115 protein-coding genes, 2 tRNA genes and 1 pseudogene are annotated in these 108,420 nt (G+C 63.6%); 68 read left to right on the forward strand and 50 right to left on the reverse strand.

Going from position 1 to position 108,420, the window contains the following annotated elements:
• Positions 1–69: 69 nt before the first annotated feature.
• Entirely contained in the window at positions 70–1,305 is a 1,236-nt protein-coding gene (locus ACVIIW_RS26280) for an ABC transporter substrate-binding protein (RefSeq protein ID WP_456703396.1), read from the forward strand.
• 30 nt (positions 1,306–1,335) lie between these two features.
• On the opposite strand, the gene ACVIIW_RS26285 is transcribed toward ACVIIW_RS26280, so the two are convergent.
• Together ACVIIW_RS26285 and ACVIIW_RS26290 are read right to left on the reverse strand one after the other, a co-directional pair.
• Positions 1,336–2,697 carry a peptidoglycan DD-metalloendopeptidase family protein gene (locus tag ACVIIW_RS26285; RefSeq protein ID WP_456703397.1) on the reverse strand — a complete coding sequence of 454 codons (1,362 nt, stop codon included), beginning with the start codon at positions 2,695–2,697 and terminating at the stop codon, positions 1,336–1,338.
• 111 nt (positions 2,698–2,808) lie between these two features.
• The gene (locus tag ACVIIW_RS26290) at positions 2,809–3,513 is read right to left on the reverse strand and encodes a redoxin domain-containing protein (protein WP_456703398.1); all 705 of its coding nucleotides are present in this window, start codon (positions 3,511–3,513) and stop codon (positions 2,809–2,811) included.
• Between the two features lie 204 nt (positions 3,514–3,717).
• Between ACVIIW_RS26290 and ACVIIW_RS26295 the strand changes: the two genes are divergently transcribed.
• A complete protein-coding gene (locus ACVIIW_RS26295; protein ID WP_456705276.1) occupies positions 3,718–7,506 on the forward strand; it encodes a YhdP family protein in 3,789 nt (1,262 codons plus the stop codon).
• A gap of 221 nt (positions 7,507–7,727) precedes the next feature.
• Here ACVIIW_RS26295 and ACVIIW_RS26300 read toward each other — a convergent pair whose 3' ends face one another.
• The 3 genes from ACVIIW_RS26300 to tyrS all read right to left on the reverse strand — a co-directional run bounded on the left by ACVIIW_RS26300 (position 7,728) and on the right by tyrS (position 10,962).
• Positions 7,728–8,174 (reverse strand): DoxX family protein, encoded by a 447-nt coding sequence (locus ACVIIW_RS26300; RefSeq protein WP_456703399.1) that lies wholly within the window; start codon positions 8,172–8,174, stop codon positions 7,728–7,730.
• Between the two features lie 221 nt (positions 8,175–8,395).
• The gene (locus ACVIIW_RS26305; RefSeq protein ID WP_456703400.1) at positions 8,396–9,652 is read right to left on the reverse strand and encodes an MFS transporter; all 1,257 of its coding nucleotides are present in this window, start codon (positions 9,650–9,652) and stop codon (positions 8,396–8,398) included.
• A 56-nt stretch (positions 9,653–9,708) separates the two neighbouring features.
• Positions 9,709–10,962, reverse strand: coding sequence for a tyrosine--tRNA ligase (tyrS, locus tag ACVIIW_RS26310; RefSeq protein ID WP_456703401.1), 1,254 nt, complete (start codon positions 10,960–10,962; stop codon positions 9,709–9,711).
• A 164-nt stretch (positions 10,963–11,126) separates the two neighbouring features.
• On the opposite strand from tyrS, the gene ACVIIW_RS26315 reads away from it, so the two are divergent.
• The 3 genes and pseudogenes from ACVIIW_RS26315 to ACVIIW_RS26325 all read left to right on the forward strand — a co-directional run bounded on the left by ACVIIW_RS26315 (position 11,127) and on the right by ACVIIW_RS26325 (position 13,344).
• A complete protein-coding gene (locus tag ACVIIW_RS26315; protein ID WP_456703402.1) occupies positions 11,127–12,230 on the forward strand; it encodes an anhydro-N-acetylmuramic acid kinase in 1,104 nt (367 codons plus the stop codon).
• 96 nt (positions 12,231–12,326) lie between these two features.
• Positions 12,327–13,022, forward strand: coding sequence for a glutathione S-transferase family protein (locus tag ACVIIW_RS26320; RefSeq protein ID WP_456703403.1), 696 nt, complete (start codon positions 12,327–12,329; stop codon positions 13,020–13,022).
• Positions 13,023–13,025: 3 nt separating this feature from the next.
• Positions 13,026–13,344, forward strand: a pseudogene (locus ACVIIW_RS26325) (DMT family transporter).
• Here the strand turns inward: ACVIIW_RS26325 and ACVIIW_RS26330 are convergent.
• The 3 genes from ACVIIW_RS26330 to ACVIIW_RS26340 form a co-directional block, all read right to left on the reverse strand.
• Positions 13,341–13,853, reverse strand: coding sequence for a DUF1697 domain-containing protein (locus ACVIIW_RS26330; protein ID WP_456703404.1), 513 nt, complete (start codon positions 13,851–13,853; stop codon positions 13,341–13,343). The pseudogene ACVIIW_RS26325 and the gene ACVIIW_RS26330 sit on opposite strands and share 4 nt — an antisense overlap.
• Positions 13,854–13,915: 62 nt before the next feature.
• Positions 13,916–14,563, reverse strand: coding sequence for an alpha/beta hydrolase (locus ACVIIW_RS26335; RefSeq protein ID WP_014495555.1), 648 nt, complete (start codon positions 14,561–14,563; stop codon positions 13,916–13,918).
• Positions 14,564–14,915: 352 nt separating this feature from the next.
• Positions 14,916–15,785: a LytTR family DNA-binding domain-containing protein gene (locus ACVIIW_RS26340; RefSeq protein ID WP_456703405.1), complete on the reverse strand. Its 870-nt coding sequence runs from the start codon at positions 15,783–15,785 to the stop codon at positions 14,916–14,918.
• Positions 15,786–16,129: 344 nt separating this feature from the next.
• Here ACVIIW_RS26340 and ACVIIW_RS26345 point away from each other — a divergent pair, with 344 nt between their 5' ends.
• From ACVIIW_RS26345 to ACVIIW_RS26380, 8 genes are all read left to right on the forward strand, one after another.
• A complete protein-coding gene (locus ACVIIW_RS26345; RefSeq protein WP_456703406.1) occupies positions 16,130–17,269 on the forward strand; it encodes a cysteine desulfurase family protein in 1,140 nt (379 codons plus the stop codon).
• 113 nt (positions 17,270–17,382) lie between these two features.
• Positions 17,383–18,879, forward strand: coding sequence for a Fe-S cluster assembly protein SufB (sufB, locus tag ACVIIW_RS26350; RefSeq protein WP_456703407.1), 1,497 nt, complete (start codon positions 17,383–17,385; stop codon positions 18,877–18,879).
• Positions 18,880–18,940: 61 nt separating this feature from the next.
• The gene (sufC, locus tag ACVIIW_RS26355) at positions 18,941–19,693 is read left to right on the forward strand and encodes a Fe-S cluster assembly ATPase SufC (protein WP_456703408.1); all 753 of its coding nucleotides are present in this window, start codon (positions 18,941–18,943) and stop codon (positions 19,691–19,693) included.
• Positions 19,694–19,704: 11 nt separating this feature from the next.
• The gene (sufD, locus tag ACVIIW_RS26360) at positions 19,705–21,027 is read left to right on the forward strand and encodes a Fe-S cluster assembly protein SufD (RefSeq protein ID WP_456703409.1); all 1,323 of its coding nucleotides are present in this window, start codon (positions 19,705–19,707) and stop codon (positions 21,025–21,027) included.
• Entirely contained in the window at positions 21,024–22,271 is a 1,248-nt protein-coding gene (locus ACVIIW_RS26365; RefSeq protein WP_456703410.1) for a cysteine desulfurase, read from the forward strand. The genes sufD and ACVIIW_RS26365 overlap by 4 nt, the downstream gene beginning before the upstream one ends.
• Complete coding sequence (locus tag ACVIIW_RS26370) at positions 22,268–22,639, forward strand: SUF system Fe-S cluster assembly protein (protein ID WP_456703411.1); 372 nt, start codon at positions 22,268–22,270, stop codon at positions 22,637–22,639. The genes ACVIIW_RS26365 and ACVIIW_RS26370 overlap by 4 nt, the downstream gene beginning before the upstream one ends.
• 49 nt (positions 22,640–22,688) lie before the next feature.
• Complete coding sequence (locus ACVIIW_RS26375; protein WP_082822077.1) at positions 22,689–23,099, forward strand: HesB/IscA family protein; 411 nt, start codon at positions 22,689–22,691, stop codon at positions 23,097–23,099.
• Between the two features lie 166 nt (positions 23,100–23,265).
• Positions 23,266–23,721: a TfoX/Sxy family protein gene (locus ACVIIW_RS26380; RefSeq protein ID WP_456703412.1), complete on the forward strand. Its 456-nt coding sequence runs from the start codon at positions 23,266–23,268 to the stop codon at positions 23,719–23,721.
• A gap of 3 nt (positions 23,722–23,724) precedes the next feature.
• On the opposite strand, the gene fabA is transcribed toward ACVIIW_RS26380, so the two are convergent.
• The 4 genes from fabA to ACVIIW_RS26400 form a co-directional block, all read right to left on the reverse strand.
• A complete protein-coding gene (gene fabA, locus ACVIIW_RS26385; protein WP_456703413.1) occupies positions 23,725–24,255 on the reverse strand; it encodes a bifunctional 3-hydroxydecanoyl-ACP dehydratase/trans-2-decenoyl-ACP isomerase in 531 nt (176 codons plus the stop codon).
• An 85-nt stretch (positions 24,256–24,340) separates the two neighbouring features.
• Positions 24,341–25,408 (reverse strand): GGDEF domain-containing protein, encoded by a 1,068-nt coding sequence (locus ACVIIW_RS26390; RefSeq protein ID WP_456703414.1) that lies wholly within the window; start codon positions 25,406–25,408, stop codon positions 24,341–24,343.
• Between the two features lie 130 nt (positions 25,409–25,538).
• The gene (locus tag ACVIIW_RS26395; protein ID WP_456703415.1) at positions 25,539–27,059 is read right to left on the reverse strand and encodes a DEAD/DEAH box helicase; all 1,521 of its coding nucleotides are present in this window, start codon (positions 27,057–27,059) and stop codon (positions 25,539–25,541) included.
• Positions 27,060–27,339: 280 nt separating this feature from the next.
• Positions 27,340–28,302: a helix-turn-helix transcriptional regulator gene (locus tag ACVIIW_RS26400; RefSeq protein WP_456703416.1), complete on the reverse strand. Its 963-nt coding sequence runs from the start codon at positions 28,300–28,302 to the stop codon at positions 27,340–27,342.
• 193 nt (positions 28,303–28,495) lie between these two features.
• Here ACVIIW_RS26400 and ACVIIW_RS26405 point away from each other — a divergent pair, with 193 nt between their 5' ends.
• On the forward strand, positions 28,496–30,019 hold the full coding sequence (locus ACVIIW_RS26405; protein ID WP_456703417.1) for a caspase family protein: 1,524 nt from the start codon (positions 28,496–28,498) through the stop codon (positions 30,017–30,019).
• 236 nt (positions 30,020–30,255) lie between these two features.
• Here the strand turns inward: ACVIIW_RS26405 and ACVIIW_RS26410 are convergent, their stop codons facing one another.
• Together ACVIIW_RS26410 and ACVIIW_RS26415 are read right to left on the reverse strand one after the other, a co-directional pair.
• Positions 30,256–31,797, reverse strand: a complete 1,542-nt coding sequence (locus tag ACVIIW_RS26410; protein ID WP_456703418.1) for a M81 family metallopeptidase — start codon at positions 31,795–31,797, stop codon at positions 30,256–30,258.
• Between the two features lie 9 nt (positions 31,798–31,806).
• Positions 31,807–33,147, reverse strand: coding sequence for an MFS transporter (locus tag ACVIIW_RS26415; RefSeq protein ID WP_456703419.1), 1,341 nt, complete (start codon positions 33,145–33,147; stop codon positions 31,807–31,809).
• A gap of 98 nt (positions 33,148–33,245) precedes the next feature.
• Between ACVIIW_RS26415 and ACVIIW_RS26420 the strand changes: the two genes are divergently transcribed.
• From ACVIIW_RS26420 to ACVIIW_RS26430, 3 genes are all read left to right on the forward strand, one after another.
• Positions 33,246–34,157, forward strand: a complete 912-nt coding sequence (locus ACVIIW_RS26420) for a LysR family transcriptional regulator (RefSeq protein ID WP_456703420.1) — start codon at positions 33,246–33,248, stop codon at positions 34,155–34,157.
• A gap of 37 nt (positions 34,158–34,194) precedes the next feature.
• A complete protein-coding gene (locus tag ACVIIW_RS26425; RefSeq protein WP_456703421.1) occupies positions 34,195–35,454 on the forward strand; it encodes an FAD-dependent oxidoreductase in 1,260 nt (419 codons plus the stop codon).
• Positions 35,455–35,633: 179 nt separating this feature from the next.
• Positions 35,634–36,404 carry an outer membrane protein gene (locus ACVIIW_RS26430; protein WP_456703422.1) on the forward strand — a complete coding sequence of 257 codons (771 nt, stop codon included), beginning with the start codon at positions 35,634–35,636 and terminating at the stop codon, positions 36,402–36,404.
• Positions 36,405–36,492: 88 nt separating this feature from the next.
• On the opposite strand, the gene ACVIIW_RS26435 is transcribed toward ACVIIW_RS26430, so the two are convergent.
• The 4 genes from ACVIIW_RS26435 to parE form a co-directional block, all read right to left on the reverse strand.
• Positions 36,493–37,263 (reverse strand): SDR family NAD(P)-dependent oxidoreductase, encoded by a 771-nt coding sequence (locus tag ACVIIW_RS26435; protein WP_456703423.1) that lies wholly within the window; start codon positions 37,261–37,263, stop codon positions 36,493–36,495.
• A gap of 21 nt (positions 37,264–37,284) precedes the next feature.
• Positions 37,285–37,470, reverse strand: a complete 186-nt coding sequence (locus tag ACVIIW_RS26440) for a hypothetical protein (protein ID WP_456703424.1) — start codon at positions 37,468–37,470, stop codon at positions 37,285–37,287.
• Between the two features lie 220 nt (positions 37,471–37,690).
• The gene (locus ACVIIW_RS26445) at positions 37,691–38,476 is read right to left on the reverse strand and encodes an outer membrane protein (protein WP_456703425.1); all 786 of its coding nucleotides are present in this window, start codon (positions 38,474–38,476) and stop codon (positions 37,691–37,693) included.
• A 424-nt stretch (positions 38,477–38,900) separates the two neighbouring features.
• Complete coding sequence (gene parE, locus ACVIIW_RS26450) at positions 38,901–40,949, reverse strand: DNA topoisomerase IV subunit B (protein ID WP_456703426.1); 2,049 nt, start codon at positions 40,947–40,949, stop codon at positions 38,901–38,903.
• A 292-nt stretch (positions 40,950–41,241) separates the two neighbouring features.
• On the opposite strand from parE, the gene ACVIIW_RS26455 reads away from it, so the two are divergent.
• From ACVIIW_RS26455 to argC, 3 genes are all read left to right on the forward strand, one after another.
• A complete protein-coding gene (locus ACVIIW_RS26455; RefSeq protein ID WP_456703427.1) occupies positions 41,242–41,772 on the forward strand; it encodes a DedA family protein in 531 nt (176 codons plus the stop codon).
• A 225-nt stretch (positions 41,773–41,997) separates the two neighbouring features.
• On the forward strand, positions 41,998–42,666 hold the full coding sequence (locus ACVIIW_RS26460) for an FMN-binding negative transcriptional regulator (RefSeq protein WP_456703428.1): 669 nt from the start codon (positions 41,998–42,000) through the stop codon (positions 42,664–42,666).
• On the forward strand, positions 42,663–43,646 hold the full coding sequence (gene argC, locus ACVIIW_RS26465; RefSeq protein WP_456703429.1) for an N-acetyl-gamma-glutamyl-phosphate reductase: 984 nt from the start codon (positions 42,663–42,665) through the stop codon (positions 43,644–43,646). The genes ACVIIW_RS26460 and argC overlap by 4 nt, the downstream gene beginning before the upstream one ends.
• 110 nt (positions 43,647–43,756) lie before the next feature.
• Here argC and ACVIIW_RS26470 read toward each other — a convergent pair whose 3' ends face one another.
• From ACVIIW_RS26470 to ACVIIW_RS26480, 3 genes are all read right to left on the reverse strand, one after another.
• Positions 43,757–44,089, reverse strand: coding sequence for a hypothetical protein (locus ACVIIW_RS26470; protein ID WP_456703430.1), 333 nt, complete (start codon positions 44,087–44,089; stop codon positions 43,757–43,759).
• A 106-nt stretch (positions 44,090–44,195) separates the two neighbouring features.
• On the reverse strand, positions 44,196–44,594 hold the full coding sequence (locus ACVIIW_RS26475; protein ID WP_456703431.1) for an MAPEG family protein: 399 nt from the start codon (positions 44,592–44,594) through the stop codon (positions 44,196–44,198).
• 57 nt (positions 44,595–44,651) lie between these two features.
• Entirely contained in the window at positions 44,652–46,463 is a 1,812-nt protein-coding gene (locus ACVIIW_RS26480) for a PHA/PHB synthase family protein (protein ID WP_456703432.1), read from the reverse strand.
• Between the two features lie 253 nt (positions 46,464–46,716).
• Here ACVIIW_RS26480 and ACVIIW_RS26485 point away from each other — a divergent pair, with 253 nt between their 5' ends.
• The 5 genes from ACVIIW_RS26485 to ACVIIW_RS26505 all read left to right on the forward strand — a co-directional run bounded on the left by ACVIIW_RS26485 (position 46,717) and on the right by ACVIIW_RS26505 (position 51,802).
• Positions 46,717–46,992: a hypothetical protein gene (locus tag ACVIIW_RS26485; protein WP_456703433.1), complete on the forward strand. Its 276-nt coding sequence runs from the start codon at positions 46,717–46,719 to the stop codon at positions 46,990–46,992.
• Positions 46,993–47,237: 245 nt separating this feature from the next.
• The gene (locus ACVIIW_RS26490) at positions 47,238–48,458 is read left to right on the forward strand and encodes an LL-diaminopimelate aminotransferase (RefSeq protein ID WP_092229124.1); all 1,221 of its coding nucleotides are present in this window, start codon (positions 47,238–47,240) and stop codon (positions 48,456–48,458) included.
• A 28-nt stretch (positions 48,459–48,486) separates the two neighbouring features.
• Positions 48,487–49,803 (forward strand): homoserine dehydrogenase, encoded by a 1,317-nt coding sequence (locus ACVIIW_RS26495; protein WP_456703434.1) that lies wholly within the window; start codon positions 48,487–48,489, stop codon positions 49,801–49,803.
• A 139-nt stretch (positions 49,804–49,942) separates the two neighbouring features.
• Positions 49,943–50,944 carry a class II fructose-bisphosphatase gene (glpX, locus tag ACVIIW_RS26500; protein ID WP_456703435.1) on the forward strand — a complete coding sequence of 334 codons (1,002 nt, stop codon included), beginning with the start codon at positions 49,943–49,945 and terminating at the stop codon, positions 50,942–50,944.
• Between the two features lie 138 nt (positions 50,945–51,082).
• Positions 51,083–51,802, forward strand: coding sequence for a haloacid dehalogenase type II (locus tag ACVIIW_RS26505; protein WP_456703436.1), 720 nt, complete (start codon positions 51,083–51,085; stop codon positions 51,800–51,802).
• Positions 51,803–51,818: 16 nt separating this feature from the next.
• On the opposite strand, the gene ACVIIW_RS26510 is transcribed toward ACVIIW_RS26505, so the two are convergent.
• The gene (locus ACVIIW_RS26510) at positions 51,819–52,484 is read right to left on the reverse strand and encodes a GntR family transcriptional regulator (RefSeq protein WP_456703437.1); all 666 of its coding nucleotides are present in this window, start codon (positions 52,482–52,484) and stop codon (positions 51,819–51,821) included.
• Between the two features lie 115 nt (positions 52,485–52,599).
• Between ACVIIW_RS26510 and ACVIIW_RS26515 the strand changes: the two genes are divergently transcribed.
• The 10 genes from ACVIIW_RS26515 (at position 52,600) to ACVIIW_RS26560 (ending at position 62,650) form a co-directional block, all read left to right on the forward strand.
• The gene (locus tag ACVIIW_RS26515; RefSeq protein ID WP_456703438.1) at positions 52,600–53,394 is read left to right on the forward strand and encodes an enoyl-CoA hydratase/isomerase family protein; all 795 of its coding nucleotides are present in this window, start codon (positions 52,600–52,602) and stop codon (positions 53,392–53,394) included.
• A 12-nt stretch (positions 53,395–53,406) separates the two neighbouring features.
• A complete protein-coding gene (locus tag ACVIIW_RS26520; protein ID WP_456703439.1) occupies positions 53,407–54,666 on the forward strand; it encodes a CaiB/BaiF CoA transferase family protein in 1,260 nt (419 codons plus the stop codon).
• A 54-nt stretch (positions 54,667–54,720) separates the two neighbouring features.
• The gene (locus ACVIIW_RS26525; protein ID WP_456703440.1) at positions 54,721–55,713 is read left to right on the forward strand and encodes a Bug family tripartite tricarboxylate transporter substrate binding protein; all 993 of its coding nucleotides are present in this window, start codon (positions 54,721–54,723) and stop codon (positions 55,711–55,713) included.
• 16 nt (positions 55,714–55,729) lie between these two features.
• The gene (locus ACVIIW_RS26530; protein WP_456703441.1) at positions 55,730–56,212 is read left to right on the forward strand and encodes a tripartite tricarboxylate transporter TctB family protein; all 483 of its coding nucleotides are present in this window, start codon (positions 55,730–55,732) and stop codon (positions 56,210–56,212) included.
• A gap of 11 nt (positions 56,213–56,223) precedes the next feature.
• Positions 56,224–57,759 carry a tripartite tricarboxylate transporter permease gene (locus ACVIIW_RS26535; protein WP_456703442.1) on the forward strand — a complete coding sequence of 512 codons (1,536 nt, stop codon included), beginning with the start codon at positions 56,224–56,226 and terminating at the stop codon, positions 57,757–57,759.
• Complete coding sequence (locus ACVIIW_RS26540) at positions 57,756–58,760, forward strand: 4-hydroxythreonine-4-phosphate dehydrogenase PdxA (RefSeq protein WP_456703443.1); 1,005 nt, start codon at positions 57,756–57,758, stop codon at positions 58,758–58,760. Before ACVIIW_RS26535 ends, ACVIIW_RS26540 begins: the two co-directional genes overlap by 4 nt.
• Before the next feature lie 136 nt (positions 58,761–58,896).
• Complete coding sequence (locus ACVIIW_RS26545; RefSeq protein WP_456703444.1) at positions 58,897–59,112, forward strand: hypothetical protein; 216 nt, start codon at positions 58,897–58,899, stop codon at positions 59,110–59,112.
• 131 nt (positions 59,113–59,243) lie between these two features.
• Entirely contained in the window at positions 59,244–60,305 is a 1,062-nt protein-coding gene (locus tag ACVIIW_RS26550) for a glycosyltransferase family 4 protein (RefSeq protein WP_456703445.1), read from the forward strand.
• Positions 60,306–60,317: 12 nt separating this feature from the next.
• A complete protein-coding gene (locus ACVIIW_RS26555; RefSeq protein WP_456703446.1) occupies positions 60,318–61,316 on the forward strand; it encodes a L,D-transpeptidase family protein in 999 nt (332 codons plus the stop codon).
• 254 nt (positions 61,317–61,570) lie between these two features.
• Positions 61,571–62,650 carry an alpha/beta hydrolase family protein gene (locus tag ACVIIW_RS26560; RefSeq protein ID WP_456703447.1) on the forward strand — a complete coding sequence of 360 codons (1,080 nt, stop codon included), beginning with the start codon at positions 61,571–61,573 and terminating at the stop codon, positions 62,648–62,650.
• Between the two features lie 143 nt (positions 62,651–62,793).
• Here the strand turns inward: ACVIIW_RS26560 and ACVIIW_RS26565 are convergent, their stop codons facing one another.
• Positions 62,794–62,940 (reverse strand): hypothetical protein, encoded by a 147-nt coding sequence (locus ACVIIW_RS26565; protein WP_456703448.1) that lies wholly within the window; start codon positions 62,938–62,940, stop codon positions 62,794–62,796.
• Between the two features lie 230 nt (positions 62,941–63,170).
• On the opposite strand from ACVIIW_RS26565, the gene pqqA reads away from it, so the two are divergent.
• Positions 63,171–63,251 carry a pyrroloquinoline quinone precursor peptide PqqA gene (pqqA, locus tag ACVIIW_RS26570; RefSeq protein WP_012029362.1) on the forward strand — a complete coding sequence of 27 codons (81 nt, stop codon included), beginning with the start codon at positions 63,171–63,173 and terminating at the stop codon, positions 63,249–63,251.
• Between the two features lie 493 nt (positions 63,252–63,744).
• On the opposite strand, the gene ACVIIW_RS26575 is transcribed toward pqqA, so the two are convergent.
• Together ACVIIW_RS26575 and ACVIIW_RS26580 are read right to left on the reverse strand one after the other, a co-directional pair.
• Complete coding sequence (locus tag ACVIIW_RS26575) at positions 63,745–64,338, reverse strand: c-type cytochrome (protein WP_456703449.1); 594 nt, start codon at positions 64,336–64,338, stop codon at positions 63,745–63,747.
• Between the two features lie 188 nt (positions 64,339–64,526).
• A complete protein-coding gene (locus tag ACVIIW_RS26580; RefSeq protein WP_456703450.1) occupies positions 64,527–65,795 on the reverse strand; it encodes a PQQ-dependent sugar dehydrogenase in 1,269 nt (422 codons plus the stop codon).
• 1,084 nt (positions 65,796–66,879) lie between these two features.
• Between ACVIIW_RS26580 and ACVIIW_RS26585 the strand changes: the two genes are divergently transcribed.
• The 4 genes from ACVIIW_RS26585 to ACVIIW_RS26600 all read left to right on the forward strand — a co-directional run bounded on the left by ACVIIW_RS26585 (position 66,880) and on the right by ACVIIW_RS26600 (position 71,697).
• Entirely contained in the window at positions 66,880–67,866 is a 987-nt protein-coding gene (locus ACVIIW_RS26585; RefSeq protein WP_456705277.1) for a helix-turn-helix domain-containing protein, read from the forward strand.
• Between the two features lie 258 nt (positions 67,867–68,124).
• Positions 68,125–69,966: a single-stranded-DNA-specific exonuclease RecJ gene (gene recJ / locus ACVIIW_RS26590; protein WP_456703451.1), complete on the forward strand. Its 1,842-nt coding sequence runs from the start codon at positions 68,125–68,127 to the stop codon at positions 69,964–69,966.
• Between the two features lie 33 nt (positions 69,967–69,999).
• A complete protein-coding gene (locus tag ACVIIW_RS26595) occupies positions 70,000–70,809 on the forward strand; it encodes an SDR family NAD(P)-dependent oxidoreductase (protein WP_456703452.1) in 810 nt (269 codons plus the stop codon).
• Between the two features lie 96 nt (positions 70,810–70,905).
• Positions 70,906–71,697 carry an aldolase gene (locus ACVIIW_RS26600; protein ID WP_456703453.1) on the forward strand — a complete coding sequence of 264 codons (792 nt, stop codon included), beginning with the start codon at positions 70,906–70,908 and terminating at the stop codon, positions 71,695–71,697.
• Positions 71,698–71,703: 6 nt separating this feature from the next.
• Here the strand turns inward: ACVIIW_RS26600 and ACVIIW_RS26605 are convergent, their stop codons facing one another.
• Complete coding sequence (locus tag ACVIIW_RS26605; protein WP_456703454.1) at positions 71,704–72,936, reverse strand: lytic murein transglycosylase; 1,233 nt, start codon at positions 72,934–72,936, stop codon at positions 71,704–71,706.
• 125 nt (positions 72,937–73,061) lie between these two features.
• Here ACVIIW_RS26605 and ACVIIW_RS26610 point away from each other — a divergent pair, with 125 nt between their 5' ends.
• The 3 genes from ACVIIW_RS26610 (at position 73,062) to ACVIIW_RS26620 (ending at position 73,877) form a co-directional block, all read left to right on the forward strand.
• Positions 73,062–73,316 carry a hypothetical protein gene (locus ACVIIW_RS26610; RefSeq protein ID WP_456703455.1) on the forward strand — a complete coding sequence of 85 codons (255 nt, stop codon included), beginning with the start codon at positions 73,062–73,064 and terminating at the stop codon, positions 73,314–73,316.
• Between the two features lie 60 nt (positions 73,317–73,376).
• The gene (locus ACVIIW_RS26615; RefSeq protein ID WP_456703456.1) at positions 73,377–73,628 is read left to right on the forward strand and encodes a hypothetical protein; all 252 of its coding nucleotides are present in this window, start codon (positions 73,377–73,379) and stop codon (positions 73,626–73,628) included.
• A 75-nt stretch (positions 73,629–73,703) separates the two neighbouring features.
• Positions 73,704–73,877 (forward strand): hypothetical protein, encoded by a 174-nt coding sequence (locus ACVIIW_RS26620; RefSeq protein ID WP_456703457.1) that lies wholly within the window; start codon positions 73,704–73,706, stop codon positions 73,875–73,877.
• Here ACVIIW_RS26620 and ACVIIW_RS26625 read toward each other — a convergent pair.
• Positions 73,874–74,398 (reverse strand): MarR family winged helix-turn-helix transcriptional regulator, encoded by a 525-nt coding sequence (locus ACVIIW_RS26625; protein ID WP_456703458.1) that lies wholly within the window; start codon positions 74,396–74,398, stop codon positions 73,874–73,876. The genes ACVIIW_RS26620 and ACVIIW_RS26625 overlap by 4 nt on opposite strands.
• A 57-nt stretch (positions 74,399–74,455) precedes the next feature.
• Between ACVIIW_RS26625 and ACVIIW_RS26630 the strand changes: the two genes are divergently transcribed.
• Together ACVIIW_RS26630 and ACVIIW_RS26635 are read left to right on the forward strand one after the other, a co-directional pair.
• Complete coding sequence (locus ACVIIW_RS26630) at positions 74,456–74,932, forward strand: carboxymuconolactone decarboxylase family protein (protein WP_456703459.1); 477 nt, start codon at positions 74,456–74,458, stop codon at positions 74,930–74,932.
• Positions 74,933–74,953: 21 nt separating this feature from the next.
• Positions 74,954–75,457: a cupin domain-containing protein gene (locus ACVIIW_RS26635; RefSeq protein WP_456703460.1), complete on the forward strand. Its 504-nt coding sequence runs from the start codon at positions 74,954–74,956 to the stop codon at positions 75,455–75,457.
• A 63-nt stretch (positions 75,458–75,520) separates the two neighbouring features.
• Here ACVIIW_RS26635 and ACVIIW_RS26640 read toward each other — a convergent pair whose 3' ends face one another.
• A complete protein-coding gene (locus ACVIIW_RS26640; RefSeq protein WP_456703461.1) occupies positions 75,521–77,125 on the reverse strand; it encodes a M23 family peptidase in 1,605 nt (534 codons plus the stop codon).
• A 39-nt stretch (positions 77,126–77,164) separates the two neighbouring features.
• Complete coding sequence (gene efp, locus ACVIIW_RS26645; RefSeq protein WP_027557928.1) at positions 77,165–77,731, reverse strand: elongation factor P; 567 nt, start codon at positions 77,729–77,731, stop codon at positions 77,165–77,167.
• 162 nt (positions 77,732–77,893) lie between these two features.
• On the opposite strand from efp, the gene epmA reads away from it, so the two are divergent.
• The 3 genes from epmA to ACVIIW_RS26660 are packed head-to-tail and all read left to right on the forward strand — an operon-like array spanning position 77,894 to position 80,341.
• The gene (gene epmA / locus ACVIIW_RS26650) at positions 77,894–78,952 is read left to right on the forward strand and encodes an EF-P lysine aminoacylase EpmA (RefSeq protein ID WP_456703462.1); all 1,059 of its coding nucleotides are present in this window, start codon (positions 77,894–77,896) and stop codon (positions 78,950–78,952) included.
• Between the two features lie 2 nt (positions 78,953–78,954).
• A complete protein-coding gene (locus ACVIIW_RS26655; protein WP_456703463.1) occupies positions 78,955–80,049 on the forward strand; it encodes a lysine-2,3-aminomutase-like protein in 1,095 nt (364 codons plus the stop codon).
• A gap of 40 nt (positions 80,050–80,089) precedes the next feature.
• Positions 80,090–80,341: a hypothetical protein gene (locus tag ACVIIW_RS26660; RefSeq protein ID WP_456703464.1), complete on the forward strand. Its 252-nt coding sequence runs from the start codon at positions 80,090–80,092 to the stop codon at positions 80,339–80,341.
• 61 nt (positions 80,342–80,402) lie between these two features.
• Here the strand turns inward: ACVIIW_RS26660 and ACVIIW_RS26665 are convergent, their stop codons facing one another.
• The 7 genes from ACVIIW_RS26665 to ACVIIW_RS26695 form a co-directional block, all read right to left on the reverse strand.
• Positions 80,403–81,488, reverse strand: a complete 1,086-nt coding sequence (locus ACVIIW_RS26665) for a 3-deoxy-7-phosphoheptulonate synthase (protein WP_456703465.1) — start codon at positions 81,486–81,488, stop codon at positions 80,403–80,405.
• Positions 81,489–81,722: 234 nt separating this feature from the next.
• Positions 81,723–82,301: an HdeD family acid-resistance protein gene (locus tag ACVIIW_RS26670; RefSeq protein WP_456703466.1), complete on the reverse strand. Its 579-nt coding sequence runs from the start codon at positions 82,299–82,301 to the stop codon at positions 81,723–81,725.
• A gap of 69 nt (positions 82,302–82,370) precedes the next feature.
• Positions 82,371–83,411: a PrsW family glutamic-type intramembrane protease gene (locus ACVIIW_RS26675; RefSeq protein WP_456703467.1), complete on the reverse strand. Its 1,041-nt coding sequence runs from the start codon at positions 83,409–83,411 to the stop codon at positions 82,371–82,373.
• Positions 83,412–83,765: 354 nt separating this feature from the next.
• Entirely contained in the window at positions 83,766–84,038 is a 273-nt protein-coding gene (locus ACVIIW_RS26680; protein WP_456703468.1) for a hypothetical protein, read from the reverse strand.
• A gap of 138 nt (positions 84,039–84,176) precedes the next feature.
• Positions 84,177–85,184 carry an acyl-CoA desaturase gene (locus ACVIIW_RS26685; RefSeq protein WP_456703469.1) on the reverse strand — a complete coding sequence of 336 codons (1,008 nt, stop codon included), beginning with the start codon at positions 85,182–85,184 and terminating at the stop codon, positions 84,177–84,179.
• Positions 85,185–85,309: 125 nt separating this feature from the next.
• On the reverse strand, positions 85,310–85,936 hold the full coding sequence (locus ACVIIW_RS26690; RefSeq protein ID WP_456705278.1) for a PilZ domain-containing protein: 627 nt from the start codon (positions 85,934–85,936) through the stop codon (positions 85,310–85,312).
• A gap of 249 nt (positions 85,937–86,185) precedes the next feature.
• Positions 86,186–86,260 (reverse strand) — tRNA-Glu (locus ACVIIW_RS26695).
• A 227-nt stretch (positions 86,261–86,487) separates the two neighbouring features.
• Here ACVIIW_RS26695 and ACVIIW_RS26700 point away from each other — a divergent pair.
• Genes ACVIIW_RS26700 through ACVIIW_RS26710 form a run of 3 tightly spaced genes read left to right on the forward strand, consistent with a single transcriptional unit; the run spans position 86,488 to position 87,202 of the window.
• On the forward strand, positions 86,488–86,742 hold the full coding sequence (locus ACVIIW_RS26700; RefSeq protein WP_456703470.1) for a PilZ domain-containing protein: 255 nt from the start codon (positions 86,488–86,490) through the stop codon (positions 86,740–86,742).
• On the forward strand, positions 86,711–87,025 hold the full coding sequence (locus tag ACVIIW_RS26705) for a hypothetical protein (RefSeq protein WP_456703471.1): 315 nt from the start codon (positions 86,711–86,713) through the stop codon (positions 87,023–87,025). The genes ACVIIW_RS26700 and ACVIIW_RS26705 overlap by 32 nt, the downstream gene beginning before the upstream one ends.
• Before the next feature lie 9 nt (positions 87,026–87,034).
• Complete coding sequence (locus tag ACVIIW_RS26710) at positions 87,035–87,202, forward strand: hypothetical protein (RefSeq protein ID WP_456703472.1); 168 nt, start codon at positions 87,035–87,037, stop codon at positions 87,200–87,202.
• A gap of 118 nt (positions 87,203–87,320) precedes the next feature.
• Here ACVIIW_RS26710 and ACVIIW_RS26715 read toward each other — a convergent pair whose 3' ends face one another.
• The gene (locus tag ACVIIW_RS26715) at positions 87,321–87,959 is read right to left on the reverse strand and encodes a glutathione S-transferase family protein (RefSeq protein WP_456703473.1); all 639 of its coding nucleotides are present in this window, start codon (positions 87,957–87,959) and stop codon (positions 87,321–87,323) included.
• A gap of 351 nt (positions 87,960–88,310) precedes the next feature.
• Complete coding sequence (locus ACVIIW_RS26720; RefSeq protein WP_456703474.1) at positions 88,311–88,763, reverse strand: VOC family protein; 453 nt, start codon at positions 88,761–88,763, stop codon at positions 88,311–88,313.
• Between the two features lie 559 nt (positions 88,764–89,322).
• Between ACVIIW_RS26720 and ACVIIW_RS26725 the strand changes: the two genes are divergently transcribed.
• Both ACVIIW_RS26725 and ACVIIW_RS26730 read left to right on the forward strand, forming a co-directional pair.
• The gene (locus ACVIIW_RS26725; protein WP_456703475.1) at positions 89,323–89,481 is read left to right on the forward strand and encodes a hypothetical protein; all 159 of its coding nucleotides are present in this window, start codon (positions 89,323–89,325) and stop codon (positions 89,479–89,481) included.
• Positions 89,482–89,638: 157 nt separating this feature from the next.
• Positions 89,639–90,130 carry a hydrogenase gene (locus ACVIIW_RS26730; protein WP_456703476.1) on the forward strand — a complete coding sequence of 164 codons (492 nt, stop codon included), beginning with the start codon at positions 89,639–89,641 and terminating at the stop codon, positions 90,128–90,130.
• Positions 90,131–90,261: 131 nt separating this feature from the next.
• On the opposite strand, the gene ACVIIW_RS26735 is transcribed toward ACVIIW_RS26730, so the two are convergent.
• The 4 genes from ACVIIW_RS26735 to ACVIIW_RS26750 all read right to left on the reverse strand — a co-directional run bounded on the left by ACVIIW_RS26735 (position 90,262) and on the right by ACVIIW_RS26750 (position 92,905).
• Positions 90,262–90,426 (reverse strand): hypothetical protein, encoded by a 165-nt coding sequence (locus ACVIIW_RS26735; RefSeq protein ID WP_177243657.1) that lies wholly within the window; start codon positions 90,424–90,426, stop codon positions 90,262–90,264.
• Positions 90,427–90,564: 138 nt separating this feature from the next.
• Positions 90,565–91,104, reverse strand: coding sequence for a tannase/feruloyl esterase family alpha/beta hydrolase (locus ACVIIW_RS26740; protein ID WP_456703477.1), 540 nt, complete (start codon positions 91,102–91,104; stop codon positions 90,565–90,567).
• Positions 91,068–92,192 carry a tannase/feruloyl esterase family alpha/beta hydrolase gene (locus ACVIIW_RS26745; RefSeq protein ID WP_456703478.1) on the reverse strand — a complete coding sequence of 375 codons (1,125 nt, stop codon included), beginning with the start codon at positions 92,190–92,192 and terminating at the stop codon, positions 91,068–91,070. The genes ACVIIW_RS26740 and ACVIIW_RS26745 overlap by 37 nt, the downstream gene beginning before the upstream one ends.
• Before the next feature lie 485 nt (positions 92,193–92,677).
• The gene (locus tag ACVIIW_RS26750) at positions 92,678–92,905 is read right to left on the reverse strand and encodes a hypothetical protein (RefSeq protein ID WP_456703479.1); all 228 of its coding nucleotides are present in this window, start codon (positions 92,903–92,905) and stop codon (positions 92,678–92,680) included.
• A gap of 391 nt (positions 92,906–93,296) precedes the next feature.
• Here ACVIIW_RS26750 and ACVIIW_RS26755 point away from each other — a divergent pair, with 391 nt between their 5' ends.
• The 5 genes from ACVIIW_RS26755 (at position 93,297) to ACVIIW_RS26775 (ending at position 95,233) form a co-directional block, all read left to right on the forward strand.
• Complete coding sequence (locus tag ACVIIW_RS26755; protein WP_456703480.1) at positions 93,297–93,512, forward strand: hypothetical protein; 216 nt, start codon at positions 93,297–93,299, stop codon at positions 93,510–93,512.
• Between the two features lie 141 nt (positions 93,513–93,653).
• The gene (locus ACVIIW_RS26760; protein ID WP_456703481.1) at positions 93,654–93,854 is read left to right on the forward strand and encodes a hypothetical protein; all 201 of its coding nucleotides are present in this window, start codon (positions 93,654–93,656) and stop codon (positions 93,852–93,854) included.
• A 49-nt stretch (positions 93,855–93,903) separates the two neighbouring features.
• Positions 93,904–94,560, forward strand: a complete 657-nt coding sequence (locus ACVIIW_RS26765) for a glutathione S-transferase family protein (RefSeq protein WP_456703482.1) — start codon at positions 93,904–93,906, stop codon at positions 94,558–94,560.
• An 89-nt stretch (positions 94,561–94,649) separates the two neighbouring features.
• On the forward strand, positions 94,650–94,937 hold the full coding sequence (locus ACVIIW_RS26770) for a hypothetical protein (RefSeq protein ID WP_456703483.1): 288 nt from the start codon (positions 94,650–94,652) through the stop codon (positions 94,935–94,937).
• A 98-nt stretch (positions 94,938–95,035) separates the two neighbouring features.
• Entirely contained in the window at positions 95,036–95,233 is a 198-nt protein-coding gene (locus ACVIIW_RS26775) for a hypothetical protein (protein WP_456703484.1), read from the forward strand.
• 161 nt (positions 95,234–95,394) lie between these two features.
• Here ACVIIW_RS26775 and ACVIIW_RS26780 read toward each other — a convergent pair whose 3' ends face one another.
• From ACVIIW_RS26780 to ACVIIW_RS26795, 4 genes are all read right to left on the reverse strand, one after another.
• Positions 95,395–95,571 (reverse strand): hypothetical protein, encoded by a 177-nt coding sequence (locus ACVIIW_RS26780; protein ID WP_456703485.1) that lies wholly within the window; start codon positions 95,569–95,571, stop codon positions 95,395–95,397.
• Between the two features lie 131 nt (positions 95,572–95,702).
• Positions 95,703–95,879, reverse strand: a complete 177-nt coding sequence (locus ACVIIW_RS26785; RefSeq protein ID WP_456703486.1) for a hypothetical protein — start codon at positions 95,877–95,879, stop codon at positions 95,703–95,705.
• Positions 95,880–96,196: 317 nt separating this feature from the next.
• Positions 96,197–96,499 (reverse strand): hypothetical protein, encoded by a 303-nt coding sequence (locus ACVIIW_RS26790; RefSeq protein WP_456703487.1) that lies wholly within the window; start codon positions 96,497–96,499, stop codon positions 96,197–96,199.
• A gap of 154 nt (positions 96,500–96,653) precedes the next feature.
• Positions 96,654–98,186: a carboxylesterase/lipase family protein gene (locus ACVIIW_RS26795; protein ID WP_456703488.1), complete on the reverse strand. Its 1,533-nt coding sequence runs from the start codon at positions 98,184–98,186 to the stop codon at positions 96,654–96,656.
• A 107-nt stretch (positions 98,187–98,293) separates the two neighbouring features.
• Between ACVIIW_RS26795 and ACVIIW_RS26800 the strand changes: the two genes are divergently transcribed.
• The 3 genes from ACVIIW_RS26800 to ACVIIW_RS26810 all read left to right on the forward strand — a co-directional run bounded on the left by ACVIIW_RS26800 (position 98,294) and on the right by ACVIIW_RS26810 (position 100,311).
• On the forward strand, positions 98,294–99,112 hold the full coding sequence (locus ACVIIW_RS26800) for an AraC family transcriptional regulator (RefSeq protein WP_456703489.1): 819 nt from the start codon (positions 98,294–98,296) through the stop codon (positions 99,110–99,112).
• A 282-nt stretch (positions 99,113–99,394) separates the two neighbouring features.
• Positions 99,395–99,691 carry an HU family DNA-binding protein gene (locus ACVIIW_RS26805; RefSeq protein WP_027542683.1) on the forward strand — a complete coding sequence of 99 codons (297 nt, stop codon included), beginning with the start codon at positions 99,395–99,397 and terminating at the stop codon, positions 99,689–99,691.
• Positions 99,692–100,173: 482 nt separating this feature from the next.
• Positions 100,174–100,311: a hypothetical protein gene (locus ACVIIW_RS26810; protein ID WP_456703490.1), complete on the forward strand. Its 138-nt coding sequence runs from the start codon at positions 100,174–100,176 to the stop codon at positions 100,309–100,311.
• A gap of 153 nt (positions 100,312–100,464) precedes the next feature.
• Here the strand turns inward: ACVIIW_RS26810 and ACVIIW_RS26815 are convergent, their stop codons facing one another.
• A complete protein-coding gene (locus ACVIIW_RS26815) occupies positions 100,465–100,590 on the reverse strand; it encodes a hypothetical protein (RefSeq protein ID WP_456703491.1) in 126 nt (41 codons plus the stop codon).
• A gap of 76 nt (positions 100,591–100,666) precedes the next feature.
• Entirely contained in the window at positions 100,667–100,897 is a 231-nt protein-coding gene (locus ACVIIW_RS26820; protein WP_456703492.1) for a hypothetical protein, read from the reverse strand.
• Positions 100,898–101,178: 281 nt separating this feature from the next.
• Here ACVIIW_RS26820 and ACVIIW_RS26825 point away from each other — a divergent pair, with 281 nt between their 5' ends.
• Entirely contained in the window at positions 101,179–101,466 is a 288-nt protein-coding gene (locus ACVIIW_RS26825) for a hypothetical protein (protein WP_456703493.1), read from the forward strand.
• Positions 101,467–101,539: 73 nt separating this feature from the next.
• On the opposite strand, the gene ACVIIW_RS26830 is transcribed toward ACVIIW_RS26825, so the two are convergent.
• Positions 101,540–101,704: a hypothetical protein gene (locus tag ACVIIW_RS26830; RefSeq protein WP_456703494.1), complete on the reverse strand. Its 165-nt coding sequence runs from the start codon at positions 101,702–101,704 to the stop codon at positions 101,540–101,542.
• Positions 101,705–101,972: 268 nt separating this feature from the next.
• On the opposite strand from ACVIIW_RS26830, the gene ACVIIW_RS26835 reads away from it, so the two are divergent.
• From ACVIIW_RS26835 to ACVIIW_RS26850, 4 genes are all read left to right on the forward strand, one after another.
• Positions 101,973–102,734, forward strand: coding sequence for a Sir2 family NAD-dependent protein deacetylase (locus ACVIIW_RS26835; RefSeq protein WP_456703495.1), 762 nt, complete (start codon positions 101,973–101,975; stop codon positions 102,732–102,734).
• Between the two features lie 198 nt (positions 102,735–102,932).
• Positions 102,933–103,565: a cold-shock protein gene (locus ACVIIW_RS26840; protein WP_177243663.1), complete on the forward strand. Its 633-nt coding sequence runs from the start codon at positions 102,933–102,935 to the stop codon at positions 103,563–103,565.
• 138 nt (positions 103,566–103,703) lie between these two features.
• Positions 103,704–104,189 (forward strand): DUF192 domain-containing protein, encoded by a 486-nt coding sequence (locus ACVIIW_RS26845; RefSeq protein ID WP_456703496.1) that lies wholly within the window; start codon positions 103,704–103,706, stop codon positions 104,187–104,189.
• Positions 104,190–104,297: 108 nt separating this feature from the next.
• A tRNA-Pro gene (locus tag ACVIIW_RS26850) sits at positions 104,298–104,374 on the forward strand.
• Between the two features lie 183 nt (positions 104,375–104,557).
• On the opposite strand, the gene ACVIIW_RS26855 is transcribed toward ACVIIW_RS26850, so the two are convergent.
• Complete coding sequence (locus ACVIIW_RS26855; RefSeq protein ID WP_456703497.1) at positions 104,558–104,971, reverse strand: hypothetical protein; 414 nt, start codon at positions 104,969–104,971, stop codon at positions 104,558–104,560.
• 181 nt (positions 104,972–105,152) lie between these two features.
• On the opposite strand from ACVIIW_RS26855, the gene ACVIIW_RS26860 reads away from it, so the two are divergent.
• Positions 105,153–107,153 (forward strand): hypothetical protein, encoded by a 2,001-nt coding sequence (locus tag ACVIIW_RS26860; protein WP_456703498.1) that lies wholly within the window; start codon positions 105,153–105,155, stop codon positions 107,151–107,153.
• A gap of 735 nt (positions 107,154–107,888) precedes the next feature.
• A complete protein-coding gene (locus ACVIIW_RS26865) occupies positions 107,889–108,263 on the forward strand; it encodes a hypothetical protein (protein ID WP_456703499.1) in 375 nt (124 codons plus the stop codon).
• Positions 108,264–108,420 lie beyond the last annotated feature (157 nt).

The following is a 108,420-nucleotide window of genomic DNA, read 5'->3' on the forward strand; positions in this document are numbered from 1 at the left end:
CCGCTTGCCAGTCGCCGATCGCCTTGCGACACTCTCCCAAAACAACGATAGAAAATTGGGGAGAGACCAATGCCGGGTCGTCGCAAAAGCCTCGCTGCCCTCGCCATGCTTGCTGCCGGAGCGCTGGTCACGGTACCGGCCCTGGCGCAGAAAAAATACGATCCCGGCGCCAGCGACAGCGAAATCAAGATCGGCAACATCATGCCCTATAGCGGGCCGGCGTCGTCCTATGGCGTGATCGGCAAGACCGAGGCGGCGTTCTTCAAGATGATCAACGATCAGGGCGGCATCAACGGCCGCAAGATCAACTTCATCAGCTATGACGACGCCTATTCACCGCCGAAGGCGATCGAGCAGGCGCGCAAGCTGGTCGAGAGCGACGAGGTGCTGCTGATCTTTCAGGCGCTCGGCACGCCCTCGAATTCCGCGATCATGAAATACATGAACGCCAAGAAGGTGCCGCAGCTGTTCGTCGCCTCGGGCGGCACCAAGTTCGGCGACCCCAAGAATTTTCCGTGGACCATGGGCTTCCAGCCCAACTACCAGAGCGAGGGGCGAATCTACGCCAAATACATCAGGGACAATTTCCCTGACAGCAAGATCGCAGTGTTCTGGCAGAACGACGATGCCGGCAAGGACCAGTTCAAAGGCCTGAAGGACGGCCTCGGCGACAAGGCCAATATGATCATCGCGGACAAATCCTATGAGGTCGCCGATCCCTCGATCGACTCGCAGATCGTGGCCCTGCACGATTCCGGCGCCGACATCTTCTTCTCGTGGGCCGCGCCGAAGGGGTCGGCACAGGCGATCCGTAAAGTCGGCGAGCTCGGCTGGAAACCGAAGTTCTTTTTGGCCAACACCGCCACGTCGATCGCCTCGGTGCTCAAGCCAGCCGGGCTGGACTATTCCAAAGGCATCATCTCGACCGCGTACCTGAAGGACCCGACCGATCCGACCTGGGACAAGGATCCGGCGGTGATCGCGTGGCGCGCCTTCATGGACAAGTATTACCCTGAGGGCGACAAGGCCAACGCCAACAATCTCTATGGCTACGTCGAGGCTGAGGCGATGGCGCAGGTCCTGAAGCAGTGCGGCGACAATCTCACGCGCGACAACGTGATGAAGCAGGCCGCGAACCTGAAGGATTTCCACACCGATCTGATGTTGCCCGGCATCAGCGTCAATACTTCGCCGGACGATTATTTCCCGATCGAGCAGATGCAGCTGATGCGCTTCAACGGGCAGGCCTGGGAGCTGTTCGGCGACGTCATCACCGGCGAGGTCGGCCACGAGCGCGGCCAGTAATCAGAGCTGTAGGCGTCTTCTGTTGCGGACTTAGCCTGCGCTGAGTCGCACGCCGGCGCGCAAGAATTTCTGCGGGTCGACGGCTTCGCCGTCGATGCGGGTCTCATAGTGCAGATGCGGGCCGGTCGAGCGGCCGGTCGAGCCGACGAGGCCGATGACCTGGCCGATCTTCACGATTTCGCCGACCTTGACGTTGATCTCGGAGAGATGGCCGTAGCGGGTCGACAATCCATTGCCGTGATCGACCTCGACCATGCGGCCATAACCGCCGGACCAGCCGGCCGAGACCACCTTGCCGTTGGCCGTCACGCGTGCGGGATCGCCGGTCGCGGCGCGGAAGTCGAGACCGGTATGCATCGCAGGGCGGCCGAGGAAGGGATCGCTGCGCACGCCGAAGCCGGAGGTGAATTCGACCTCACCGACGACGGGCTTGCGATAGGGCACCTGCGCCAGCGTGCGGTTGAGCCGGTCCATTTCGGCGCGGGTGACGTTGATGCGATAGAGCTGCTTCTCGAAAGGGCCGCCATTCGCGGTAAGCTTCACCGGCACGAACGGACCGCCCATCGGGGCGCGCGGCACGGCGGCTTCGAGACTGGCGAGGTTCAAACCGAGATCGCTGACGACGCCGCGCATCCGGCGCATCCGTGAATCCATGCCTTCCTCAACCGCGTTGAGCGCGGCGACCTGACGGCGCTCGACCTGATCGAGCGAGTTGGTGAGCCGGACCAGGACGTTGTCAAAACTCTGGTTCTTGGCGAATTGATTGACGGGCGGGGCCATCGCGCTCGGCGCCCGCGATTCGAGCCGCGCTTCGCGGTCGGGCGGCGCCACGAAGATGACGGTATCGCTGATCGGCGAGGGTTTTGGCGTGCCTTGCGTCGCCTGGTTCGCCTCGCCGCGCTGCGGCGCCGCGCGGGGAATCGATCCGGTCACGTCGGGCATGGCGCCCAGCGCCGTGGCCCGGGACTCCAGCGCCGCCTGGCGCTTCATGATCTGGTCGAGCTTCTGGTCGAACTGTTCCTGGTCGAGCAGCTGGCGGCTGGTGGTGCGGTCGACCTTGGCGCGCAACTCGGCGATGCGATCCTCATAGGCATATTGCATCTCGGCCTGGCGGGCGATCAGCCGGGTGAGGACATCGTCGCGGAAGGCGAAATAGGTGGCGGTCGCCGCCGACCACAGGCCGAGCAGAACGACGGTGCCGACCACGATCCAGAACACCACCGGCCCGAGCCGGACCTGCTTGCCGTGATGCACGATGGTGTAGGCGTCGTCGGCTGCGGGCAGGGGAATGGCAGGAGCTGCCGCAGGCGCGGAGCGGCGCGGAAACGGCCGTCCGTGGTCGTGCGGGTGATGCTGGGGGTACTGCGAATATTGGGCAGAACTTTTCGACATCGGCACTCCCGCGCCGGTCGGAACGGTTCCTTGCGGCCAAATTGCCGCAGCAATCTGGGCTGGTCATGGTTAATTTTCCGGAAACGGGAGCGCTCGATTTTAACGGGCTGGTTAAAGACTTCTTGCCGCTTCCAGCACCTCGTCAGCATGGCCGTCGACCCGGACGTTGCGCCAGACCTTGGCGATCTTGCCGTCGGCCCCGATCAGGACCGTGGTGCGAAGAATCCCGAGGAAGGTCTTGCCATACATCGATTTTTCGCCCCAGGCACCGTACGCCTCCAGCATCTCGTGCCGCTCGTCCGAGATCAGGGGGACTCCAAGGCCGTGCTTGTCGCGGAACTTCTCCTGGGCCTTCAACGGATCGGCCGAAATACCCAGTATGGCGGTGCCGGCAGACGTGAAGTCGCTCTTGAGCCGGGTGAAGTCGATGGCCTCGCGGGTGCAGCCGGGGGTGTCGGCGCGGGGGTAGAAGAACAGGACGAGCTTCTGGCCCGAGAAGTCCGCCGAGGTGACGACATCGCCGCCGTCACGAGGCAGGCGGAAGGCCGGCGCCTTCATGCCCGCGACGATCGGCTTTGCTGAACCGGACGAGACCGGGGCGGCTGGGTTGGAGGCCTTTTCAGAAGATTTTAACGATTTCGATGCGGCCTTATGTGATGTTGCCTTTGCGCCTGGCTTGTTTGATTTGCTGGCGGATGCCGCCTGTGTTTTCGCGCTGCGTGTTCGAGTCGATGCCCGTGTTTTCGGGGGCTTCTTTTTAGCGGTCGGACTGCCGGAGGGCGTTTTGGACGATTTCTTTCGGGATTTCTTGGACATACGCCTTCCTTTCGTCGCTTTCGGCGGGTCAACCAAAGCGGAATTGCAGCTCTCGTCCGGTGTGCCGGATTCGCGCCCTCGGCTGGGCAATTTTGGCGGCGACGGAGTATGGTTACAAGGAAATCCACGCACCACCCCACTGCTCGTTGAACGCGCTCCCGGGGCGAAATGACGAACAGCAGGAACATCGGAAGTATGGCGGCAATGCCGGGGCGGGGAGCTTCAATTCCCGTCGACGGCTGCGGTCCCGGCGGCGCTCAGTCCCATGACGGACGCCTGTATCGAGAGGCAATGGCAAGGAATACGTCGCCCCAGGATCACAATCGGGACTCGAATCGGCACGGTGGCAATCACGAGCAGCCGGAATGGGACGAGGCCGACTGGGATCAAGAGCAGGAAGAGGAGGCGGGGCATCGTGCACGCCGCCTGCTCTCGCGTTCCAGTTCGCGCTTCCGCCTCGGTGAGGGCTTCTCGGCGTTTCGGCGGGTCCTGCCGAGCGGACGCTGGGTTCGTAGGATCGGCGTTGTCGTCGGCGCCCTGATCGTCATCTTCGTCGGCTGTTTTGGCGCGCTGTGGTGGCGGCTCGGTGCCGGCCCAATCAATCTCGACATGGCGACGCCCTGGCTCGCCGCCGCCATCGAGGACAATATCGGTCACGGCAACACCGTGGAGGTCGGCGGCACCCAGATCGAGCGGGCAGGGCGGATCAGGGTCGCCGTGCGCATCCGCGACATCATCGTTCGCGATCATGATCATGCCATCGTCGCCAGCGCGCCGAAGGCCGAGGTGAGGCTGTCCGGTGTCGGGCTTCTCACCGGTCATCTGCGCGCCGAAAGCCTCAACCTCGTCGACGCCGAACTCGCGATCCGGATCGCACCCGACGGGACCGTCACCGTGTCCGCCGGCGATACGGCCAAACCGCTCGCAACCGGCGTTGCATCCAAGAAGGAAGCGGGCCTGCCGCCGACATTCCCGCGCAACGGCGTCCCGCCGCCGCCATTCGGGATGGCGCCCGCAACTCCGGACGCGCCTCAACCCGCCGCGCAGAGCGGTATCCTTCAGGGCCTCGACTGGCTCGACAGCCTGAGCATGACGGGCCTCGACGGCCAGAACCTCAACGAGATCGGCCTCAAGAACGGCAACCTGATCGTCGACGACCAGCAGCGCGGCAGCAAATGGACGTTTGAGAACATCACGCTCAGCCTGCGCCGGCCGAGCCATGGCGGCGTCACGCTCAGCCTCGGGGAAGAGGGGGCGAAGCCTTGGTCGTTACGCGCGACGATCGGACCGGCCGAGAATGGCGTGCGCTCGATCGATATCCGCGCCGACAAGCTCTCGACCTCCAACATCCTGCTCGCCCTGCGGGTGAAGGACCTGACCTATACGGCCGACCTGCCCCTGACCGGTGAGATGAAGGGCGAGCTCGGCCGCGACGGCGTCCCGACGTTCTTCCGCGGCAAGGTCATGATCGGCGCGGGCAACATCATCGACACCGATACGCCCGACTACCCGATGGCGATCGACTCCGCCGAGATCAACGTCGAGTGGGATGCAGCACGGCGGGTGCTGGTGGCACCGTTCAAGATCCTCTCGGGCGCCAATCGCCTGACGCTGCTGGCGCATCTGGAGCCGCCGAACGGCACCACCAATGATTGGCAACTCGGCTTCAGCGGCGGCTCGATCCTGCTCGGCGGCATCGACAACGAACCGCCGCTCGTCTTCAACCGCATCGCGATCGGCTTCCGCTTCGATACCGATCACAAGCGCCTGCTGCTGACGCAGGCCGATATCAGCAATGGCGAGATCGGCGTCGCCGGCACCGGCGCGATCGATTATTCAGGCGAGCCGCGCCTGACGCTCGGCTTTGCGGGAACGCCGATGTCGGCCTCGGCGCTGAAGCGGATGTGGCCGACGCTGGTGGTGCCGGAGTTGCGCCAATGGGTGATCGAGCGGATCGAGCGCGGCACGCTCCAGCGCATCGAGGTCGGCGTCAACTCGCCGACGCGCAATCTTCCGCGCAAGGGACCGCCCATTCCCGATGACGGCCTGTCGGTCAACATCGCGGCGAGCGGCGTCGCGGTCCGCCCTGTCGACGGCATGCCCGTCGTGCACGATGCCGACCTCAAGGCGCATGTGACCGGACGTACCGCCACCGTGAATATCGCCCAGGGCATTGCCGACACCCCTGCAGGCCGCAAGGTTACGATCTCCGATTTCGTGTTCGAGGTGCCTGACATGGCGCCGAAGCCGTCGCCCTCGCGGACGAGATTCCGCGTCGAGGGCCCGGTGCCCGCTGCGGCCGAGATGCTGTCCAGTGATCGGCTGAGCGATCTGTCGTCGACCGTGGTCGACCCCAACACCAGCAAGGGCACATTCACGGCGAACATCCAGCTCGGCCTGCCGGTGAAGGGCGAACTGACCAAGGCGGACACCACCTACGCCGTGACAGCCGATCTCAACGGTTTCAGCGCCGAAAAATTGGTGATGAACCAGAAGCTCGAAGCCAACAATCTCAAGATCGTCGCCAATAACCAGGGCTATCAGGTCAAGGGCGACGTCAAGATCAACGGGCAGCCGGCTTCGCTCGACTACCGCAAGGCGACCGATGGCGACGCGGACGTCAAGCTGCAGGCGACACTGGACGACGCGAGCCGTGCGCGCCTTGGCTTCGATCTCAGTCCCGCCGTCAGCGGGTCGGTTCCGATCAAGGTTTCGGGCAAGATTGCCGGCGGCCCCGACGCAACGACGAAGCTCGGCATCGAGGCCGACCTCACCTCGGTCAAGCTCGACAACATTCTTCCCGGCTGGGTCAAGCTGCCGGGCAAGTCGAGCAAGGCGACATTCAAGGTGGTGCCGACGGCACAATCGACGCGGCTCGAGGACATCGTCATCGAAGGCGGCGGCGCCTCGATCAAGGGCTCGCTCGAAGTCGACCCGAACGGCGACCTCATGAACGCGAACTTTCCGACCTATTCGCCGTCCGACGGGGACAAGACGTCGTTGAAGGTGGAGCGCGGCCAGGACGGCGTGGTCAGGGGCACGATGCGCGGCGATGTCTTCGACGGCCGCGGCTTCCTCAAGTCGGCGATCTCAGGCAATTCCAAGGACGACAGCAAGAGCAAGCTCAAGAACGTCGATTTCGACATCGACGTGAAGCTCGGCACCGTGATGGGGTTTAACGGCGAGACCATGCGCAGCGTCGATGCCAAGATGTCGAAGCGCAGCGGGGCGATCAAGGCTTTCTCGCTGAACGGCAGGATCGGTCAGAACACGCCGGTCGCTGCGGACTTGCGCGGCGGGCGCGCGCAAGGCAGCCGGGAGGTGATCTATCTTCAGACCAACGATGCCGGATCGCTGCTGAAGTTCACCGATATCTATACCAAGGCCGTCGGCGGCCAGATGGTGGTAGCCATGGAGCCGCCGACGTCGGAGCCGACCATGGCGCGGGAAGGTCTCATCAGCGTACGCGACTTCTCGGTGAAGGGTGAGGCGCAGCTTGAACGCGTCGCTGCAGGCGCGCCGAACGGCACCGGGAATGGTGTCTCCTTCAGCGCGCTCCGCGCCGAGTTCATCCGTCAGAACGGCGCGCTAACGGTCCGCGATGGCGTGGTCAAGGGCCCGATGATCGGCGCCACCATCGAGGGCTCGATCGATTATCCCGGCAACCAAGTGTGCATGAGCGGTACCTTCGTGCCGATGTACGGATTGAACAACATGTTCGGACAGATTCCGGTGCTCGGGTTGTTCTTGGGTGCTGGTGACAAGGAGGGACTGATCGGCGTGACCTACGAGGTCATCGGTACACCGGCGGCGCCCGTGATGCGCGTCAATCCGATCTCGGCGATATTTCCCGGCGTGACCCGGAAGATCATGGAGTTCAATACCGGCAAGCAGAACACGCCGATCGATGAGCTGCCGTCGTCGCAGTCCGCCGACAGCCCGACGGGATCGGCAAGACAATTGTCGAACGGTTGCAGCCTCGCGCGGCGCTAGCGCGGAGCTATCATCGGGACCGTCGGCGCTGTCCTGAAAAAAGGTCTTTGAATTTGGGAGGCTGACGGGACCGGCAATGAACCGATTCGTTCACCGCCTCATCATGTCCCTGCTGCTCGCAGCCGTCCTCGTTCTGATATGGAACGTGCTGGGCTCTCGCTGAAACGGCGCCGGGCAATGACCGGCGACGTCTCGTGACGTGGAACTCGATTGCCTGCGCCTCAGCGCCGCGCGAAGGCGCCGCCCGGCGCGTCGCTCTCCTTGCCCATGACCGCATCGACGCTGAGCGCCCCGCCGCCCGCAGCCGCGAGGTAGAGGCAGGCAAAGCAGAACAGGATCGCGGCGGTGCCGTTGTTCAGCAGCGGCAGGAAAACCGGCGGGCCTTCCTTGGAAATGTGGAAGACGTGACCGAGGAAATAGGCGAAGGCCATTTCGCCGGAGAGGACGAAGGCCGACAGACGGGTGAACAGTCCGATCATCAGCGTCGCGCCAAGCACGAGCTCGATCAGGCCGGCCGTCCAGATCAGCGGTGGCGGATTCGCGAACATGGCCACCTGCGGAATGTGGAAGATCTTGGTCAGGCCGTACTGGAACAGCAACAGGCCGGTGATGAAGCGAAACAGGCTCAGGAGAACCGGTTCATAGCGAGAGAGATAGGGAAAGTTCATTGGGTTTGTGCCCTCCATCCAATGTTGCGACTAGGACCGCATTCGGTTCCGCCCTGCAAGCTGCGCCAGGTCAATTTGCGCTGACATTTTTGTCATGTCGGACAAAACACCGCACACTGGGATTTCAGCCGCGCACAATCAGCATTTTCTCTCCGTATACGCTTCGCGGCCGCCCGTAGTTCCCCGGTGACACGAATGAGTTCAGGTTACCCCTGGGAAACCTAGCGCCGCAAGGCGGGCACAATCAGAAATGGAATCATCCCGAGCACCACGCTCGCAAGTGCGAACACGAGCAGCGCGTTGTAGCCGTGGGTGGCGTCATGGATCAGGCCGCCGCTCCAGGAGCCGAAGGCCGAGCCCAGCCCGCTGCCGATCGAGATCGTGCCGTAAATGGTGCCGACGCGTTTGCCCCGGAAGATCTTCATCGCGGTCGCGGTGATCAGCGGACCGCGCGAGCCCATCATGCTGCCGAAGCAGACGACGAAGCCGGTGAGCAGGATGAGGTTTGGATAATACTGAAGCAGCCAGAGCAGGAAAATGCCGACGATCGAGATCGCGTAGCTGAGCAGCACGGACGGCCGGCGCCCGATCAGCCCGTCGAGCGCGGAGACACCGATCATGCCGAACACCAGCACGACGCCTGAAAAGCCCCACGCGGTCGCAGCCTGAAGCGGCGGGAAGCCGGCATCGATCAGGTAGGCCACGATCTGCGCAGCAATCGCGTACATGCCGACGGCGGTGAAGAAGAAGGTCGAGAACAGCGCCCAGAAGGCGTGATGGCGCATCGCGCTCAGCAACGTCCAACCGTTGTCGATGAAATCAGGATCGCTCTTCTTGGCGACATACGGCGAGCCGGCGGAGAACAGGCGCCAGGGCAGCAGCAGCAGCGGCAGCAGCAGGCCGAGGGCGGCCAGGCCGTAGACCTGATAGGTCTCGCGCCAGCCGAGGCGATCGATCAGGAGCTGCGAGGCCGGCAGCAGCGCCAGCACGCCGCCCCCCATGGCCGAGTAGACCACCGCCATCGCCGTCGGCAGCTTTGGACCGAACCAGCGGCCGAGCAGAATCGAGTTCGGCACGTTGCCGATGAAGGCAACGCCGATGCCCACGCACAGCCCGATCGAGAGCTGGAATTGCCAGAGCGCTTGCGCATGGGCTGCGATGAGGAACGCCGAGCCCAGCAGCAACAGGCCGAGCGCATAGACGATGCGCGGTCCGGAATGATCGAACAGCCGCCCGACCAGCGGCGCGGTCAGCCCGCTGATCAGCCAGGTCAGCGAGTAGATCGAGACGACTTGCCCGCGGTCCCACCCGAAAGTTTCGGAGATCGGTTTGAGGAAGACTGTGAAGCTCTCGCTGAGGCCGCGGCCGAGCACTGCCAGGGTGAAGCACAACGCCAGCACGACAAGCGCGGTGCGCACCGCGCCTTGCGGTGTGCTTGCTTGTTGCCCAGCCGTTTCCCTGGTCGTCTTACGATCCATTGGCCGTCAGGGAGCGCGCTTCGGCGCGCCCTGACAAGCATCAAAAGCACATACGCCTATGCAGGCCGGATGAGGACGTGCTTCTTCTTGCCGAAGGACAGCTTGATGACGCCCTCAGGCGTGAGGTTCGCGGCCGACAGCGCCAACTTCTCGTCGGTGACCGCGACGTCGTTGACGCGCAGGCCGCCGCCCTTGATCTGCCGCCGCGCTTCGCCATTGGAGGCAACGAGGCCCGCCTTGACGAAGGCGTTCAGCACGCCGAGGCCGCCGTCCAGCTCGCCGCGCGGAATTTCCACCGTCGGCAGGCTTTCGGCAAGTGCGCCTTCCTCGAACGTGCGGCGCGCAGTCTCGGCCGCTTCATTGGCGGCGTCGCGACCATGCAGCAGCGCGGTCGCTTCCGTCGCGAGCACCTTCTTGGCCTCGTTGATCTCGGAGCCGCCGAGCGCTTCGAGCTTCCTGATTTCGCTCATCGGGAGCGTCGTGAACAGCTTCAGGAATTTGCCGACGTCGGCGTCCTCGGTGTTGCGCCAGTACTGCCAGAAATCATAGGGCGGGAACTGGTCGGCATTGAGCCACACTGCGCCTTGCGCGGTCTTGCCCATCTTGGCTCCTGAGGCGGTCGTCAGCAGCGGCGTCGTCAACGCAAACAGCTGGTGCGTGCCCATGCGGCGGCCGAGATCGACGCCCATGATGATGTTGCCCCACTGGTCCGATCCCCCCATCTGCAGGTGACAGCCGGTGCGCTTGGCGAGCTCCACGAAATCGTAGGCCTGGCAAACCATGTAGTTGAACTCGATGAAGCTCATCTCCTGCTCGCGCTCGAGGCGCAGGCGCACGGAGTCCATCGTCAGCATGCGGTTGACGGAGAAATGCCTGCCGACGTCGCGCAGCATCTCGATCCAGTTCAGCTTCGTCAGCCACTCCGCATTGTCGAGCATGATGGCGTCGCTCTTGCCATCACCGTATTTCAGCACTTTTGCGAACACACCACGGATCGATTCCTTGTTGGCCTCGATCTCGGCTATCGTGCGCATCGCACGCGTCTCATCCTTGCCGGAGGGATCGCCGACCATGGTGGTGCCGCCGCCCATCAGCGTGATCGGCTTGTTGCCGGACTGCTGCAGCCAGTGCAGCATCATCATGGTCAGGTAGTTGCCGATATGCAGCGAGCGGGCGGTGCAGTCGTAGCCGACATAGGCGATCGCCTCGCCCTTGGCGGCAAGGGCGTCGAGCCCCTCGAAATCGGAGCATTGGTGGATGAATCCACGCTCCTGCAGGGTGTTGAGGAAGTCCGATTTGAATGCAGTCATTTGTCGGCGAGCCTGACAATTCTTGGTTTACCGTTTTGGGGGCAATTTAACGGTGTTCGCCTGGAACTCGAATTGCCGCCACCACTTTGGCCTGTGGCATTATAAGATGTGTCCCTCTGGCACAAGATCGGCATGGCAGGGTGGGTCTCGAGGACGCTGATCCCATGATGTTGACGGCACTCGGTTTGATGAGCGGCACCTCACTGGACGGGGTCGACGTCGCGCTGATCGAAACCGATGGAAAGCAGGTACGGGCGTGCGGACCGTCAGGCTACCGGCCCTATAGCCCGGCCGAGCGCAATCTGCTGCGTCAGGCGCTCACCGAGGCCGCGAGTCTTTCGCAACGCGATGCCCGGCCGGGGATCCTGGCCGAGGCGGAGCGGGCGGTGACGCAGGCTCATGCGGAGGCGGTCGCCGCGTTCGTCGCCCAGAACCGGATGAAGCCGGAGGAGATCGACATCGTCGGTTTCCACGGTCAGACCGTCCTGCACCGGCCCGAGCGGAGGCTGACGGTCCAGATCGGCGATGCGCCGGCGCTGGCCAGGGCGATCCATATCCCCGTCATGCACGACTTCCGCGCCGCCGATGTCGAGGCCGGCGGGCAGGGCGCGCCGTTGGTGCCGGTCTATCACCGGGCGCTCGCCAATTCGCTGGAGCGCGAAGGGCCGATCGTCGTGGTCAATATCGGCGGCGTCTCCAACATCACCTATATCGACGGCAACGATACGCTGATCGCGTGCGACACCGGGCCCGGCAATGCGCTGCTCGACGATTTCATGTACCGCACCATGAACAAGGCGTTCGACGCCGAAGGCAAGTTCGCAGCACTCGGCAAGGCCGACCAGGCCTGGATCGCGCGGGCGCTGGAGTTGCCGTTCTTCGCGCTTCCCCCGCCGAAATCGCTCGATCGCAACGACTTTGCTGCATTGAAGCTCGGCGATATCGCGCCGGCCGACGGGGCGGCGACGCTCACCGCCTTCACGGCGGCCGCGATCGCCCGCATCATTCCCTTGTTGCCGCGGCGGCCGCGCAGCTGGATCGTTTGTGGCGGCGGCGCGCGCAACCTCACCATGCTGCGGATGCTGCGGGAGCAGGTCGGAACGGCCACCGTCGAGGCCGCAGAGACGCTCGGTTGGGCCTCCGATGCCATCGAGGCGCAAGCCTTCGGCTTCCTCGCCGCGCGCGGCCTCAAGGGCTTGCCGCTGTCCTATCCTGCCACCACGGGCGTGCCGATGCCGATGACGGGCGGGGTGATCGCGCGGCCTTGAGCACGGCGCGTTTGATGCAGATGCATTGATCTTGACGGGTATATGCAAATGCATCTATGTTGGATGCAGTTGCATTGAACCGCCGGGATCATCGCCATGACTTCTTCGCCTGAAACGCCCGCTCGACTGAAACTGATCAGCCACAAGCTTTGCCCTTACGTGCAGCGCGCGGTGATCGCGCTGACGGAGAAGGGCGTACCGTTCGAGCGCGTCGATATCGATCTCGCCAACAAGCCGGACTGGTTCCTGAAGATATCGCCGCTCGGCAAGGTGCCGGTCCTGGTGGTGACGACGGAGAAGGGCGAGGTCGCGTTGTTCGAGAGCAACGTGATCTGCGAGTACATCGAGGAGACGCAAGGCGGTGCGAAGCTGCACCCGGCCGACGCGTTGAAGCGGGCTGAGCACCGCGCCTGGATGGAGTTCGGCTCGGCCATCCTCGGCGATCTCTGGGGCCTTGAGACCACGACGGATCCGGGGACATTCGAAAGCAAGCGCCAGGCGCTCGCAGTGAAATTTGCGCGTGTCGAAGCCGCGCTTAGGGCAGGTCCGTTCTTCGCCGGCGAGGCATTTAGCCTTGTTGATGCCGTGTTCGCGCCCGTCTTCCGCTATTTCGATCTGTTCGACGAATTGACCGATCACGGCATCTTGCGCGATGTCGCGAAGGTGCGCGCCTGGCGTGCTGAGCTGGCGAAACGTCCCAGCGTGCGTACGGCGGTCGGCGCGGACTATCCAGAATTGCTGCGCGCATTCCTCGTGCGCCACGATGCGCATCTGCTCAAGCTCGCGGCCTGAGCGATGTCGGAATCCATGGCCTGGCTGATCCTGGTGATCGCCGGGGCGCTCGATGTCGGCTGGGCGATCTCGATGAAGTATGCGGAAGGTTACACGCGCGTCGGCTGGAGCATCGCCTCGTTCGTGCTGCTGGCCACCTTCGTCTTCCTGCTCGGACGTGCCTTGAAGGTGCTCGAGGTCGGCGTCGCCTATTCGGTGTGGACCGGCATCGGTGCGGCCGGCACCTTCGTCATCGGCGTCGTGCGGCGAGGCCTTGAGCGCGATGAAGCTTGCGGGCATCGCGTTGGTGTTGATGGGCATCGTCGCGCTGAAGCTGGCCTAGAGCTCTGCAGCCATCTTCACCAGTGTCGCGATGGTGTTCATGTTGCGCGCGGTGCCGGTCTTGGCGGAGGGGATCGCGAGTTTTGACGTTCCCATGCCGTCGCCATAATGCACGTAGATCTCGCGGCGGCCGAGTTTGACCTCTTCGTTCTTCTGGCCGCGAATTCCGGCGAGCGCGTCCGCGGGCGGTGCCTTGTCCAGGAAGATCGCAACGGTCCGATTGGGTGGCGCTTTCGGAAACGGATTGGCGGCCAGAACCTCTGCCATCTCGGCAGCGCTGCGCACGAGCACGCCCACCTGCGCGCCGGCGTAGGCGTGCAGGCGCTTTTCCAGCGCGGCCTTGATCGCGGATTCTGATTTGCGGCTGGTGAAGACCACATTGCCGCTGGCGATGTAGGTGCGCACGGCACCAAAACCGAGCTCCTCGCACATCGCCTTGAGCTCAGTCATCGGCAGCTTGCCGGTACCTCCGACATTGACCGCGCGCAGCAGGGCCACGAACGCGGTCATCAGAGCATGATCCGGAAAGGTGTGAAGCAGTTTTCCGAATAGATCATGCTCAAACGAGAGTCTTACCGCACGTTGGCGAGGCGCATGTCGAGATACGCGGTGATGGTTTCCATCAGCGGTTCGAGCTTGGCGTCGAAGAAGTGATTGGCGCCGGGGATGACCTGCTGGTCGATCACGATGCCTTTCTGCGTCTTCAGCTTCTCGACAAGCGTGTTGACGTCCTTCGGCGGCACCACCGCGTCCTTCTCCCCGTGCACGATGAGCCCTGACGACGGGCAGGGCGCAAGGAACGAGAAGTCATAGAGGTTGGCCGGCGGCGCGATGGAGATGAAGCCTTCGACCTCGGGGCGGCGCATCAAAAGCTGCATGCCGATCCAGGCGCCGAAGGAGAACCCGGCGACCCAGCAGGCACGGGCCTCGGGGTTGATGGTCTGCGCCCAGTCGAGGGCTGCCGCCGCATCCGACAATTCGCCGGTGCCGTGATCGAACGAGCCCTGGCTGCGGCCGACGCCGCGGAAGTTGAAGCGCAGCACCGAGAAGCCGCGATGCGCGAAAGCGTAGTAGCACTGATACACGATCTGATGGTTCATCGTGCCGTGAAACTGCGGATGCGGATGCAGGATCATTGCAATCGGCGCGTTCTTCTGCTTGGCCGGGTGATAGCGGCCTTCGAGGCGGCCGGCGGGGCCGGTGAAAATAACTTCAGGCATCGATGATCTCTGGATTGATTTGCTGGAGAGCTGGCCTCGGCAATCAACCGATTGTGGCCCTCATCGACAGCGATGCCGACGAAAGCGCGAATGGAAGATGAGAAGGCGTGCGCCTCGCGGTGATGCGCTGACGGCGCACGGTGACTTGACGGTGCGCGTTCTAACATAGGCTGCGGGGCAAAAAGCAAGCATCTTCGACATCTGCCAATGTGCTCAAGAGCTTAGCCGCGGATCGAGGAGCCTCGGCTGTACCGATGGGGGTCGATCGACGGGATCGCCGGCCTCGTCTGTGCGAATTTAAGTCATTGAAAGAACTAATTTTTATCGTCTTCCCTCCGGGGGCGCGAGCGATTCACGCAGGCGCGGTGCGGCCTCCGAGCGAGGCGACCGCAGACCGGTAGCGGCGGCTGCCGCCCAGCGTCCTGCCGTTGTCGAAGGTGAGCTCGAAATCCCCTGACGACTTGAACTCGATGCCGCTGACCCGGTCGAGATTGGCAAGCCGGGTCCGGTGCACGCGCACGATGGCGAAGCGGGCGAGCTCGCCTTCGGTCGCGGCAAGCGTGCCCCGGATCAGGTGCTGGGTGCCGTTCGCAAGGCAATATTCGATGTAGTTGCCGGCGGAGGCGACCCACAGGATGTCGCGCGGCCTGACGCGAATGCGGCTCGTGCCGTCGCGGAGCCAGATCAGATCGGGAGAAGACGGTTGCTCCTGCGGGATGGCAGGAGTGGACAGGGCTTCTTGTGCGGCCTTGCGCAGTTCGCGGCGGCTTTCGAGCAGCCAGAGCGTTGCCCCAATCAGCAATGCAGTCACCCCATCCTTGCGGGACTCGTAGAGAACGGACGTCAGCGAGAAATGGAAGTCGTAGCTGCTGCCCGCGAGCCAGAGCAGGAATTTCCGCAGGCCCACCATGCCGGCGATGTGGAGGGCCGAGAAGCCGAGCAGGGCGGCCGCAGCGATTCCGATCCGCCTCGCCAGCCCCTTCGTTCCGCGCATATACCGGACCGACAGCATCAGGATCGGCACCAGCACCAGAATGACGACGATGCTCGTCATCTCCCAGAACAGGCGCTGGCCGATATTGGCGGTGTCGCCGCGCCAGGCGGCGTCCTGTGCGCCGGAGAGCGCATTGACGATGCCGATGGTGAGCGCGATGGCGGCGATCGCCGCGAACATCATCCAGTCGCTGCCGATCAAGCGCGACCAAGCGCTCGTCCCTGCCAACGATGCCTCGTCCCCGCGGGTCCGGTTCCGATCCCAAACCGTCTCGGCGGGCTCTGTTTCCGGCGCATTTTGGCCGTCAGCCATGGCCGCAAAACCGCTGATGTCCAGACGTCCAGGAGAAGAAACTCATATTTGCACCACGACAAGCATCGAATCCGGAACGACGCATCGATCTGGACTGCGTGCGGATTTTAGCCTTCGCCCTGCCGATCTTCTACCAGGCCGGCGTGTTCTACGCCTGCTCGCGCTGTCGTCGGTGCGCGCCGAGGCGCGCGCAGCAACTGCCGGCCTGATCTGCGGCGGGGCTCGATTGGCACGATGCCAAAAGGTGCTAAGAGGGCGCCATGCCAAGCCGCGTCTATCTCGACTGGAATGCGACCACACCGCTGCGCGCCGAGGCGCGCGCAGCGATGCTGGCCGCTGGCGAGCTGATCGGCAATCCGTCCTCGGTCCATGCCGAGGGGCGGGAGGCGCGGCGGCTGGTCGAGGAGGCGCGGGCCATGCTGGCGGCGGCCGTGGGCGCGCTGCCGCGGAACGTCGTCTTCACCTCCGCCGGGACCGAGGCCAATGCGCTGGCGCTCTCACCGGGCCTGCGCGGCCGTTCGGGCGGTCCGGTGCAGCGGCTCCTGGTCTCCGCGGTCGAGCACGCCTCGGTGCTGGCCGGCGGCCGGTTTCCGGCAGAGAGCGTCAGCCAGGTCAGGGTCACCCGTTCCGGCATCGTCGATCTCGACCACCTCCGGGAGCTGCTTGCCGATGGCCCGCCGGCGCTGGTCTCGATCATGGCGGCCAACAATGAGACCGGTGCGCTCCAGCCCGTCACGGAGGCGGCTGGCATCGTCCATGAGGCCGATGGCCTCCTGCACGTCGACGCGATCCAGGCGCTGGGCAAGATTGCGTTCAGTATTAATGAGGTCGGCGCGGACCTTGCGACTTTTTCCGCGCACAAGATCGGGGGACCCAAGGGCGTCGGCGCGCTGGTCGTGGCCGAGGGGCTCGGCGGACTGGAGCCGCTGGTGCGGGGCGGTGGACAGGAGCTCGGCCGGCGGGCGGGAACCGAGAATGTTGCCGGGATAGCGGGCTTCGGCGCCGCGGTGAAAGCCGCCCTTCAGGCTCTGCATGATGATGCGGAACGCATGGCAAGCCTAAGAGATCGCTTGGGAAATGGTATTCGGGCGGTCGCGGGGGGAACGCTCTTCGCTGAAGACGTGAAGAGGTTGCCTAACACCGTCTTGTTCACCGCGCCAGGGCTCAAGGCCGAGACTGCGGTGATCGGCTTCGACCTCGAGGGGATCGCGGTATCCTCGGGCTCGGCCTGCTCCTCGGGGAAGGTCCAGCCCTCTCACGTGCTTTCCGCGATGGGATTCGATCCCGCGGTGGCCCAGGGAGCAGTGCGCCTCAGTCTGGGCTGGTCCACGGAACCCGAGGAAATCAATCGAGCCTTGGAGGCTTGGCGAAAGCTCGGTAATACCCTACTTAAGGGCTAAGCGACGAAACACGGCTTGAACGGTTCTAAGCCCGTGCTTTCCGCCAATAAACATCGTAATACTCGTCCGAGTTTGATCCACCGCGGTCCTTGAAACCGCGAGCGGAGGATAGAATGCCAGCCGTGCAAGAGACGGTCGAGCGCGTGAAGCGCATCGACGTCGATCAGTACCGTTATGGGTTTGAGACCCTGATCGAGTCCGACAAGGCCCCCAAGGGGCTGTCGGAAGAGACCGTCAAATTCATCTCCCAGAAGAAGAATGAGCCCGCCTGGATGCTCCAGTGGCGGCTCGAGGCCTATCGGCGCTGGCTGACCATGCAGGAGCCGACCTGGGCGCGCGTCGACTATCCCAGGATCGACTTCCAGGACCTCTATTATTACGCGGCGCCGAAGCCGAAGAAGACGGTCACCTCGCTCGACGAGATCGACCCCGAAATCCTGAAGACCTACGAGAAGCTCGGCATTCCCTTGCGGGAAGTTGCCATGCTCGAAGGCGTCGAGCCGAAGGTGGGCGAGGAAGATCCCGCCCGCCGCAAGATCGCGGTGGACGCGGTCTTCGATTCGGTCTCGGTTGCGACCACGTTCAAGGCGGAGCTGAAGAAGGCCGGCGTGATCTTTATGCCGATCTCGGAGGCAATCCGCGAGCACCCTGAGCTGGTGCAGAAGTACCTGGGCTCGGTGGTTCCAACCTCGGACAATTTCTACGCGACGCTCAATTCGGCGGTGTTCTCCGACGGCTCGTTCGTCTACGTGCCGCCGGGCGTGCGCTGCCCGATGGAGCTGTCGACCTATTTCCGCATCAACGAGCGCAACACCGGCCAGTTCGAGCGCACCCTGATCATCGCCGACAAGGGCGCTTACGTCTCCTATCTCGAGGGCTGCACCGCGCCGCAGCGCGACGAGAATCAGTTGCACGCCGCCGTGGTCGAGCTCGTCGCCCATGACGACGCCGAGATCAAGTATTCGACGGTACAGAACTGGTATCCGGGCAATTCCGAAGGCAAGGGCGGCATCTACAATTTCGTCACCAAGCGTGGCGACTGCCGCGGCAACAATTCCAAGATCTCCTGGACCCAGGTCGAGACAGGTTCGGCGATCACCTGGAAATATCCGAGCTGCATCCTGCGCGGCGACAACTCCCGCGGCGAGTTCTACTCGATCGCGATCTCGAACGGCTTCCAGCAGGTCGACTCGGGCACCAAGATGATCCATCTCGGCAAGAACACGTCGAGCCGCATCATCTCCAAGGGCATCGCCGCCGGCCAGTCGCAGAACACCTATCGCGGCCTCGTCACCGCGCATCGCAAGGCGACCGGCGCGCGTAACTTCACGGCCTGCGATTCCCTGCTGATCGGCGACAAATGCGGCGCGCACACCGTGCCGTATATCGAGGCCAAGAACTCCTCGGCGACGTTCGAGCACGAGGCGACGACCTCGAAGATCTCCGAGGACGTGCTGTTCTATTGCATCCAGCGCGGGCTTAGCCAGGAAGAGGCGGTCGGCCTCGTCGTCAATGGCTTCGTCAAGGACGTGCTGCAGCAACTGCCGATGGAGTTCGCGGTGGAAGCGCAGAAGCTGATCTCGATCTCGCTCGAAGGATCGGTCGGCTGATTGCCGACCCCGGCGGTGCGCTGAGGCGCTCCAACATCATCTGAATGAACTGGATACCAAGATGGCTTTGCTTGAAGTGAAAGACCTGAAGGTTCGTGTCGAGGAGCGTGAGATCCTCCACGGGCTGACGCTGACCGTGAACGAGGGCGAGGTGCACGCGATCATGGGGCCGAACGGCTCCGGCAAGTCGACGCTCTCGCACGTCATCGCCGGCAAGCCCGGCTACGAGGTCACCGATGGCCAGATCCTGTTCAAGGGCGAGGACCTGCTGGAGATGGCCCCCGAGGAGCGCGCCGCCAAGGGCGTGTTCCTGGCGTTCCAGTATCCGGTCGAGATTCCCGGCGTCGCCACCATGACCTTCCTGCGCACCGCGCTGAACGCGCAGCGCAAGGCCCGCGGCGAGAGCGAATATTCGACGCCGGACTTTCTGAAGAAGGTCCGCGAAGTCGCGAAGTCGCTGAATATCCCGCAGGACATGCTCAAGCGCGGCGTCAACGTCGGTTTTTCCGGCGGCGAGAAGAAGCGCAACGAGGTGCTGCAGATGGCGCTGTTCGAGCCGAGCCTGTGCATCCTCGACGAGATGGATTCCGGCCTCGACATTGACGCGCTGCGCATCGCCGCCGACGGCGTCAACGCGCTGCATTCGCCGAAGCGCGCGATGGTCGTCATCACCCACTATCAGCGGCTCCTGAACTACATCGTGCCCGACATCGTGCACGTGATGTCGAAGGGCCGTGTCGTGAAAAGCGGCGGCAAGGAACTGGCGCTGGAGCTGGAAGCGTCCGGCTACACCCAGTTCGAGGATGCCGCGTAAGGAATTTTGCGATGAACGTTGCTGTGGCAAAGACCGGAAGCGGCCGCGCGGTGAGCGATCTGTTCGCCAGCGCCGGAGGCCGCCTGCCGGGTTCGCCCGATGTGGCAGCAGTGCGCCGCGAGGCGTTCGAGAGATACGAGCGTCTCGGCCTCCCGCACCGCCGTATCGAGGAATGGAAGTACACCGATCTCCGTGCCCTGGTCGGCGAGGTGCTGCCGCTCGCGGCCAGCCCCGATGCCGCTGCATTGAAGCGCGCTGCGGAGGCGGTGAGGGCGAATGCGATCGCGGGCGCCCGCAAGCTGGTGCTGGTCGACGGCGTGTTCGTACCCGACCTTTCCGATGTCGCGGTGCTTGCCTCCGAGATGAGCGTCAAGACTCTGCGTGAGGTGCTGGAGAACGAGGCCAATCCTGCCGCGGGCGATCTGCTCCAGACCACATCGAGCGATGCCGTGATCTCGCTGAATGCGGCGATGGCGACCGATGGCGTCGTTGTGTCGATCTTAGATGGCGCGCAGTCGTCCGCGCCGATCCAGATCATTCACGTCGCAACGGCAGCGTCCGCATCCGCGTTCACCCGCTCGCACCTGCGCATCGGCAAGGGCGTTCGTGCCACCATCATCGAAAGCTTCGTCGCGGCTGGGAAGGCGATCGCCTACCAGGTCAGTGACGCTGTCATCCTCTGGATCGGCGACGACGCCGACGTCGCGCATATCCGCCTGATGGACGATGCGCCTGACGCGGTGAACGTCTCGTCCCACTTCGTCACCGTCGGCGCCAATGTGAAGCTGAATTTCTTCAACATGACCACAGGCGCGGCGGTCAGCCGCTTGCAGGGTTTCGTCACTCTGGCAGGCGAGGGCAGCGAGCTCTCCGCCAACGGCGTCAACCTGTTGCAGAAGACCGAGCATGGCGACACCACGCTGGTGGTCGACCATGCGGTGCCGAATTGCGTCAGCCGCGAAGTGTTCCGTGCCGTGATCGACGACCGCGCCCATTCGGTGTTCCAGGGCCGCATCATCGTTCGCCCCGACGCGCAGAAGACCGACGGCAAGATGATGACGCGGGCGCTGCTGCTCTCGGACGAAGCCGAGGCCGACAACAAGCCGGAGCTCGAGATCTTCGCCGACGACGTCTCCTGCGGTCACGGCGCCACCGCCGGCGCGCTCGACGACAGCCTGCTGTTCTATCTCAAGGCCAGAGGCCTGCCCGAGAAGCAAGCCCAGGCGCTGCTGATTCAGGCGTTTGTCGGCGAAGCGATCGAGCAGATCGCCGACGACGGACTGCGCGAGCATGTGATCGGCATTGCCGAGCGCTGGCTGGAGCGGCGGTCATGAGCACGCATCCCGCAGTCAAGAACGGCGCCTACGACGTCGGGCGCGTGCGCCGGGACTTTCCGGCGCTTAGCCTGCAGGTCTACGGCAAGAATCTGGTCTATCTCGACAACGCGGCTTCGGCGCAGAAGCCGAGCGCCGTGCTCGAGCGCATGACGCAGGCCTACACTAGCGAATACGCCAACGTGCATCGTGGCCTGCATTATCTCGCGAACGCTGCGACCGAGGCCTATGAGGGCGGCCGCACCAAGGCGGCGCAGTTCATCAATGCGCCCCGACCTGAGGAAGTGATCTTCACCCGCAACGCGACGGAAGCGATCAATCTGGTTGCCTCCTCATGGGGCGGCCCGAACATCAAGGAGGGCGACGAGATCGTCCTCTCGATCATGGAGCACCACTCCAACATCGTTCCCTGGCATTTTCTTCGGGAGCGGCAGGGTGCCGTGATCAAATGGGCGCCTGTTGACGACGAGGGCAATTTCCTCATCGACGAGTTCGAGAAGCTGCTGACATCGAAGACCAAGCTGGTCGCGATCACGCAGATGTCGAATGCGCTCGGCACCATCGTTCCGGTCAAGGACGTCGTGAAGATCGCACACGCCCGCGGCATCCCCGTGCTGGTCGACGGCAGCCAGGGCGCCGTGCATCTGCCTGTCGACGTCCAGGACATCGGCTGCGACTTCTACGTCTTCACCGGCCACAAGGTCTACGGTCCGACCGGCATCGGCGTGCTCTGGGCCAAGTACGATCACCTCGTGGCGATGCGCCCCTTCAACGGCGGCGGCGAGATGATTCGCGAGGTCTCGCGCGAGATCGTCACCTATGGCGATCCCCCGCACAAGTTCGAGGCCGGCACGCCCGCGATCGTCGAGGCCGTGGGCCTCGGGGCTGCCATCGACTACGTCAATTCGATCGGCAAGGAGCGCATCGCTGCGCACGAGGCCGATCTCACCGCCTACGCCCAGGAGCGCTTGCGCGAGATCAACTCGCTGCGGCTGATCGGCACGGCCCGGGGCAAGGGCCCGGTGATCTCCTTCGAGCTGAAGGGCGCGCATGCTCACGACGTCGCTACCGTGATCGACCGCCAGGGCATCGCCGTGCGCGCCGGCACCCATTGCGTGATGCCGCTTTTAGAGCGGTTCAACGTGACGGCCACCTGCCGGGCCTCGTTCGGCATGTACAATACGCGGGAAGAAGTCGATCATCTGGCACAGGCGCTGCTCAAGGCGCGGGATTTGTTCGCATGAGTGACACGGCCGAAATCAAAGCCAATCCGATGGAGACCCATTCGGCGCTGCCGCCGGACGAGACCGAACGGCTGACGCGCGAGATCATCGCCGGCCTCAAGACCGTGTTCGATCCGGAAATCCCGGCCGACATCTACGAGCTCGGTCTGATCTACAAGGTCGAGATCAAGGATGACCGTTCCGTGGACGTCCAGATGACGCTGACGACGCCGAATTGTCCGGCCGCCGGCGAGCTGCCGACCATGGTCGAGAACGCCGTCGCCAGCGTCCCCGGCGTCGGCGTGGTCGACGTCAAGGTGGTCTGGGAGCCGGCCTGGACACCGGAACGCATGAGCGACGAGGCGCGCCTCGTCCTCAACATGTGGTGACGCGTAAACTCGATATTGAATTCGTTCCGCAACGGACCACATCACTGACATGACACAGATATCGTCCGGCTCGACACCAGCATCCACTCCGAAGCCGCGGCGTCCGCGCCCGCAGGTGATGCGATTGACGGATGCCGCAGCGCAACGCATCAGCGAGCTGACCCAGCGCGCCGATTCCGAGATCGTCGGCCTGCGCGTCGGCGTGAAGAACGGCGGCTGCGCCGGCCAGTCCTACACGGTCGAATACGCCCACGAAATCCGTCCGACCGACGAGGTGGTCGAAGACAAGGGCGTCAAGATCCTGGTCGACCCCAAGGCCGTGCTGTTCCTGCTCGGCACCGAGATGGACTACAAGGCCGACAAGATGCAGGCCCAGTTCGTCTTCAACAATCCCAACCAGGTCTCCGCCTGCGGCTGCGGCGAGTCGGTCGAGCTGCGCCCGGCCAAGATCGACGGGTAAGCCCGGCTTTCACGAAGCCCACGCTGTCGTCCTGGCGAACGCCAGGACCCATTCCGCGTGATCTCTCGGTGATGGGCGGTGCCAGTACCAACAGTCTTCGCTAAACTCCTCCCTGTGGTAACGGGTCCTGGCGTTCGCCAGGACGACGCTGGGAGCGAGTTCGGCCATGGACCGCGAATTCCTGATCGACCTGTTTGCCGATTTCGGCCCGGTCGCCATCCGAAAGATGTTCTCCGGCTACGGCATTTCGGCCGATGGCATCAACTTTGCGCTCGCCTTGCGCGCCGGCCTGTTCTTCCGCGCCGACGAAACGACCATTCCGGACTTTGAAGCTGAAGGCTCTCAGCCGTTCCAATATTCGACCCGCGCCAAAACCGTGCTGGTGAATTCCTACTGGGAGCTGCCGGCGCGGCTGTTCGACGATTCCGAGGAACTGGCGCGATGGGCGAGGGCGGCACTGGCGGCAGCGCAGCGCGCCAAGGTGAAGAAGCGGCCGAAGGCGAAGCAAGCAGCGAAGAAGGCCGTGAGCAAGCCGGCGAAGAAAGTCACCAAGCCCGCGAAAGCGCCGGACATGGCGACCAGAAGGGCTCCGGCGCGAAAGGGCGCCAAGCGCAAGGCTTGAGGATCACTCCATGGCCTTGGTCAGGCCAACCCGCATGTCCTTGGCCACGAAGACGCAGGTGCCGTCGGCAAGGACACGCCCGTCGGCAATTCCGAGCACGAGCTTGCCGCGGCGGACCAATCGCATCGCGACCTCGTAGCGCACGGACCGGGTCTGTGGTGTGATGGCGCCTGTGACCTCGACCTCACCGACGCCGATGGCGCGGCCTTTGCCTGGTGAGCCGGACCAGCCGAGCCAGTATCCGACCATCTGCCACATCGCATCCAGGCCCAGACTTCCCGGCATCATTGCATCACCGCGATAGTGGCAATCGAAGAACCAGTGGTCCGGCACAATGTCGAGCTCGCCCGCGATATGGCCCTTGCCGTATTCGCCGCCATCCAGGCTGATCTCGGTAATGCGGTCCATCATCAGCATCGGCGGTGCCGGCAATTGCGCATTGCCCGGGCCGAAATAACCGCCTTCGCTCGATCTCAGCAGCTCGTCCTTGGTGTAGGACGGTTGTGGCGCGTGAAAATCATGCGGATTGGGCACGACGAGAAATCCTCATGCGATCTGGCGAGGAAGATGTCGTTCGTCAGGTTGGAATGTCAAGCGGCGCCGGATTTCGCGGCCTGTGTCACGCCACCCGGTTGTGCGTCTCGATCGCGTATTCCGGGTCGACTTCGCAGATCACACGGTTACGGCCGTTGCGCTTGGCCGCGTAAAGACAGGAGTCCGCACGATCGATCAACGTTTCGGTGTCGTCACCCTGCTTAAGCATGGAGACGCCGACGGAGATGGTGACGCGGCCGAGGATCTCGCCGGTCGATTTCTTCTTCAATTCCTTCGCCATCACGGCGCGGCGGATATGGTCGGCGACGGTGAGGGCCTGGCGCAGCGCGGTGTTGGGCAGCACGACCGCGAATTCCTCGCCGCCATAGCGCGCGGTGATGTCCTGGCCCTTGATTGTCTGCTTCAGCGACAGGCCGACGAGCCGGAGCACCTGGTCGCCCGTGAGATGACCGTAGGAATCGTTGAACGACTTGAAATGGTCGATGTCGAACAGCAGCAGCGACAGCGGCTCGCCGCTCGCAAGCGCGCTCTGCACCGCCATGCCGATCATGCGGTCGAAATATTTGCGGTTGCCGAGCCCGGTCAGCGGGTCGGTCAGGCTCTCGGCGCGGATCGCTTCCAAGCTCTGCTGGAGATTGCTGATCTCGCTCTTCGACAGCGTCAGCCGGTCTTCCAGCGCCTTGTTGGTCTCGCGCATCTCGCTGGTCGAGCGCAGCAGCGCTTCGACGATCATCTTGATCTGCTCGGGCTTGCTGGACGAGGACAGTTTTTTCGTCGCGTCCGAGAGGCTGGCGTCGTAGGCGGCGGCCATGCCGAGCGCCTCGCTCAGCCCCCTCGTCACATCGTCGATCTCGGCGATGACGCGCGCACCGACCTTGTCGATACGGTCCGTCGTTTTGATGTGGGAGAGATAGGTGTCGTAGATCTGCTCGAGATCGGCTTCGGACAGCTTGCCGTTGCGTGCCAGCGTCTCGTTGATGATCTTGTTGAGCGGTGCGTTGTGGCCGGTCGCGTAGACGTACCAGATCTCGTAATTGCGGGGTATCGCGGTCTGCTTCAGCGAGCGGATCTGACCGAGCGCCACCTCGGCGAACGCCATCGTGCGTTCGTGTTCATCGAGCACCTTGACCACCGAACATACCCCACACAGCGATCCGTGCGCCACCGGCCGCAGCAATGCTTAAATTATGCTCGTAGGTTAGCGGACGATCGTGAATGGTCGGTAAACGACCGAACATTCAACCCAGGCGTGTATCGTGGTTTCAGGCCCCGGCGGGGGAGCGCACCGGTCGAAGCAGAAACGCCGGGAGATGCGAGTGATCGCCGGGCTCGGTGTCGACCTCGCGTTGGCGGCGTGGTTCGGGGCGGCCGATCGACGGCACGTGCGAATTGTTGGCCTGCTGGCGCGATCCTCCGCGCGGCTCGGATGACTGCCTTGCTTCGCGCGGAGGTCTTGCCTCGCGCGCGGGCCGTGCTTCCGCAGAGGACCTTGTTCCTTCCGACGACGGCATTGCCTCCGAGGCGTGTCGCGGCTCGTGGCTGCGTTCACGGTCGCGGCCGCGCTGCGGCTTGCCGCGTCCGCCGCGGGAACGTTCACGATCGCGACTGCGCGCTTCGCGCGGACGGTCGCTCCGCTCCGCCGACTCCGCAGGCACTTCGAAATCGCCCTCGGCGCGGGGAATGCTCTGGCCGATCAGCTTTTCGATCGCGACCATCGACTTCTGGTCGAGCGGCGTGACGATCGAGATCGCGGTGCCGGTGCGGCCTGCGCGGCCGGTGCGGCCAACACGATGGACGTAGTCGTCGGGATGGTGCGGGACGTCGAAATTGAAGACGTGGCTGACCTCGGGAATGTCGAGGCCGCGGGCGGCAACGTCGGAGGCGACCAGCAACGGGAGCTCGCCCTTGCGGAACTGTTCGAGCGCCGCCATGCGGGCCGGCTGGTCCATGTCGCCGTGCAGTGCGCCGACGCTGAAGCCGTGTTTCTGCAGCGATTTGTGAACGATCGCGACTTCGCGCTTGCGATTGCAGAAGATAATCGCGTTCTTGAGATCCTTGGCCTCGCGCAGCAACCTGCGGAGAAGCTCGCGCTTCTCGTGGGCCTCGCGCCCGGCGGGAACCTGGGACTGCGTGACGGTGACGGCGGTGGTGGCGGGCTTGGAGACCTCGACCTTCTGCGGATTGTGCAGGAAGGCCTCCGTGATGCGCCGGATTTCCGGCGGCATCGTCGCGGTGAAGAAAAGGGTCTGCCGCGTGAAGGGAACGAGCTTGCAGATGCGCTCGATGTCGGGAATGAAGCCCATGTCGAGCATGCGGTCGGCTTCGTCGATCACGAGCAGCTCGACGCCCGTGAGCAGCAGGCCGCCGCGCTCGGTATGGTCGAGCAGGCGGCCGGGGGTGGCGATCAGCACGTCGACACCGCGGGTCAGCTTGGCATCCTGGTCACCGAAGGAGACGCCGCCGATCAGCAGCGCGACGTTGAGTTTCTGGCCGGCCCCGTAACGGTCGAAGTTTTCCTTCACCTGAGCCGCGAGCTCGCGGGTCGGCTCGAGGATCAGCGTGCGCGGCATGCGTGCGCGGGCGCGACCCTTTTCGAGAATGGTGAGCATCGGCAGCACGAAGGCCGCGGTCTTGCCGGTGCCGGTCTGGGCGATGCCGAGCACATCCTTGCGTGCAAGGACGTGGGGGATCGCCTGTTCCTGAATGGGAGTGGGGGTGGTGTAACCGGTGGCCGCCACTGCGGCTAGGACTTTTTCGGACAGTCCGAGATTGGAAAAGGACATTGAGCCTCTGGTCGAAACCGCCGTTCGGAATCGAGAGTAAAAAGGCTGTCGCGTTCCACCCCGAAACGGCGCGCTCTCAAAGAAGCTGGGGGTGCTGACTCACGCGAACAAAGCGCCAGGCTCAGGAATCGCTTTTCGATCTGAGCCGCGTCGACCCGGAACATAGGGTGGAATCGGCCAAAGTCAATGGAGCAGGCGCGGGAAGGTCCTTAAAACCTTAAGGTTTTTGGACAAATACCGGCTGAAACTCGGCTTTTCGCCGCGCCGGCCGGCCCGGTGGTTAGCATGACCCTGCAGCCTGGGCCCGGAAATCACCGGGCGCCATGCCGTAGGCGGCATTGAAGACCCGGTAATAGGTCGCCAGGCTCTCAAAACCGCAGGCCTTGGCGATGTCGGCAATCAGCCGCTCCGGCGCTTCGCGCATCAGCCGTCGGCTTTGCTTCAACCGCTCTTCGGTCACGGTCTGGGAGAAGCTGCGCTCCGCGACCTCGAACAGCATGTGCAGGTGCCGGACGGAGACGCCGAGCAGGTCGGCCACCCGGGCCGGCGCCAGATCGGGGTCCTGCAAATTATGCGCGATCAGGCGCCGGGCCAGCGACAGGCGGGCGGTCCGGAGCGCGGCCTGTCCGCGCCGGCTGCCCGGCCTGACGATGCCGCGCTCGATCAGCGCGAGATGTCCCAGCGCCTGTACCAGCGGGATCGCGTCGGACGATCCCTCATTGGCAGCAGCCTCGCGGAGATCGGCAAAGCAGGCATCGAGCAGGGAAGCCAGAGCGGGATCGTTGAACGGTTTCGGCGCAAGCTCGCGCATGCGCTTGTCCTGGGTTGCAAGCCCGCTGACCGGGATCTTCAGGATCCGCAGGTGAAAGCCGGCACGGCCCAGTGGTTTGGTGCGGTAGGTGAGGTCCGTATGGCTGGTGGCGAAACTGCCATTGGCAATGGCGAAATCGCTGGAGCGCATGCCGCCGAACCAGCCACCACCGCCGAGCTGCTGGTAGACGCAGATGCTGTCACCCGGTGCGTGGCCGATGTCGGCCTGGCTCCGTTCGACCGCATAGGCCGAGGCCTTCAGCTCGACCAGGGCGCCATTGCCGACCTGGCCCAGCGAGAATTCACCGTAGAAGTCGCCCCGCCGTTCACGCTCGAGTTCCGCGGTGACGCCGAACAAGCCCTTCGCCCGGACCTCGCGCCAATAGTCGAAACGGTCGTGCGGCTCGACCTCGTCGGTGCACCAGCGATACACGGCAGCCCTCGTCTCGAACGGAATTGCCTCCAAGAAAAAGCAGATTCCGGCGGAATCTGCCATAGGCCAGATGGCGCAGCTGCTGGGATGGGCCGGTTGAACCGCCGTTGTGGCTGAGCCGACTATCACATCGACGGGGGCGGGCTTCCGGATCGCAGCCGATGGGGAGCCGCTCTCAAGGGGGAACATCGAGATGACGCGTCGGGTTTTCAGAATTTTGGCAGCGATTGCCGTTGTGGCGAGCCTCGGCACTTTCGTTGACGCCGCCCACGCCGAAAAGCGCGTCGCGCTCGTCGTCGGCAACAACGACTACAAAAACGTTCCAAAGCTCCAGAAAGCCGTCAACGATGCCCGCACCATGGGCGACACGCTGAAGCAGCTCGGCTTCCAGGTAATGGTCGCCGAGAACCAGAACCGTCAGCAGTTCGCCGAGACGCTGCTGGCGTTCGACCGCGCGATCGAGCCCGGCGACACCGCCTTCTTCTTCTATGCAGGCCACGGATTCGAGATCGCGGGTCAGAATTATCTGCTGCCGACCGATGTCCCGGCGGCAACCGAAGGCCAGGAAGAGCTGGTGCGCGACGCCTCCATTCTCGCCGATCGCGTCGTCGAGCGTCTCCAGAACAAGAAGGCGCGCACCTCGATCCTCGTGTTCGACGCCTGCCGCAACAATCCGTTCGAACGATCAGGCACGCGTGCGGTCGCCGGCGGTGGCGGGCTTGCGCCGATGACACAGCTTCCTGAGGGCGTGTTCTCGGTGTTCTCGGCCGGGCCGCGGCAAACCGCGCTCGATCGTCTCTCCAACGACGATGCCAATCCGAATTCGGTGTTCACCCGCACCTTCGCCAGGGAGCTGCTGCAGCCCGGCGAGAACCTGGTGCAGGTCGCGCAGCATACGCGCCGTCTGGTCAGCGAGATGGCCGACACCGTCAAGCACAAGCAGGTGCCGGTTTATTTCGACCAGATGGTCGACGACGTCTTCCTCAGCGGTGCCGCGAAGGATGCGGCGGCGGGAGCGATACGGCCGGCCGATCCGCCGCCGCAAAAGGTCGCGGCGCTGCCGCCGGTGTCGGCGCCGCGCGTGCCGAAGGAGGAGACCACCAACGCGCCGATCGCGAGCTTCTCGCGCCACAATGGCGGCTGGAGCGTGACGTTCTCGTTTGCCGACCCCACGCTCGGCGTGTCCTGGCGCATGGCCGGCAATGGTGATTTCCGCGAGACCGGCTTCATGGACACGCTCGATCCGCGCACCCGCAAGCGGATGCCAAATCCGTCGATCGAGCTGGCTGCGGATGCGCCGGCCGGCACCATCGAGGTTCGTTACGTCGATGCCTCCGGCGACATGCAGGGTCCGTTCCCGATCAAGTTCGATCCGGAAGCGGCGCTGATCCGCGACCAGCGCAAGATCCTCGACATGACCGCCACCAGTTGGCTGTCATTCCGCCAGTTCAACGGGCTGCTGGTCTACTACTCTCATTTGGTGTCGTACCGCTGTGCAATCCGCGAGGTGCGCATCGGCATCGACACGGCGGTGCCCGACAAGGTGCTGAAGCTGCCGCCCTGCGATCTCCGCGATCCCTCTGCGATCACGGCCGGCATGCTGCTTTATGAGAAGCTGCCGCCGGCGACGCAGTTCATGTCCGTCGAATTGACGTACCGCGACGGCAGCGTCTCGGAGGTCAAGAGCTTCCGGACCGCGAACCGCAGCAACAATTGAGCGGTTTGAACCATGCGCGCTTCTCAGGCGGACATCGTGAGGTATTGCGCGTAGTGTCCGCGCGCCGGTCGGTTGCAAGCCCGACATGGATTCGATAGCGGGCGACGTCATCGATTGAGGTCGGGCTCGAGCACCTTCCCGTCAAACTGGATCAGGCTTACGTTCGCCTTGCCAGTCATCTCTTGGCCGTTCTCCTCGTGCGGGCGCAGCGTCCCGCGCCATCTGTTCGGATGACATCAATGCGCGATTTCCGGAGCAAACGGAAATACGCGGTGCGTATCCAGCCGCTTGTAGGGCAAAAGCCTGAGATCGGCGACTCCATGGTCCGGCGTATCGACGATCAGGATCTCCGCGGCCACTCCCTCGTAGAAGGCCCGGAAATGGGTCTTTGAACGGAGCACGATGATGTCGAAGTCTTCCGGACGAAGTCCGAACACGCCGAAGGCGTCACCATCCACCGCGAATGCAAAGGCGCTGACAACGCTCACCGACAATCCATCGACGTCAAGCAGTGCCGACATGCCCAAGTCGACAGGCATGCCATGCATGTAAGAGCCGGTCACGCGATAGGATTTCGGGCCTGCCCACAGCACGCGTGCGGTGACGTCCAGCGTCGGCCCCGCCTTCTCGGAGCTATGGCCGCCGAGCTTGAGCTTCACCAACGCACCGATCCCTGCTGCGAACGCTTTTTGCGCGGCGGCCGCGTCCCAGAGAAACGGCACCGCGGCCCGTGGGACACGGCGTTTGAGCAGCTCGGCGAGCAGGTAGGTGGAGTCGTTCATGCGGTCAGCGTGCTCGACCAGGACGTAGGGGCGGCCCGTGGTCTCGCGTACCGAGAGGCCTGCGCACGCCCGGGAAACTGCCGCCTCCGCGGTATGGACTTCGAAGGGCCTGTAGAGCGCGTGCCGATGGTTCCAGACCTGCCCTGAGAGATGGTCTGCGATCGTCTGAGCTCCGGCGAGATCGCCATCCGTGACGCACAGCACCGAAAAGCCGGCATTGTGCGCGTCGGCATAGGAAAAGCCGGCCATCAGCGAAATGTCGACATAGCGCTCGCTGTCGCGTTCGATTTTGTGCCCTTCCTCGATGAGATCTGCCAGGGGAAGCAAGGCGGTCGCACTGAAGATCGACGGGACGAGCACGCCTGGCTTGGCGATTGCCCATGCGGGCGAAATCTCGCCACGCAGCGTGCGGAGCATGCAGATGGCGGCGCGCCGTCCGGTATCGCCTGTGTCCGTATGTGGCGACTTTCGATAGGCGAACGCGGCAGTCGCGTTTTGCAGCGTGTCTGCGTCGATGTTGCCGTGATAATCCAAGGCGACGATCAAGGGTTTATCGGGCCCCAGGGCAACACGCACCGTGTCCATGATGAAGCGCTCGGGGTCCGGATAGGACGCCGTCCAGCACGCGCCGTGCAAGAAGAGTAGCACGCCATCCAGATCGGGCAGGGCTCTGACGCCGGAGGCCATCTCGTTCGCATAGCGTCTCAAGGCATCATCCGTGGCGGGCCCCACGGCGCCGAGTGCCGTATGGACGAGCGGAGCCAACTCCACGTCCGCCTGCTCGCAGATTTCGATGAAGCCGCCCATCACGGTATTTGTGCCGCGGAGGTCCTCGACGATACGATCCCCGCGCAGCGCCACCTGCTCGAAATCGTCCCAAGTCGAGACGACAGGAAGGAAGCTCACGCTCTCGATATGGAAGCCGGCGATCGCGACCTGAAACCGCTTGTGCGTACCGTTCCCGCGATCGAGAGGGATTGGAGCCTTGTGGACCATCGTTCCCCCTTAAGCCGACACGACGTGCCGGGCCATCAGGTGCCGCGGAATTAAATGGATCAGACCGGCGGCTGCGAACAGCGCGATCGCCAGCAGCGAAACGCCGGCCATCATGCTGCCCGTCATCTGGCTCAGGACGCCGAGGACTGCCGGGCCGACGAAACCTGCGGTGGCCGCACCAATATTGACCAGTCCGGCCCCGCTGGCCGCTGCCGTTCCCGCCAGCACGCGGGAAGGCAGGCTCCAGAACATGGCCAATGTGCACTGGATGCCGGAGATGCCGACGGTGAGGCACAAGAAGGAGAGCGCCGGCACGTGGCGCGTCGCGACACCCGCCACCAAGGCGGCGCCGCCGACAATCAGGGGAGCTGCAGTATGCCAGAGCCTCTCGCCAGTCTTCACGGAGTGGAACGAATTGAGCTGCATGGCGCAGGCCGCGATCAGGTAAGGCAGTGCGGTCACGATGCCGATCTGGAAGTTCGTCAGCCCGCCGAACGACTTGATCATGCTCGGCATCCAGAACACGAGGCCGTAATTGCCGAGGTTGTAGAGAAACGAGGTTGCGAACAAGATCCATAGCGTCGGCTCTCGCAACGCCGGCCACAGGCTCGTTTGCTTGTCCCTGGACTCCTGGGCGAGTTCGCGCTGCACCAGGGCCTTTTCGTCGGATGTCAGCCATGCAGCATCGTCCGGCCGTTCGACGATCGCCTTGCTCGCGACGACCCCGAGCAGGATCGCGGGGAGGCCTTCGAGCACGAACATCCACTGCCAGCCTCGTAGGCCGTAGCCGCCATGGGTGACGTCCATGATCCAGCCGGACAGCGGACCGCCGAGGATCACGCCGAGGGGCAGGGCGAGGAACAGTAAGGACATCACCTTGCTGAGCCTGAACGAGGGAAACCACAAACTGAAGCAGGCGATCACAGCCGGAAAGAAGGCGGCCTCCGTGATCCCGAGCAGGAAGCGAAAGACGTAGAAGCTGGTCTCGTCGCGGGTCGCCAAAGTTGCCATGGAGACGAGCCCCCATGAGATCATCGACGCCACAATGCACTTTCGCGGGCCGTAGAGCTGAACCAGATAGCCTGCGGGTACCTGGAGCAAGAGATAACCGACAAAGAACAAGCCCGCGCCAAAGCCATAGGCGGCCTCGCTCAGGTGCAAGTCGCTGACCATGCCGAGCTTGGCGAATCCGACGTTCACCCGGTCCAGGTAGCCAAAGAAATAGCAGACGAGGATGAGCGGCATGATGTGCAGCACGATCTTGCGGTAGGTCGCGTCTGCCGCGACCACGTGCGTTGGTGTGGTCATGGCGATCGGCACTGGCGAGGCGAGTTGCTGCTGTACGGACATCGGTGCTACCTGTTCCTTTCGGTCCGGCGATGCGGATCGTAGAAACCGCCGACAACGAGGTCCAATGCGGGTTCGCTTGCGACTGATGAGACTTCCGCATGAAAGTCGAGAACGCTGAACTCGAGGCCTTCGTGATTGCGGCCGAGCTGCTGAATTTCCAGCGCGCAGCCGAAAAGCTTCATTTGACCCAGCCGGGCCTGTCGCGCCGGATCCAGAAGCTGGAGCAAACGCTGGGGGTCGAGCTGTTCAGCCGTACCACCAGGTCGGTGGCCCTCACCGGGGCGGGACGCCACTTCCTCCCGATGGCGCGCCAGCAGATCAACAATCTGAACGGGATGCTCGATTCAATCCGCGAGGTCGCCGAGAGGCGCTTCGGCAAGATTCGGGTAGCCAGCATTCCGACCGTCGTCTGCCAGGCTTTTCCAGCCTTGCTGAGGACGTTCACCGAACGGCATCCCAACGTGGGTGTCCAGGTGTTCGACGGAAACCAGGACCTTGTCGTTCGCCAGGTCCTGTCCGGGTTGGCCGAATTCGGGGTCGGCGTGGACCCCGGGCCCGATCCCGATCTGACTTTCGCACCGTTGCTGGCAGACCGGTTCGTCCTGGCGGTGCACAAGGACGACCGGTTGACCGCGCGCCAATCGGTCACGCTGCAAGAGCTGCAAGCGATGCCGAAGCTGCGGCTCATGATTGGCGGACGCGACAGCGGCAACAGGCTCTTGCTGGAGGTATTGCTCGGGAATGCAGCCCTGAAACTGCGCTGGTTCTACGAAGTCGAGCACGTCTCCTGCATCGTCGAACTCCTGGAAGCTGGCGTCGGCTGCGCCATCCTGCCGGCTATGGCGCTGCCGGCAGATCCCGGCTCCAATATCAGGGCAGTTCCAATCTCGGTCCCGGAAATTACACGGACCGTCGGTGTCATCCGCCATCGGTCCCTGAACATCTCGCCGCTTGCCGGCGAGTTCTTGGATCTTGTGACCAGGCGCCTTGGCACCGAGCCGGCGTCATGATCGTTGTTGTGAACCGAACCACACCGAGGCCATGGTCATGACCGTTGATATGACGCAACAGCCGACCGGATCACGCCCGATGAAAGTCCGCTGCTGCATCGTCGGCGGCGGTCCCGCCGGCATGATGCTCGGCTATCTCCTGGGACGCGGCGGCATCGATGTCGTGGTGTTGGAGAAGCACGCAGATTTTTTCCGCGATTTTCGCGGCGACACCGTGCATCCGTCGACGCTTCAGGTGATGGACGAGCTAGGCCTGATCGACGGATTCCTCAAGCTGCCGCATCAGCGCTTGCAGAAGATGGACGGCCTGTTCGGCGGCACCAAGGTGCGGATCGCCGATCTCAGCCGGCTGAATACGAAGTACCCGTTCATTGCCTTCATGCCGCAATGGGATTTTCTCAATTTCCTGCGCGAGGCGGGCAAGCGCTTCGCCTCGCTGAAGGTTTTGATGAGCACGGAGGCGGTCGACCTGATCCGCCGCGGCGACGCCATTGCCGGCGTGCGCGCCCGGACGCGCGACGGCATCGTCGACATCGAGGCCGATCTCACCGTTGCCTGCGACGGGCGGCATTCGACGGTGCGCGAACGAGCCGGCCTTGCCGTCGAGGAGATCGGCGCGCCGATGGATGTGCTCTGGTTCCGGGCCGGCCGGTCTGGCGACGAGACCGAAAATCTGTTCGCGCGCGTCGAGCCAGGCAAGATGATGGTGACCTTCGATCGGGGCGATTACTGGCAGTGCGCCTATGTCATCGCCAAGGGACAATATGATGCGGTGAGGGCGAGGGGACTACAGGCGCTGCTCGACGACGTCGTGCGCATGGCACCGATCCTCAAGCGCGGGATTGGCGAGGTGAAGAGCTTTGACGACGTCAAGCTTCTCACCGTCGCGATCAATCGCCTGGGCCGCTGGACCAGGCCCGGCTTGCTCTGCATCGGCGACGCCGCGCATGCGATGTCGCCGGTCGGCGGCGTCGGCGTCAATCTTGCCGTGCAGGATGCGGTCGCGACTGCCAACCTGCTCGCGGGCAAGCTGACGCGCGGCTGTCCATCGGACGAAGAGCTCGATGCGATCAGGCGGCGCCGCGAGTTCCCGGTGAAGATGACGCAGGCGATGCAGGTGATCGTGCAGAACAACATCATCAGCGGTGCGCTGAAGGGCGGCGATCAACCGCTCAAGGTGCCGCTTGTCTTGCGCCTCATCAATGCGCTGCCATGGCTTCAGGGTATTCCGGCGCGCTTCATCGCCATCGGCGTGCGGCCGGAGCACGTGCATTCGACAGCCGTGCCGGCACCCTGATGCAGCGGTTTGGTAGGGATAACGCCGCGTTAAATCGCAGCTTCGGCGTGGCGTGTGTGCAACAGCGCATCCGGATTCAGGGGCCGCCAACTGCCAATCCCGTGCCTTAACTGTCTTGATTCAAATTCGAGTAAGAACTGCGTGTGAGCGTGCGCCCATCAAAGGACACGGGGTGTACCATGCGTAACAAGTTGATTGCCGCCTTCGCCTGCACGACCGCTCTGGTTTCGACTGGTGCAGCTTCCGCCGCCGATCTCGCCGCGCGTCCCTACACCAAGGCGCCTGCCTACATCGAGCCGCTGTTCAACTGGACCGGCTTCTACGTTGGTGGTCACATCGGCGGCGCCTGGACCAACGAGCAGTTCATCAACAACGGCGTCGGTGCCCCGTTCGGCGATCTGACGCCGGGGCAGGGTTACCGTCAGCGTAGCGCGGGCATCATGGGCGGCGCCCAGATCGGCTACAACTGGCAGGCCAACAACTACGTGTTCGGCATGGAAGGCACGATCTCCGGCCTCGACAACAGGGGCACCGTCGTGAACACCGCGTTTGGCGCCGGTGACGACGTCTTCACGTGGCGTGCGAATCTGCTCGCCACCGTCGTCGGCCGCGCTGGCTTCGCGGTTCAGAACAACCTGTTCTACTTCAAGGGCGGCTACGCCGGCGTCAACAACCGTCTTAACGTCAGCGACACGGTCGGCCCGGCGACGGGTTCAGGTGGTCAGACCCACTGGGCCAACGGCTGGACGGTGGGCGCCGGTTGGGAATACGGCATCACCCGCAACTGGATCGTCGGCCTCGAGTACAATTACGCGGCCTTCGGCGGCCAGACCTATCAACTCGGCGGCACCTCGGGCAACTACACCTTCGATGCCAAACCGCGTGACATCCAGTGGGCCGTCGTCCGCGCCAGCTACAAGTTCGACGCGCCTGCGATCGCGCGGTACTGAGCCACAAACGACCAATCAGCAAAAAAGGTCACTGCCAAGAATTCAAAGCCCCGGCATTGCCGGGGCTTCTTTTTGCATCACAGGCGCCTCATGCCATCACCGAGAATCCGCCATCGACCGGGATTGCGGTGCCCGTGACGAAGTTCGACGCCGCGGAGGCGAGGAAGACCGCTATGCCCGCGAAGTCGTCGATGTCGCCCCAGCGGCCCGCGGGTGTGCGTGCCAGCACGCGCTCGTGCAGGCCCGAGACCTGCTTGCGCGCGCCGCGCGTGAGATCGGTGTCGATCCAGCCCGGCAGGATGGCATTGACCTGGATGTTGTCAGGCGCCCAGGCATTGGCGCAGGCGCGCGTGTACTGCACGATGCCGCCTTTGCTCGCCGCATAGGCGGTCGCGAAGCTCGCGCCGAAGATCGACATCATCGAGCCGATGTTGATGACCTTGCCGTTGCCTGACGCCTTCAGCGCCGGATAGGCCAGCTTCGAGCAGACGAAGGCGCTGGTGAGGTTGGTGTCGATCACCTTGTTCCACTCGTCGAGTTCGAGCTCGTGCGGCGGCTTGCGGATGCTCATGCCGGCGTTGTTGATCAGAATGTCGATACGGCCGAGATCGTTCAAGACGCGGTCGATCATCGCCGCGACCGCCGCCTTATCGGTGACGTCGGTGGTGACTGATACGGCCTTGACGCCGCGACCCCTGAGATCGGCGACCGCTGCGGCCGATTTGGTTTCATTGCGTCCGACCACGGCGATGTCTGCGCCGGCATCAGCGAGCCCGTGCGCGAGACCGAGGCCGATGCCGCCATTGCCGCCTGTGACGATCGCGACCTTGCCGCGGAGATCGAACCGGTTGGATGTCATGCTTTCACGTCCTGGTTTCTTTCATCGGTTGCTTTGCCAGATCAGCACCAGCCCGAAGCCTGCCATGGCAGCGCCATAACCGGCCCATTGCAGCTGGTTGACCATGAAGCTCGATCGCGGCCAGGCGACGGTGCCCGTGCCCTGTCCGATCCAGAGCAGCCCGAGGGCGACGGCAAGCAGGCCTGCGACAAGCAGAAATCTGCGCATGCATTCCTCCATCGGTCTGATTCTGTCGCGACCCATGGCATCAACGATCGCCACGGACCCGCGAAAACGTCCCGCAACACTAGCCGCAGCGTCGGTTCGGATACAATGGTCGCTGACGGCCGGTAAGGCACCGCGCAACGAAAAAACCCCGGACGATGCCGGGGCTTTGACGTCTGAAGGTGAGTTCAGCTCAGTACTTTAAATCTTGCTACTTCAGATCTCAGTACTTGGCGACGACCGGGCCGGTCCAGTTGAAGCGGTAGACCAGCGAGGTGGAGATCGTCTGGTTCCAGTTGTTGGCGCGGATGCTGTTCACGCCGGTCGGCAGGTTGGTGGTGTTGAAGAGCTCGTCCTGAGTCTTCGCATCGTAGAAGGCCGAGCGATACTCAGTCTTCATGAACCAGCCGGGCGAGGAGATGCCGAAGATGTTCAGGCTGTTCTCGACACCGCCACCGACGAACCAGCCGTTGCGGTTGTAGCCGTTGAGGTGCGTGCCGGAGGAAACGCCAGCCAGATTGGTGAAGTTGGTGCTGCCGAAGTGAGCGCCGCTGTAACCGCCGTTGACGTAGGACAGAACGTTCGGAGCGACCAGCCAGCCGAGGCGGACACCCGCGGCCCAGGAGTCTTCCAGCTTCTGGCTACCGGTGATCTGGGCGAGCGGATCCTGCACGGTGGCGCGGATGCTGCCGAACTGACCGTCGGCGAACACGCCGGCGACCCAGGTGCTGTTGAACTGCCAGTCGTAGCCGAGGCCGACGGTGCCGAACCAGCCCGAGCCACCCTGGCGCTGGGTGATGGTCAGGGGCGTGCCCGTGGTGGTCGAGACGACGCTCTGGTCGGAGTTCGAGAGGCCGCCGCCGGCGCCGCCGAAGATGTAGAAGCCGGTCCAGTTCGCGACCGGAGCCGCCATCGGGGCCTTCACGTAGGGACGAGCCGCAAGATCAGCCGCCGACGCCGAACCCGTCATTGCCGCAATCGCGGTCAGTGCGAGAGCAATCTTCTTCATGATAAAATCCCCAACCTTGGTTCGAAGCAGGCGCGAGCGCACTGAAGTCCGTGTGTTCTGATGGCTCGGACTATAGACGGTTCTCGCCGAAATGCTGTTGCAGGCCAGGCACAGTCGCCGGAAAACGCCCGCTCGTCAGGTTCGATGACGCCGTCATCTATATCGACAAAAATCAATCTATTTCAATATGTTAATGGATTGCAGGGGCTGTGGTCCAAGGTGGGTTTCTTCGTTCGGAATGCGCCTTTGCCCGAGCGCGCGGCAATCCTGACGCAGCCCGGGCGTGCGCCCGTCCGCTCTGAGTCGTTGGCCGAGTCGCCCGCCGCCAGAGGAATCGCCGAGGCGGACTGGAAGCGCTGCACGGTTGCCCCAAAATGAAAAAGCCCCGGCGCAAGGCCGGGGCTTTTGGGTGGCCATCGCCGCATCAGACGTCGAGCAGTTCCTCGCTGGCAAATTCCGCCTTGTCCGAGATGAACGCAAAACGCGCCTCGGCCTTGGTGCCCATCAGGCGCTCGACCGAATCCGCCGTGGTGTCGCGATCATCGGGCAGCAGGACCACCTTGAGCAGCGTCCGCTTACTCGGATCCATGGTGGTTTCCTTCAGCTGCGCCGGCATCATCTCGCCGAGGCCTTTGAAGCGGTTCACCTCGACCTTGGCGTTGGCGTTGAAAGCGCTCTTGATCAGCTCGTCCTTGTGCTTGTCATCGCGTGCGTAGACCGATTTCTGCCCGTGGGTCAGCTTGTAGAGCGGCGGCACGGCGAGGAACAGATGTCCCTCGTCGATCAGCTTCGGCATCTGCCGGTAGAAGAAGGTGATCAGGAGCGAAGCGATGTGGGCGCCGTCGACGTCGGCGTCGGTCATGATGATGATGCGCTGATAGCGCAGATCCTCTTCGCGATACTGCAGGAGTTGTCCGCAGCCGATCGCCTGCACGAGATCGGACAGCTGGGCGTTCGCCGTCAGCTTGTCCTTGCCGGCAGAAGCGACGTTGAGGATTTTTCCACGCAACGGCAGCACCGCCTGGGTCTTGCGATCGCGCGCCTGCTTGGCGCTGCCGCCGGCCGAGTCACCCTCGACGATGAAGAGTTCGGAGCCCTCGGTGCCTGCGTCGGTGCAGTCCGCGAGCTTGCCGGGCAGGCGCAGCTTCTTGCCGGCCGTCTTGCGCGCCGTCTCCTTTTCCTGGCGGCGGCGCAGCCGCTCCTCCGCTCGGTCGATCACGAAGTCGAGCAGACGGTTGGCCATGTTCGGATTGCCCGAGAGCCAATGGTCGAACGGATCCTTCATCGCCTGTTCGACGATGCGCTGCGCTTCGGCCGTGGCGAGGCGGTCCTTGGTCTGGCCCTGGAACTCAGGTTCGCGCACGAACACCGAGAGCATCACGGCGGCGCCCACCATCACGTCTTCCGACGTGATGGACGAGGCGCGCTTGCCCTGGCCGACGCGCTCGGCGTGATCCTTCAGGCCGCGCAGCAGCGCGCTGCGCAAGCCCGATTCATGGGTGCCGCCGTCGGGCGTCGGCACGGTGTTGGTGTATGAAGACAGGAAGCCGTCGGCATCCGCGGTCCAGGCCACCGCCCATTCGCAGGCGCCATGCGCGCCGTTGCGCCCCGACTTGCCGGAGAAGATGTCGGGATGCACCAGCGTATCGGCGTGGATCGCCGCCGCCAGATAATCCTTGAGGCCGCCGGGGAAGTGGAAGGTGGCCTCGGCCGGAACGTCCTCGACGCCCTTGAGCAGTTCGGGCGCGCAATTCCAGCGAATCTCGACGCCGCCGAACAGATAGGCCTTCGAGCGCGTCATCTTGAACAGACGTTGCGGCTTGAACGCGGCCTTGGCGCCGAAGATGTCGGTATCGGGCTTGAAGCGCACGCGCGTGCCGCGGCGGTTGCTGATCTTGCCGAGATCCTCGAGCTTGCCCTTGGGATGGCCGCGCTCGAAGCTCATGCGGTAGAGCTTCTGGCTGCGCGCGACCTCGACCTCGAGCCGCGAGGAGAGGGCGTTCACGACGGAGATGCCGACGCCGTGCAGACCGCCCGAGGTCTCGTAGACCTTGCTGTCGAACTTGCCGCCCGAATGCAGCGTGCACATGATGACTTCGAGTGCCGACTTCTTCGGGAACTTCGGGTGCGGATCAACAGGAATGCCGCGGCCGTTGTCGGTGACGGTGAGGAAGCCGTCCGCGGAGAGCTCGACGCCGATGAAGGTCGCGTGTCCCGCGAGCGCCTCGTCCATCGAGTTGTCGATGACTTCGGCGAATAGGTGATGCAGCGCCTTTTCGTCGGTGCCGCCGATATACATGCCGGGCCGGCGCCGCACCGGTTCCAGGCCCTCAAGCACCTCGATGTCGGCTGCCGTGTAATCGGCTTCCCCGCCGCTCGCGCGCGGCGCGGCCTTGGCTGCGGGAGCGCGCCCCTTCGGCTCATTGCCGTCGAACAAATCGTCTTTGCTTTTTGTCTTCAACTGCTTGGACATATATCTTGATGTGCTTTGAGGGCCGCGCAGGCGGCGAATCGGTTGCGGAGACTATGCCACGGCCGGCCTGGAAGGTCAGGCCGCGCCGATCTTGACCGCTTCTTGACTGCTTCTTGGGGTGGTTGCGAGCCAATCCCGGCGATTTTACGCCGCCGGCTCACCAGATCCCGGCAATTTGACGCCGCCGGCCGCCCCGTGCAGAGGTTTGTGACTTGATGTCACACAAGTCCCTGGCTTACCAGTGCTTTTCATGGAACATGACCTCAGGGCGAGGCGGGAAGGCTAATCTGGAATGGAGCAGTTTGCGCACGCACTGGCCGATTTCGTGCGTTTACACCAGGCCTGGGCTGCTCCGATCGTGTTCCTGCTCGCGTTCGGGGAATCGCTCGCCTTCATCTCCCTGCTGATCCCGGCCTGGGGGGCACTGGTCGCCATCGGCGCGCTGATCGGCGCAAGCGGCATCAGCTTTTATCCGGTCTGGATTGCCGGCGCGATCGGCGCCGCGCTCGGCGACTGGGTCTCCTACTGGTTCGGCTATCGCTACAAGGAGCAGGTCGCGCAGATGTGGCCGCTCTCGCGCTATCCGGAAATTCTTCCCAGAGGCGAGGCCTTTGTCCGGAGCTGGGGCGTGCCCAGCATCTTCATCGGTCGCTTCTTCGGTCCCTTACGCGCCTCCGTGCCGCTCGCCGCGGGCATCTTCGAAATGCCGTACTGGAGCTTCCAGGCGGCCAATTTCATCTCGGCGCTGGTGTGGGCAGCGGCACTGCTGCTGTTCGGCGATGTCATCGCCAGGATCATGGAATGGATCTGGCGCCTCATCTGACGCCGTGAACCTTGACGGGAACTGCATCTGGCCTTATAGCCGCGCGCCATGATCAACGCCGCGACCATCCTGTTCGCCCGTCGCCGCCGCCGCAGCTTTGCGGTTTGGGCGGTCGATCGCGTTTGAGATCATCGTCTTTGCCGCTGGATCCGATCCGCGGCATTCTTTCTCCTGTCAGCGCGATCTGATCCAGCGGCCCCCAAGGAGGCCCAGCAGGAGACCACGATGTACACGCCACCCTTTTTCAAGCCGGATCGTGCCGCGAGCCTGAAATTCGCAGGCGAGCGCGGTTTCGGCACGATGTGCGCCTTCGACGGCTGCAAGCCGGTCGCTTCGCCGCTGCCGTTCTATTTGACGTATGCGGCCGACGGCACGCCGCAGGCAGCCTTTCATGTCGCCCGTCACAATCCGCTGGTAAGGCTTGCGGACGGCACGACGCGCTGGCTGCTCGCGATCAACGGCCCCGATGCCTATGTATCGCCCGACTGGTACGTTTCGCCGGATCAAGTGCCGACCTGGCTGTATCAGACGGTGCATCTCACCGGGCCCGTGAAGCTGCTGTCCGACGATGAGCTGGCGGTGCAGATCGACACGCTCAGCGACATCTTCGAGAGCTGGCTGCTGCCGAAGAAGCCGTGGACTTCAGGCAAGATGACGACAGGCCGGCTCGAGGCGCTGAAGAAGGGGATCGTGGGTCTGGTCATGAAGGTCGAAGAGGTCGAAGGCAGCTTCAAGCTGAATCAGCACAAATCGGACGCCGACTACGTCGCGATCGCGAATGCACTCGGCGCACAAGCCGATGCCGACGCCAGGAAGATCGCCCAACTGATGCAGGACGTGAGGCCCGAAGCCTTCGCGGCCGAAACCAACATGCTCGAAAGGAGCGTATCATGAGCCTCACGGAAACCACGAAAGCGCCGTCCACCGGCGCAGCCGAGAAAACCGCCACCGTCTTCGTCGACGGCGGCTCCGGCACCACCGGCCTCGGCATCAACGAGCGGCTGAAGCTCCAGAACGATGTCGTGGTGAAAACCATCGCCGACGACAAGCGCAAGGATCCTGCGGCCAAGAAGGCGCTGATGGAGGAGGTGGATCTCGTCATCCTCTGCCTGCCCGACGATGCCGCCAGGGAGACGGTCGCACTGATTGACAGCATGGGGACTTCGGCGCCGAAGGTGCTGGACGCCTCGACCGCGTATCGGGTCGCACCTGACTGGGCCTACGGCTTTGCGGAGCTGGCGCCCGACCAGGCCGGCAAGATCAAGGCCGCGAAGAAGGTCTCGAATCCGGGTTGCTATCCGACCGGCGGAATCGCGCTGCTGCGGCCGATCGTCGATGCGGGCCTGTTGCCGCCCGACCATCCCATCAGCGTCAACGCGGTGAGCGGCTATTCCGGTGGCGGCAAATCGATGATCGCAAGCTTCGAGGACGGCAGTGCGCCATCCTTCGAGCTCTATGGCCTCGGCTTCGAGCACAAGCATCTGCCGGAGCTGCAGCTCTATTCGAACTTGACGCGGCGCCCGATCTTCATTCCCTCCGTCGGCAACTACCGGCAGGGCATGCTGGTCTCGATCCCGCTCCAGCTCGACACGTTGCCGGGCAAGCCTGATGGTGCCGATCTCCAGGCGGCGCTGGCCAAGCGCTACGCCGGCTCGAAATACGTCAAGGCGATGCCGCTCCAGAACGAAGCGTCCAAGGGCGGCCGCATCGAGCCGGAGGCGCTCAACGAGACCAACATGCTCGAGCTCTACGTCTTCGCCAGCGACAAGTACCACCAGGCGGTGCTGGTCGCGCGGCTGGACAATCTCGGCAAGGGCGCCTCGGGCGCAGCCGTGCAGAACATGCGGCTGATGCTGGGTCTGCCGGAGGCGTAAGCGGCACGCCGTTGCCCCGGACGCGGCGCAGCACTGCCCTGGCGATGCGAAGCATCGTCCGGCGGTGATGCGCTGCAGAGCCGGGGCTCATGCCCTGCGGCGCGCATGCCTTACTGTCGGATGATCTCAGCCGGAAACGGCCGCGCGGGTCGACCGGCGCAGACGTTGTTGCGGGCCGTCACCGCGGCGTGGCGGGATGCCTCAAATGCGCCAAGTGACTCGTTGGAGACATCGCAGACGTCCTGATGGTCCCTCGCGTAGTCGACGACGGCGCTCCAGGCCTGCGATGCGCGGATATTGTCCTCGCAACGGTTGAGCATCAAGCTGCGCGTCTTGGGCTTGGAGGCCTCCGTCGCCTCGTTGCGCAGGCGGCCCAGTTCGGGGCATTGCACCTGCGCGACGGCCGCGCAACACGAGGCAGCAAGGGTGATCGTCGCGATCACTGGCAAAAGAATCCGCATCGGCAGTGCCTCGTTTTGGCTTCCACCAGCACGGAACGATAGAGTTGGATTGGCCGCGGGAACAGCCCTGTTCGTACCCCTGGATGCCTCAAAACACCTTGAAGATCGCGAGCGCCAGCACGGCCTGGGCCAGGAAGCCGACGGTGAAGGCGAGCGTACGGAATACCGGGATGCCGAGCGCATAGACGATCAGATGCGCGACGCGCGACCAGAAATAGACCACGCAGGCGAGCACGGTCCATTTCGAGGAATAGTCGATCGTGTTCAGGATCAGCACCAGCGGTGCGAACAGCACGAGATTCTCCACCGCGTTGTCGTGCGCGAACATCAGGCGGTTCGCCCATTCGGCCTGAGGCTTGTCGCCGCGCGAAGGGTTGGCCATGGCGCCGCCGAGCCCACGAACCTGGCAACGGTTGATGGTGTAGGGGATCCAGAGGATTCCGGTCAGGATCACCGTACAGGTCAGCCAGAACAATTCACGCGTCATAATCCGGTCCCCTCCAAATCGATACCGTGAACTTATACGAAAGCGCGCGCTGTTGCGCTATGCGCGAACCCTGACATAGCTGCCTGGCGCGTCCTCGATCGGGGGCAGCGCCTCGGTGCCGACGCTGCGCGCGGGCACTTCCTCCGGGTCGAGCGCGCCCAGCCATTCACGCCAGTCCGGCCACCACGAGCCCTTGTGCTCCACCGCGCCCTTCATCCACTGGGCGATGGTGACGTCCTTGATGTTGTCGTTGGTCCAGTACTGGTACTTGTTCGAGGCCGGCGGATTGACCACGCCGGCGATGTGGCCGGAGCCTGACAGCACGTATTTCACGGGCCCGCCGAAGAATTGCGAGCCGTACAGCACGGATTCTGCTGGCGCGATGTGGTCTTCGCGGGTGGCGAGGTTGTAGACGGGCACCTTGACCTTGGAGAGGTCGAGCAGCGTGTTGTCGAGCACCATGGTGCCGGTCGACAACCGGTTCTCCAGATAGCAGTTGCGCAAATAGTAGGAATGGTTCGCCTGCGTCATCCGTGTCGCGTCGGAATTCCAGTGCAGCAGGTCGAACGCGCTCGGCTCCTTGCCCTTGAGGTAGTTGCTGACGACGTAGGACCAGATCAAATCGTTCGAGCGCAGCATGTTGAAGGCCATCGCCATCTTGGAGCCTTCGAGCACGCCCGACATCTTCATGTCCTGCTCGAGCGCGGCGATCTGGTCCTCGTCGACAAACACGAGGAGATCGCCGGCATGGGTGAAGTCGACTTGCGCGGCGAAGAACGTCGCCGACGTGACGCGCTGGCGCCGCTTCTCGGCAAGCCAGGCCAGCGTGGTTGCCAGCATGGTGCCGCCGACGCAATAGCCGGCCGTATGCACCTTCAGCTCGCCGGTGACCTTCTCGATCACGTCCATCGCCGTGAGCGGGCCCTCCTTCATGTAGTCTTCCCAGCTCTTGGCTCCGAGCTTCTTGTCGGGATTGACCCATGAGATCACGAACACGGTGATGCCCTGGTCGACACACCACTTGATGTAGGACTTCTCCGGCTTGAGATCGAGGATGTAGAACTTGTTGATCCAGGGCGGCACGATCAGGAGTGGCGTGCGCAGCACCTTCTCCGTGGTCGGAGAATACTGGATCAGCTGCATCATCTCGTTCTGGTAGATCACCTTGCCTGGCGTCGTCGCCATGTTGACGCCGACGACGAGATTGTCCGGATTGGACTGGCGGATCTTCAGCATGCCCTTTCCGGCGGCGATGTCCTCGGCCAGCATCGTCAGGCCGCGCGCGAGGTTCTCGCCGCTGCTTGCAACCGTCTCGCGCAGCACCTCCGGATTGGTCAGCACGAAATTCGAGGGCGAGATCGCGTTGGTGATCTGCTGGACGTAGAACTCGGCCTTGCGGCGGGTCTGCGCATCGAGCTCGGCGTCATGCACCAATTCCTGCGCCCATTTGCTGGTGAGCAGATAGAGCTGCATCATGAAATCGAAGAACTGGTTCGACTTCCATTCCGGATCGGCAAAGCGCTTGTCACGCGGGGAGGGTGATATCGCGGGCTGGGCGTCCTGGCCGGCCATCCGCCGCGCCGCAGAGCCCCAGAGGTCGAGATAATCTTTTGCAAGCTTGGTCTGCAGGTCGGACGCACGCGATTGGTCCGATAACCAATACTCGGCGACCGACGTGAAGGTCTTGACGACCTCGGTGAGCTCGGCCGGCGGGCGGTCTTGCACCTCGCCGCTTTCGCGCGGCTTCAGATACGCGGCGAGCGCCTTGCCGCCGCTCTCCATCGCCCGCGCGACATTCATCGCGAAGGCTTCCGCATCGAACTTCATGTCGGACTTTGACTTGGGCGTGTCGGTCGTAACGGTACTCATGGAGACGACAGTAACAATTCATTCCGTATTCGTCACCGCGAAGCTCGCTGGTTTCGCGTCAAAGAGGTGCGAAGATGTGCTGCACTGCGACAAAGCTTCTTGCTTTTGTCACAATCGCCGTGCACCTCACGTTCCGTGGGCCTTGGATGATTTCTCGCTCGCGCCATTTGTGGGCAGCAATGGTTTGAGCTTGGGCAGGTTGTTGGTTAAGCTACCGGCAGCCTGGCGTTGGGACGAGTAGGGGATTTCCCAGGTGTTGGCGTTGTGGGACCTGCAAAAGACGCGGCTTGCGTGCTGCGCGCTGCTGATGGTGGTGTTCGCGTTGGGGGGCTGCTCGAGTCAGCTTGCCGATATGACTGCCGCCGATACGGCGGCGCATCCCAAGGAGCCAGGTGCCTATTTGCCGGTCCACGACCTGCCGCCGGACCGTGATCAGGCGATCATCCCGCTCGACCAGCGCGTCAAGATCGAGGCCGAGCTAGCGGCCGCGCGCGACCGTCAGGCCGTCGCCGCCAAGGATGCCAAATAGAACGCCAATGCGCGACGGCACGGTCATCGGGCGGCGCAAGGTAAATCGCTGGCGCCCCCGCCACTCCGTGCTAAAAGACTTCAATTCAGCCGAGAGTCAGGACGAAGGAGTTCAGTCCTCGTCGTCGAATTTCACTCCAAGTATTTGATTTTGAGTGATTTTTGCACGCAGGGCGAAGCCTCCTCGAAAGGGTCGTCATCGCCCTTCGATTCTGTCTTGACCGGTTGCCCGGAGCCCAGAGAGCCATGGACGATTTTTACCGCATCCGCCGCCTTCCGCCTTACGTGTTCGAGCAGGTCAACCGGGCCAAGGCGGCCGCGCGGAATGCCGGCGCCGACATCATCGATCTCGGCATGGGCAACCCGGACCTGCCGGCCCCGCCCCACGTGCTGGAGAAGCTCAAGGAGACGTTGGGCAAGCCGCGCACCGACCGCTACTCCGCCTCCCGCGGCATCCCCGGCCTGCGCCGGGCCCAGGCTGCCTATTACGAGCGCCGCTTCGGTGTGAAGCTCAATCCCGATACCCAGGTCGTGGCGACGCTCGGCTCAAAGGAAGGCTTTGCCAACGTGGCGCAGGCGATCACCGCGCCGGGCGACGTGATCCTCTGTCCGAACCCGAGCTATCCGATTCACGCCTTCGGCTTTTTGATGGCGGGCGGTGTGATCCGCTCGGTGCCCTCGGAGCCGACGCCGCAATTCTTCGAGGCTGCGGAGCGGGCCATCGTGCATTCGATCCCAAAGCCGCTCGCGCTCGTCGTCTGCTATCCTTCGAACCCGACCGCCTATGTCGCGAGCCTCGATTTCTACAAGGACCTGGTCGCATTCGCGAAGAAGCACGAGATCCTGATCCTGTCCGATCTCGCCTATGCCGAGGTCTATTTCGACGAGAGCAATCCGCCGCCCTCGGTGCTCCAGGTGCCGGGCGCCATCGACGTCACCGTCGAGTTCACCTCGATGTCGAAGACTTATTCGATGGCGGGCTGGCGCATGGGCTTCGCGGTCGGCAACGAGCGCGTGATCGCGGCGCTCGCCCGCGTCAAATCGTACCTCGACTACGGCGCCTTCACTCCGGTGCAGGTCGCCGCGACTGCGGCACTGAACGGTCCCGATGATTGCATCAAGGAGATGCGCGACACCTATCGCAAGCGTCGCGACGCGCTGGTGGAGTCGTTCGGCCGCGCGGGGTGGGACATTCCGCCGCCGGAAGCCTCGATGTTCGCCTGGGTGCCGCTGCCGGAAGCCTTCCGCAGCGTCGGCAGCATGCAGTTCGCGACCCTGATGGTGGAGAAGTCAGGTGTTGCGGTCTCGCCCGGCGTCGGCTTCGGCGAACATGGTGAAGGATATGTCCGCATCGCCATGGTGGAAAACGAGCAACGGATCAGGCAGGCCGCGCGCGGCGTGCGCCGCTTCCTTGAAAGCGGCATCGAAACGTTGCACAACGTCGTTCCACTCGCCAACAGGCGCTAATTCTCTCCTGCAGGTTCACTAAAGCATCATGGTTGCACCCCTCAAAGTGGGCATAGCGGGGCTCGGCACCGTGGGCGCCGAGGTTGTCCGTTTGATTGAGACGCAGGCGCGCGTGCTCGCGGGCCGTTCCGGCCGCGGCATTCGCGTCGTCGCGGTGACGGCGCGTTCGAAGGCCAAGAAGCGCGGCATCGATCTGCGCGGCGTCGAATGGGCGAAGGATCCGCTGGCCGTCGCCACGCATCCCGAGGTCGAGTGCTTTGTCGAGTTGATGGGCGGCGCAGGCGATCCCGCGCTGGCCGCCGTCGAAGCCGCACTCGGTTCCGGCAAGTCCGTCGTCACCGCGAACAAGGCGTTGCTCGCCAAGCACGGTCTGAAGCTCGCCAAATCGGCCGAAAAGCATGGCGGCGCGCTGAATTTCGAGGCAGCCGTCGGCGCCGCGATCCCCGTCATCAAGACGTTACGTGAAGGTCTCGCCGGAACCGGCATCGAGCGCGTCTATGGCATCCTCAACGGCACCTGCAATTATATCCTGACGCGAATGGAGCAGGAGGGCCTGTCGTTTGCCGAGTGCCTCAAGGATGCGCAGCGGCTCGGCTATGCCGAGGCCAATCCGTCCTTCGACGTCGACGGCCACGATACCGCGCAGAAGCTCGCCATTCTCGCCAGCCTCGCTTTCGGCACGAAAGTTGCTCAAAGCGCGGTCTATGTCGAAGGCATCTCCTCCATCGCGCCGGAAGATCTGCGCGCGGCCGCCGATCTCGGCTACCGCGTCAAGCTGCTCGGTGTTGCCGTGCGCACCGCCACGGGTATCGAGCAGCGCGTGCATCCGACCATGGTGCCAAAAACCTCCTCGATCGCGCAGGTGATGGGTGTCACCAACGCGGTTACGATCGATGGAGAGGGCATTCCCCCGATTACGCTGGTCGGACCCGGCGCGGGTGGTGCGGCGACTGCATCCGCTGTCGTCGCCGATATCGCCGATGTTGCGCGCGGCATCCGCGCCAATCCGTTCGGCCGGCCGATCGCGCAGCTGCGCGACACCAGGAAGGCGCCGATGGAGCGGCACGAGGGCGGCTACTACATCCGCCTTCTGGCGCGCGATTTCCCGGGCACCGCGGCTGCGATCGCGACCCGGCTGGCAGAGCAGAAGATTTCGATCGAGTCGATCGTGCAGCGCCATCCCAATGGCGGCGCCGCATCGGCAAACGGCAAGGCAGTGCCCGTGCCCGTCATCCTGATTACCTATGCCACGCATGAGGACGCCGTGCGCCGCGCACTCGCCGCCGTGCAGAGGGACAAGGTGATCAGCGGACGGCCGCAGGTCATCAGGATTGAGAAGAACTAGAGCATGATCCGGAAAAGTGTGGAGCGGTTTTCCGAAAAGAGCATGCTCGAGAAATAAAAACGGTTCGAACGAACTGTGAGTGTTACGAGTTGATGCGGGCAGGGCGTCCTGTCCAAAACTGTTTCGAAGGAGTTAGCCGATGTCGACCCATATTGAAGTCCCCCCGCACGCCTTGCTCGAGCGCATTCTCACGCTGGAGATCGTGCGGGTGACGGAACGGGCGGCAGTGTCGTCGGCGCGGCTGCGCGGGCACGGGCAGGAGAAGCCTGCGGACCAGGCCGCGGTCGACGCGATGCGCCGCGAGCTCAACAAGCTGCCGATCCAGGGCACCATCGTGATCGGCGAGGGCGAGCGCGACGAAGCGCCGATGCTCTACATCGGCGAGAAAGTGGGCATGAACACCGGTCCGGAAGTCGATATCGCGGTCGATCCGCTCGAAGGCACCACGCTGTGCGCCAAGAACATGCCGGGCTCGATCGCGACGATGGCGATGGCCGACGGTGGCACCTTGCTGCACGCACCTGACGTCTACATGCAGAAGCTCGCGATCGGCCCCGGCTATGACAAGGGTGTCGTCGATCTCGATGCGAGCCCCGCCGATAACGTCCGCCGTCTCGCCAAGGCCAAGGGCGTCAAGCCTGAGGGTATCACCGTCCTCGTGCTCGATCGCCCCCGCCATGCCGGCATCATCGAGAGCGTGCGTTCGACCGGCGCTGCCGTTCGCCTGATCACCGACGGCGACGTTGCCGGCGTGATCCACTGCGCCGATCCCGACAACACCGGCGTCGATATGTATCTGGGCACCGGCGGCGCGCCGGAAGGCGTGCTCGCGGCGGTGGCGCTGCGCTGCATCGGCGGCCAGATGCAGTGCCGCCTGATTCTCGATTCCGGCGAGAAGATCGAGCGCGCCGCCAAGATGGGCGTCAACGATCCCAAGATGATCTACGGCATCGAGGACATGGCGCGCGGCGACTGCCTGTTCGCCGCGACCGGCGTCACGACCGGTTCGCTGCTGTCGGGCGTGAAATTCCGCAAGGACGGCGTGATCGAGACCGAGACCGTGGTGATGCGCTCCGTCACCGGCACCGTGCGCTACATCAAGGCCGAGCACCGCGAACTGGCGAAGTTTCATCTGGACTGATGTTCTCTGTCGTTCCGGGGCGACGGGACCGCGCAGAGCGCGGCCCGGAGAACCCGGAATCTCGCGCCGCAACTTCTAAATACCGGGTTCGCGCTGATGCGCGCCCCGGAATGACGATAAGAACGACTGGGGAAGCGCATGTCCGATCTCTCCGCCGTCAAGGCCCTCATCTTCGACGTGTTCGGCACGGTCGTGGACTGGCGCACCAGCCTGATCACCGATTTCATGTGGTGGGGGAAGGGGCGCGGCGTCAGCGCCGATTGGACCGCGCTCGTCGACGACTGGCGCGGCATGTATGTCGCGTCGATGCAGGACGTGCGCGAGCATCCCGAGCGTGGCTATGTCATGCTGGACGATCTGCACCGCCGCTCGCTGGAAAAGCTGGTCGAGAAATTTGCCATCAAGGGCCTCACCGAGGCCGATCTCGATCATCTCACCAAGGGCTGGCACCGCCTCAATCCCTGGCCGGACAGCGTTGCCGGCCTGACCCGGCTGAAGACAAGGTTCGTGATCTCGCCGCTGTCGAACGGCAACGTCGCGCTGCTCACCAACATGGCGAAGCATGCGGGTCTGCCGTGGGATCTCATCATGTCGGCCGAATTGTTCGCGCACTACAAGCCCGATCCCGAAACTTATCTCGGCGCCGCAAGGCTGCTCGGCCTCAAGCCTGAAGAGGTGATGATGGTCGCCGCCCATAATGGCGATTTGGCCGCCGCGCAGAAGAACGGACTGAGGACCGCGTTCGTGGCGCGGCCGACCGAATACGGTCCGTTGCAGAAGGTCGATTTCGAGGCGACGGGAAATTGGGACATTGTCGCCAAGGATTTTGGCGGGATCGCCGACAAGCTCGGCTGCTAAATTTAGACGTTGCGCCTCACGCGATCCTCAGCGTGGGCTCATCCCCTTCGGTTTCCGCAAAGCCCGCCTGCAAAACCTCTTCACGCTTGTGGCGCAGATGGGCGCGCAGGACGTGGGAGAGTCCGACGCCGTCACGGCGCTGGAGGGCGTTCAGGATCGCCTCGTGCTCCTGGACCGCGCGCGCCCAGCGCTGCGGCGTCATCGGCGTGACGTAACGGGCGCGGCGGATGCGCGCGGTCACGGACGCGTAGAGTCCTGACAGCACGGGATTGCCGGCGGCATTGACGATCCCCTCGTGGATGGCGCGGTTGCCGCGGTAGTACTGGAGCAGATCGCCCTCGCGATAATGCTGCACCATCGCCGCATGCGCGGCCGCGATGTCGGCGACCTCTGTGTCGCTGATGCGCTCGCAAGCCAGTTCACCCGCCAGCGCTTCGAGGCCCTGGCAGACCTCGAAGAGGTCGCGCATGTCCTTGTCGGTCAGTTTCGCCGCGCGCGAGCCGCGATGCGGGAGGAGTTGCACCAGGCCCTCGGCGGCCAGCACCTTGAGCGCTTCACGCAACGGCGTGCGTGAGATCTCGAGCCGTTCGCACAGCTCGCGTTCGGGAATCCGCGCGCCGGGCGGGATCTCGCCGTCGAGCAGAATGTCGCGGATGCGGCCGACCACCTCTTCATGCAGCATGGCACGTCTCAATTTTGAATGCAAAAATGTTCCAATAGACGAAAGTTCAGCAATTATATCTTGAAAATCCCAAGTTTTGCATTCAAAAATACAAAAAACATGCGGGAAGGCGGAAATGGACCAAGCCGTGTCGGGGGACGACCTCACTTTTGAATGCACGAACGGCGTCGGGCGGATCACCTTCAATCGCCCGCAGGCGCGCAACGCCTTCACCTTCGCCATGTACGAGCGGCTCGCCGCCATCTGCGAGCAGGCCAACGACGACCGCGCGATCAAAGTGCTGGTGCTGCGCGGGGCCGGCGACAAGGCCTTTGCCTCGGGCACCGACATCAACCAATTCCGCGAATTCAAAACGCCGCAGGATTCGATCGATTACGAGAACCGTATCGACCGCGTGCTGACCACGCTCGAGCAATGCCGGGTGCCGACGATCGCGGCGATCAACGGCTTCTGCACCGGTGGCGGGGCGGGCATCGCCGCGGCCTGCGATTTGCGCATCGGCACGCGCAGCACCAGAATCGGCTTTCCGATCGCTCGCACGCTCGGCAATTGCCTGTCGATGTCCAATGTCAGCCGTCTCACAGCGTTGATCGGGCCGGCGCGGGTCAAGGATCTGATCTTCACCGCGCGGCTCGTCGATGCCGCGGAGGCCGCAGCAATCGGACTGCTCGGCGAGGTCGTCGACGATCTCACCGCGCTCGATAAGCGCGTCGACGAGATCGCGCGCCTCGTGGCCGGCCACGCGCCGCTGACCCTGAACGCGACCAAGCAGGCGGTCGCCCGCCTGCTAAAGCGGCTGACGCGAGACGAGGGCGAAGACCTCATCCTGATGTGCTACACGAGCCACGATTTTCGCGAAGGGCTCGACGCTTTCCTCAGCAAGCGCGCCCCGCAGTGGCGCGGTCAATAACAGGACGCCCCGATGCCAAGCGATCGATCGCAATCCGCCTCACGTCGCGCAGGCCCGCTCGCAGGTCTCAAGGTCATCGATCTCACCCACGTCATGGCGGGGCCGACCTGCACCCTGATGCTCGCCGACATGGGCGCCGACGTCATCAAGATCGAGAAATGGCCCAATGGTGACGACACCCGCCATTCGGTGCCGCCCAGGATCGGCGACGAGGCGGCCTCGTTCCTGATGATGAATCGCAACAAGCGCGGCATCGTGCTGGACCTCAAGACCGACGGCGGCAAGCAGGTCTTGCGCCGACTGATCGCGGACGCCGACGTGCTGGTCGAGAATTTCGCGCCGGGCGCGATGGAACGGCTCGGCTTCGGCTATAAAGAGCTGCACGAAAAATTCCCAGCGCTGATCTATTGCTCGCTGTCGGGCTTCGGTCGCACCGGTCCGTACAAGCACCGCCGCGGCTTCGACCTCGTCGCGCAGGCCATGAGCGGCATCATGAGCTTTACCGGCGAGCGCCCGGACGGCCCGCCGGTGAAATGCGGCCCGCCGCTGTCGGACATCACCGCCGGCCTGCTCGCGAGCATGGGCATCCTCGCCGCCTATACGCACCGTCTCAAGAGCGGTGAGGGGCAGTGGGTTGAGACCTCGCTCTACGAGGCGGCGCTGGTGCAGACCTATTGGCAGTCGACCATCGCGCTCGCCGCCGGCACCGCGCCCCGCGCAATGGGCTCGGCGCATCCGCTCAACGCGCCCTATCAGGCGTTCGAGGCCTCGGACGGCTGGCTCGTGGTCGGCGGCGCCAACAAGAAGCACTGGCTGTTGATGCTGGAAGCGCTCGGCGCGAGCGAGCTCGCTGCCGATCCGCGCTTCGTCACCGGCGCCGACCGCATGGCGAATTTGAAGGAGCTCGAAGCGGTCTTGAGCGAACGTTTCCGGACCCGGACACGCGCCCATTGGCTCGCGGCTCTGGACGAGAAAGGCGTGCCGTGCGGCCCCGTCCACGACATGCTGGAGGCCCTGAACGATCCGCAGACACTGGCGCGCGAGATGGTCGTCGAGGTCGAGCATTCCACGCTCGGTCCGGTCAAGACGATCGGGTTGCCGATCAAATTCTCGGAGACGCCGGGCAAGGTCGCGTCTGGCGCTCCGGTCTACGGCGAGCATACGCGCGAGGTGCTGGCCGAGCACGGGTTCGCCGAAGAGCAAATCGAAGCACTCGAGCAGGAAGGCGCAATCGTCTCGGCCGCAGGGGAGCGCGAAGAACGCGTCGCCTGAGCCGACGCCGGGACGACTGATCAAACAAAACAGAAAAATCAGTTGGAGGAAATCATGCGTGGGACGTCTCTCTTCCTGTTGACCGTCAGTGCAGCCGTGCTTGCAGGCGGCGCGCCGGCATTCGCGGCCTGGCAGCCGCAGAAGCCGATCGAGTTCGTGGCGACCGCAGGTCCGGGTGGCGGCACCGACAACATCGCCCGCGCGGTGCAGAACATCATCACCAAGCACAAGCTGACCGATCAGCCGATCGTCGTCGTCAACAAGGGCGGCGGCAGCGGCGCGGAGGGCTATGTCTACGGCAAGGCCTCCGCGGGCGATCCCTACAAGGTGATCTTCGGCACCTCGAACGCCTGGCAGCAGCCGCTCGTCTCCAAAGTCGCCTTCAACTACACCGATCTGACGCCGATCGCGGCGATGGCACAGGACGAGTTCCTGCTCTGGGTCAAGCAGGACGCGCCCTACAAGACGGCCGGCGATTATCTGAAGGCGGCCGCATCGGGCGAGTTCAAGATGGGCGGCGCGCAGTCCAAGGACACCGACGAGGTGCTGACGCGCATGATCGAGAAGGTCGGTCACGTCAAGCTGACCTACATTCCGTTCAAGAGCGGCGCCGAGGCTGCGGTGCAGCTCGCCGGCGGGCACATCGATTCCCACGTCAACAATCCCAGCGAAAGCCTTGGCCAGTGGCGCGGCGGCACGCAGCGTCCGCTCTGCGTCTTCAGCCCGAAGCGGCTGCCTGAAGGCCCGAAAATCACGGCCACCGAAGGCTGGAGCGACGTTCCGACCTGCGTCGAGCAGGGCCTCGACATCAAGCAGTACGAGCAGCCGCGCACGGTCTGGCTGCCCGGCAAGGTCACGCCGGAGCAGGCCGCCTACTATGTCGACCTGATGCAGAAGGTGCAGGCGACGCCGGAATGGAAGGACTACATCGAGAAGACCTCCCAGGTCGACACGTTCCTGACCGGTGCCGAGCTCGACAAGTTCATCAAGCAGGACCTCGAGCACGTCAAGCAGGTTGCGAGCGAGCAGGGTTGGCTGGTCAAGTGAGGATCAGGAGCCTTCGATGATCTCGCGCCGCGCCCTCGAACTTGCGACCGCCGTCCTCACCGGCAGCTTTGGTGTTGCGGTGGTGGTCCAGAGCCTCGACAACGGCATCGGCTGGTCGAGCGCGGGCGTTGAATCAGGCACATTCCCGTTCCTGACCGGCATCATCATTGTCGCCGGCAGCCTCTACAATCTGGCACGCGGCCTCGCGCCCGTCGCGTCGGTGGCAAGCGTCCCCGTCGCGATCACGTCGATTGAGCTGCGGCGGCTCGCCGGCCTGTTCGTGCCGGCGGCGATTTTCGTCGCCGCGATCCCGTTGCTTGGGATGTATGTCGCTTCGGCGGCTTACATCTTCGCGGTGCTTGCGATTCCCCGCCATCAATCCGTCCTGCGGTCGGCAATGACGGCGGCGGCAACGGCGCTCGCGCTCTATATCGTGTTCGAGCGCATGTTCCAGGTCAGCCTGCCGCACGGCGCGCTCGCCGCGGCGCTCGGGGTCTGAGGGAGCGCGCGATGGGTAATCTCTCAGAGCTCTTCCACGGCTTCACCATCGCGGTCACGGTGCCACATCTGGCCTTGATGGCGACAGGCGTGCTGCTCGGCATCCTCGTCGGCGTGCTGCCGGGCTTGGGCGCTCCGAATGGCGTGTCGCTGCTGCTGCCACTGACCTTCGGCATGCAGCCGGTCTCGGCGATCATCCTGCTCTCCAGCATGTATTGGGGCGCGCTGTTCGGGGGCTCCGTGACCTCGATCCTGTTCAACATTCCGGGCGAGCCGTCCTCGGTCGCGACGACCTTCGACGGCTATCCGATGGCGCGCGATGGCCGGCCGACCACGGCGCTCGCCACCGCTTTCGGTTCGGCGGCGTTCGGCGCGCTGGTGGGCGTCATCCTGATCACCTTCCTCGCGTCCTGGGTGGCGCAGGTTGCGCTCGCCTTCGGGCCGGCGGAATATTTTGCGGTCTATTTCCTCGCGTTCGCGAGCTTCGTCGGCATGGGCGGAGCGGCGCCGATCAAGACCGTGGTGGCGCTCGCGATCGGCTTTGCGATCGCGGCGATCGGCATCGACACCGTCTCCGGCAGCGTCCGTCTCACCATGGGCATCGACGAACTGGTCAAGGGCGTGAACTTCGTCGTCGCGGTGATGGGCCTGTTCGGCATCGGCGAGCTCTTGGTCGCCGTCGAAGAGGAGTTTCATGCCCGCGCGGTCTCGTCCAGGATCGACTGGCGCGAAGTGTTTCGCGCCGTCTGCCGCCTGCCGCGCCACGGCGTCGCGCTGCTGCGCAGCGCTGCGATCGGCTGCTGGATGGGGATCACGCCGGGCGGCCCGACCGCAGCGTCGTTCATGAGCTACGGCATTGCTCGCCGGTTCTCGCGACGCGGCCGCTACTTCGGCACCGGCGAGGTCGAGGGCATCATCTCGCCCGAAACCGCCGACCATGCCGCCGGCACCAGTGCGCTGCTGCCGATGCTCTCGCTCGGCATTCCCGGCTCGGCGACTGCGGCGGTCATGATGGGCGGGCTGATGATCTGGGGGCTCAATCCTGGACCGATGCTGTTTGTCGATCAGAAGGACTTCGTGTGGGGTCTGATCGCCTCGATGTATGTCGGCAACATCGTTGCGGTCGCGCTGGTGCTGCTGACCGTGCCTGTTTTCGCCGCCCTGATGCGGATTCCCTTCGTGGTCATCGCGCCGCTGATCGTGATCATCTGCGTCGTCGGTGCCTATTCGGTGTCGAACTCCTATCTCGATGTGGTGATGATGCTCGGTTTCGGCGTCGTCGGCTATCTCTTCAAGAAGTTGTTCTATCCGCTGGCGCCGCTCGTGCTCGCCATCGTCATCGGGGACAAGGCCGAGGATGCGTTCCGGCAAGCGATGCTGATGTCCAAGGGATCGCTCGGAATCTTCTTTGCCAACAAGCTGGTGACGTGCCTCGTGGTCTCCGGATTCGCATTGCTGCTGTTGCCGTTGGCGTTGCAGCTGTTCGCACGCATCGTCCGCAAACCCGCCGCCGCTGGAACGACGAACCAGGAAAAGGTGATCATATGACCGGAAAGCCGCTGATTGCGCTGGCGATGGGAGATCCTGCCGGCATCAGCCCGGAGCTGACGGCGAAGCTCGTGGCGCAGGACGATGTCCGCGCGCGGTGCCGGCTCCTGGTCATCGGCGACCGGCGCGTCTTCGACGCGGGCGCGAAGATCGCTGGCGTCACGCCGGAACTGATGGCGGTGGAGCAGGGCGCCGACTTCGATGAGCTGACAGGCGACACGCTGTTCCTCGATCTCGGTCATCTCGATCCCGCGCGGGTCGAGCGTGGCATAGCGAGCCTGGCGGGCGGGCAATTTGCGCTGGCCAACTACAAGCGGGCGCTCGAATTTGGCAGGGATGGAAGGGTCGATGCCGTCTGCTTCACGCCTTTCAACAAGGCGGCCATGCGATTGGCGCGCTCCGACTATGACGACGAGATCGCGTTCTCGGCGGAGGTGGTGGGGGTGAGGACACCGGCCAGCGAATTCAACGTGCTGGGCGAGCTCTGGAATGCCCGCGTCACCTCGCACATTCCGCTCAAGGAGGTCGCCGCAAGACTCACCACCGAACGCATCCAGCGCGCACTGAAGCTGACCGATGCGTGCATGCGTAATGCCGGCTTTGCGCGTCCCCGCATCGCGGTCGCCGGCCTCAATCCGCATGCCGGAGATGGCGGCAATTTCGGCCGCGAGGAGATCGACGTCATCGCGCCGGTGGTGGAAGCCGGCCAGCGCGCCGGCATTGCCGCGCAGGGCCCGTTCCCCGCCGATACCGTGTTCCTGCGCGCCAAGTCTGGCGCCTTCGATGCGGTGCTGACGATGTATCACGACCAGGGCCAGATCGCGATGAAGCTGATGGGGTTCGATCGCGGCGTCACATTGCTGGGCGGCTTCCCGTTCCCGATCTGCACGCCGGCGCACGGCACCGCCTATGATATCGCCGGGCAGGGCATTGCATCGCCTGGCGCCAGTCGTGCGGCCGTCCTGCTCGCGGCCGAGATGACGGTGCGACGCGCCGTCTGATTTGCGCGCACCAACGGGAGCCCGTGCCGACTGGGCTCGCGTTGCGTGCGTTATCAGACTTTCAGGAAAAACTGGAAACTTCCGCCGTCGCAACGAGTTGGCGTCCCATGAACATCTCCACGCCGGAGCTGGGAACATGGTGGACGACGGCCCGTTACGAACAGCGGTTGATACCGCATGGCGCGTGTATCGCGCCCGGCATCGCGACGTCGATGCCGCGGATGGCCGTCGCTGCCTCCTCGAGCGCCATCTGCAAGGGAGGCGGGAAGCACGCGAGAGTCACGGTGATGCCCAGGAACTCGCCTGGTTCGGGCTCGCCTATCTCGAGCGGCTTTCGGATGACCAATGCTAGGGATCATTGAGAGGCTTGCCTGCCGCCTGGCGCTCGGAAGCGCATGGCCGAATTGCACCTTGCTTGCAATTTCGAACCTGCTGTCCGCAGCCATCGTGCTGATCCTTCGTTCAGCGGTGTAGCAGGCTCTCATGCGCATCGCCCAGCTCGCCCCCTTGGCCGAAAGCGTCCCTCCCAGGCTTTACGGCGGCACGGAGCGTGTGGTCGCCTGGCTGGTGGATGAGCTTGTCGAGCTCGGCCACGAGGTCACGCTGTTTGCAAGTGGCGACTCCCGAACCAACGGGAAACTTCACGCCGTGTGGCCACGCGCGCTTCGTCTCGGTCGGAAGGGAACCGATCCGGGCGCGGCCTCGGCGATGTTGATCGAGGCGATTGCCAGGCGAGCCAGCGATTTTGACGTGATCCACGCCCATATCGACTGGGTGCATCTGCCGTTGCTCAGTCGTCTTGGTGTGCCGTTTCTGACGACCATGCACGGTCGTTTGGATCTGCCCGGATTGCCTGATGTGGTTCGGCAGTTCCCTGAAGCCGCATTCGTGTCGATTTCCGATCACCAGCGTGCGCCGCTTCCGGATGCAAAGTGGATTGGAACGATCCAGCACGGATTGCCGTCCGATCTGTTGCGCCCCTCCTACGAAAAGGGTGCCTATCTGGCGTTCCTTGGCCGCCTCACGGCCGACAAGGGGCCTGAGGATGCCATTCGCATAGCGCGCGCTGCCCGGATGCCGCTGCGCATAGCCGCGAAGATACCGCGCGCGGAAACCGCCTACTTCAAGAAGAAGCTCGAGCCTCACATCGACGGCGAAGCGATCCAGCTCGTGGGTGAAGTCGACGACGTGAAGAAGCAGTCCTTCCTGGGCCGAGCAGCCGCGCTGTTGTTTCCCATCGATTGGCCGGAGCCGTTCGGCTTGGTCATGATCGAGGCGATGGCCTGCGGAACGCCGGTGATCGCCTATCGTTGTGGGTCAGTTCCGGAGGTGATCGAGCACGGTCTGACCGGGTTCATCGTCGAGGACGAAGACCAGGCCGTCGCGGCGGTCGGCGAATTGGCCAAGCTGGATCGAAGGAGAGTGCGCGCCCGCTTCGAGGAGCGCTTCATCGCTGGTCGAATGGCGCGGCAATACGAGGATCGCTACCGCGAACTGGCTTCCGCGGCCGGCCGTAAAGGCGGCACGCAACGCTTGGAAAGGTAAAAGGAGGCGACGATGACGCTGAGGAAAACGGGGCAGATCTGCTTCGCTCTTGTCTTGGCCCTTGCAGCGTCCGGAGCGTTCGCAGCCGAGATGACGGCGGACGCAATCAATTCCGCCGAGCCCTCAAAGAGGACGCTCTCGACCGAAAAGCCGACCCCGGCCGGGGTCCATCTGCAAGTCCTCCTCGACCGGGCGCATTTCTCCCCGGGTGAGATCGACGGCAAGTTCGGTGAGAACGCGAAGAAGGCGCTGCGAGCCTATGCGGAGGCGCGGCAATTGCCGAGTTCGGACGCGCCGACGAATGATGTCTGGCAAGCGTTGCGGACAGACGAGCGGCAGGTGACGGCGACCTACACCATCACCGACAAGGACGTCGCGGGACCGTTCTTGCGCAAGCTTCCGGCGAAAATGGAGGACATGAAGGACATCCCCCATCTCGGCTACACCAGTCCGCGCGAAGAATTGGCTGAAAAGTTTCATATGAGCGAGCAGCTTCTGGTGGCGCTCAACCCGGGCCGCCACTTCGACCGTGCCGGCGAGACCATCGTCGTCGTCGACACGGCTGATGGGGGAGGTACCGCGCCTGCCAAGGCCGACAGGGTCGAAATCGACAAGGTCAGGCAAACCGTCAAGCTGTTCGACAAGTCGAATGCGCTGATCGGATTCTATCCGGCGAGCGTCGGCAGCGAGGAGAAGCCGTCACCTTCTGGCACACTGAAGGTCACCGAGATCGACCACAATCCGACCTATCGCTACAACCCCGCCTATCACTTCAAGGGCGTTCACTCCCAAAAACCCTTCAAGATCAGGCCCGGCCCGAACAATCCGGTCGGAATCGTCTGGATCAATTTGTCCGCCGACGGCTACGGCATCCACGGCACGCCCTCGCCGCAAAATATCTCGAAGGGGCAGTCGCATGGCTGCGTGCGTCTCACCAACTGGGATGCGGAACGGGTCGCAGCGAGCGTCTCGAAGGGGACGCCGGTCGTCTTCGTCGAGAGCACCAGCTGAGTCCTACGCGAGAACGCGGGTGACGAATATCTGAAATGATTGCTGCGACGCTTCGCCGCCCTTGATGAGGGGCGTGTACTCACAAACTCGCGGATGTCCGGTTCTGCGAAGGCTTTCGGATGGCGGGTGCTTCGGATCCGCGGCGAAGCACAGCCTCCAGAAAATCACGCAACCAAAGATTGTATTGTTTTTCGGACCATGAATAATAGGCCTTCGTTTCACGGATGTACGTGAGGGCCAAGGTGAAATATTCGTTGGGCGCGGCGTTGCTCGTTCTCCTGTCATTCCAGCGCGCGCAGGCGGACCCTGTCGGCGAAACGCATCGTGTGACGACCGAAAAGACGGCCGCCCTGCGCGACGCGGAGCATCGCGACCAATTGCGCCTCACCGTCTGGTATCCTGCAGCAAAGGATGCGGTAGAGCAGCCATTGGTCGTCGGCCTGGACCCACCGGCCAAGCCCTTCTGGAATGTCGGGTCGGTCGCGTTCAACGCGCCTTTCGCTGATGGCGGGCCGCGTCCGATCCTGCTGTTGGCGCCTGGTGGTAGCGCCAGCGCTCGCATGGTGGGCTGGTTCGGGATCGCCATGGCCCGCGCCGGCTATGTGGTGATCGCGGTCGACCACCCCGGCGATAACGGCATGGATGTGAAGACGACGGCGGCCATGCTCCTGCCCTGGGACCGCGCGGAGGACCTGCGCTCAGCTCTCGCGGCTGCCGAAAATGACCCTGTGATTGGACCACATCTGGACAAGGCGCGCGTCGGTGCGGCTGGACTGTCGTTCGGCGGATATACGGCGCTTGTCGCGGCGGGCGCGCGATCCTTCGATTTCGATCGTTTTACCGCGTTCTGCACCGAGAATCCCGACGATGGTACATGTCATCAGCGCGCGCGCAGTCCAGTACCGATGACGGACGCCGACAAAAGGAAAGCCCTGGCTTCGCCGGAAGTTGCCGCCGAGCGTGCCCGTGCCGGCGAAAGTCATGCCCTGCCCGAAGTGCGGGCGGCGTTCGTCATGGCTCCGGGGCCCATTCAACTGCTCGATCCCGCAAGCCTCGCAGCCATGCGCAAGCCGGTTAGCATCATACTGGGCGATGATGACATAGACGTGCCGCCGGCGACGAACGGCCTCATCGCGGCAAAGGCGATCCCCGGGGCGACGCTGTTACGGCTGCCGGGCGTCGGTCACACCGATTTTTTGCCTGATTGTACCGACGCCGGGCGGGCAACATTTCCGCAGTGGTGCACCTTCAGCGTCCCGCAGGCGGACACCCATGGTCAGGCGATCGCGGCAGCGCAGGAGTTTTTTGCCAGGACGTTGGCGAAAGCGCCGTAGCAGGAAACTCATCGTAGAGTCTTGCTGCAAAAGTGGGGCTACTGAATTTCGCGATCGAACACATCCCCGAACTTCCGTTTGCGGCCCATCGCTGCCGCATCCCAGATATGTCGGCTGTCAGACAGCAGACTGCGTTCATCAACTCAATCCGCGCCCATCTTGCCGAGTTCGGGATCGTCGCTCCCGTCGGACGCAGGGGTGTCGAGCAGCTGCTGGAAGTCGCCGCCGACAACGCCGAAGACCGGGTTCCGGAGGCCGCCCGGATGTGCCTTGCTGCTCTTGGCGAACAATTGTGCGCTTTGCCGAAATGCGGCGCCTCGAGCGCGAGGGTGATTATGGCGTGATGCGAAAGAGCCGGCGATTGGGACAACCCGCTTCTGGGTTCCAAGCAGAAAGGACCCGCAATGACCGGCCCAGTCTGCCGGGGCTCAAACAAAGAGGAAGACGCCGGTTTGTCAGTTTGATATGCTTTTAGTGTAGTTCTTGCGGCGATCGTGCCGCCAAACCCGGGAGTTCACTAATGGCCTGGAAAGCACCGAAGATCGTCGAAGTGCCTGTTGGCATGGAGATCAACATGTACGCCTGCGCAGCGCGGAAGTAAGCGATTCGCATCGACCTGCCTGGCCCCAGAGCTTCGCGACATTTTTCGTCATTTTCTGGAGCCGGGCAGAGGCTTTTCATTTCGGCAACGCAGACAATCCTAAATAGACGCATTGTACGCGGCGGTGCCGGATGTTTGTCGGCGAGTATCCGTCGCCGCTCCTTTTGCATCTTCCGATGCGGCGCCCAATTAGAGCTCGGCGCATGACCACCCGCGATCGCAGCGGCTAGGCGAACACGGATAAATTTCCACGAGGCTAGAAGCGAGCGATAGTGCGGCATCAGCATTGCCGTTGCCGTTACTATAGCGCTGCCCGCACTCCCAGTGCCATGGCCACTATTCCCAATTCCAACGCTTGCCCCGCGCCACCGATTCCCGCGGGTGAGCGAGCTGGTCACCATCAGCCTTCGCCAAACATCTGGTTGGGGTATGGGTTCCGGATTTGCGCTTCGCTTGTCCGGGCCGACTGCGTAGCTTGTGGCTGCGCACGGCGCTATTTCAAATACGCGAGATAGTGCGCGACGGCGGTGATCTCCTCGTCGCTCATGTGGTAGGCCACATCGGCCATCGCGGCGCCGCCACCGCCGACACGCTGGCTGCTCTTGTAGTCGTGCAACGCCTTGACCAGATATTCCTCGCGCTGGCCTGCGAGCCGCGCCACAGCCTTGGTGCCGGCAAAGCTATCCGTATGACATGAGGCGCAGCGGCGGCCGACGGCAACTTCCGCGCCTTTCTTCGAGAGTTCCGGATCGTTGTCCTCGCCAGGCGCGGGCGGCGTCATGGCCGCGAAATAGGCGGCGAGACTACGCACGTCCTCGTTGCTGATGTCCTGGGAAATCGGCTGCATCTGTTCGTTCTTGCGTGAGCCGGCGCGGAAGAACACGAGCTGCCATTGCAAGAATTGATCGGGCTGGCCGGCCAGCGAAGGGATGTTCTCGGTCTGCGAGATGCCGTTCTCGCCGTGACAGCCGGAGCAGACGGCAGCCTTCTCCTGGACCGCCGCATTGTCGGCGGCGCTTGCGGAGAGGGCGCCAACTGCGAGAAGCGCAGCCGCGCTGATGGCTTGCGAGACGAACTGCCGGCGCATATGGGAATTCCGATCTATCGACCGCGTCATTGCGGGGCGTGCGAAGCACATGCCCGAACTCCATAACAGCGAGTCGGGGTTAGGGGTTCCGGACTTGCGCTGGCCCAATCCGGAACGACAGCGTGAGACTTTGAAATGAGAGAAGCTGCGGCGCCGCTAGGGCCGCCGCAGCCTCCTGTCGTCGCGCGCTACTGCTTGCTGTAGCTGATGCGATAGACCGCGCCGGCCCAGTCGTCGGCGACGAGGATCGAACCGTCCTTGGCGAGGATGATGTCATCAGGACGGCCGAGATAGCCCTGGTCGGCTTCGAGCCAGCCGGAAGCGAACACTTCTTCCTTGGCGTTCTTGCCGTCAGGATCGACGATCACGCGCACGATCCGGGCACCCTGATACTTGTGTCTGTTCCAGGAGCCATGCTCGGCGATCAGGATGTTGTTCTTGTATTCGGCGGGGAATTGGTCGCCGGTATAGAACTTCATGCCGAGCGGAGCGACGTGCGCGCCCAGATTCAGGACGGGGGGCGTGAACTCCGAGCATTTGTGGCCCATCGCGAACTTATCGTCGGGCAAGTCGCCCTGGTGGCAGTAAGGATAGCCGAAATGCTCGCCGATCTTGTTGATCATGTTCAGCTTGTCGCTGGGCAGATCGTCGCTGATCCAGTCGCGGGCGTTTTCGGTGAACCAATATTTGCCGGTACGAGGATCGACGTCGCCGCCGACCGAGTTGCGAACGCCCAGCGCCCAGATTTCGGCGTTGCCGGTCTTGGGATCGACGCGCCGGATCTGCGAGACGCTGGTCGGGGGAATGCCGATGTTGAAGGGCGGGCCGAACGGAATGTAGAACCAGCCGTCCTTGTCGGCCGCGAGGTATTTCCAACCATGAGCGGCATAGGACGGCATGTCGTCATAGACGACCTTGCCCTCGCCGGGATTGTCGAGCTTGTTTTCGATGTCGTCGTAGCGGATCAGCTTGTCGACCGCGATGACGTAGAGCGCACCGTCCTTGACGGCCAGACCCGTGGGCATGTTCAGCCCCTTGAGGATGGTCTTGACCTCTTTCTTTCCGTTGTTGTCCTTGATGGCATAGACGTTGCCGAGGCCGAACGAGCCGACGAACAGCGTGCCCTTGTCACCCCAGGCCATCTGCCGCGCAGCCAGCACGCCGGACGCATAGACCTCCATCTTGAAGCCCGCCGGCAGCTTGACCTTCTTGACGATGTTGGCGAGCTCAGCATCGGACGCGCCGGTCGGCGGACCCGATGGCGGCGCGAGGCCCTTCTGCGCCTCGGTCTCGTCGCCGAGGAACCAATCGTCCGGCGGATGCGTCCAAAATTCCTTGGTGCCTGATTCGTATTTCTTCAGTGGCGTGCTTTTGTCCTGCGCATTGGCAACGGTGGTTCCCGCAAGGAGGGTCACGGCTGCAAGCGCCAACACGGATCGATGGATCATCGATGTCATCGCGTCACTCCCCTAACGCAGCCGCCAGGGCTGCAGGTTCTTTGTTTTGCTGTTTGACTCGGTCTGTCGAGGTGGCAGACGCGAAAAGGTTAGCACATCTGCTAGCGGTGAGAAGCACGTCGCATGCGTCGCAGTTGCGCTCCGCAAGAAATTGAGGGGTAGGCGCATATCGCGACGACAATGATCTCCCTGCAACGCGGAATCGGCCTGCCCGCAACGCAAACTTCGAAACATCACCACCACAGTGGGCCGGCGGAAGCTGGGTGGTCCGCGGAGACGGCGGCCACACAGCTGAAACATCATGCGAATTGACAAAAGCGGCGACTATTTGGTCTCGAGTCCGGGCCCCGAAGTGAAAGCGTTGGTGTTTTCGGTCCCAAGCGTTTGAAATTGCTAAAATACCGCCGCATTAGCGGTCTTGGTCAGATCGCGAGCGGCGGAGGCCGTCCGTGAAGATCGAGCGAGCACCAGCCATTGCGGCTCAGGCACGGGTCAGACCGCGTGTTTCATCCGATCCTTCTGTGCCATACAGCACCGGAGCGACCGCGTCGTTCGAGCGACCCGTCCCACTGCGCGATGGGCGCGACCGCTTTCCGAAAACCACGCTGGCGGCCCGGAGCGGCCGCCACGCGACCGTCTCAGGAAGCTTTTACGAGCCACTCCTTCCATAGCGGCTTCCTTGCCGACTGGAGACGGCATATGGCAACCCCGCACTGCGGCAAGTTTGCGAAGAGCACCCAGCAGCATATCTGCGGCTCATTTTGCTGGCCTCAAGAGGCGCGATTAGAAGGGTCCCGCAACCGTGAGAATTAGGCAGTGATCCAATCGATACGAAAGCTGGCGCCTGACCACATCATCGAATGGCCCGATGGTGAGCGCGCAAGGGTCACATGGGTCTCGGAAAAGGGCGAGCGCTTTCGCGTCGATGGTCTGCCGACACTGTTGTGGGCAACAGACAGTTTTCGGGTGGTCAGGAGATTTGCCTCAAAAACGCGAGTTTACTTTACCGCACCTCCTCGCATCGGGATGGTGTTGCGTTGCTGCCTGCCGTAGAATAGTCGCGCTTGAGTGGCAGGGTGCGGCCATGGGCCAAATCCTTCTGGTTGATTCGAAAAAGCTGGATGGCTTTGAAGGTCTTCACCAGGCCGTCCACGGTTCGCATGTGGATGTGATGCAGCTCGGCCGCGGCCGGTTGCGCGGGACATTGTCGCACATTGGAATTGGCGAGTTTTCGCTGAGCATCGGCACCTTCAACGTCGGCATGCGCACGCAGCGCGTCTCCAGCGACGACAAGCTGATCATCGGGATGTTGCTCGCGGCCGAGGAGCGCGTGGCCCATTGGTCCTTCGACATGCAGCTCAACGATGTGCTCGTGATTCCGCCGTTGCTCGAGCACGACGGGGTCTTTCACGGCGGCTCCGCTTACGCCGCGATGCGCCTCGATCTCAACGACGTTGCGTCTTTGTTCGGTGGCGAAGCGAGGCTCGGTGATCCCGATACTTGGCGCAGCCGGGGTCATTTCAGGGCCGACGCTGCGAACGGGCAGATCGCCACGCGCCGGCTTGTCGCCATCATGTCGCATTTGCGCACCCACAGATCGGGCCTGACGTCGTCGACGGCCGAATACTGGAGGAGGGCGATCGCGGAGTGTATGGCGGTCAACGTCATGTCGTCGCTTCCCCCAGATGACAACGGATGGCTGCGTTCAGCCCGACGGCTGGTCCGCAGGGTCGAGGATTATCTCGACGAGACCGGCACCCGCCCGGTGCACGTGTCGGAAATTTGCGCGGCGCTTGGCGTGTCCCGGCGCACGTTGCACCGCGCCTTTCAGGAGGTGTTCGGCCTCGGCCCGGTCAGCTTCCTCAGACACAAGCGGCTGTGTGCCGCTCATTCGATGCTGCACCAGAGCGCGCCCGGTTCGACCACCGTCGCTGCCGTCGCGATGGGCCAGGGCTTTTACGAGCTCGGCCGGTTCGCGCAGTACTACCTCGCGATGTTCGGAGAGCGCCCCTCGCAAACGCTCGGAGTTGCAACATTGCACACCGAAGCGGACGGCAGCGGGAGTGCCTAGGCGCGCCACGGCTGGTGTTCGACGAGGCCGATCAGAACGGCGCCATGATTCCAAAATGCCGGTGTTTTGCCCGACGTGTCAAACGGCTTTGCCGGTGGGGCCGACGACATCGGAAAATTCGTCGCGAAAACAATGCTCCCGCTACTGTGCATGGGGTTGTTTCGTTGGTTGGAGTTGGCTGCGCTGTGCAAAACGGCCTGGCCGGGGGCATCAGGTGATTGCCCTATGTGCTACCCTCGTCGTACGGACTGAACGCATATGGCTCCTCCCGCATCCGCACTCCCCGTCGAATTGCCCCAGGCGTTCCTGGGGGTGGCGCGCTCGCTGACCGACAAGCTCTGGCGCACCCGGCTGGATGCGCGGGGGGCGGCCACGGCACTCGCCATCGTGCAGCGTCACCAGCTGCCGGAATTGCTCGCGCGGGTCCTGGCAGGCCGCGGTGTCGACATCGACGCCGTCCCCGACTTCCTCGATCCGACCATCCGAAAGCTCATGCCGGATCCGTTCACGGTGACGGAGATGGAGGCCGCCGCGAAACGTATCGCGGATGCGGCAGCGAAGGGCGAGACCGTCGCGATCTTCGGCGACTACGACGTCGATGGCGCGACCTCGGCGGCGCTGCTCGCCTGGCATTTGCGCCATTGTGGGCTCGATCCGCTGATCCACATTCCCGATCGCATCTTCGAAGGTTACGGCCCCAACGTCGAAGCCGTGCGGGCGCTGGCCGCAAAGGGCGCCACGCTGCTGGTCACCGTCGATTGCGGCACCACCAGCATCGAGCCGCTCGCCGAGGCCAAGCGCCTCGGCATGTCGGTTGTCGTGATCGATCACCACCAGGCCGGCTCCGAGCTGCCGCAGGTCGACGCGCTGGTCAATCCGAACCGGCTCGACGATCTCTCCGGCCTCGGCCACCTCGCCGCCGTCGGTCTCGTGCTGGTGACGCTGGTCGCGGTGAACCGAGAGCTGCGCCAGCGCAGGTTCTGGAATGCGGAGCTGCCGGAGCCTGATCTCCTGGGCACGTTGCATCACGTCGCACTCGGCACTGTTGCCGATGTGGCGCCGCTGATCGGCCTGAACCGTGCCTTTGTCGCAAAAGGTCTGATCGCGATGCGGCGCCGCGACCATGTCGGCCACACCGCGCTGATGGACGTGGCGCGGCTCAACGGGCCGCCGGAAGCCTGGCATCTCGGCTTTATGCTGGGGCCACGCGTCAATGCCGGCGGCCGCATCGGCCGCGCAGATCTGGGGGTGCGGCTCTTGCTGGAAGGCGACAGCGTCGAGGCCGCGCGGATTGCGGCCGAGCTCGACCGCCTCAACAGCGAGCGCCGTGTCATCGAGCAGGCCGCCGAAGCGCAGGCCGAAGCCGAAGCGCTGGCGTCAATCGGCTTGGAGGACAAGCTTGGTGTGATCGTCACGGCCTCCGAAGGCTGGCATCCCGGCGTGGTCGGCCTCGTTGCCTCGCGACTGAAAGAGAAGTTTTCGAGGCCCGCCTTTGCGATTGCGCTGGAACCCGGCGGTATCGGCACCGGCTCGGGGCGCTCGATTGCCGGCGTCGATCTCGGCAAGGCGGTGCGGCAGGCCGTTGCCGATGGCATTTTGCTCAAGGGCGGCGGCCACGCGATGGCCGCAGGCGTGACGCTGCGGAAAGAAAAGCTCGCCGAATTCCGCGCCTATTTGGAGAATGCCCTGGCGCAGGACGTCGCCGAGGCGCGCCATGTCAACGAACTCCATATCGACGGCGCGATCTCGGCACGCGCGGTGACGCCGGAACTCGCCACCACGCTCAATCGCGCAGGGCCCTTCGGCAGTGGTAATCCGGAGCCGGTCCTGGCGTTGCCGGCGCACCAGCTCGTCTTTGCCGATGAAGTCGGGCAGACGCATCTGCGCTTGCGCTTCAAATCGGGCGACGGCTCGATCGTTAACGGCATCGCGTTCCGTTCAGTCGGACAGAAGCTCGGCAACGCGCTTGTGGCCAATCGCGGCCAGCAACTGCACGTCGCGGGCTCGCTGTCGGTCGATCGCTATCAGGGTGTCGAACGCGTGCAGTTTCGCGTCATCGACGTCGCACTTCCGGATCAGGGTCCATCCGTGATTAGGTAACGGCCTCAAACAACAAAAAGAAGCGGAGCGAACATGGCAGGGCAGGTTGAGGGCAAGATCGCGCTGGTGACGGGCGGCGCCTCCGGTATCGGCGAGGCCATTGTCGAGCTGTTTGCGCGCGAGGGCGCCACCGTCATCGCCACCGACATCGATGAATTGCGCGGGCCCGAACTCGCCAAGCGGGTGACAAAGGCCGGCGGCAACGCGATCTTCCTGGAGCAGGACGTCACCAGCGAGGAGCGCTGGATCGAAATCGTCGCCGAGATCGCCAAGCGCTACGGCCGCCTCGACATCATGGTCGCCAATGCCGGCATCGGCATTGCCGTGCCCTCGATCACCGATATGACGCTGTCTGACTGGCACAAGCAGAATGCGATCAACCTCGATGGCGTGTTTCTTTCGGTCAAGCATTGCCTGCCCTTGATGCGCAAGCACGGCAGCGGTTCGATCATCATGATGTCGTCGCTCGCGGGCCTGCGTGGCGCGCCGGGTCTCTCGGCCTATTCGCTGACCAAGGGCGGCGTACGCTTGTTCGCGAAATCGATCGCAATGGAGTGCGCGGCTGCCGGCGACGGCATACGCGTCAATTCGGTGCATCCCGGCATCATCGACACCCCGATCTGGGGCAAGATCCCGACCGGAGCGAGTGGCGCCGGCCAGAACGCCCCGATCGATCCGGAGGAACGCGCCAAGGTCGCAACCCCGCTCGGCCGCGCCGGCCAGGCGGCGGAGATCGCCTCCGGCGTGCTGTACCTGGCGTCGGATGCCTCGCGCTATGTCACCGGCACCGAGCTCGTCATCGATGGCGGCATGAATGCCGGCGGGGTGCCACGGCGGGCGTGAAACGCGCAAGGCAGGGCGGCGGCCGCAGGGGCTGACGCGCAGGCGTCGGCCCTGTAAAACGCTGCCGTCCCCCGTCCGAAAGAGGTCTCCTTCGCCATGGCGCACAGCCTTCACGCCTCCTCACCCGCAGCTGTCCGCTCCAACCGGCCGGACCTCGCCACCGATGCCATCCGCACTGCGCGCGAGGATCTCGCTGCCTGCTTCCGCATGGCGGCGCGCAACGGTTTTGAGGAGGGCATCTGCAACCATTTCTCGGCCGTCGTTCCCGGCCATGACGATCTTTTCCTCGTCAATCCCTACGGCTACGCCTTCCGCGAGCTGACCGCGTCAAAGCTCCTGATCTGCGATTTTCACGGCCACGTTCTCGATGGCGAGGGCGAGCCTGAGGCGACCGCCTTCTACATCCATGCGGAGATGCACAAGCGCCTGCCGCGCGCCAAGGTGGCGTTCCATACCCACATGCCCTATGCGACGGCACTTTCGATGACCGAAGGCGATCCCCTGATCTGGGCCGGCCAGACGGCGCTGAAATTCTACGGCCGCACGTCGGTCGACCGCGACTACAACGGCCTCGCGCTCGATGTCAGCGAAGGCGCGCGCATTGCATCAGCCGTCGGCGATGCCGACATCATCTTCATGAAACATCACGGCGTGATGGTGCTGGCGCCGACGATTGCAGAAGCCTGGGACGATCTCTACTACCTCGAACGCGCCGCCGAAGTGCAGGTGCTGGCGATGTCGACCGGACGTCAGGTGCAGCCGGTCGATCCTGCGATCGCAGCCGCAACCTACGCGCAGATGCGCGAAGGCGATTCCGAATCCGCGCGGTTGCATCTCGCCGCGATCCGCCGCCAGCTCGATGCGGAAGAACCGCAGTACCGGCACTGACGCGGCTCAAGATCCCTGCCGCAGCTTCGCCAGCACCTTCAGCCCGCCGTATCCATCGGCGGGCGTGATGCCGGCGCGCTGCTGGAAATCCTTGATCGCCTTCATGGTGTCATTGCCGACGCGACCGTCGGTGCCGCCGGTGTCAAAGCCGGCCTTGGTCAGACGCGTCTGCATCTCCTGCACCTCCGCGAGCGTCAGCACGCGCTCGGAGCCGGGGAAGGGTTGAATGAACGGCGGCGCACCCAGGCAGCGATCGCCGAGATGGCAGATCGCGAGCGCATAATTCATGGAGGGATTATAGCTCTTCACTGAATAGAAGTTCGGTCCCAGCAGGAAGGTCGGACCGCCTGCAACAGGCGTCCACATTTGCGCGGACGCGTTCGGTTGTGGGAATGGCTGGCCATCAGCACGGGTGACGCCGGCTGCCTGCCACGCAGAATACGTGCGGCTGCCGCTCATCTCGCCGGACGCGCGCACCTCGTAGCCCCAATGCTCGCCGCGGCGCCATTTGCCGCGATTGACGAGATACTTTGCGGTCGATCCCAGCGCGTCGTCGGGCTTGCCGAACGGTGAGACCTTGCCGTCGCCGTCATAGTCGATGCCGACATTGAGCCAGACCTCCGGCATCCACTGCGAATTCCCCATTGCGCCGGCCCATGAGCCGCGCATTTCCTCCGGTGTGCTCCAGCCCTTGTCGACGATGCGCAGCGCGTTGATCAACTCGGCTTCCCAATAAGCCTTGCGGCGCGGCTCGTTCCAGGCGAGCGCGGCGAGCGAGGGAAACACCGGCGTCATGTGGTTCTGCTGGACCAGCGGATCGCCGTAGGCGGACTCCACGCCCCACAGCGCCAGCAGAGTGCCGCGCTCGACACCGAAATCGCGCTCGATCCGCGCGAACAACGCCTCGTTGTTCTTCAGCGCGATCTTGCCATTGATGATGCGCCAGTCGGAGACGCGGCGGTTGATGTATTGCCAGAGCTGCTCGTGAAACTCCGGCTGGTTGCGCATCTGCTTGAACACGCTCATGTCGGGCTCGACCCGTGCCATCGCGCGCTGCCAGGTCGCAGCCGAAATGCCTTTCGCCATTGCGCGCGCGCGAAATCCCTCGCGCCATTCGTCGAATCCGGGAGGCGATGCAATGGCACGTGTCGGAAGTGCGAGCATGGTGGCCGCGCCGAGGGTGGACCTGAGCACAGCCCGGCGGCTGACGTGAGTGGCCGAGGAATCAGTGTGTTTCATGCGGCTATTCTAGCCGGAATCCAGGTCCCTGTGAGCCGGTTCCGGGAACGCGGGAACAGCGGTTCCCCCCGGAACAAACCGTCGCACTGCTGCATTTGCTCCCCACGACATCAGAGGAGGACAAGATGAGGAAGTATCTGTTTGCCGCGGCCATGATCACCGCTATCGCAACGCCTGCGTTTGCGGATGAGGTCGGCGTTCACGTCGGTCCGGTCGGCGCCGGCGTGACGGTCGGACAGTCGCACGAATATCGTGACCGCGATCGCGACCGGACCACGGTTATCAAGGAGCGAGAGCCCGCTGACCGCAAAACCGTGATCAAGAAGGAAGATGAATTCGGCAATCGCAGCAAGACCGTGATTCATCATGACAACGACTGACGGAGCAGGGGCCCTGGCTAAGCGCCGGGGCCCACGTTCGTCGACGAGACTTGGGGTGCAATGAAGATACGCGCACATGCAGAGAGCCATGTCGTCGAACTCGACGACGGATCTTGCTGGCAGATTTTTGCCGGCGATCTCGCAGCGACGCTGAGCTGGAAGCCGGAAACGGAGTTGAATCTGGAGCCGAGTGGCGACCGGATAAGTTCGCACGTGTTGGTGAATGGTGCGGACCGCAGCCGCGTCCGGGTCATTGCGGCAGGCGCGAACTGGCCCGATGGCGAAGTTAAGAAAGCGTTGAAAGGCGGATAGCGCAGCCGCTCAAATCCCCAGCTTTAAGCATGTCCTTTTGCGGTCGGTTCGCTTGCTTCTGCGCATCATGGGCACGTGCGAGAGCTGTTCGACATCATCCGTGCCAATCCCTGGCCTGTTGGCGCAGGGCTATTGGTCGTCATCATGATGATCATCGCGGAAAACTTCGGCCGCGGCATTCAGGGTGACGGCGACGCCGGATTCGCCGATTTCGGGGATGGTGACGGGGGCGATGGAGGAGGTGACTAAGCCTCCTCCTGCAGATCGGCCGCGATGCCGGCAAGCCAACGGCGAATGGTTGCCTCCGCCTTGGCATCGAGGCCACTGGCCAAGCGCTTCTCCAATTCGATCACCCGTTCCCGGCAAGCCTTCAGCAGTGTGTTGCCGCGCGGTGTCAGCGTCCATTGCTGGATGCGGCCGTGGATGGGATGCGGCGTCATTACGATCGCGCCGTCGCGCTCGAGGTTGCGGATGATCACTCCGACGGTTTGCGGCGTCAGAAAGGTGAGGCGGGCGACGTCGGCACCTGACAGGCCCGGGTAGGCGTTCAGCATGGTCAGCACGGCGAATTGCGGCGAGGTCACGCCGAGATCGACGAGCGTCCGTTCCATCTTCAGCCGGACGGCGGCGTGGGCCTGGCGCAGGAGATAGCCGAGATAGCCCTGCTCGCCGCGCTTGCCTTCGCCAGGGGCGGGCACGCGGATCGCAGGCTCCTCTTTGGGTGCCCTTTGCTCCGGTTTCGATTTCGTGATGCCGTCTGACTTGCGCATAATATAAGAGCTCTTATAAGATGTAAGTAGTCTTATAATAACACGAGGTGCACGGCAATGTCACACGCCCGAAGCGAATACGAGGATTTCAAGAGGATCGCGCCTGACGCCTATGACCTGGTGCTGGCGCTGGGCCAGGTTGCGGCCAAGGCCGGGATCGAGAAGCAGCTCCTTGAGCTCGTCAAGTTGCGCGCCTCGCAGATCAACGGCTGTGCCTTCTGCGTACAGCATCACGTGCTGCTCTCGGAGCGATTAGGGATCCCAGCGGACAAGCTGCATTTGGTCGCGGTCTGGCGAGAGGCGCCGATCTTCTCGGCGCGCGAGCGCGCTGCCTTGGCCTGGACCGAGGCGCTGACGTTGCTGCCGGACGGGTTTGGTGACGAGGTCTATGCCCAGGCGCAGAGCGAATTCTCCGAGACGGAGCTGACCTATCTGACCTCGGCGGTCGCTTCGATCAACGTCTGGAATCGGTTCGGCGCGGCCTTTCGCTGGACGCCTCCGAAGCGCCCGGGCGCTGCTCAAGCTGGATCCTGATTGGCCAGGACGGAGATTGTCATGAGCGCAATGAATCTCGCCAACATGCAGCATCCGATGCCGTTACGCTCTATGGCTCTGGCCGTTGTCGGCGGACTTGCCTGCGCGCTTGCGATCGGCAGGGTGCTACCGGTGACGAAGGATATCGTGTCAGACGCACTCGCGCCGCTCTGCGCCAACGCTGCGGAAGGCTCGCCACTCGACAAGGTCGAGCCGATCGGGTCCTACGCACTGCCCAACGTGCCGGGCAAACGGGTGACCATCGTGCGCGTGTTCTACGGTCCGGGCGGATTTTCGCGGCCGCATCGGCACGCTGGCTCGGTGACTGCTTACATTACCAAGGGCGAGATCCGATCCCAGCTCGGCGGTGGTCCGGTTGAGACATATGGTGTCGGCCAGTCCTTCTTCGAGCCGCCGGGCGCAACACATCTGGTCTCCGCCAACGCCAGCACTACGGAACCTGCCGAACTGATCGCGGTGTTCGTGGCCGATGAGGGCGCCCAGCTGACGACCTATCTGGATTAACCAGCCGATCGTATCTCGGACACCCAATCGCTGTTCCGGGATGCGCGATCGAGGTCGCCGCGCTCAATTCTCGTCGCTGCTCGATCCCTCACGATGATCGGGCTTGAGCACGTCTTCGGGCAGTGCATGAGCGACCGGCTGCGGAGTGCTCGCGATCTCCGGGCCGATTTCGCGCCCGCGGGCGCGGATCAGGCGCTCATAGGCCGAGACCAGCGTGACGTAGGGGCTGACCCAGATCCAGCCATCGCGTGTGAAGACCTGGACGTCGAAATGCAAATGCATCGACGTGCCCGCAGGATGGTCGAGATAGTTCGAGATCACGCCGATCTTCTCGCCTTCGGTGACGATGCGGCCATTCAGCACCCCATTGGCATCCAGCGCCTGCGGATTCATGTGCATATAGCGGAAGCGGATGTGCTCGGTGCGGCTGTTGACCTCGAGTGTCGCAGCCTGGTCCTTGGGCGCGCGGATCACCACGGCGTCGCGCACGGCGACGACGCCGCGCTGCCTGGGATCACAGGGGCTGCGGCTGTCACCGGGCGGGGGACAATCGGCGGCCCGGATGTCCTCGCCCTGATGGCCATAGCCGCCGCCGCACTGCCAAACCTCGAAGCTGCGTGACTCGCAAAAATTGTCGCGCCAGGGATAGGCGGTCGGGCCGTCGTCCTTCTCGCGCTTGGAGTAGGATTGCGAATGCACGAACGCCGGCGCCGTCTCGAGCGGGAAGCGGATCTGCGCATAGGCCATCGGATCGGCATGGCCGCCCTGCTTGCGATAGCCGGTGTTCGGGATGATGTCGCCGCTCGGCCGGTAGCTGAAATCCGCCGCACGCCCGCTGGGACGATCGATCACGACGGAGGCAACGTCCATCAACGGCCGCGCGCGCTGGCCGCCGGCGACATGCAACGCCTTCAGGAAGCGCTCGGCAACGGGATAGGCCTCCTTGCAGGCCAGCCGCCGTGGTTTTGCGACACTGTCGAGGCACTGGACGGACACCACATAGGCCGCGCCGAAGCGTGTGAACGCGTAGCGCAGATAGCCTTCGCGGATGAACCGGCGCAGGTCTGGATAGACGGTCGCAAGCGGCTTGGCTTGCTCGCCCTTGCCGCCGGCGGGATCGGCGATGTCGTAGACAAGTGCCGACCCAGTGATCTGAACTTCGACTGGCTTTGCGAAGGTTCGTGTCGGCATGCCTTCGCCGGCGCCAGGCTCGAGTGAAAAGCTCGCACTGTAGCCGGCAGGGCCGGCATCGAACATGTCGACGGGATTGAAATCGGCCTGATAGCGAGACAGCGCGAGCGCCGTGCCCGGCGCGCCATTGCGTTGCGCCTCGAGATAGGCGGCGGCATCGAACGGCAGCAGCACGGGAACGGGGCTGCGGGAAATGCCGGTGAAGAATTGCGACGAGATGGCGTTGAGCTGCACCAGAGCCGGCATCGCACGCGGATCGAAGCGCGGCACTGAACGACGCGGCACGAAGATGAAATCGCCCGCGATCTGCGGGTGGCTGCTGATCTCGGTGCGGAGCTGGTCGAGCGCTGCGCGCCAATCGACGCGCAGGGCTGTGAGGGAAGGGCTGCGGATTTCGTCTGCAGCGATCGGCGTGGCGGGGAGGAGCGAGAGCGACGCCAGAAGCAGCGAGACGAAGCGGAAACTCTTCCCAACCACTGTCTCGCCCCCCCGGCGGCACCTATCCTGATTCGTCGCTTAGTCCTTGGCGCGCTCGGAGTAGGAGCCGTCTTCGGTCATCACCACGATGCGGGTGCCGACCGAAATGTGGGGCGGAACGGTGGTGCGGACGCCGTTAGAGAGCACGGCGGGCTTGTAGGACGACGAAGCCGTCTGGCCCTTGGTCACCGGCTCGGTCTCGACTACTTCAAGTGTCACGCGCTGCGGCAGAGCGAGCGAGACCACGTTGACGTCGTGGGTCGACAGCTTGACGGTCATGTCTGGCTGAAGATAGGCCGCGGCATCGCCGACGACGTCCTTGGAGACCTGGACCTGGTCGTAGGTCTCGGGATTCATGAAGTGGAAGCCGTCGCCATCTTCATACAGGAAGGTGTAGTTGCGCTCTTCGATGGTGGCCTTTTCGACCTGGTCGGTAGTCTTGTAGCGCTCGGAGATCTTTACCCCGTCCGAGATTCGGCGCATTTCGATCTGACTGACCGGCGTGCCCTTGCCGGGATGGATGTTCTCGGCACTCACGACGACATAGAGCTTGCCGTCTTGCTCGATCACGTTGCCTTTGCGGATAGAACTGGCGATGACTCTCAAAGCTATATTTCCTGCTTGCTTGGCCCGGCACCGGCCAGGACGTGGTCAAATCGATGGGGGACTTGGGGCCTCAAATCAGACCTTGGCGCCCGTTTCGGGCCGCAACATACTGATTTTGCCGTTCGATGCCAGCATTTTGCTGGCCGAGAGGGGCGTCGGTTAATGGCTGGGGACAAGCCGATCTCACCGTTCTGGACGCCCAGCCGGCACCTCGACCGGCGGCCGTTCCTCCAGGCTAGGGGAGCCATTACCGGCGCTGTCAGGGGCTTTTTCGCCGAGCAGGGGTTCGTCGAGGTCGAAACCTCCGTCCTCCAGGTTTCACCGGGCAACGAGACCCATCTGCACGCCCCCCGGACCGAGATCATCCGGCCGGATGGCAGCCGTGCCAGCCGCTACCTGCGGACTTCGCCCGAATTCGCCTGCAAGAAGCTTCTGGCGGCCGGCGAGGAGCGGATTTTCGAGCTCGCCCGGGTATTCCGCGACCGCGAGCGCGGTGACCTGCACCTGCCCGAATTCACCATGCTGGAATGGTACAGGGCCGACGCGCCCTACGACGCCATCATGGCCGACACTGTCGTGGTGATCGCCCACGCCGCGCAAGCAACCGGAATCGGGACCTTCTCGTTCCGCGGCCGAACCGCCGACCCCTTTGCAGAGCCTGAGCTGCTGACCGTCGCGGGCGCCTTCGAGCAATTCGCCGGCATTGACCTGCTGTCGACAATCTCGGGCAATGAGGGTAACCGTGCCGCGCTCGCCGGAGCGGCCGCCGACAAGGTGCGGGTCGCCCAGGACGATACCTGGTCGGATATCTTCAGCAAGATCCTGGTCGAGCATGTCGAACCGCATCTGGGACAGGGACGTTTGACCATTCTGTTCGAATACCCATCTCCTGAGGCGGCGCTGGCGCGGGTGAAGGCTAGCGATCCCAGGGTCGCGGAACGGTTCGAGGTCTATGCCTGCGGTGTCGAGCTCGCCAACGGCTTTGGCGAACTCACCGACGTAGAGGAGCAGCGCAAGCGCTTCACCGCATCCATGGCGGAGAAGCAGCGCCGCTATGGCGAGGCCTATCCGCTGGACGAGGATTTTTTGGCCGCTGTTGCCGCGATGCCTGAGGCGAGCGGTGTCGCGCTCGGTTTCGACCGGCTGGTGATGCTGGCAAGCGGTGCAACACGGATTGATCAGGTGGTGTGGACGCCGCCAGCAAATGAAGCGTTAAGTTAAGTATGACGAAGCCCAATCTTGCACGGACATTGCGCGAGCCGGCCGAACTCGTGGCCGCCGGCCTTGCACCTTCCACGGCACTGCCCGCGCTGGAGCGCGTCGCTGCGCGCTATGCGGTGGCGATCACGCCGGCGCTGGTCGATCTGATCGACAAATCCGATCCCCAGGATCCGATTGCGCGCCAATTCGTTCCGGCCGCCGCCGAGCTCGAGATGCAGCCAGGCGAAAGCGCCGATCCGATCGGCGACCATCCGTACGCGCCGGTTCCGGGGATCGTGCATCGCTATCCCGATCGCGTGCTGTTCAAGCTCGTTCACGTCTGCGCGGTCTATTGTCGCTTCTGCTTTCGCCGCGAGATGGTGGGGCCCGGCAAGGAGAACGCGCTCTCGGACAGCGCCTATGGTGCTGCGATCGACTATATCCGCATGCATAGCGAGATCTGGGAGGTGATCCTCACCGGAGGCGATCCGCTGATGCTGTCGCCACGTCGCATGAGCGAAATCATGGCCGATCTTGCCGCGATCGATCACGTGAAGGTCATTCGCCTGCATACCCGCGCACCCCTCGCTGATCCTGCGCGGATCAGCGACGAGATGGTCGCTGCGTTGAAAATCGAGGGCGCGACCACCTGGGTTGCCGTGCATGCCAACCATGCACGCGAGCTGACCGGCCCGGCCCGGGGCGCTTGCGCGCGGCTGGTCGATGCAGGGATACCTTTGGTGAGCCAGTCCGTACTGTTGCGGGGCGTCAATGACAACCTCGCTGCGCTGTCGGATTTGATGCGGGCGTTCGTCGAATGCCGGATCAAGCCCTACTACCTGCACCATGGCGATCTCGCGCCGGGCACTTCGCATCTGCGCACCACGCTGGCGCAGGGGCAGGATTTGATGCGGCAGCTGCGCGGACGGGTGTCAGGGCTGTGTCAGCCGGATTATGTCATCGACATACCAGGCGGCGCCGGTAAGTCCCCGGTCGGGCCGAATTATGTGTTGGCGGCGCAAAATACCGCAGCCGATGCCGGTGATGCGAAGACCGAAACGCGCTATCGTATCGTCGACTATTGCGGCGACGTTCATCTCTATCCGCCCGAGAATTGAGCGGACGGAGAACGCCGGTTTGAGGAATGGAGGATCGGACATGAAGAAGATCATGGTGGTGGCATCGCTCGTGGTCTTGCTCGGCGGAGCTGCGATCGCGCAGACCGGGACCAAGGAATCGACATCCGGCGGCGCGACTTCTGGATCGGTGCCCCAGGCACCGATCGGTCATCGTCAGCCGCGGGCCGGCGACGTGCCGAATGAAAAGAATCTAAGCGATTCGAACAATCCGGTGAGCAAGGAAGACGCCCTGCTCGACAAGAAGATCAAGAGCATCTGCCGCGGCTGCTAAGCCCGTCATTGTTGCGCGGCGGGCAGGGCGCGAACAGCCTCGCCCGGCCCGCCTTGTGGCCTTACGCGGAGCGCTCGTGCCGTCCGGCCTGCGCGGTGTTGCGCCGGATCTCTACCGCATCGGCGAGTTGCTCGAGCACGGTCGCCGTGGTCGCCCAATCAATGCATCCATCGGTGATGCTCTGCCCGTAAATCAGCGGCTTGCCCGCGACCACGTCCTGGCGGCCGGCGACGAGATTGCTCTCGATCATCACGCCCATGATGCGGTTCTCGCCGCCAGAGATCTGGCCGGCGATCTCGGCCGCGACCAGCGGCTGGTTTTCCGGCTTCTTGCTCGAATTGGCGTGGCTCGCATCCACCATCACCAGCGGGGCGACGCCGGATTTTGCCAGATCGTTGCATGCGGCCGCGACGCTTGCCGCATCGTAGTTCGGCTTGCTGCCGCCGCGCAGGATGATGTGGCAGTCCTCGTTGCCAGCGGTCGAGGCGATCGCCGAGCGACCGAGCTTCGTCACTGCCATGAAATGATGGGGATGCGAGGCGGACTTCACGGCGTCAGCGGCGATGCGCACGTTGCCGTCGGTGCCGTTCTTGAAGCCAACGGGGCAGGATAGACCCGAGGCCAACTCGCGGTGGATCTGGCTTTCGGTCGTCCGCGCGCCGATCGCGGCCCAGGAGACGAGATCGGCGATGTATTGCGGCGTCGTCATGTCGAGGAATTCGGTGCCGGCGGGCAGGCCGAGATTGTTGATGGCCGAGAGCACGTTGCGTGCAAGCCGCAGGCCCCTGTTGATGTCGAAGCTGCCATCGAGATCCGGATCGTTGATGAGGCCTTTCCAGCCGACCGTCGTGCGCGGCTTCTCGAAATAGACACGCATCACGATCTCGAGCTGGTCGGCGAGATCCTCGCGCAGCGCGGCAAGACGCTCTGCATACTCGATGGCGGCCCTGGGATCATGGACCGAGCAGGGCCCGACGACGACCAGAAGCCGATCGTCCTGGCCGTTGAGGATAGCGTGGATGGCGTTGCGCGCCGCCATCACCACGCGGGTCGCCGTGAGGGTGCGCGGGACCTCCCGCATCACGTCCTCAGGCGTGCTCAGCTCTTTCAGTTCGCGGATACGCAGATCGTCGGTCGTGCTCAGCACGGCGGGCTCCTGTCATTTTGAGAACCTGCCGGCCAATAAAAAAGCCGCCAGGTCTGGCGGCTGTTCGGACGTTTGCTTCAATATTTCAGATTGAGCGCGATCCTCCTGCCGCCAGCGAGCTGTCGTAGCTAAAGTACCAAAAATAGCTGGTGGCGACGGTGATCATGGTCGGTCGTATAGCGCGCCATGGGCGCCTTGTCATCCCCCAATAGGCGCGAGGGGCTTCGAGGCACCTCAACTGTTGCTTTTGCGTGCCGCCAGCGCCATGCCGATCAGGGTGGCGCCGCCGAACAGAAGGTTGATACCGACGAGCAGGCCGATCGCCCATTCCGCCGAGCTCGGCAGGCCCGTGATCACCATGAACGAGATCGCGATATCGACGAGGCCCGAGATCAGGAGCCACGACCAACGCCCGCTCAGTTCTCGGCGGTGCTCCAGCGCATACATGATGGTGGTGACGCCCTCGGCGAGGAAATAAGCGCCGAGCACGATGGTCAACGTCAGCACCGCCTGCATCGGGCGGGCCAGCAGCAACATGCCGGCGAGCACGGCGAGCGCCGCGGAGATCAACGACCACCAGAATCCCGGCGAGGTGCGCGCCCAGTAGGTGGCGACCAATCCGCCGATGCCGCTGACCAGAAACATCCATCCGAGAAAGATCGTGATCGCGAGGCTTGCGAGCGGCGGCAGGATCAGCGCGGCGACGCCGAGAACGGCAAGCAAAATGCCTTCGAACAGGAAGGCCTTCCAATGCGCCTTCACCGCCTGGCTCATCGCAGATTGCAGCCGTGAAAAATCCTCGGGCGATGTCATCGGCAGGCTCCAGATCGAAAGGTGTGCGCCCAATCTAATACGCGCGCACCCGGCTTGCCATCCTGCGGATCAACCGCCGCCGTGCGCTGACGAAAAACCTTCGCCACTGGTGCGGATGCGGTTGCGGCCAAGAATGTAGATCGCCGTCGTGACGACCAGCAGCGCAAGGCCGAGCAGGATCGAGACGAAGCCGATCGGGATCAGCGCCAGCGTCAGATTGCGTTCGGGGTTGATGAGCCAGTGGTGGATCGAGGTCAGAACGAAGGCAAGGCCGAGGAAGCCGACGCCACCGCCGGCGAGCAAAAGAGCCCACATCCGGCGCAGCTGGCTGAGGCGCTCCCGCGCGATTTCGGTGCGGGGCGCATGATGGCGCGCGACGCGGCGCACCAGGCGCATGGCAAAAGCGATCGAGCTGAAACCGATCAGCAGGCTCGCCCCGCCCAGCCACATCCTTAATGTCGGGTCAAGATCCGGCATGCGCTGCAGGGTGAGCAGCGGGAAATCGAACGCGGAATGCAAAGCGAGGGGACCGATCAGCATCAGCAGCCGGCTGGAGAGACGGGCCCAGTCACGGTGATGGCGGTTCGCACCGAGCGCCGTGCCAGCGCGCGCGATCGTGAGGTAAGCGCCGGCGATGATGCCGAGCGCGCCGTGGAACGGCACTGTGAGAACACTGCGCAGCGCTGCCAGCGACCGCCACATCTCGGCATGCTGCACCAGATAAGCGAGGTTCTCGTAGGCGGCGAACCCGAGGCCGACGGCAGCGCCATAGACGACTGTGTCCATCGGGTTGGCGAAGGTCCGCCGCTTGGTCGAGGAGACCAGGACGATTGCGATCACCTTTACCGCCTCCTCAGGCAGTGCGACGCCGAAGACCGAATGCATGGCGAGCGCCGCCCAGGGATTGTCGGGGGCCGCGACCATCTTGGCGAAGGGGGCCCGGGCGAGACCCAGCAGAGAGATGCTGGCTGCGCCAAGCAGGAACGCGGTCCAGACCTGGGCCGGCGGCCCCGGGCGTTCCTCGGCAGCAATGACAAGCCACAGCATCAGCAGCGCCGGTGCGATCGCGGCCGTTCCGATGACGGTGGGTAAAGCTTCAATCAGGTACATCGGCGCCGAAAATAGGTTCCCTGGGTCCGCTAATCCACGCTTTCCGATGCGACCATCTGTCATGCGCCTGCTGTCCCGTTGCTTAACAAGCGCGACAGCTAACCTTCATCAGGACCGCAAAGTGTCGAACGCGAGCGCAATCAATCGCATGACAGAGCCGTCTTCGTCGACCACATCGGATAGACGAGTCTGGTTGGTTAGCGATTGACAAGTCAGATCAAGGCAATGCGCAGTTTTCTTCGATATTCACGATGCACGGACGAAAGCGACGAGTCCAGAGGCGGGGTTCGTCACGAACCGGCCTTTCTCGGGCTTGAACTGCGGCCTCCCGCCGGGGTGACCGCGCTCCGGCCATCAATGGGTGGTGAACCGCGTCGGGGCGTCGGGGGCGATATCGAAAGCGCCGAGATGAAATTCCTCGCCGACGGTCTCGGCGGTCTCGGCATGATGCGCCAGCAGCGTGAATGCGGCTTGCGGATATTGCTTCCAGATATCGAGGTCGCCGGCGGTGATCGTGAGCCAGCCGAACGTGTACATGTAGCGTCCGGGCTCGGTAACCCGGCCAACCCTGTCCCAAGTGATCTTATCGACTGTGATCCTATCGGTTGTGGTCTTGTCGACTGCCATTCGGTCCCCCGATCGCAAATCCGCCAATGACGCCCGGCCCACGGCACGGATGTCCAGAAGCTGATCCCGCAATTGGGCCGCGATAGGGCAGCGGTGAGGAGGCAGCACGGCCGCGCCGCGGCCGCTGCGCGCCGACCCTTAGCGTGCCGTCGAAGCCGCCTCCGCTTCGGACGCCAGCTCCAGCTGGCGGTGCGAAGCGTGGAAGACATCGTGGACGAGGCCGATCTTTTCCAGGCCCAGAATGATCAGACCGTTGAGATCGATCTCCCACCAGGCGTGCGAGATATAGGCGTCCCGCGGGAAGCGGTGATGGTTGTTGTGCAGACCCTCGCCGAAGGTAAGGATCGTGGTCATGAACTCGTTGGTCGAGGCGTCGTCGACCTCGAAGCGGCGATAGCCGTAGGCGTGGCAGACCGAGCCGGTGAGCTGGCTGGTGAGGATCAGCAGATAGGCGCGGAGCAGGCCGGAGAAGAGCACACAGCCGATCATGGTGTGCACGCCGCCGAAGACGTAGCCGATCACGCCGGGGATGAAGACCGCAGACATTCCGTACCAGACCCAGCGCGTGCGCACGAAGAACATCGCGATCGGATCGGCGAGGATGTCCTTGGCGTAATATTCGTTGTCGGTGGTCGCCTGGTCGAACACCCAGCTGCCCTGCGCGTGCAGGAATCCCTTGAACGCACTGACGTAGCGATTGCCGAAGCCGTCGAACTGCGGGCTGTGGGGATCGCCGATATGGTCGGCATAGAGATGGTGGCGGCGGTGATTGGCGACCCATTTGGCGATCGAGCCCTGCACCGCCATCTGAGCGATTGCGCAGAAGAAGACGCGCATGATCGGGCCGGTGCGGAAGCTGCGGTGTACGAACAGGCGGTGCATGCCGGCGCCGATCCCAAATGTCGTCAGCGCGAACATCCAGCCGAACGTAAACAGCTCGACTTTGCCGACGCCCTGGGTGACAGCCCAGATGATCCCCGCGACAGCACCGACGTAGAGAATGCCAAGCAGAAGGTAGCTCTCGCGCAGCTTGGCCCGGACGAGCGGGCCTTCGGTGACGACGCCGGGAGGGAGCTGCGGCTTGGCGGCACTGACGGTGCTCTGGGCGATCTCTGCCGGGGTGAGCCCGGCATCAGCGATGGACATTCCAGCACTTCCAATATTTCGGGGAGCCCGCAAGGATTGCGGACGGACTGGCTCACACCCTATCGCGCAGGCGCCTCGACCTCCAGCATTTAGTTAAAATTGAGTTAAAATCCGGTCCGCAGGGTTTATGCCGGCTGCGGTATTCCCTGGCGCACGACCAGGCGAACGAGGTCGTCCCGGTGCTGCCTCTCGGCGAATTTCACCGCAAAGCCGTGTTCGAATTTCCGGATCACCCGCCCGACGCAGGCTCCGATGGCCAGGGGGGTTCCGACCGGCGGGTCATATTCGCAGGAGATTGCGACCCCGGCCGTAGAGACATCGATGATGAAGCAGGGATGAGAACTGCCGTCGGCCAGCGTCAGGACGGTGTGGGAGGCCTGCGGGACGAAGCGAGCCTCGCCCCGCAGCTCTTGAATCCTGGCGTCTTTCTGCTTTTTCTCGAGCCATGTCAGCTTTTCCGACATCCAGGCGCGTCGCGCTCGTGTCATCTCGAGCTCCATCAGGAAACCTGATTTCAGCGTCGCGCTGATGGTGCACTGGAATTCGCCGAAATCCTGGAAATAGGAGGTCACTCGCTCTCCTATCTTGCCGACGACCGGCACGTCCACGATCATGCGGAACGGCGAGACGCGTTTGGTACGGCAGGCGAAGTTTCTCAGTTTGCCCTCGCAATCGTACCAGCGATGCAGCGAATAGCTGCCGCTCACAGTGACTTCCACTGCTCGCTGCCTGAGGAACTCTGCGACGGACATGGGCCCCAAGATCGTGTTTCGAATTCTTTCCGTAATTCCACGGTAGCGATCAAACTCTAAGCAAATGATGCCGACGCCCAAGAGCAGGGGTAAATTTCCGGTAAACGGGTCGGCCGGTCGTGTGCCCGGGCAGGGGGCAGACCGTCGCGATGATTGGGCGCGCGCGTTCACAACCATTGCGGGCGCGATGGAGCTGAGATCCTGCCGGCTATAGCCGTCCGGCATTCGTCGATGACGGGGATCCAGGATTGGCGCTCCCTAGCGGAATCGAACCGCTCTCTCCACCGTGAAAGGGTGGCGTCCTAACCGATAGACGAAGGGAGCAAACGCAAGGCCTGACAGCATTTGGCGACAGGCCCGCCGGCCGGCCGAGTCGTGCCCGGCGGCTTGCAGCGGGCGAACGTATAGTGGCCTTTGGGCTTGTGAGCAAGCCGTCCCGGCGGGCTCTTTTGGGCCCGGTGGATAGCCGGGCCCGGGATTCATTCGGGCAGCGATTTCAACCGTTTTTTAGGGTTCCCCGGGCTAGCGCTGGGGCGGGAGATCTTTTGCCGATGCCACAGCCCAAGAAACGCGCAGCCCGCAAGCTGCTGTCGCAGCATGCCTGGATAACGCTCGAGGGCGGATTTGCGGCGCGGCATTGCCTGGTCCAGGACATCTCGGCCTCGGGCGCCAAGATCACGATGGACGACGATGCGAGCGGGCTGCCGGGCGTGATCCGGATGGCGTTTGCGCGGGATGCGCGCACCGGGCGGAGCTGCCAGGTGGTCTGGCGCCGTGGCAAGTCGGCCGGCATCAGGTTCCTCTGACGCCGCGGATAGCGCCCGGCCCGTCGGCGGGCTACAAGCAGGCATGCGCCTCGCCATCCCGTGCCTGATCTCGCTCGCACTGACCTCCGCAGCCGGGGCCGAGGGCGTGCGCCTGCCGCCCACCGAGCCGCCCCAGTCCGCCAAAACCCTGCCGCTGAAGAGCGGCACAGGCTCTGCCGGGGCCAATGGCTGCGCGGCCTATGGTGTGGGCTTCACCATGGTCGCAGGCACCTGCGTGAAGATCGGCGGCACCGTCAGGGTCGACGCCGTGACCGGGCGCTGAGGGTCCCTGATGTCGCAGGACCTGATGCGGCTCGATCTTCTCGTTCCCGTGCTGATGTATTGCGCGCTGCTGTGGTGGGTCGGCCGCGGGCTGTCCTGGACCGCGAAGCTCGCCACGGCTGTCGTCACGCTGGCGCTGATCGCCATCGTCGTGACGGTCGAGCGCGGCCGGCACTAGGCCTGCAGACCCAAACCGCGAAAACAACCCCATGCACAGTAGAAGCCGGCCGCGGGCAGTTTTGCGCCGCGAGCGCGATTCCGCGCGCGCGCACCGGGCCTTGACCCGCGCCGGCGGCTCACGACATCGGCGGGGCCACGTGCTGCGCGAATCCGGGCCGCTTGCCGAGCGCGGCAAGCCAGCGCGTGAGGTTCGGCTGCGCCGGCCGGGAGATCCCCTCGACGCCGAGCCAGCGCCGCGCATAGGCGCCGACGGCGATATCGGCGAGCGTGAACGCGTCGCCTTCCATGTAGGGCCGCGTCGAGAGCAGCCGGTCGGCGATCGTCCAGACCTCGGCGGCCGCATCGGCATCCCTCTGCACCTTGATCATGTCGCGCTCGGCCGGCGCCGTGCGCACGATGCCCCAGAACACCGGGCGATCGACCGGCTGCACCATCGACAGCGTCCAGTCGAGCCAGCGGTCGACGCCGGCGCGCAGCTTCGGCGCCTCCGGATAGATCGGATTGCCGCGCCCATGCGCGAGGCAGAGATAGCGCATGATGGAGTTGGACTCCCACAGCGAGAAGTCGCCCTCGACCAGCGTCGGAATCCGCGCATTCGGATTCATCGCGAGATAGTCGGCCTCACGCGTCTTGCCGTATTGCATCCCGGCATCGATGCGCTGGTAGCGCAGCCCGAGCTCGGTGAGGCACCACAGCACCTTCTGCACGTTGACCGAATTGGCGCGGCCCCAGATCGTCAGCTGTGTGTCAGGCATCGAGCGTCTCCCGCAGCGTTGATGTGCCGCGGGTGATAGCGGAAATCGCCAGCCACAGCGATGCTGTTTGCCGCGCGCCCCTCATGCAAAAAGCTCCGCTTCGAGAAGCGGAGCTTTCATTGCAGCGCGAACCTGATGCGCGACAAACGCAAAAAATGCGCTTGCGCTGGCGACAAACGCGAATGCGTTTGCGCCGATATCAACGGCCGAAGAACAGCCACAACAGAATGATCACCGGGATCGGCACACCCAGCAGCCACAGCAAAATTCCGCGTCCCATCGCGTCCTCCTCCAATTCGTTTTGTCGGAGGGGCAACGCCGGCCGCGGGAGCTTGTTCCTGCTATCTGGACCTACCAATGGCCGGTGTTCGGCATCGACGCCCACGGCTCGGCCGGCGCCTTCGGCTCGCCCTTCTGCAGCAGCTCGATCGAGTGCAGATCAGGCGAGCGGACGAAGGCCATGTTGCCGTCGCGCGGCGGCCGGTTGATGGTGATGCCGGCCTTCTGCAGCTTCTCGCAGGTGGCGTAGATATCGTCGACCTCATAGGCGAGATGGCCGAAGAAGCGGTCCTCGCCATACTTCTCCTCGTCCCAATTATAGGTGAGCTCGACCAGCGGCGCACCGCGCGTCGGCGGCTGCTTCTTCAGCGCCTCGAGATCATCAGACGCGCACAGGAACACCAGCGTGAAGCGCCCCTTGTCGTTCTCGATCCGCCGCACCTCCTTCAGCCCCAGCGCATCCTGGTAAAACTTCAGCGCGACATCGAGATTGCGCACGCGCAGCATGGTGTGGAGATAACGCATGTTTCTTGCTCCCTTGGATGATCAGAGGGTTTTGCTTTGGGCCGGAACGGCGGGGGAGAGATAGCAGGAAAGTGGGGGGAGGGGCAGGGGGCGGGGGAAACGTGTGCGTGAGGGGGAAAAGCTCAGAAGTACAGAGCCTGTGCGAACCAAGCCGACCCGACACGTCGGCAGAAGACCCGCGGGGCATGAGTCTGATGCGCTGTGATCGCACTTCACCGCAACTTCAGCAGCCGCTACCCTACCGGCTCTGCCACCGAAGGAAGAAGAAGCTGTTCTCGGGACGGCCGTGACGGCCGCGCCCGGCGTGAGCAGCGGACCGCAGCGCTGAGGGAAGTGGACGAATAAATGTCAACGAACCCCAAGCGAGCAAAATCGAAAGGCTCGTTGGAGAATATGACCAGCACCGGCCGGTCGTCGTAGAAACGGATCTCGATCATGGGACGCTCACATCGACCGCTGACATCCTTTTGTAGCGAATGGCTGATCCAGAGTAATTTCCCTTCTGGATTAACCCGAAGTAGGCGCCTCCGCCGGACTTTCCTGCGTCAGGCTGCAAGAGATGGCCGTCGTCGCGGTGGCGCCGGCGGCGATCGGCCCCGTCACCTCGGGCCAGCAATTGTCACTGGCGTTGTTGGTCTGGATCTCGAGCAATTGCCGCCCAATACTCCGCCGCGGGCTAATCGAAGTCGCAGTCGGCAGCCATCGCAAGCGAATTTAATGCACTGTCAGCGTAATTGGTTGAGAGAGGTGACGGCGGGCTGCCCGTAGCCCGCGCCGTCCCCGAGCAGGACTGGAGCCGGCAGAGCGCCACCGCTAAAAGGATTTAGTGCGCCGTCACCGCAATTGCAGTTCCAAGAGTCGAATGATCAATTGAGGTGCCGTTTGCTGCGGCTTTAATTGGAGCGGTGATTCAACGTCCGCTACTGGAGGGCAAACTTGTGGTGGATGAGAAGCGAAGACTCCTCTGGCATGGCGCAGCCTTGTTCCTGATCGGATTGCTGACGGGGTTGGTCGAGCAGCATTTCACCAATGTGAGGATGGCGTTGGCTGCTCATTTGGAGGGCGTGATGAACGGCACGTTCTTGCTGGCGGTCGGCGCCATCTGGAGCGAGGTCAGGCTATCGGCACGAACGAAGGCAGTGGCCTATTGGGCACTGCTCATCGGAACATACGGCAATTGGATCGTGACGACGTCGGCTGCCGTGCTTGGGACGGCCGCGCTCTCGCCAATCACGGCGACGGGGCATGAAGCTGCGCCTTGGAAGGAGGCAATGATCACCGGCGGCTTCGTATTCATCGGCTCTGCCATCGTCCTGGCCGTTGTCTTGCTCATGCTCGGGTTGCGCACCAAAGCAAAGCCGGAGTGAGGGTACCGGAAGGCCGTGACCCACTACGGAATTACGAAAATCGCGATGACCGCAATTACGGAATTGCGGTGATAGTGCACTCATCTCCAGCGGCACGACTGGTTGAGTGCACTGTCACGTAATTTCAGATTTCATTTCTTTTTCTTTTGCTTCTTCTGCTTTTTTATGGTGTCGGCTTGAGCCCGGAAGGCTTCGGCGAGGCTCTTCATCTGGTCGGCCACAAAAGCGTCAGCCGTTCGGGCGGCCGCCTGTTCGGCCACGACAGCCTGCTTTTTGATTTGCTTCACCACACCCATAAGGACTCAATGTGCGGACTGTTGTGTGGTTCCCTTCCGCATTGCAGCGACGGTGGACCCAAGGGACGAGGCTGCGCCGAGGCCGCAGAGCCCAGGTGGCGGCCGCGAATAGATTTAGTGCGCCGCCACCTTAACTGCCTACTTGCACTCAAAACTCGCCGCGCTTTCCGGATCGCCTTGCCCCTTGTACTGCGCATGTTGCGGATAGGCGCAGAGCGGCCGGCTGCGGCCGGGAAAGGCTGGTCCTGTCGCGAGCACCGCATCGGGCGCCTTGCCGTCTTCCACCCAGTTCACGACCGCGCTGAGGAGATCGAAATGATCGAGCGTTGCGCCGCTCGAGCAGTGACCCATGCCGGGCACCAGGAAGGCCCGGCTCGATGTCTCCCGCACCATCTCCATGCCGCCGGAATCCGCCGCCATGCGCTCGTAGTAATTCACGGTGTCTTCAGCCGAGAACCAGGGATCGCTCACACCGTGGTAGAACAGCAGCTTGCCGCCATGGCCGAAGTAGCTCGACAGGTTGGTCCAGTAGGCGGTGTTGGCGAGGCGATCCAACCCGCTGGTGTTGACCCGGTCTTCGAGTTGATCGACGTCGATGTTGTCCCAAACGGGCGGTCCGACCGGACTGCGCGCGCCGGTCGTCAGGATGCCCGGAATGGCAACGCCTTCGGCTGCCACGCCGCTGTCCCACGGGAACGGCGGGTAGACCTGCGTGCCACGTGAGTTCTTCGGTCCGGCAAAAGCTTGAGGGCATCGACCTGCGGCGGCGCCAGGCAGGAATCCGTCTTGTCATCCGTCTCGTCGCCCTTGCAGGTGAGGACCGCGGGATCGAATTGACAGGCCTTGACGTCGAAGATCAGGCCATCCTTGACGCCGTCCTTGGCGTCGCAGGCCTCGAGGATCGCGTTCGTGATCAGCTTGCGCTCGCCCGCGGAAAAAGTCCTGGCGGGCTCCGGCTTGCCGGACGCATCTTTCGGCGCGATCTGGCTGAACGCGGCGTTGGCCCAGGCGAGACCGATATTGGAGTTGCCGGTGCGCATCGCAGGCGCGCCGGCGACGATGCCGTCGAATTGCTCGGGATAGCGCGCCGACGCCAGCATGGCTTCGCGGCCCCCGGTCGAGCACCCCGTGAAATAGGAGCGTTTTGCGGGCTGGCCATAGTAATGCGCGACGATCGCCTTGGCTGATATCGTCACCTTGCCGACGGATGCAGTGGCGAAGTTGAGCGCGGCTTCCTGGTCCTTCAGGAAGGAGGCATCGAACACCTCGCCCTGATGACCGCTATCGGTCGTAACAACGGCAAAGCCGCGCGCCAGCGCCGGCACCTCGCCGGCCGCCTGGTAACCCAGAGGCGGCCGGATCGTGCCGTTCAAACCGCCGCCGCCCTGAAACAAGAACCGGCCGTTCCAGCGATCGGGCAGGGCGATGGCAAAGCCGATCGCGTAGGACTTGCCCTCGACGCCCAGGCGCTGATCGATCACGCCATCGGCGCGGCAGTTCGACGGCATCGCCACCGATACGGTGGCCGGCGCCGGCGGCGACGGCTGCACGGTCCCCGGCGGCGCCTCCGGCACCATCTCGGCCTTTGTGACCAGTGCCGTCGATCCCGGCATCTTCCAGCCGGTCAAGTCAGCGCATTTGAGTGCAGGTGGTATGTTGGTTGAATCGGCCGCGCTTGCCGGCGAGATCGCAATGACCATGAAGGCCGCTGCCAGAGACAGGCAAGCCATCGCACCATCAAGCGTCACATTGCTTTTTCGCTGCATCGTTCTTCCCTGCCGTTTCTTGATTTTATTACGGTGCACGTAACTCACGCTGGCCGCCGCGACGATGCGCTGACATTGAATCTATCTTGTCTTATTCGGAAGGTGCAGTCCAGCCGCGCACATTGCAGTCCAGCACTACCACCTTAATTCGAGGTCGGACGTGTCGACGGGAATTGACGGAGATCGCCACCGCGGGCGCCGCAAAGCGGGCCGAGCGCGATTTCACCGCATTCGTTGGCGGCGCATTGAACCGCATTAGCAGCAGCGCGCGTCCGGGGATCAAAAATCGGGGGCCGGCGAGATGGCCGGCGCCGTGAGAGCGCCAACATGAGGCTGACGTCTCGCACAGCGCCAAGACCAATCCATAAGACCAATCCATAAGGCCAGTCCATAAGGCTATTCCATGTGGCCGATCATCTAAACGCTGCCGCACAGAACGACAGCGCTGGAAAAGCCTAAACGCAAAAGTACAGGCAGAAACGTTCTCAGTTGGACGTACAGACCTTGACGGTCTTCATGCCGGTTTCGGCTTCGGCGCGGGTCTTGTAGACCGTGTCGCCGCTGACCACCGTCGTCTCCGACGTCGTCGGCTTCGATTCCGTGATCGTGCACTTCTTGGTCTTCACGTCTTGCACGACGTAGAATGACTGCGCAAACGCGGGAGCCGCCACTGAAGTCAACATGGCGACGGCGATCATCGTTTTGAATTTCATTTTGTGCTCCTCGATCAGCCCGGCCAGCGGGCCCGTTTTCAAAACTCCGAAAATTACCACTTGTTCCCGGGTGCCTCGAACCATCCCGCCGGCGCTGCGTTGTCGCGTCGTACAACAGGAGGATTCGATGCTCGACGTACGGCTGGCGGCAACTCTCATCGCGATGTCGATTGCTTTGATGTCGGTTGCATTCGCCGAACCGACAAAGGACCGGGCTCAGCCCGTGGTTCAAAGCTCCAGCGAAGCGCGGCCCGTGCGCGTCATCCTCCCGGCTCCCGGGGAGCCCAGCGAGAGGCAAGCCGAAACGCGGTCGGCAAAGTAAACGGATGCCTCGGCAGGCGTGCTCGTGGATGCCGAGGTCTCACAAATGGCATCGCGCTGGAGCGCTCCAATGGACCGAACTTCAATCTATGACGAGTTGGCTCGGGTCGAGCGCGATGTGGTCGCAGGCGAGCGCCGGCTGGCAGAACAGGAGCGCCTCGTTGTCGACTTGAAACGAGAAGGTCAAGATACGACAAATGCCGAACTGGAGCTGGAAACGTTGCGCGAAATCCAGCGCCAGCGCGATCAAGACCGGCAGCGGCTCCTTTCGCTGCTCCAGCCGTGAAATGGGCGGCGATGATCCTACCCCGAGGACGTTGCAGGGCCGCTCAGCGTGGCCACCGGACAAGATTGCACTCAGCTTCGGCGACAGCACCCGAGAGTTGAGCGCAGGATCACCCTGATTACCGCCGACACGGAGACACGGATGGACCACCTGGCGCAAGTCGCGGCTGCGGGAGCGCTTCTCGCCGTCCACTACGCGTACGAATACCGGTATGTGATCTTGCTTGTCTTGTTTGTCTTGTTCGTCTTGTTTGTAGGATTGGTCGGCATGATCGCCAGTTTCGCAACGGGCGATGTCGAGGCAAGGGTGCCAATCGTCCCACCGTCATCACCCGGCGGATGAATCTCTCCTGCGGGCAAGTCCATCCAGCCAAATCCAGGAACGCATCACTATGCTCACCGTCTATGGCGAAGGCCGTGGTTTCCGTGTTGTTTGGCTGCTCGAGGAGTTGGGATTGGCTTATCGGCTACGCCAGGTCGATCTGCTCGCCGTCGAGAACGATCGCGATTTCCTCGCGATCAATCCGGCCGGCTTCATTCCCGCATTGCAGGACGGCGAGACGGTCATGGTCGAATCGATCGCGATCCTCGAGTACCTGCTCGCCCGCCATGGCTCAGCTTCGCATGGCGCAGCTTCACTTGCCGTGGCTCCTGATGATCAAGCCTTCGCGTCCTATCTGCAATTTCTCCACCTGGGTGAGGCCGGGCTTGCCGGGCCGATGAACGCTGTCTTTGTCGGTCGCGAACTGGCGCCCGAAGCCGAGCGAGAGGCCCGTGTCACCCGTTGGGCGCTCGAGACCTTCGAGAGCCGGCTCGGGCTCGTGACCCGCCGCCTTGCCGAGTATCCTTATCTGGCCGGCGACCGGTTCACCGCCGCCGATATCTCGGTGAGCTACGCGCTCCTGCTTGGGCTACGCACCGGCAACTACGTTCCCGGTCCGACCGAGCGCGCCTATCTCGCCCGTACGACGGCGCGCCCTGCTTACGCCCGGGCGATGGACAACTGCCGGGCCACCAAGGCTTGGGCGGCGCGATCACCGGGATTATAGGGCTGGCTCGATTGGGCGGCCCAGCGATCAGCCGCCTGAACCCTCGGCAAAGGCGGCGCGACCAAGTTGCATGGCATGACGAGATCGGCATGAAGCGCTGGCTGCGAAAGCTTGGAAGGATGGCATGGGCTGCAGGGCTTTGCGGGACGGTCGCCTGGCTTGCGCTGACGACAATCCCGCCTCAGGAGCCCGATGCCGCACATCCGGTGCGCTACGTCCACCGGCACGACGTCAGGTACGTCGGCGCGGACATGAGCCTGGTCCTGCAAATTCTATTCGGGCTGAACTTTGCGCTGGTCCTGGTTGCGGCTGGGTGCCATTTCGCCAGCAAGGACGTCGAAGATGGATCTTGGCCAGGCAGGATCGGCGAACCTTAGCGCCTGCAGCATCGATTTCCTCGCCACCGTTAACGAATGTGAATGACGGAACCCCGGGCAGCCAGGATGATGCGCCTTTAGGTCGAGGGGGCGTTCCCATGTTTGATGCCGACACCAGAGCCTTGCTGCGCACGATTTTGGACGAGGTCTGCGGGCAGATCGACCCGTCTCAGACCGCCACGCGGGCTCACGTCGCCGCAGAGATCCTTGCTGCTGCCGGTCGTGAGGCCACGCCTGAAAACATCAAGGCAGCGGGCAGGGATGCGCTGAAGAGCGCTCCCACGATGTGGCGATAGGCGGCACGCCGATCATCAGGCCAACGCGAACCACGCCAGCACCGCAAAGACCGGGATGACGGCGAGGCCGAACAGCAGCAGCGGTGCCGGCTCATTTCCGGTGCGGTCATCTCTCATGTTCGCTCCCTGGCAATAGCCCCGCAACGCCAAAGGCGCGCGGATCAGGAAATCTCTTTCGGCAAGTCCCATTCGGGCTTGGGCTCGAACGGCTCCGACTTGAGCCGGCGCCGATAATCCCGCGCTGCTTCGAGAAGGTTGTGCCTGACCTCCTCGTCTGCGGTTTGTGCCGCGAGGGCTTCGGCCCGGTCTGCCTGCTGCGCGAGGGAGTCTCTGCTCATGCAGCGCCAACTCTGCGATGCCACGAGCGTTCCAGGCTCGCCTTCCTCATCGACAGAGGGGCATTGACGAGGCATGAAAAACCGCCCCCGGCAGGCCAGGAGCGGTTCTCGAGATCAGCTGCAGCGAGGGCTCAGTGACCGGTGCCGGGCTTCGTCGTCTTCGGCGGCTTGTCGTCTTCGAGGCGGCCTTCGTTCCTGAGGTCGCGACCTTCCTGGGCCTTCCTCTGGCTCTCGGCTGACTTGCCGTGCTCGTTCATCTCTTCCTTGACGTACCCAGCAGCTTCTTTCGCCTTGCCTTGAACGCTCATCGCAATCTCCTCGTTTGGAGATGAGGCAACGTGCGTGAGGATGGGGCGTTCCTGCGCGGCCAAGGCCATACCGGAAACAAGGCCATACCGGAAAGAGGTGCATCTGCCGGGAACAGGTTAGTCGTCAGCGCGTACCGATGCGTTGATGTCGCGGGCAGAAACCGGAAAAATGCTCCGCGTCCGACATCCCCATTGTGTCCGGTTGCCACCCGGCAGTGCGCTCGATAACGCGCCTCTGCCCAGCCGGTTCAACTCAGGCTCAGCATCAAAATGTGCTGAGCGCGGTTCCGCCTGCGCGGCACCGATCGAGGCTCGGCTTATGCTGCGATGCGCCGCTCGGCGGGCGCCGTCAAATATTTCAGCACTTCGGCATGCTCGAGGTCGGGAACCGCGATCGCAGTGTGGCTGTAAATCGCGTGCGAGCGCGATTTTGCGATCTTGTCGAGGATCTCTTTGCCCTTGATGACGTGGAGGCCCATTCCGTCTCCGGACGGGAAGATCGCAAGCACCACGTCATAGGCGCCGATCACGGTTCTGAGCGCTTCGGCCTTGTCTTCGGCGACATCGACAAACACACGGACATCGGCTGCGAGTTCACGCAGCTCGTCAAAATTCAGCACTGTGGGTTACTCCAACGCAACGAGACTGCTGGGGAGAGTGGCGGGGTTGGGTTACCAGAGTCTGAACAACATCGATCGTATCGAAAGTTTCATGATGAGGTGACAGGTCATGTGGAAAACTCCGCGGCAGCAAGCAGCGCAGGCTCACACGACCTCACGCGCGCCAGCGCATCGGAAGCACGCCATCCTTTCTAAAGCTGCCGAGGAAGCCGAAGCGATCAGCGTGCGGATTGACGCGGGCTGCGATCGAGACGCCGAGGATCTGCACGACATCGCGCTCGTCGTAAACGGGCCAGGGCGGCAGGCCTGACGCATTGGGGTTCCCAGTCGTCGCAAAGTTCACCCAATAACTCATCATCGTGTCCGCCATCGCCCGATCGGCGTCCGCAGCCGGTGTGGTGCAGCCGATCACCCGCTGCGGCGTCAGGGTGCCGAACACGAAGGGAATCTCGGTGACGTGCGAGGCGATCGGCGTGTAAGGCGAGGTGTAGACGAAGTGATAGCCGTAGACGGGCGCGCGCGTGCTCGCCCGATGCAGCCGCAGCCACTGCCAGCACTGCTCGCCAATGACCATGTCGCCCGTGAGCGCGGCGGCAGACGCCCTGGCCTGCGCGTCGGTGTCGGCGGGATAGAGCTCGAGGAAATCCGTCAGGCGGTTCTGGCCGAACGTCTCTTCCGCCGCCGTGCGAAAAGCTTGCGCCGAATGAGCAGGCAGGGAGCGCGCCATGAAGGGGAATTCCTCCGCGCCGTTCCACCCCGAAAGCAGGGGGATCTGCATCTGTTCGCCACGCAGGAACCGGCGCGCCGGAACGTCAGGCACCACGTAACGGTCGATGCTCGGCGAGAACGCCTGCGCGACATGGTCGTCCTGGAAGCGCCACGGCGCAGCTGCGTTCAACTGCTCGGCCGGCATCGCGAGCAGGGCTGCGATCGAGCCGTTGCCTTGCCGGCGCGCGAAGGCCACGCCGCGGGCGCGAGCTTCCTCGAAACTTTGCAGCGGGCCATGCCGGCCATCCCAGAAGGCGCCGCTCTGGCCGATCGCCTTGTGAAACAGCCTGCGTGCAAGCGGCGAAGCCATCAGAATGCCGACGGCCATCGCGCCGGCGGATTCGCCGAACAGGGTGACGTTATCAGGGTCTCCGCCGAACGCCGCGATATTGGCCTTCACCCAGCGCAGTGCCGCGAGCTGATCCTGCAGGCCGTAATTGCCGGACGGCGATATCGTATCGAGCTCGGGATGGGCGAGAAAGCCGAGGACGCCGAGGCGATAGTTGAAGCTGACGACGACGACTCCTTTCGCCGCCAGCAGGCGGCCGTCGGTGGCGGGATTGGCCGAGGAGCCGAACTGGAAGCCGCCGCCGTGAATCCACACCATCACGGGCCGCTTCTCGTCGGACGCTCTCGCGGCGGTCCAGACGTTGAGCGTGAGGCAGTCCTCGCTGCGCGGCTCCGGCCTCGGATCATTTTCAAGCGAGGAGAGAGACGCCGCGCCAAAGGCCATGGCATCGCGCACCCCATGCCACGGCGTTGGCGGCTGCGGTGCACGCCAGCGCAGCGGGCCGACTGGAGGTGCTGCATAGGGGATACCCTTGAATGCGATCACGCCGCCTTCGTCGCGTGGCTCGCCGCGCACCAGGCCGGCTTGCGTGCGAACCTGTCGGCACAGTCGGGCGGTTCCGGAAGTCATCGGGCCAATCACGGGCGCGTCTCCTTGGGCGAGGGCGCCGCGAGATTTATCGACTTTGTGGCTCGATGAATTTATGCATAGATGCAATTGATCGCTAAAAACCGTCAATGCCCCGGCAGAAGCTCCGTTATCCCCTTCGTTATCCCCTTCGTTATCCCTGGGTCGACCTGGACGTGGACGACCGGTCGGCACCCGTCATCGCCGTACGCGTCGATGCCGACGGAACCAAAGGCGAGGTGCCGGAGCACAGGCATCGCAAAGGGCAGCTCGTGATGTCGCTCGGCGGCGGCGTCACCTGCCGCGTTCGAAGCGGCCTGTGGATGGTGCCGCCGCATTGCGCGGTCTGGATTCCGTCTGACATGCCGCACAGCAATCGTGCCACCGCCAATGCGCGGCTGTTCTTCGTCTACATCGAGGCGGAGCTGGTCGATCTGCCGGATCGCTGCTGCACCATGTCGATCTCGCCCTTGCTGCGCGAAGTGATCGTCGAGCTCGCGGACGGCACGCAGCATGACGAGGCACGGCGGGAGCGCCTGATCGCCGTGCTGCTCGGCGAGCTGCCGCTCATGCGTGTGCAGCATTTACATCTGCCGCTTTCGCGCGAGCCGCGGTTGAAGCGCATTGCCGCCGTGCTGGCAGACAACCCGGCCGACCGTCGCACGCTGGCAGAGTGGGCCGATCACGTCGCGCTCAGCGAAAGCAGCCTTGCGCGCCTCGTCGTGAAAGAAACGGGGCTGACATTCGGACGCTGGCGTCAGCAGCTGTATCTGATCGTCGCGATCCGCGAGCTTGCTGCGGGCGCGAGCGTGCAGCGCGTCTCCGCCGATCTCGGCTATGAATCGGTCACGGCTTTCATCACGATGTTCAGGAAGGCGCTCGGCAAATCGCCGGCCAAATATATCGGCAGCGTTGCCCAGGAGACCTAGTCGCGTTCGCGCGCAGGCAAGTCGCACTCCGGCAGAACTCTCTCGGGATGCTGTTGAATTCGATTTGTCGTTGCAGCCCAACGGTGCGGCAGCCGCAATCGTCAGACAAAAGATGACGGAACTTACCCCGAACTGCTGCTTGCGTTTTCGCCCTCAATGGGTTCTAAGCCCGGCTGCTTCGTGGCCGACAGGCACGAACAGACGCGGCGCGCGTGGTTTTACCGCTTCCGGGACAAGGCTACGTCGCAGCTCGCGCGCACCCCATTCAGAGGAAATCCAGACATGGCGAAGATGACCAAGACCCAGTTGATCGATGCGATCGCCGAGGGCACACAGCTTGCGAAGAACGATGTGAAGTCGGTCATCGAGTACATGGCAACCGTCGGTTACAAGGAGCTCAACGAGTCCGGTGAGTTCGTGATTCCCGGTTTCGTGAAGATGTCGGTGGTCAACAAGCCGGCGACGGAGGCCCGCATGGGCGTCAATCCCTTCACCAAGGAGCCGATGCAGTTTGCGGCAAAGCCGGCGAGCAAGTCGGTCAAGGCTTCGCCGCTGAAGGTGGCCAAGGACGCCGTCTGATTCAGCCTCCGCAGACGGCAATGCGGCGATGTCTTCAAAAGGGGAAAACCCCGCCTGGGGGAAGCGGGGTTTTCTGATGGGGCGAAGCCTTGGGGGAAGCTTCGTCGATGAGACGCGCCAGCGCTGAGGAAGTTCATCGCGCGACGAAGAGATCGTGCGCGGCAAACGGTCGCTCCCATCAAAGAAAAACCCCGCGCTTGCGCACGGGGCTCTCTTGCCGACGGCGTTGGGATTTCAGCGCGTGGCCGCCAGCAGCGCCCCTCACTTAGGATTGAAAATACAAAAAGCAACAACGCCGCGGTGACGGAATATGTTCGTCCATCGCGGCGCTGTCATATTGACTGGGCGCTGAAATCCCCAGCTTCAATGAGTCCACGGCGCAGCGGAAAGGTTCAATCCAACGTGCACACGAAATGACGGGCAGGGGCTGGACTTTCGGTTCTCATTTTGTTCTAGTGGATCATCCGATTTTGAGGTGATTCATGACTGTCGAGAAACAGCGCGAAGTGATCCGGCTCTGGAACCAGCTCAGGAAGGTCGAGGGCCCGGCAGCAGAAGAACTCCGCATCCAGATCCTGGAATGCTTCTCGGAGAAGGGCAACGCCAGGCGCGCGGCTTGAGCAGTCTCGAAGCGACCGGGCGTTTATCATTCGTTTGCAGGCGAGCGAAGCGTTGGGGATTGCGCCGCGTCGCTGCGGCCGCAGCGCGGGGACACGCCGACGCGGTCAAGGCCGATCGTGTGGTGCGCACCGCGGACCACCGCCCCACGCCGTCTAGCGCTTGCCGCCGCAGACCCCATCATCGGCGGTGCCGCGCGGGCAACCGACGCCGCTGGTCGCGAGTGCGACGAAGCCGGCATAGCCGGACAAATTGAGCAAAACTTCGAGCCAGGCGGGCATGGCGGGCCTCCTCGTGCGGAATACTACCTCAACGTGTGCCATGGCACTTCGTTCCCGGCTTGCGAAAGGTCGCCGCTCAGAGCGGTGAGGTGGGGTCGAGGCGTCGCCCCAGCGCCGCAACCGATTCAGCGGAAGGCGAGTCCTTGAGGAACTCGGCGATGGCGCGCGCGAGCTCGCCGTCGCTCATCGGTGTCGGCGGCGCACGCAGCGCACCGACACCGAAATTGCGGACGATCTCCTCGTAATGCTGCGTCTTGGTTTTTGGAACGAGCCTGCGGATGCGGTTCAGCAAAGCGGATATCGGCAATCTCTCCTCCTCGGCCTCCGCCCCGTTTGGCAGCCCTTGACGTGGGGTGCCATCTTTGCCGTTCGAAACGGAAAACCCCGCCAGCACCGCGGAGATGCTGACGGGGCTTCGTGCTATCGCCTCGACCGGATGGCGGAGGCTCCCGCACTTCCGGAGTCCAATCCGCGCATGTGGTGATTGTTCCCCCCGCGTCGGGATTTTTTCTGAGGCGCCGGGTTCCATGGGATGCGAACCATCACCGATGATCGGCGTTGTCTCCACGATTTGCTAAGGAGGAGATCATGAGGAAGACACTTGCAGTTCTGGCCACCGTCGCGGCTGTCGGCGTGACCGCAATGGCGGCGCCGGCACCTGCGGAGGCGCGCGGCATCGGCCCGGGCGTGGCGTTCGGCCTCGCCGCCGGCGCGATTACCGCGGGCGCCATTGCGGCATCCCATCCTTACGGCTACGGCTATTACGGCCCGGGCTATGGCTATTATGACGGCCCGGTCTACGCTTACGGCCCCGGCCCCTACGCCTATTATGGCGGGCCGTATTATCGGCACCGCCATTACTATCGCCACTGGTAACAGCTGACGAAACGAAAAGCCCGGAGCAACGCTCCGGGCTTTTTTTCGTGCGCACTCGGCCCGCGCGACGTCGTTACGGCCAGAGCGAAGGCCGTTCCACCTTGCGCGCATTCTCGAGGGTCGAGACGAAATATTCCTCGCGCTCGCGCCTGAATTTCTCCTGCGTGGCGCGGAACGCGGCGACACGTGTTGCGATCTCTTCGCGTTCGCGAATCTTGCGTTGTTCGTCTTCCGTCATGACAAATCCCCACCATACTTGAGCATGTGTGCACGTCTGAACTCAAGCACTGCCGCCGCAATTACGTTGAGTCGCGTCAATACATGCATTGGCGCTTCTGATTGGGGCGTCAATGGGGAGCAGGCATTGCAGGATTGTGATAAGGGAAAGGTCGGAAAAAATTGCCGCCCATGCGGCTCGCGACGTGCGTGGCGGTGGATAACAGCGTCAACAATCTTGTCGCTTGCACGACTTACAGCTAGCTCGAAATTTGAATCGGAGGCCACGCGTGATTGCAGAGGACCTTCAGAGCGGCGTCGAACGGCTCGGCGACATGATCGCGCATGCAAAGTTCATCGTGCCGTTCACCGGTGCCGGCATTTCGACCGAATGCGGCATCCCCGACTTCCGCTCGCCGGGCGGAATTTGGACTCGCAATCGTCCGATCCAGTTCGACGAGTTCGTCGCGAGCCAGTCAGCGCGCGATGAATCGTGGCGGCGGCGTTTTGCGATGGAGGAGGTGTTCGCCGCAGCGAAGCCCGGTCGCGGACATCGCGCACTCGCTGCGTTGCATCGCGCCGGCAAGATCCCCGCGGTCATCACCCAGAACATCGACAATCTGCACCAGGCCTCAGGCTTCGCGCCTGACTGCGTGATTGAACTTCACGGCAATACCACTTTTGCGCGCTGCATCGGATGTGGGCAGGTCTATCAGCTCGATTGGGTGAAGCAGCGATTCGACCGGGATGGCGCCGCTCCCAGCTGCACCGGGTGCGACGAGCCGGTGAAGACAGCGACGATCTCGTTCGGGCAGGCGATGCCCGAGGACGAGATGCAGCGCGCGACCGAGCTCTCGCAGGCCTGCGACCTCTTCATCGCGATCGGTTCCTCGCTGGTGGTGTGGCCGGCTGCGGGCTTTCCAATGATGGCGAAGAACGCGGGTGCACGTTTGGTGATCATCAATCGCGAGCCGACCGAACAGGACGACATCGCCGACCTCGTCATCCGTCACGACATCGGCGAAACGCTCGGGCCCTTTGTCGACAATTGAGGCATCAATTTGATTCGCGCCTCTGCAAGCTGTTCATAGGTGCCGGCGAATCTCTTTTTTGTCTATGCCTCGCAACCGGGAGTGTTATCTTCGATTCGAAAGATTCGCGTCGCGTCGAAGTGAGAACATTCTCTTAAGACGCGTGATTCGAGCCCCGCCAATGTGGCGGGTTGCATGGCATGTGTGGGGTCCGGGGTTATGGGGTCGTCGGACGGATTTGAGTCCAAGAAGCTGGGAGTTCCTGCGTCGGGCGAGCACGGCGCCGGTCGCGATAGCGCGCTCAGTCCCTTCACCGGCTTAGGTGAGGGCAGCGCCAATCTCGTCGAGGTTCATGGCGTCATCAAATGGTTCGACGCCTCAAAGGGCTACGGCTTCATCGTCCCTGATAATGGATGGCCCGACGTACTCCTGCACGTGACCGTCCTTAGGCGCGACGGCTTCCAGACGGCTTACGAGGGCGCCCGCATCGTGGTCGAGTGCATCCAGCGCGCCAAGGGCTATCAGGCCTTCCGCGTCGTCTCGATGGATGAGTCCACCGCGATCCATCCGGCGCAGATGCTGCCGCCGCGCACCCATGTCACTGTCACCGCGACCAGCGGCCTCGAGCGGGCCCAGGTCAAATGGTTCAACCGGCTGCGCGGCTTCGGCTTCCTGACCTGCGGCGAGGGGACCCCCGATATCTTCGTCCACATGGAGACGCTGCGCCGCTTCGGCATGACCGAGCTGCGGCCCGGCCAGTATGTGCTGGTCCGCTTTGGGCCCGGCTCGAAAGGCATGATGGCGGCCGAGATCCATCCGGAGACCGGATCGCCGGGCCTTCAGTCGCACTAGCGACATTCCGTTGTCCTATTCGTGAGCAGAAGCGCGCGTCCCCGGGGTCGCGCGCTTCTGGCTTTTGCCACGATGGCCGCGTAAGGATGCGGCAGTCCCTCCGCCGTCAGGCGACCAGCGCATCCCGAGAATCCTGCCATGAGTTTTGATCGCAAGGCTGTCCGGTCCCCAATCCGGGGCTGGCTTGTCGCCGTCCTCGTCATTGCCGGCTTCGCCGCCGCTGGCGCTCCGGCCCGTGCCGCCGAGTTCCAGCCACTGGAAATCGTCACCAGGAACGGCGTGCAGGTCTTCTCGGTGGAGATGGCGACCACGGATCAGGAGAAGCAGACCGGGCTGATGTACCGCAAGGAATTGGCCGACGGCAAAGGCATGCTGTTCGACTTCAATCCCGAGCAGGAAGTCTCGATGTGGATGAAGAACACCTATGTCTCGCTCGACATGATCTTCATTCGCGCGGACGGCCGGATCCTGCGCATCGCGGAAAATACCGAGCCGCTCTCGACCAGGATCATCTCGTCGGGCGGCCCCGCCCGGGCCGTCCTCGAAGTGGTGGCGGGAACCGCGCAGAAATACGGCATCCGGCCCGGCGATCGGGTCGGCCACCCTCTGTTCGGCAGCAAATAGGCGGTGCAGCAGGAGGCCCCGGCGTCGCCGGCTTCAGGGCCATGTCGGCGGTTTGGAAAGCTTGATGGCCCTCGTGGAAGCGTGTATCGACGGGGCTCGCCGGACATTCGGGGTATAGCGCAGCCTGGTAGCGCGGCAGTTTTGGGTACTGCAGGTCGTTGGTTCGAATCCAGCTGCCCCGACCACTTCGACCGTTGAATTTCCTCAGCTTTTTCCCTGCGATTCTGACGGGCGGTTCTGACGTCGTTCCGCCCTCACTGTCGACGGCGCGCGACTGCTTGCGCGCCTCGGCGATGGCGACAATCTTCTTCGGCGGCGGAGATAGCGCCCTGCGGTCTCTTCGTTCGGGTGAGTGAGGCCGGTCGAAATCACCTTGGTGTCGACGCGCCTCGGCGGCGCCGCCGGCGCGCGCGTCCATGCTGCAGACCTCGTCGGGGATCTTCGCGTCGCGGGCGCAGCTGATGAAGCAGCAGGTCTCGTCGACGTGCAGCAACTCGATGCTGCCCGGAAACTTCGCATCTAGCTAGCTTGCGCGACTGCCACTTGCCGATGATGTCGCCCTGTCGAAGCATCAGCTCGAACTGCGCGGCGACGCCGATCGACAGGTACAGCGCGCGGTCGCGATCGATGATGCCCTTGTCAGCCATCTCGGGCGCGCCGCGCAGGAAGTCGCGGACGTGGGCATAGGTCAGTTCCTGCTCGCGCTCGAACTGCACCTTCAGCACGGTGCGAACCATTGCTGCTGCGTTGATGCGCCGGCGGCCGACGCTCTCGATGGTCACCTTCAGGTCGGCGACCGAGGCGCCTCCTGGGACCGGCTGTTGTTCTGGCTGTTGAACAATCGACGCGCGACACTTGACGTGTCTGCAACCACTGAGTTAATCCCGTTCAGGTTGCATGCACGGACCTCGGGGCAACGTGTTTTCACTTTCGCGGCGCACGGCAGCGCCCTTGTTTCTGCTGGTGGTTCTTGCCCTGATCGCGCTGGCCTGGTTCCAGCATCGCGTGGGGCGCTACCCCTACTACGCTTTCGACGACATGGACCAGATCACGGCACTCGACGTGCTGCTGATCGAGGGCGGCCGGCTGCCCGACCAGATCTCGCACCCCACGGCCGGCATGTATCTGCTCGTCTCCTGGACGCAGCGACTGGCCTATCTCGCGGGGCGGCTGCACCTGCGCGACTTCGCGGCGCTGCCGGACTGGACGAATCCTCTGCTCGGCATCGCCGAGCTGATCGAATTCCTGCGTGGCCACCTTCCGTATGTGGCCGTCGGCGCCGCACTGGCGATCGCCGGCGCCGTGACGCTCGCGGTCGGCGAGGGCGCCTGGATGCTGGTTGCGGTGTTCGCCTGCATGCTGACGTCGCGGACGCTGGCGCTCCACACGCTCATCTTCCGCACCGACCTGTTCGCACTGTTCTATGCCGCGCTGGCGCTGCTGCTGGGGACGCTGGCGCTGCGCACCGAGCGCAGGACGGCGCTCGCCTTCGCCGTGCTTTCGGGGCTCGCCTGCGGCCTCGCGGTCACTTCCAAGGTGCAGATCGTGCCGACGGCAGCAGCGGCGCCGCTGCTGGCGCTGCTGATGATGGTGAAGCAGGGGCGGGGGTCCGCGTTCGGCCGCATCGAGCTGCGGCACAACATGTTCATCATGGCCGCCGCGCTTGCAGCGCTCGGCGCGCTGCTGCTGCTGGCGCTTCCGCGTCTGCCGGAGCATTTCTATCACTACCGCAGTTCGTTCTCGAACATCTGGCTTTGCGGCGCAGCTCTCGTTGCGGTCGCGACGCCCGGGCTTGCGACGCGATACCTGCCGCGAGACGGCGTGCCCTACCGCTTTTTCTCGTTCGCGAACCTGATGGCGCTCGGCTTTGTCGCGGCGTTTCCGGTGCTGGCCCTGGTGGCGACGAACCCGCTCAATGCGGTGCGTTTCGTGGCGGCGATCGCGAAGGTCTCGTTGCTCGGCACGATCGATCCCGCGCTGAACCCGCATCCGCCGCGCCTGCTCGAGCAGTTTGCTGCCGCGCCGCTGCTGTTCATGCTGCCCCTGGTGGCGGTGGCGCTGCTCGCGTTCGGCGATCGCAAGCCGACGCGCGGCGCGGCGATCCGGGTGCTGGTCGCGATCGGCGTGTTGGCGCTGGCGTCAGCGGCGTGCTTCAGCCGAGGCATCGTAGGGACCGATGTCATCTTCACGGAGCCGCTGATCCTGCTGCTCAGCTGCCTGGCGCTCGGGATGGTCTGGCGGCAGCATTCCGCCTGGCTGCATGCGGCGGCGGCCGGCTGCGCGGCCGTGCTGGCCCTGCACGCCGTCGCCCAGGGCGAGATCACGGCGCTGGCGGATGCCACGGGTCCGCGCTACTTCCGGGAATCACGCCAGCTCGTGACCTGCTGCGGCAGGGGCAACCAGAGCGCGATCGAGGCCGTTCTGCAGCGGCGACTCGGCGATGTGCCGGAGCTGTCCCGGGACGCCGCATTCCGCCAGGCGGCCAACTACGGCGCGGTGAGCCTTCGAATTGCGACTATCCTGCCCAACCGCGGAGCGATCGACTGGCGCCGGATCGGCGTGCTCGGCGAAGGGCTGGCCTTGTCAGGCGTCGGCGAGAGGATCACCCGCGTGCCGGAGACGCTGCACGGCGCCGCGGTCTATGTGCCGCCCCCGATCGCCCCGTGCCGGGCCGCCTGGCTCGACCGCCCCCTGGCCTACTTCGGGTTGTTCAGCCTCGAGGCGGAGGCCTGGCGGCGCTGCCACCCGGAGACCATCCGGCCGCGATCGGACATGGCCGTGCTGGTGTTCATTCCGGCAGCCCGGCGCGCCGAGTTCGGCCTCGCGGACGATGCGCCGGTCGTCGGCATCAGCACGCGGGACTATGTGGGTGTGACGGTGCCGGCGGATGTCGGCAACGATCTGCTGTTGCGGCTCGATGCGATTGCCGAACGCTTCATCGTGATCCGGCGGGCCTATGGCTAGCGCAGGTCATCCGATTTTCGAAGCAACTATCTGATGACGCGATACTTTTTCGCCGCGCGACGGCTGGCTCGGGCTGCCTATACAGCCGCGACGCGCGGTACCTCTCGCGCGTTCCGGGGCCAGGAGTCATCGACAATTTGACTCCCTCCCGCCCGCTTCGATGGCGACGTGACGCGCCGACCTCGACGCAAGCACCGCATCGAACTTGATGGCCGCCCGCTCACGATTGCGACCGGCGACCCCCGGTCAACGGGCGTGCGTGATCTTGTCGTGTTCTGCCAGGACTATCGCAGCAACGGCAGCGAGAAGGCTATCATTCCACCAAGAAGGACTCCGCCGGCGATCGCACCAGGCTGCAGGCTGGCTCATCAAGCATCGGATGAAGGATTACTTGCTCCCTCAAAGCGCCTGAAGTCACCTAGTTGAGTGAGCCGCACTCACGACAGCGGAGGCACTGCTCACCGAGCATGTATCGTGCTTGACGAAACTGGGCAGCGCCAACCCTCGTTTTGCGGGAGGGACAAACCGAGAGACATTTTCGCGTCCGCCAGCACAGAACAAGCTTCCTCAACATTGCCCAAAACAATCCAGCCCTAATATCAACGATTATTGAGCCACCGCTAGTTGAGTAAGGCTGGTCTTTAGGTCAATCGTACCCCGTCAGCGCACGTGTAGACGCAGCTTCATGGACATTTCCCGCCGCGAAAGCGGCAGATCCCACCCGTAAATTTCTCAATGATCAAATACCTTGTGCCGGTGCTCGGCTTGCTATTGTCGGCGTGTTCAAACCTCGGTCTTTGGCCGGACACATCCTCGACACCGCCGCCCACCGCTGCGGCGGTGACCGGACCACCGACCCAAGATGACATCCAGAAGGGCGTTGAGAAGCTTGCGGTTGAGGCCAAACTCGTGAGGCCTGTGGAGATGTCTTCGCTTCGGAAGGCGGAGCACGGTCCCGGCGATTATTTTGTGTGCCTGAGAGAAGTTAATCCGCCTCCGGATCAGTCACGACGCACATATTCAGTGTTCTTCAATTCCGTCTATGTGGGCTCCCGCCTATCCGTGATCCTCGAAGCATGCGAGCAGCAGCAGTACACCTTGATGAACTGAGGCCCAATCGGCCGCAGGCGTCGCTCTCGAATAGCTCTTGCGGCCCGGCGCCGCGACGTTCCGCGTGATCGGCGGCATCGCGGTAGGGCTCACAGAAGGGTCCGCCAGCGTGAACCGCCGAGGTCGCTATTGCGGATGCTGGCCGGAACGCTGGTGC

This window comes from Bradyrhizobium sp. USDA 4449, assembly GCF_054056275.1.

What these genes read in the sequence shown, in the direction of transcription:
- ACVIIW_RS26280 (WP_456703396.1), top strand. Translation starts at nt 70, where the DNA reads ATGCCGGGTCGTCGCAAAAGCCTCGCTGCCCTCGCCATGCTTGCTGCC.
- ACVIIW_RS26285 (WP_456703397.1), bottom strand. Translation starts at nt 2,697, where the DNA reads ATGTCGAAAAGTTCTGCCCAATATTCGCAGTACCCCCAGCATCACCCG.
- ACVIIW_RS26290 (WP_456703398.1), bottom strand. Translation starts at nt 3,513, where the DNA reads ATGTCCAAGAAATCCCGAAAGAAATCGTCCAAAACGCCCTCCGGCAGT.
- ACVIIW_RS26295 (WP_456705276.1), top strand. Translation starts at nt 3,718, where the DNA reads ATGCCGGGGCGGGGAGCTTCAATTCCCGTCGACGGCTGCGGTCCCGGC.
- ACVIIW_RS26300 (WP_456703399.1), bottom strand. Translation starts at nt 8,174, where the DNA reads ATGAACTTTCCCTATCTCTCTCGCTATGAACCGGTTCTCCTGAGCCTG.
- ACVIIW_RS26305 (WP_456703400.1), bottom strand. Translation starts at nt 9,652, where the DNA reads ATGGATCGTAAGACGACCAGGGAAACGGCTGGGCAACAAGCAAGCACA.
- tyrS (WP_456703401.1), bottom strand. Translation starts at nt 10,962, where the DNA reads ATGACTGCATTCAAATCGGACTTCCTCAACACCCTGCAGGAGCGTGGA.
- ACVIIW_RS26315 (WP_456703402.1), top strand. Translation starts at nt 11,127, where the DNA reads ATGATGTTGACGGCACTCGGTTTGATGAGCGGCACCTCACTGGACGGG.
- ACVIIW_RS26320 (WP_456703403.1), top strand. Translation starts at nt 12,327, where the DNA reads ATGACTTCTTCGCCTGAAACGCCCGCTCGACTGAAACTGATCAGCCAC.
- ACVIIW_RS26330 (WP_456703404.1), bottom strand. Translation starts at nt 13,853, where the DNA reads ATGACCGCGTTCGTGGCCCTGCTGCGCGCGGTCAATGTCGGAGGTACC.
- ACVIIW_RS26335 (WP_014495555.1), bottom strand. Translation starts at nt 14,563, where the DNA reads ATGCCTGAAGTTATTTTCACCGGCCCCGCCGGCCGCCTCGAAGGCCGC.
- ACVIIW_RS26345 (WP_456703406.1), top strand. Translation starts at nt 16,130, where the DNA reads ATGCCAAGCCGCGTCTATCTCGACTGGAATGCGACCACACCGCTGCGC.
- sufB (WP_456703407.1), top strand. Translation starts at nt 17,383, where the DNA reads ATGCCAGCCGTGCAAGAGACGGTCGAGCGCGTGAAGCGCATCGACGTC.
- sufC (WP_456703408.1), top strand. Translation starts at nt 18,941, where the DNA reads ATGGCTTTGCTTGAAGTGAAAGACCTGAAGGTTCGTGTCGAGGAGCGT.
- sufD (WP_456703409.1), top strand. Translation starts at nt 19,705, where the DNA reads ATGAACGTTGCTGTGGCAAAGACCGGAAGCGGCCGCGCGGTGAGCGAT.
- ACVIIW_RS26365 (WP_456703410.1), top strand. Translation starts at nt 21,024, where the DNA reads ATGAGCACGCATCCCGCAGTCAAGAACGGCGCCTACGACGTCGGGCGC.
- ACVIIW_RS26370 (WP_456703411.1), top strand. Translation starts at nt 22,268, where the DNA reads ATGAGTGACACGGCCGAAATCAAAGCCAATCCGATGGAGACCCATTCG.
- ACVIIW_RS26375 (WP_082822077.1), top strand. Translation starts at nt 22,689, where the DNA reads ATGACACAGATATCGTCCGGCTCGACACCAGCATCCACTCCGAAGCCG.
- ACVIIW_RS26380 (WP_456703412.1), top strand. Translation starts at nt 23,266, where the DNA reads ATGGACCGCGAATTCCTGATCGACCTGTTTGCCGATTTCGGCCCGGTC.
- ACVIIW_RS26395 (WP_456703415.1), bottom strand. Translation starts at nt 27,059, where the DNA reads ATGTCCTTTTCCAATCTCGGACTGTCCGAAAAAGTCCTAGCCGCAGTG.
- ACVIIW_RS26405 (WP_456703417.1), top strand. Translation starts at nt 28,496, where the DNA reads ATGACGCGTCGGGTTTTCAGAATTTTGGCAGCGATTGCCGTTGTGGCG.
- ACVIIW_RS26410 (WP_456703418.1), bottom strand. Translation starts at nt 31,797, where the DNA reads ATGGTCCACAAGGCTCCAATCCCTCTCGATCGCGGGAACGGTACGCAC.
- ACVIIW_RS26415 (WP_456703419.1), bottom strand. Translation starts at nt 33,147, where the DNA reads ATGTCCGTACAGCAGCAACTCGCCTCGCCAGTGCCGATCGCCATGACC.
- ACVIIW_RS26420 (WP_456703420.1), top strand. Translation starts at nt 33,246, where the DNA reads ATGAAAGTCGAGAACGCTGAACTCGAGGCCTTCGTGATTGCGGCCGAG.
- ACVIIW_RS26425 (WP_456703421.1), top strand. Translation starts at nt 34,195, where the DNA reads ATGACCGTTGATATGACGCAACAGCCGACCGGATCACGCCCGATGAAA.
- ACVIIW_RS26430 (WP_456703422.1), top strand. Translation starts at nt 35,634, where the DNA reads ATGCGTAACAAGTTGATTGCCGCCTTCGCCTGCACGACCGCTCTGGTT.
- ACVIIW_RS26435 (WP_456703423.1), bottom strand. Translation starts at nt 37,263, where the DNA reads ATGACATCCAACCGGTTCGATCTCCGCGGCAAGGTCGCGATCGTCACA.
- ACVIIW_RS26440 (WP_456703424.1), bottom strand. Translation starts at nt 37,470, where the DNA reads ATGCGCAGATTTCTGCTTGTCGCAGGCCTGCTTGCCGTCGCCCTCGGG.
- ACVIIW_RS26445 (WP_456703425.1), bottom strand. Translation starts at nt 38,476, where the DNA reads ATGAAGAAGATTGCTCTCGCACTGACCGCGATTGCGGCAATGACGGGT.
- parE (WP_456703426.1), bottom strand. Translation starts at nt 40,949, where the DNA reads ATGTCCAAGCAGTTGAAGACAAAAAGCAAAGACGATTTGTTCGACGGC.
- ACVIIW_RS26455 (WP_456703427.1), top strand. Translation starts at nt 41,242, where the DNA reads ATGGAGCAGTTTGCGCACGCACTGGCCGATTTCGTGCGTTTACACCAG.
- ACVIIW_RS26460 (WP_456703428.1), top strand. Translation starts at nt 41,998, where the DNA reads ATGTACACGCCACCCTTTTTCAAGCCGGATCGTGCCGCGAGCCTGAAA.
- argC (WP_456703429.1), top strand. Translation starts at nt 42,663, where the DNA reads ATGAGCCTCACGGAAACCACGAAAGCGCCGTCCACCGGCGCAGCCGAG.
- ACVIIW_RS26475 (WP_456703431.1), bottom strand. Translation starts at nt 44,594, where the DNA reads ATGACGCGTGAATTGTTCTGGCTGACCTGTACGGTGATCCTGACCGGA.
- ACVIIW_RS26480 (WP_456703432.1), bottom strand. Translation starts at nt 46,463, where the DNA reads ATGAGTACCGTTACGACCGACACGCCCAAGTCAAAGTCCGACATGAAG.
- ACVIIW_RS26490 (WP_092229124.1), top strand. Translation starts at nt 47,238, where the DNA reads ATGGACGATTTTTACCGCATCCGCCGCCTTCCGCCTTACGTGTTCGAG.
- ACVIIW_RS26495 (WP_456703434.1), top strand. Translation starts at nt 48,487, where the DNA reads ATGGTTGCACCCCTCAAAGTGGGCATAGCGGGGCTCGGCACCGTGGGC.
- glpX (WP_456703435.1), top strand. Translation starts at nt 49,943, where the DNA reads ATGTCGACCCATATTGAAGTCCCCCCGCACGCCTTGCTCGAGCGCATT.
- ACVIIW_RS26505 (WP_456703436.1), top strand. Translation starts at nt 51,083, where the DNA reads ATGTCCGATCTCTCCGCCGTCAAGGCCCTCATCTTCGACGTGTTCGGC.
- ACVIIW_RS26510 (WP_456703437.1), bottom strand. Translation starts at nt 52,484, where the DNA reads ATGCTGCATGAAGAGGTGGTCGGCCGCATCCGCGACATTCTGCTCGAC.
- ACVIIW_RS26515 (WP_456703438.1), top strand. Translation starts at nt 52,600, where the DNA reads ATGGACCAAGCCGTGTCGGGGGACGACCTCACTTTTGAATGCACGAAC.
- ACVIIW_RS26520 (WP_456703439.1), top strand. Translation starts at nt 53,407, where the DNA reads ATGCCAAGCGATCGATCGCAATCCGCCTCACGTCGCGCAGGCCCGCTC.
- ACVIIW_RS26525 (WP_456703440.1), top strand. Translation starts at nt 54,721, where the DNA reads ATGCGTGGGACGTCTCTCTTCCTGTTGACCGTCAGTGCAGCCGTGCTT.
- ACVIIW_RS26530 (WP_456703441.1), top strand. Translation starts at nt 55,730, where the DNA reads ATGATCTCGCGCCGCGCCCTCGAACTTGCGACCGCCGTCCTCACCGGC.
- ACVIIW_RS26535 (WP_456703442.1), top strand. Translation starts at nt 56,224, where the DNA reads ATGGGTAATCTCTCAGAGCTCTTCCACGGCTTCACCATCGCGGTCACG.
- ACVIIW_RS26540 (WP_456703443.1), top strand. Translation starts at nt 57,756, where the DNA reads ATGACCGGAAAGCCGCTGATTGCGCTGGCGATGGGAGATCCTGCCGGC.
- ACVIIW_RS26545 (WP_456703444.1), top strand. Translation starts at nt 58,897, where the DNA reads ATGGTGGACGACGGCCCGTTACGAACAGCGGTTGATACCGCATGGCGC.
- ACVIIW_RS26550 (WP_456703445.1), top strand. Translation starts at nt 59,244, where the DNA reads ATGCGCATCGCCCAGCTCGCCCCCTTGGCCGAAAGCGTCCCTCCCAGG.
- ACVIIW_RS26555 (WP_456703446.1), top strand. Translation starts at nt 60,318, where the DNA reads ATGACGCTGAGGAAAACGGGGCAGATCTGCTTCGCTCTTGTCTTGGCC.
- pqqA (WP_012029362.1), top strand. Translation starts at nt 63,171, where the DNA reads ATGGCCTGGAAAGCACCGAAGATCGTCGAAGTGCCTGTTGGCATGGAG.
- ACVIIW_RS26575 (WP_456703449.1), bottom strand. Translation starts at nt 64,338, where the DNA reads ATGCGCCGGCAGTTCGTCTCGCAAGCCATCAGCGCGGCTGCGCTTCTC.
- ACVIIW_RS26580 (WP_456703450.1), bottom strand. Translation starts at nt 65,795, where the DNA reads ATGACATCGATGATCCATCGATCCGTGTTGGCGCTTGCAGCCGTGACC.
- ACVIIW_RS26585 (WP_456705277.1), top strand. Translation starts at nt 66,880, where the DNA reads ATGGGCCAAATCCTTCTGGTTGATTCGAAAAAGCTGGATGGCTTTGAA.
- recJ (WP_456703451.1), top strand. Translation starts at nt 68,125, where the DNA reads ATGGCTCCTCCCGCATCCGCACTCCCCGTCGAATTGCCCCAGGCGTTC.
- ACVIIW_RS26595 (WP_456703452.1), top strand. Translation starts at nt 70,000, where the DNA reads ATGGCAGGGCAGGTTGAGGGCAAGATCGCGCTGGTGACGGGCGGCGCC.
- ACVIIW_RS26600 (WP_456703453.1), top strand. Translation starts at nt 70,906, where the DNA reads ATGGCGCACAGCCTTCACGCCTCCTCACCCGCAGCTGTCCGCTCCAAC.
- ACVIIW_RS26605 (WP_456703454.1), bottom strand. Translation starts at nt 72,936, where the DNA reads ATGAAACACACTGATTCCTCGGCCACTCACGTCAGCCGCCGGGCTGTG.
- ACVIIW_RS26610 (WP_456703455.1), top strand. Translation starts at nt 73,062, where the DNA reads ATGAGGAAGTATCTGTTTGCCGCGGCCATGATCACCGCTATCGCAACG.
- ACVIIW_RS26615 (WP_456703456.1), top strand. Translation starts at nt 73,377, where the DNA reads ATGAAGATACGCGCACATGCAGAGAGCCATGTCGTCGAACTCGACGAC.
- ACVIIW_RS26625 (WP_456703458.1), bottom strand. Translation starts at nt 74,398, where the DNA reads ATGCGCAAGTCAGACGGCATCACGAAATCGAAACCGGAGCAAAGGGCA.
- ACVIIW_RS26630 (WP_456703459.1), top strand. Translation starts at nt 74,456, where the DNA reads ATGTCACACGCCCGAAGCGAATACGAGGATTTCAAGAGGATCGCGCCT.
- ACVIIW_RS26635 (WP_456703460.1), top strand. Translation starts at nt 74,954, where the DNA reads ATGAGCGCAATGAATCTCGCCAACATGCAGCATCCGATGCCGTTACGC.
- epmA (WP_456703462.1), top strand. Translation starts at nt 77,894, where the DNA reads ATGGCTGGGGACAAGCCGATCTCACCGTTCTGGACGCCCAGCCGGCAC.
- ACVIIW_RS26655 (WP_456703463.1), top strand. Translation starts at nt 78,955, where the DNA reads ATGACGAAGCCCAATCTTGCACGGACATTGCGCGAGCCGGCCGAACTC.
- ACVIIW_RS26660 (WP_456703464.1), top strand. Translation starts at nt 80,090, where the DNA reads ATGAAGAAGATCATGGTGGTGGCATCGCTCGTGGTCTTGCTCGGCGGA.
- ACVIIW_RS26670 (WP_456703466.1), bottom strand. Translation starts at nt 82,301, where the DNA reads ATGACATCGCCCGAGGATTTTTCACGGCTGCAATCTGCGATGAGCCAG.
- ACVIIW_RS26675 (WP_456703467.1), bottom strand. Translation starts at nt 83,411, where the DNA reads ATGTACCTGATTGAAGCTTTACCCACCGTCATCGGAACGGCCGCGATC.
- ACVIIW_RS26680 (WP_456703468.1), bottom strand. Translation starts at nt 84,038, where the DNA reads ATGGCAGTCGACAAGACCACAACCGATAGGATCACAGTCGATAAGATC.
- ACVIIW_RS26685 (WP_456703469.1), bottom strand. Translation starts at nt 85,184, where the DNA reads ATGTCCATCGCTGATGCCGGGCTCACCCCGGCAGAGATCGCCCAGAGC.
- ACVIIW_RS26690 (WP_456705278.1), bottom strand. Translation starts at nt 85,936, where the DNA reads ATGTCCGTCGCAGAGTTCCTCAGGCAGCGAGCAGTGGAAGTCACTGTG.
- ACVIIW_RS26700 (WP_456703470.1), top strand. Translation starts at nt 86,488, where the DNA reads ATGCCACAGCCCAAGAAACGCGCAGCCCGCAAGCTGCTGTCGCAGCAT.
- ACVIIW_RS26710 (WP_456703472.1), top strand. Translation starts at nt 87,035, where the DNA reads ATGTCGCAGGACCTGATGCGGCTCGATCTTCTCGTTCCCGTGCTGATG.
- ACVIIW_RS26715 (WP_456703473.1), bottom strand. Translation starts at nt 87,959, where the DNA reads ATGCCTGACACACAGCTGACGATCTGGGGCCGCGCCAATTCGGTCAAC.
- ACVIIW_RS26720 (WP_456703474.1), bottom strand. Translation starts at nt 88,763, where the DNA reads ATGCGTTATCTCCACACCATGCTGCGCGTGCGCAATCTCGATGTCGCG.
- ACVIIW_RS26725 (WP_456703475.1), top strand. Translation starts at nt 89,323, where the DNA reads ATGGCCGTCGTCGCGGTGGCGCCGGCGGCGATCGGCCCCGTCACCTCG.
- ACVIIW_RS26735 (WP_177243657.1), bottom strand. Translation starts at nt 90,426, where the DNA reads ATGGGTGTGGTGAAGCAAATCAAAAAGCAGGCTGTCGTGGCCGAACAG.
- ACVIIW_RS26745 (WP_456703478.1), bottom strand. Translation starts at nt 92,192, where the DNA reads ATGCAGCGAAAAAGCAATGTGACGCTTGATGGTGCGATGGCTTGCCTG.
- ACVIIW_RS26750 (WP_456703479.1), bottom strand. Translation starts at nt 92,905, where the DNA reads ATGAAATTCAAAACGATGATCGCCGTCGCCATGTTGACTTCAGTGGCG.
- ACVIIW_RS26755 (WP_456703480.1), top strand. Translation starts at nt 93,297, where the DNA reads ATGGACCGAACTTCAATCTATGACGAGTTGGCTCGGGTCGAGCGCGAT.
- ACVIIW_RS26760 (WP_456703481.1), top strand. Translation starts at nt 93,654, where the DNA reads ATGGACCACCTGGCGCAAGTCGCGGCTGCGGGAGCGCTTCTCGCCGTC.
- ACVIIW_RS26765 (WP_456703482.1), top strand. Translation starts at nt 93,904, where the DNA reads ATGCTCACCGTCTATGGCGAAGGCCGTGGTTTCCGTGTTGTTTGGCTG.
- ACVIIW_RS26770 (WP_456703483.1), top strand. Translation starts at nt 94,650, where the DNA reads ATGAAGCGCTGGCTGCGAAAGCTTGGAAGGATGGCATGGGCTGCAGGG.
- ACVIIW_RS26775 (WP_456703484.1), top strand. Translation starts at nt 95,036, where the DNA reads ATGTTTGATGCCGACACCAGAGCCTTGCTGCGCACGATTTTGGACGAG.
- ACVIIW_RS26780 (WP_456703485.1), bottom strand. Translation starts at nt 95,571, where the DNA reads ATGAGCAGAGACTCCCTCGCGCAGCAGGCAGACCGGGCCGAAGCCCTC.
- ACVIIW_RS26785 (WP_456703486.1), bottom strand. Translation starts at nt 95,879, where the DNA reads ATGAGCGTTCAAGGCAAGGCGAAAGAAGCTGCTGGGTACGTCAAGGAA.
- ACVIIW_RS26795 (WP_456703488.1), bottom strand. Translation starts at nt 98,186, where the DNA reads ATGACTTCCGGAACCGCCCGACTGTGCCGACAGGTTCGCACGCAAGCC.
- ACVIIW_RS26800 (WP_456703489.1), top strand. Translation starts at nt 98,294, where the DNA reads ATGCCCCGGCAGAAGCTCCGTTATCCCCTTCGTTATCCCCTTCGTTAT.
- ACVIIW_RS26805 (WP_027542683.1), top strand. Translation starts at nt 99,395, where the DNA reads ATGGCGAAGATGACCAAGACCCAGTTGATCGATGCGATCGCCGAGGGC.
- ACVIIW_RS26810 (WP_456703490.1), top strand. Translation starts at nt 100,174, where the DNA reads ATGACTGTCGAGAAACAGCGCGAAGTGATCCGGCTCTGGAACCAGCTC.
- ACVIIW_RS26815 (WP_456703491.1), bottom strand. Translation starts at nt 100,590, where the DNA reads ATGCCCGCCTGGCTCGAAGTTTTGCTCAATTTGTCCGGCTATGCCGGC.
- ACVIIW_RS26825 (WP_456703493.1), top strand. Translation starts at nt 101,179, where the DNA reads ATGAGGAAGACACTTGCAGTTCTGGCCACCGTCGCGGCTGTCGGCGTG.
- ACVIIW_RS26830 (WP_456703494.1), bottom strand. Translation starts at nt 101,704, where the DNA reads ATGACGGAAGACGAACAACGCAAGATTCGCGAACGCGAAGAGATCGCA.
- ACVIIW_RS26840 (WP_177243663.1), top strand. Translation starts at nt 102,933, where the DNA reads ATGGGGTCGTCGGACGGATTTGAGTCCAAGAAGCTGGGAGTTCCTGCG.
- ACVIIW_RS26845 (WP_456703496.1), top strand. Translation starts at nt 103,704, where the DNA reads ATGAGTTTTGATCGCAAGGCTGTCCGGTCCCCAATCCGGGGCTGGCTT.
- ACVIIW_RS26865 (WP_456703499.1), top strand. Translation starts at nt 107,889, where the DNA reads ATGATCAAATACCTTGTGCCGGTGCTCGGCTTGCTATTGTCGGCGTGT.